General features: G+C 49.3%; 108 protein-coding genes and 15 tRNA genes (2 of these 123 running past the window's edge). 81 read left to right on the forward strand and 42 right to left on the reverse strand.

Features of this window, described 5'->3' with window-relative positions; all coding sequences use genetic code 11:
• Together trmL and BTJ40_RS07755 are read right to left on the reverse strand one after the other, a co-directional pair.
• A protein-coding gene (gene trmL / locus BTJ40_RS07750; RefSeq protein ID WP_108732553.1) for a tRNA (uridine(34)/cytosine(34)/5-carboxymethylaminomethyluridine(34)-2'-O)-methyltransferase TrmL crosses the window boundary here: on the reverse strand, positions 1-81 show its start. 393 nt of this gene lie to the left of the window's left edge; 81 of the gene's 474 nt are visible here — the first part of the coding sequence; it begins with the start codon at positions 79-81; its stop codon lies beyond the left edge, outside the window.
• A gap of 82 nt (positions 82-163) precedes the next feature.
• Positions 164-694 (reverse strand): glycine cleavage system protein R, encoded by a 531-nt coding sequence (locus BTJ40_RS07755; protein ID WP_108732554.1) that lies wholly within the window; start codon positions 692-694, stop codon positions 164-166.
• Between the two features lie 131 nt (positions 695-825).
• Here BTJ40_RS07755 and BTJ40_RS07760 point away from each other — a divergent pair, with 131 nt between their 5' ends.
• From BTJ40_RS07760 to BTJ40_RS07775, 4 genes are all read left to right on the forward strand, one after another.
• Positions 826-1131, forward strand: coding sequence for an MTH1187 family thiamine-binding protein (locus BTJ40_RS07760; RefSeq protein WP_108732555.1), 306 nt, complete (start codon positions 826-828; stop codon positions 1129-1131).
• Positions 1132-1147: 16 nt separating this feature from the next.
• On the forward strand, positions 1148-1960 hold the full coding sequence (locus BTJ40_RS07765) for a class I SAM-dependent methyltransferase (RefSeq protein ID WP_108732556.1): 813 nt from the start codon (positions 1148-1150) through the stop codon (positions 1958-1960).
• A 62-nt stretch (positions 1961-2022) separates the two neighbouring features.
• On the forward strand, positions 2023-2247 hold the full coding sequence (locus tag BTJ40_RS07770; RefSeq protein WP_108732557.1) for a YheU family protein: 225 nt from the start codon (positions 2023-2025) through the stop codon (positions 2245-2247).
• Positions 2240-2878: an alpha/beta fold hydrolase gene (locus BTJ40_RS07775; RefSeq protein WP_108732558.1), complete on the forward strand. Its 639-nt coding sequence runs from the start codon at positions 2240-2242 to the stop codon at positions 2876-2878. Before BTJ40_RS07770 ends, BTJ40_RS07775 begins: the two co-directional genes overlap by 8 nt.
• Here the strand turns inward: BTJ40_RS07775 and BTJ40_RS07780 are convergent.
• The gene (locus BTJ40_RS07780; protein ID WP_108732559.1) at positions 2853-3140 is read right to left on the reverse strand and encodes an antibiotic biosynthesis monooxygenase; all 288 of its coding nucleotides are present in this window, start codon (positions 3138-3140) and stop codon (positions 2853-2855) included. The two genes, BTJ40_RS07775 and BTJ40_RS07780, sit on opposite strands and share 26 nt — an antisense overlap.
• A 70-nt stretch (positions 3141-3210) precedes the next feature.
• On the opposite strand from BTJ40_RS07780, the gene tusA reads away from it, so the two are divergent.
• Positions 3211-3489: a sulfurtransferase TusA gene (tusA, locus tag BTJ40_RS07785; RefSeq protein ID WP_369974273.1), complete on the forward strand. Its 279-nt coding sequence runs from the start codon at positions 3211-3213 to the stop codon at positions 3487-3489.
• A gap of 82 nt (positions 3490-3571) precedes the next feature.
• On the opposite strand, the gene BTJ40_RS07790 is transcribed toward tusA, so the two are convergent.
• Positions 3572-4258: a hypothetical protein gene (locus tag BTJ40_RS07790; protein ID WP_108732560.1), complete on the reverse strand. Its 687-nt coding sequence runs from the start codon at positions 4256-4258 to the stop codon at positions 3572-3574.
• A gap of 103 nt (positions 4259-4361) precedes the next feature.
• Between BTJ40_RS07790 and BTJ40_RS22255 the strand changes: the two genes are divergently transcribed.
• Genes BTJ40_RS22255 through BTJ40_RS07820 form a run of 6 tightly spaced genes read left to right on the forward strand, consistent with a single transcriptional unit; the run spans position 4362 to position 9231 of the window.
• Positions 4362-4520, forward strand: a complete 159-nt coding sequence (locus BTJ40_RS22255) for a hypothetical protein (RefSeq protein ID WP_157953965.1) — start codon at positions 4362-4364, stop codon at positions 4518-4520.
• A gap of 31 nt (positions 4521-4551) precedes the next feature.
• Positions 4552-5136, forward strand: coding sequence for an elongation factor P hydroxylase (locus BTJ40_RS07800; RefSeq protein WP_304598654.1), 585 nt, complete (start codon positions 4552-4554; stop codon positions 5134-5136).
• Entirely contained in the window at positions 5133-6026 is an 894-nt protein-coding gene (locus tag BTJ40_RS07805; RefSeq protein WP_108732562.1) for a 5'-3' exonuclease H3TH domain-containing protein, read from the forward strand. The genes BTJ40_RS07800 and BTJ40_RS07805 overlap by 4 nt, the downstream gene beginning before the upstream one ends.
• Complete coding sequence (locus BTJ40_RS07810) at positions 6023-7144, forward strand: 4-phosphoerythronate dehydrogenase (RefSeq protein WP_108732563.1); 1122 nt, start codon at positions 6023-6025, stop codon at positions 7142-7144. Before BTJ40_RS07805 ends, BTJ40_RS07810 begins: the two co-directional genes overlap by 4 nt.
• A complete protein-coding gene (locus BTJ40_RS07815; protein WP_108732564.1) occupies positions 7135-8286 on the forward strand; it encodes an ATP-NAD kinase family protein in 1152 nt (383 codons plus the stop codon). Before BTJ40_RS07810 ends, BTJ40_RS07815 begins: the two co-directional genes overlap by 10 nt.
• 3 nt (positions 8287-8289) lie before the next feature.
• A complete protein-coding gene (locus tag BTJ40_RS07820) occupies positions 8290-9231 on the forward strand; it encodes a class I SAM-dependent methyltransferase (protein WP_108732565.1) in 942 nt (313 codons plus the stop codon).
• Positions 9232-9265: 34 nt separating this feature from the next.
• On the opposite strand, the gene BTJ40_RS07825 is transcribed toward BTJ40_RS07820, so the two are convergent.
• Together BTJ40_RS07825 and BTJ40_RS07830 are read right to left on the reverse strand one after the other, a co-directional pair.
• Positions 9266-9667 (reverse strand): hypothetical protein, encoded by a 402-nt coding sequence (locus BTJ40_RS07825; protein WP_108732566.1) that lies wholly within the window; start codon positions 9665-9667, stop codon positions 9266-9268.
• On the reverse strand, positions 9667-10881 hold the full coding sequence (locus BTJ40_RS07830) for a pyridoxal phosphate-dependent aminotransferase (protein ID WP_108732567.1): 1215 nt from the start codon (positions 10879-10881) through the stop codon (positions 9667-9669). The genes BTJ40_RS07825 and BTJ40_RS07830 overlap by 1 nt, the downstream gene beginning before the upstream one ends.
• 186 nt (positions 10882-11067) lie before the next feature.
• Between BTJ40_RS07830 and msrB the strand changes: the two genes are divergently transcribed.
• From msrB to cyoD, 17 genes are all read left to right on the forward strand, one after another.
• A complete protein-coding gene (msrB, locus tag BTJ40_RS07835) occupies positions 11068-11484 on the forward strand; it encodes a peptide-methionine (R)-S-oxide reductase MsrB (protein WP_108732568.1) in 417 nt (138 codons plus the stop codon).
• The gene (locus BTJ40_RS07840; protein ID WP_108732569.1) at positions 11481-12257 is read left to right on the forward strand and encodes a DUF1499 domain-containing protein; all 777 of its coding nucleotides are present in this window, start codon (positions 11481-11483) and stop codon (positions 12255-12257) included. Before msrB ends, BTJ40_RS07840 begins: the two co-directional genes overlap by 4 nt.
• 160 nt (positions 12258-12417) lie before the next feature.
• Positions 12418-12493, forward strand: a tRNA-Glu gene (locus BTJ40_RS07845).
• 1 nt (position 12494) lies between these two features.
• Positions 12495-12570, forward strand: a tRNA-Gly gene (locus BTJ40_RS07850).
• A gap of 121 nt (positions 12571-12691) precedes the next feature.
• A tRNA-Glu gene (locus BTJ40_RS07855) sits at positions 12692-12767 on the forward strand.
• 34 nt (positions 12768-12801) lie between these two features.
• A tRNA-Gly gene (locus tag BTJ40_RS07860) sits at positions 12802-12877 on the forward strand.
• Between the two features lie 114 nt (positions 12878-12991).
• Positions 12992-13067, forward strand: a tRNA-Glu gene (locus BTJ40_RS07865).
• A gap of 39 nt (positions 13068-13106) precedes the next feature.
• Positions 13107-13182, forward strand: a tRNA-Gly gene (locus BTJ40_RS07870).
• Between the two features lie 202 nt (positions 13183-13384).
• A complete protein-coding gene (locus BTJ40_RS07875) occupies positions 13385-14320 on the forward strand; it encodes an ABC transporter ATP-binding protein (RefSeq protein WP_108732570.1) in 936 nt (311 codons plus the stop codon).
• Entirely contained in the window at positions 14317-15090 is a 774-nt protein-coding gene (locus tag BTJ40_RS07880; RefSeq protein WP_108732571.1) for an ABC transporter permease, read from the forward strand. Before BTJ40_RS07875 ends, BTJ40_RS07880 begins: the two co-directional genes overlap by 4 nt.
• Before the next feature lie 7 nt (positions 15091-15097).
• Complete coding sequence (gene queF / locus BTJ40_RS07885) at positions 15098-15928, forward strand: NADPH-dependent 7-cyano-7-deazaguanine reductase QueF (protein ID WP_108732572.1); 831 nt, start codon at positions 15098-15100, stop codon at positions 15926-15928.
• A 180-nt stretch (positions 15929-16108) separates the two neighbouring features.
• Complete coding sequence (locus tag BTJ40_RS07890; protein WP_108732573.1) at positions 16109-17641, forward strand: DcaP family trimeric outer membrane transporter; 1533 nt, start codon at positions 16109-16111, stop codon at positions 17639-17641.
• 44 nt (positions 17642-17685) lie between these two features.
• A complete protein-coding gene (locus tag BTJ40_RS07895; protein WP_108732574.1) occupies positions 17686-18267 on the forward strand; it encodes a hypothetical protein in 582 nt (193 codons plus the stop codon).
• A gap of 186 nt (positions 18268-18453) precedes the next feature.
• Positions 18454-19488, forward strand: coding sequence for a cytochrome c oxidase subunit II (locus tag BTJ40_RS07900; protein WP_202862870.1), 1035 nt, complete (start codon positions 18454-18456; stop codon positions 19486-19488).
• A complete protein-coding gene (locus tag BTJ40_RS07905) occupies positions 19485-21560 on the forward strand; it encodes a cbb3-type cytochrome c oxidase subunit I (RefSeq protein ID WP_108732575.1) in 2076 nt (691 codons plus the stop codon). The genes BTJ40_RS07900 and BTJ40_RS07905 overlap by 4 nt, the downstream gene beginning before the upstream one ends.
• Entirely contained in the window at positions 21561-22190 is a 630-nt protein-coding gene (locus BTJ40_RS07910; RefSeq protein WP_108732576.1) for a cytochrome c oxidase subunit 3, read from the forward strand.
• Positions 22183-22503 (forward strand): cytochrome o ubiquinol oxidase subunit IV, encoded by a 321-nt coding sequence (gene cyoD, locus BTJ40_RS07915; protein ID WP_108732577.1) that lies wholly within the window; start codon positions 22183-22185, stop codon positions 22501-22503. Before BTJ40_RS07910 ends, cyoD begins: the two co-directional genes overlap by 8 nt.
• A gap of 30 nt (positions 22504-22533) precedes the next feature.
• Here cyoD and BTJ40_RS07920 read toward each other — a convergent pair whose 3' ends face one another.
• A complete protein-coding gene (locus BTJ40_RS07920; protein ID WP_108732578.1) occupies positions 22534-23931 on the reverse strand; it encodes an adenylate/guanylate cyclase domain-containing protein in 1398 nt (465 codons plus the stop codon).
• Positions 23932-24692: 761 nt separating this feature from the next.
• Between BTJ40_RS07920 and BTJ40_RS07925 the strand changes: the two genes are divergently transcribed.
• The 3 genes from BTJ40_RS07925 to BTJ40_RS07935 all read left to right on the forward strand — a co-directional run bounded on the left by BTJ40_RS07925 (position 24693) and on the right by BTJ40_RS07935 (position 27620).
• Positions 24693-24780: transfer RNA gene (locus BTJ40_RS07925), tRNA-Ser, on the forward strand.
• Between the two features lie 1119 nt (positions 24781-25899).
• Positions 25900-26775 (forward strand): hypothetical protein, encoded by an 876-nt coding sequence (locus BTJ40_RS07930; protein WP_238152162.1) that lies wholly within the window; start codon positions 25900-25902, stop codon positions 26773-26775.
• A 757-nt stretch (positions 26776-27532) separates the two neighbouring features.
• Positions 27533-27620, forward strand: a tRNA-Ser gene (locus BTJ40_RS07935).
• Positions 27621-28205: 585 nt separating this feature from the next.
• On the opposite strand, the gene BTJ40_RS07945 is transcribed toward BTJ40_RS07935, so the two are convergent.
• The 5 genes from BTJ40_RS07945 to BTJ40_RS22260 all read right to left on the reverse strand — a co-directional run bounded on the left by BTJ40_RS07945 (position 28206) and on the right by BTJ40_RS22260 (position 30922).
• The gene (locus BTJ40_RS07945; protein WP_108732580.1) at positions 28206-28808 is read right to left on the reverse strand and encodes a hypothetical protein; all 603 of its coding nucleotides are present in this window, start codon (positions 28806-28808) and stop codon (positions 28206-28208) included.
• A gap of 278 nt (positions 28809-29086) precedes the next feature.
• Entirely contained in the window at positions 29087-29716 is a 630-nt protein-coding gene (locus BTJ40_RS07950; protein WP_108732581.1) for an HAD-IA family hydrolase, read from the reverse strand.
• A gap of 34 nt (positions 29717-29750) precedes the next feature.
• Positions 29751-30050 carry a hypothetical protein gene (locus BTJ40_RS07955; protein ID WP_108732582.1) on the reverse strand — a complete coding sequence of 100 codons (300 nt, stop codon included), beginning with the start codon at positions 30048-30050 and terminating at the stop codon, positions 29751-29753.
• A gap of 77 nt (positions 30051-30127) precedes the next feature.
• Positions 30128-30451 carry a hypothetical protein gene (locus BTJ40_RS07960; protein WP_108732583.1) on the reverse strand — a complete coding sequence of 108 codons (324 nt, stop codon included), beginning with the start codon at positions 30449-30451 and terminating at the stop codon, positions 30128-30130.
• Positions 30452-30475: 24 nt separating this feature from the next.
• Positions 30476-30922: a S41 family peptidase gene (locus tag BTJ40_RS22260; protein ID WP_157953966.1), complete on the reverse strand. Its 447-nt coding sequence runs from the start codon at positions 30920-30922 to the stop codon at positions 30476-30478.
• Between the two features lie 527 nt (positions 30923-31449).
• Here BTJ40_RS22260 and BTJ40_RS07970 point away from each other — a divergent pair.
• The 3 genes from BTJ40_RS07970 (at position 31450) to hdeA (ending at position 33738) form a co-directional block, all read left to right on the forward strand.
• Entirely contained in the window at positions 31450-31920 is a 471-nt protein-coding gene (locus BTJ40_RS07970) for an HNH endonuclease family protein (protein ID WP_238152163.1), read from the forward strand.
• A 374-nt stretch (positions 31921-32294) separates the two neighbouring features.
• Positions 32295-32975, forward strand: a complete 681-nt coding sequence (locus BTJ40_RS07975) for a hypothetical protein (protein WP_108732586.1) — start codon at positions 32295-32297, stop codon at positions 32973-32975.
• A 334-nt stretch (positions 32976-33309) separates the two neighbouring features.
• Positions 33310-33738 carry an acid-activated periplasmic chaperone HdeA gene (hdeA, locus tag BTJ40_RS07980; RefSeq protein WP_202862871.1) on the forward strand — a complete coding sequence of 143 codons (429 nt, stop codon included), beginning with the start codon at positions 33310-33312 and terminating at the stop codon, positions 33736-33738.
• A gap of 299 nt (positions 33739-34037) precedes the next feature.
• Here the strand turns inward: hdeA and BTJ40_RS07985 are convergent.
• Positions 34038-34113: transfer RNA gene (locus BTJ40_RS07985), tRNA-Arg, on the reverse strand.
• Positions 34114-34534: 421 nt separating this feature from the next.
• Between BTJ40_RS07985 and BTJ40_RS07990 the strand changes: the two genes are divergently transcribed.
• Entirely contained in the window at positions 34535-34714 is a 180-nt protein-coding gene (locus BTJ40_RS07990; RefSeq protein ID WP_108735213.1) for a PA3496 family putative envelope integrity protein, read from the forward strand.
• A 359-nt stretch (positions 34715-35073) separates the two neighbouring features.
• On the opposite strand, the gene BTJ40_RS07995 is transcribed toward BTJ40_RS07990, so the two are convergent.
• Positions 35074-35766 carry a 2OG-Fe(II) oxygenase gene (locus BTJ40_RS07995; protein WP_108732587.1) on the reverse strand — a complete coding sequence of 231 codons (693 nt, stop codon included), beginning with the start codon at positions 35764-35766 and terminating at the stop codon, positions 35074-35076.
• A gap of 300 nt (positions 35767-36066) precedes the next feature.
• Here BTJ40_RS07995 and ccmA point away from each other — a divergent pair, with 300 nt between their 5' ends.
• The 9 genes from ccmA to BTJ40_RS08045 all read left to right on the forward strand — a co-directional run bounded on the left by ccmA (position 36067) and on the right by BTJ40_RS08045 (position 43368).
• On the forward strand, positions 36067-36741 hold the full coding sequence (gene ccmA / locus BTJ40_RS08000) for a cytochrome c biogenesis heme-transporting ATPase CcmA (RefSeq protein ID WP_192879391.1): 675 nt from the start codon (positions 36067-36069) through the stop codon (positions 36739-36741).
• The gene (ccmB, locus tag BTJ40_RS08005) at positions 36728-37441 is read left to right on the forward strand and encodes a heme exporter protein CcmB (protein WP_108732589.1); all 714 of its coding nucleotides are present in this window, start codon (positions 36728-36730) and stop codon (positions 37439-37441) included. Before ccmA ends, ccmB begins: the two co-directional genes overlap by 14 nt.
• A 14-nt stretch (positions 37442-37455) precedes the next feature.
• Complete coding sequence (locus BTJ40_RS08010) at positions 37456-38199, forward strand: heme ABC transporter permease (protein ID WP_108732590.1); 744 nt, start codon at positions 37456-37458, stop codon at positions 38197-38199.
• 2 nt (positions 38200-38201) lie between these two features.
• Positions 38202-38444, forward strand: coding sequence for a heme exporter protein CcmD (ccmD, locus tag BTJ40_RS08015; RefSeq protein ID WP_108732591.1), 243 nt, complete (start codon positions 38202-38204; stop codon positions 38442-38444).
• Positions 38445-38531: 87 nt separating this feature from the next.
• Positions 38532-38981, forward strand: a complete 450-nt coding sequence (locus BTJ40_RS08020) for a cytochrome c maturation protein CcmE (protein WP_108732592.1) — start codon at positions 38532-38534, stop codon at positions 38979-38981.
• The gene (locus tag BTJ40_RS08025; protein WP_108732593.1) at positions 38978-40963 is read left to right on the forward strand and encodes a heme lyase CcmF/NrfE family subunit; all 1986 of its coding nucleotides are present in this window, start codon (positions 38978-38980) and stop codon (positions 40961-40963) included. The genes BTJ40_RS08020 and BTJ40_RS08025 overlap by 4 nt, the downstream gene beginning before the upstream one ends.
• A gap of 15 nt (positions 40964-40978) precedes the next feature.
• Positions 40979-41563, forward strand: coding sequence for a DsbE family thiol:disulfide interchange protein (locus tag BTJ40_RS08030; protein WP_108732594.1), 585 nt, complete (start codon positions 40979-40981; stop codon positions 41561-41563).
• Positions 41526-42125, forward strand: coding sequence for a YigZ family protein (locus BTJ40_RS08035; RefSeq protein WP_108732595.1), 600 nt, complete (start codon positions 41526-41528; stop codon positions 42123-42125). The genes BTJ40_RS08030 and BTJ40_RS08035 overlap by 38 nt, the downstream gene beginning before the upstream one ends.
• A 751-nt stretch (positions 42126-42876) precedes the next feature.
• Positions 42877-43368, forward strand: a complete 492-nt coding sequence (locus BTJ40_RS08045) for a GNAT family N-acetyltransferase (protein WP_108732597.1) — start codon at positions 42877-42879, stop codon at positions 43366-43368.
• A gap of 270 nt (positions 43369-43638) precedes the next feature.
• Here the strand turns inward: BTJ40_RS08045 and BTJ40_RS08050 are convergent, their stop codons facing one another.
• Genes BTJ40_RS08050 through BTJ40_RS08060 form a run of 3 tightly spaced genes read right to left on the reverse strand, consistent with a single transcriptional unit; the run spans position 43639 to position 46081 of the window.
• Positions 43639-44742, reverse strand: coding sequence for a 3-deoxy-7-phosphoheptulonate synthase (locus tag BTJ40_RS08050; RefSeq protein ID WP_108732598.1), 1104 nt, complete (start codon positions 44740-44742; stop codon positions 43639-43641).
• A 52-nt stretch (positions 44743-44794) separates the two neighbouring features.
• Positions 44795-45517, reverse strand: coding sequence for a 4'-phosphopantetheinyl transferase (locus BTJ40_RS08055; protein ID WP_108732599.1), 723 nt, complete (start codon positions 45515-45517; stop codon positions 44795-44797).
• 12 nt (positions 45518-45529) lie between these two features.
• Positions 45530-46081, reverse strand: a complete 552-nt coding sequence (locus BTJ40_RS08060) for an enterochelin esterase domain-containing protein (RefSeq protein WP_157953967.1) — start codon at positions 46079-46081, stop codon at positions 45530-45532.
• Positions 46082-47490: 1409 nt separating this feature from the next.
• Here BTJ40_RS08060 and BTJ40_RS08075 point away from each other — a divergent pair.
• From BTJ40_RS08075 to BTJ40_RS08090, 4 genes are all read left to right on the forward strand, one after another.
• Positions 47491-49344 (forward strand): RHS repeat domain-containing protein, encoded by a 1854-nt coding sequence (locus BTJ40_RS08075; protein WP_157953968.1) that lies wholly within the window; start codon positions 47491-47493, stop codon positions 49342-49344.
• 61 nt (positions 49345-49405) lie between these two features.
• On the forward strand, positions 49406-51232 hold the full coding sequence (locus tag BTJ40_RS08080) for an RHS repeat protein (RefSeq protein WP_108732604.1): 1827 nt from the start codon (positions 49406-49408) through the stop codon (positions 51230-51232).
• An 18-nt stretch (positions 51233-51250) separates the two neighbouring features.
• Positions 51251-54535: an RHS repeat-associated core domain-containing protein gene (locus tag BTJ40_RS22990; protein WP_108732605.1), complete on the forward strand. Its 3285-nt coding sequence runs from the start codon at positions 51251-51253 to the stop codon at positions 54533-54535.
• On the forward strand, positions 54519-54896 hold the full coding sequence (locus BTJ40_RS08090; protein WP_108732606.1) for a hypothetical protein: 378 nt from the start codon (positions 54519-54521) through the stop codon (positions 54894-54896). The genes BTJ40_RS22990 and BTJ40_RS08090 overlap by 17 nt, the downstream gene beginning before the upstream one ends.
• 708 nt (positions 54897-55604) lie before the next feature.
• Here BTJ40_RS08090 and BTJ40_RS08095 read toward each other — a convergent pair.
• Positions 55605-55904 carry a hypothetical protein gene (locus tag BTJ40_RS08095; RefSeq protein WP_108732607.1) on the reverse strand — a complete coding sequence of 100 codons (300 nt, stop codon included), beginning with the start codon at positions 55902-55904 and terminating at the stop codon, positions 55605-55607.
• Between the two features lie 709 nt (positions 55905-56613).
• On the reverse strand, positions 56614-57912 hold the full coding sequence (gene ltrA / locus BTJ40_RS08100; protein ID WP_108732608.1) for a group II intron reverse transcriptase/maturase: 1299 nt from the start codon (positions 57910-57912) through the stop codon (positions 56614-56616).
• Positions 57913-58629: 717 nt separating this feature from the next.
• Between ltrA and csrA the strand changes: the two genes are divergently transcribed.
• The gene (csrA, locus tag BTJ40_RS08110; protein ID WP_108732610.1) at positions 58630-58809 is read left to right on the forward strand and encodes a carbon storage regulator CsrA; all 180 of its coding nucleotides are present in this window, start codon (positions 58630-58632) and stop codon (positions 58807-58809) included.
• Positions 58810-59065: 256 nt separating this feature from the next.
• Here csrA and BTJ40_RS08115 read toward each other — a convergent pair whose 3' ends face one another.
• Both BTJ40_RS08115 and BTJ40_RS08120 read right to left on the reverse strand, forming a co-directional pair.
• Positions 59066-59500: a GNAT family N-acetyltransferase gene (locus BTJ40_RS08115; RefSeq protein WP_108732611.1), complete on the reverse strand. Its 435-nt coding sequence runs from the start codon at positions 59498-59500 to the stop codon at positions 59066-59068.
• A 45-nt stretch (positions 59501-59545) separates the two neighbouring features.
• Complete coding sequence (locus BTJ40_RS08120; protein ID WP_108732612.1) at positions 59546-59956, reverse strand: rhodanese-like domain-containing protein; 411 nt, start codon at positions 59954-59956, stop codon at positions 59546-59548.
• 306 nt (positions 59957-60262) lie between these two features.
• On the opposite strand from BTJ40_RS08120, the gene BTJ40_RS08125 reads away from it, so the two are divergent.
• From BTJ40_RS08125 to BTJ40_RS08150, 6 genes are all read left to right on the forward strand, one after another.
• Positions 60263-61261: a helix-turn-helix domain-containing protein gene (locus tag BTJ40_RS08125; protein ID WP_202862872.1), complete on the forward strand. Its 999-nt coding sequence runs from the start codon at positions 60263-60265 to the stop codon at positions 61259-61261.
• Between the two features lie 121 nt (positions 61262-61382).
• A complete protein-coding gene (locus BTJ40_RS08130; RefSeq protein ID WP_108735214.1) occupies positions 61383-62390 on the forward strand; it encodes a tryptophan--tRNA ligase in 1008 nt (335 codons plus the stop codon).
• 80 nt (positions 62391-62470) lie between these two features.
• A complete protein-coding gene (locus tag BTJ40_RS08135; protein WP_108732614.1) occupies positions 62471-64039 on the forward strand; it encodes an AbgT family transporter in 1569 nt (522 codons plus the stop codon).
• A 335-nt stretch (positions 64040-64374) separates the two neighbouring features.
• Positions 64375-66510, forward strand: a complete 2136-nt coding sequence (locus BTJ40_RS08140) for a TonB-dependent siderophore receptor (RefSeq protein WP_108732615.1) — start codon at positions 64375-64377, stop codon at positions 66508-66510.
• A 110-nt stretch (positions 66511-66620) separates the two neighbouring features.
• Positions 66621-67199: a hypothetical protein gene (locus tag BTJ40_RS08145; RefSeq protein WP_157953969.1), complete on the forward strand. Its 579-nt coding sequence runs from the start codon at positions 66621-66623 to the stop codon at positions 67197-67199.
• Positions 67200-67226: 27 nt separating this feature from the next.
• A complete protein-coding gene (locus BTJ40_RS08150; RefSeq protein ID WP_108732617.1) occupies positions 67227-68735 on the forward strand; it encodes a PepSY domain-containing protein in 1509 nt (502 codons plus the stop codon).
• Between the two features lie 72 nt (positions 68736-68807).
• Here the strand turns inward: BTJ40_RS08150 and BTJ40_RS08155 are convergent, their stop codons facing one another.
• The 3 genes from BTJ40_RS08155 to BTJ40_RS08165 form a co-directional block, all read right to left on the reverse strand.
• The gene (locus tag BTJ40_RS08155) at positions 68808-69266 is read right to left on the reverse strand and encodes a GNAT family N-acetyltransferase (protein WP_108732618.1); all 459 of its coding nucleotides are present in this window, start codon (positions 69264-69266) and stop codon (positions 68808-68810) included.
• Positions 69267-69351: 85 nt separating this feature from the next.
• Complete coding sequence (locus BTJ40_RS08160; RefSeq protein WP_108732619.1) at positions 69352-70068, reverse strand: triacylglycerol lipase; 717 nt, start codon at positions 70066-70068, stop codon at positions 69352-69354.
• A 60-nt stretch (positions 70069-70128) separates the two neighbouring features.
• Entirely contained in the window at positions 70129-70644 is a 516-nt protein-coding gene (locus tag BTJ40_RS08165) for a PH domain-containing protein (RefSeq protein ID WP_108732620.1), read from the reverse strand.
• A gap of 101 nt (positions 70645-70745) precedes the next feature.
• On the opposite strand from BTJ40_RS08165, the gene BTJ40_RS08170 reads away from it, so the two are divergent.
• The 3 genes from BTJ40_RS08170 to BTJ40_RS08180 all read left to right on the forward strand — a co-directional run bounded on the left by BTJ40_RS08170 (position 70746) and on the right by BTJ40_RS08180 (position 72845).
• The gene (locus tag BTJ40_RS08170; protein ID WP_192879392.1) at positions 70746-71618 is read left to right on the forward strand and encodes a patatin family protein; all 873 of its coding nucleotides are present in this window, start codon (positions 70746-70748) and stop codon (positions 71616-71618) included.
• A 41-nt stretch (positions 71619-71659) separates the two neighbouring features.
• Entirely contained in the window at positions 71660-72223 is a 564-nt protein-coding gene (locus BTJ40_RS08175; RefSeq protein WP_238152164.1) for a GNAT family N-acetyltransferase, read from the forward strand.
• Between the two features lie 142 nt (positions 72224-72365).
• Entirely contained in the window at positions 72366-72845 is a 480-nt protein-coding gene (locus BTJ40_RS08180) for a GFA family protein (RefSeq protein WP_108732621.1), read from the forward strand.
• Positions 72846-72916: 71 nt separating this feature from the next.
• Here BTJ40_RS08180 and BTJ40_RS08185 read toward each other — a convergent pair.
• The 6 genes from BTJ40_RS08185 to BTJ40_RS08210 all read right to left on the reverse strand — a co-directional run bounded on the left by BTJ40_RS08185 (position 72917) and on the right by BTJ40_RS08210 (position 74226).
• Positions 72917-72993, reverse strand: a tRNA-Asp gene (locus BTJ40_RS08185).
• A gap of 48 nt (positions 72994-73041) precedes the next feature.
• Positions 73042-73117, reverse strand: a tRNA-Val gene (locus BTJ40_RS08190).
• A 305-nt stretch (positions 73118-73422) separates the two neighbouring features.
• A tRNA-Asp gene (locus BTJ40_RS08195) sits at positions 73423-73499 on the reverse strand.
• Positions 73500-73547: 48 nt separating this feature from the next.
• Positions 73548-73623 (reverse strand) — tRNA-Val (locus BTJ40_RS08200).
• Between the two features lie 402 nt (positions 73624-74025).
• Positions 74026-74102: transfer RNA gene (locus BTJ40_RS08205), tRNA-Asp, on the reverse strand.
• 48 nt (positions 74103-74150) lie between these two features.
• Positions 74151-74226: transfer RNA gene (locus BTJ40_RS08210), tRNA-Val, on the reverse strand.
• 176 nt (positions 74227-74402) lie between these two features.
• Here BTJ40_RS08210 and BTJ40_RS08215 point away from each other — a divergent pair.
• The 13 genes from BTJ40_RS08215 (at position 74403) to BTJ40_RS08280 (ending at position 91707) form a co-directional block, all read left to right on the forward strand.
• Entirely contained in the window at positions 74403-74930 is a 528-nt protein-coding gene (locus tag BTJ40_RS08215; RefSeq protein WP_238152165.1) for a cytochrome c-type biogenesis protein, read from the forward strand.
• Positions 74927-76156: a c-type cytochrome biogenesis protein CcmI gene (gene ccmI, locus BTJ40_RS08220; RefSeq protein WP_108732622.1), complete on the forward strand. Its 1230-nt coding sequence runs from the start codon at positions 74927-74929 to the stop codon at positions 76154-76156. The genes BTJ40_RS08215 and ccmI overlap by 4 nt, the downstream gene beginning before the upstream one ends.
• Before the next feature lie 304 nt (positions 76157-76460).
• Positions 76461-79964 carry a chromosome segregation protein SMC gene (gene smc / locus BTJ40_RS08225; protein WP_108732623.1) on the forward strand — a complete coding sequence of 1168 codons (3504 nt, stop codon included), beginning with the start codon at positions 76461-76463 and terminating at the stop codon, positions 79962-79964.
• A gap of 26 nt (positions 79965-79990) precedes the next feature.
• Positions 79991-81007, forward strand: coding sequence for a cell division protein ZipA (gene zipA, locus BTJ40_RS08230; RefSeq protein WP_108732624.1), 1017 nt, complete (start codon positions 79991-79993; stop codon positions 81005-81007).
• A gap of 151 nt (positions 81008-81158) precedes the next feature.
• Positions 81159-83210: an NAD-dependent DNA ligase LigA gene (gene ligA, locus BTJ40_RS08235; protein ID WP_108732625.1), complete on the forward strand. Its 2052-nt coding sequence runs from the start codon at positions 81159-81161 to the stop codon at positions 83208-83210.
• Between the two features lie 177 nt (positions 83211-83387).
• The gene (locus tag BTJ40_RS08240; RefSeq protein WP_108732626.1) at positions 83388-83822 is read left to right on the forward strand and encodes a hypothetical protein; all 435 of its coding nucleotides are present in this window, start codon (positions 83388-83390) and stop codon (positions 83820-83822) included.
• A 249-nt stretch (positions 83823-84071) separates the two neighbouring features.
• Positions 84072-84518: a DUF4399 domain-containing protein gene (locus BTJ40_RS08245; RefSeq protein ID WP_108732627.1), complete on the forward strand. Its 447-nt coding sequence runs from the start codon at positions 84072-84074 to the stop codon at positions 84516-84518.
• A gap of 58 nt (positions 84519-84576) precedes the next feature.
• The gene (locus BTJ40_RS08250; protein WP_108732628.1) at positions 84577-85962 is read left to right on the forward strand and encodes an aspartate ammonia-lyase; all 1386 of its coding nucleotides are present in this window, start codon (positions 84577-84579) and stop codon (positions 85960-85962) included.
• Positions 85963-86257: 295 nt separating this feature from the next.
• Positions 86258-86458: a hypothetical protein gene (locus BTJ40_RS08260; RefSeq protein ID WP_108732630.1), complete on the forward strand. Its 201-nt coding sequence runs from the start codon at positions 86258-86260 to the stop codon at positions 86456-86458.
• A gap of 3 nt (positions 86459-86461) precedes the next feature.
• Entirely contained in the window at positions 86462-87532 is a 1071-nt protein-coding gene (locus BTJ40_RS08265; protein ID WP_108732631.1) for an AraC family transcriptional regulator, read from the forward strand.
• 178 nt (positions 87533-87710) lie between these two features.
• A complete protein-coding gene (locus BTJ40_RS08270; protein WP_108732632.1) occupies positions 87711-89504 on the forward strand; it encodes an acyl-CoA dehydrogenase C-terminal domain-containing protein in 1794 nt (597 codons plus the stop codon).
• Positions 89505-89586: 82 nt separating this feature from the next.
• The gene (locus BTJ40_RS08275; RefSeq protein ID WP_108732633.1) at positions 89587-89922 is read left to right on the forward strand and encodes an SCP2 sterol-binding domain-containing protein; all 336 of its coding nucleotides are present in this window, start codon (positions 89587-89589) and stop codon (positions 89920-89922) included.
• Positions 89923-90072: 150 nt separating this feature from the next.
• Positions 90073-91707, forward strand: a complete 1635-nt coding sequence (locus BTJ40_RS08280; RefSeq protein WP_108732634.1) for an AMP-binding protein — start codon at positions 90073-90075, stop codon at positions 91705-91707.
• A gap of 164 nt (positions 91708-91871) precedes the next feature.
• Here the strand turns inward: BTJ40_RS08280 and BTJ40_RS08285 are convergent, their stop codons facing one another.
• The 3 genes from BTJ40_RS08285 to BTJ40_RS08295 all read right to left on the reverse strand — a co-directional run bounded on the left by BTJ40_RS08285 (position 91872) and on the right by BTJ40_RS08295 (position 97074).
• A complete protein-coding gene (locus BTJ40_RS08285; RefSeq protein WP_108732635.1) occupies positions 91872-93623 on the reverse strand; it encodes a M28 family metallopeptidase in 1752 nt (583 codons plus the stop codon).
• 249 nt (positions 93624-93872) lie between these two features.
• Complete coding sequence (locus tag BTJ40_RS08290; protein ID WP_108732636.1) at positions 93873-95072, reverse strand: phosphatidylinositol-specific phospholipase C domain-containing protein; 1200 nt, start codon at positions 95070-95072, stop codon at positions 93873-93875.
• Positions 95073-95949: 877 nt separating this feature from the next.
• Complete coding sequence (locus tag BTJ40_RS08295; RefSeq protein WP_108732637.1) at positions 95950-97074, reverse strand: M14-type cytosolic carboxypeptidase; 1125 nt, start codon at positions 97072-97074, stop codon at positions 95950-95952.
• Positions 97075-97590: 516 nt separating this feature from the next.
• Between BTJ40_RS08295 and BTJ40_RS08300 the strand changes: the two genes are divergently transcribed.
• Positions 97591-98070 carry a hypothetical protein gene (locus tag BTJ40_RS08300; protein ID WP_108732638.1) on the forward strand — a complete coding sequence of 160 codons (480 nt, stop codon included), beginning with the start codon at positions 97591-97593 and terminating at the stop codon, positions 98068-98070.
• Positions 98071-98170: 100 nt separating this feature from the next.
• On the opposite strand, the gene BTJ40_RS08305 is transcribed toward BTJ40_RS08300, so the two are convergent.
• Positions 98171-98821 carry a LysE family translocator gene (locus BTJ40_RS08305; RefSeq protein ID WP_238152166.1) on the reverse strand — a complete coding sequence of 217 codons (651 nt, stop codon included), beginning with the start codon at positions 98819-98821 and terminating at the stop codon, positions 98171-98173.
• 32 nt (positions 98822-98853) lie between these two features.
• On the opposite strand from BTJ40_RS08305, the gene BTJ40_RS08310 reads away from it, so the two are divergent.
• Both BTJ40_RS08310 and BTJ40_RS08315 read left to right on the forward strand, forming a co-directional pair.
• Positions 98854-99642, forward strand: coding sequence for a TatD family hydrolase (locus BTJ40_RS08310; RefSeq protein WP_108732639.1), 789 nt, complete (start codon positions 98854-98856; stop codon positions 99640-99642).
• Positions 99639-101297: an aminotransferase class V-fold PLP-dependent enzyme gene (locus BTJ40_RS08315; RefSeq protein ID WP_108732640.1), complete on the forward strand. Its 1659-nt coding sequence runs from the start codon at positions 99639-99641 to the stop codon at positions 101295-101297. Before BTJ40_RS08310 ends, BTJ40_RS08315 begins: the two co-directional genes overlap by 4 nt.
• Before the next feature lies 1 nt (position 101298).
• Here BTJ40_RS08315 and BTJ40_RS08320 read toward each other — a convergent pair whose 3' ends face one another.
• On the reverse strand, positions 101299-102495 hold the full coding sequence (locus BTJ40_RS08320) for an acyltransferase family protein (RefSeq protein ID WP_108732641.1): 1197 nt from the start codon (positions 102493-102495) through the stop codon (positions 101299-101301).
• Between the two features lie 138 nt (positions 102496-102633).
• On the opposite strand from BTJ40_RS08320, the gene BTJ40_RS08325 reads away from it, so the two are divergent.
• Positions 102634-103518 (forward strand): LytTR family DNA-binding domain-containing protein, encoded by an 885-nt coding sequence (locus BTJ40_RS08325; protein WP_108732642.1) that lies wholly within the window; start codon positions 102634-102636, stop codon positions 103516-103518.
• Here BTJ40_RS08325 and tcdA read toward each other — a convergent pair.
• From tcdA to BTJ40_RS08345, 4 genes are all read right to left on the reverse strand, one after another.
• Positions 103515-104315: a tRNA cyclic N6-threonylcarbamoyladenosine(37) synthase TcdA gene (gene tcdA / locus BTJ40_RS08330; RefSeq protein WP_108732643.1), complete on the reverse strand. Its 801-nt coding sequence runs from the start codon at positions 104313-104315 to the stop codon at positions 103515-103517. The genes BTJ40_RS08325 and tcdA overlap by 4 nt on opposite strands.
• Positions 104302-104751 (reverse strand): thiol-disulfide oxidoreductase DCC family protein, encoded by a 450-nt coding sequence (locus BTJ40_RS08335; protein ID WP_108732644.1) that lies wholly within the window; start codon positions 104749-104751, stop codon positions 104302-104304. The genes tcdA and BTJ40_RS08335 overlap by 14 nt, the downstream gene beginning before the upstream one ends.
• Before the next feature lie 54 nt (positions 104752-104805).
• Positions 104806-105270: a peptidylprolyl isomerase gene (locus BTJ40_RS08340; protein WP_108732645.1), complete on the reverse strand. Its 465-nt coding sequence runs from the start codon at positions 105268-105270 to the stop codon at positions 104806-104808.
• A gap of 138 nt (positions 105271-105408) precedes the next feature.
• Positions 105409-105768 (reverse strand): hypothetical protein, encoded by a 360-nt coding sequence (locus tag BTJ40_RS08345; protein ID WP_108732646.1) that lies wholly within the window; start codon positions 105766-105768, stop codon positions 105409-105411.
• 84 nt (positions 105769-105852) lie between these two features.
• Between BTJ40_RS08345 and BTJ40_RS22760 the strand changes: the two genes are divergently transcribed.
• The 4 genes from BTJ40_RS22760 to BTJ40_RS08365 all read left to right on the forward strand — a co-directional run bounded on the left by BTJ40_RS22760 (position 105853) and on the right by BTJ40_RS08365 (position 110187).
• On the forward strand, positions 105853-106527 hold the full coding sequence (locus BTJ40_RS22760; protein WP_238152167.1) for an HIT family protein: 675 nt from the start codon (positions 105853-105855) through the stop codon (positions 106525-106527).
• Between the two features lie 132 nt (positions 106528-106659).
• Positions 106660-107469: a GIN domain-containing protein gene (locus BTJ40_RS08355; RefSeq protein ID WP_108732647.1), complete on the forward strand. Its 810-nt coding sequence runs from the start codon at positions 106660-106662 to the stop codon at positions 107467-107469.
• A gap of 127 nt (positions 107470-107596) precedes the next feature.
• Positions 107597-109066, forward strand: a complete 1470-nt coding sequence (locus tag BTJ40_RS08360; protein WP_108732648.1) for a YcjX family protein — start codon at positions 107597-107599, stop codon at positions 109064-109066.
• On the forward strand, positions 109063-110187 hold the full coding sequence (locus BTJ40_RS08365; RefSeq protein ID WP_238152168.1) for a YcjF family protein: 1125 nt from the start codon (positions 109063-109065) through the stop codon (positions 110185-110187). The genes BTJ40_RS08360 and BTJ40_RS08365 overlap by 4 nt, the downstream gene beginning before the upstream one ends.
• Positions 110188-110260: 73 nt before the next feature.
• On the opposite strand, the gene BTJ40_RS08370 is transcribed toward BTJ40_RS08365, so the two are convergent.
• Positions 110261-110761, reverse strand: a complete 501-nt coding sequence (locus tag BTJ40_RS08370; protein ID WP_238152169.1) for a hypothetical protein — start codon at positions 110759-110761, stop codon at positions 110261-110263.
• Positions 110762-111003: 242 nt separating this feature from the next.
• Between BTJ40_RS08370 and gorA the strand changes: the two genes are divergently transcribed.
• Complete coding sequence (gene gorA, locus BTJ40_RS08375) at positions 111004-112362, forward strand: glutathione-disulfide reductase (protein WP_108732650.1); 1359 nt, start codon at positions 111004-111006, stop codon at positions 112360-112362.
• A 90-nt stretch (positions 112363-112452) separates the two neighbouring features.
• Here gorA and BTJ40_RS08380 read toward each other — a convergent pair whose 3' ends face one another.
• Positions 112453-112809, reverse strand: coding sequence for an HPF/RaiA family ribosome-associated protein (locus tag BTJ40_RS08380; protein ID WP_108732651.1), 357 nt, complete (start codon positions 112807-112809; stop codon positions 112453-112455).
• A gap of 540 nt (positions 112810-113349) precedes the next feature.
• Between BTJ40_RS08380 and BTJ40_RS08385 the strand changes: the two genes are divergently transcribed.
• Positions 113350-114279: a hypothetical protein gene (locus tag BTJ40_RS08385; protein WP_157953970.1), complete on the forward strand. Its 930-nt coding sequence runs from the start codon at positions 113350-113352 to the stop codon at positions 114277-114279.
• Between the two features lie 115 nt (positions 114280-114394).
• Here the strand turns inward: BTJ40_RS08385 and thpR are convergent, their stop codons facing one another.
• Positions 114395-114518, reverse strand: partial view of an RNA 2',3'-cyclic phosphodiesterase gene (thpR, locus tag BTJ40_RS08390; protein ID WP_108732653.1) — the final stretch only. It continues 461 nt past the right edge of the window; only the last 124 of its 585 coding nucleotides appear in the window; its start codon lies beyond the right edge, outside the window — the gene reads right to left on this strand; it ends in the stop codon at positions 114395-114397.

Below are 114518 nucleotides of genomic sequence, written 5' to 3' on the forward strand. Positions count from 1 at the left end.
TGCCCCGGTATTGGCACAAAGTCGAATAATATTGCCGGTATTTGGCGCTATTTCAGGTTGGTATAGAACAATCTTGAACATGAGGTGGCGTTTGCGCTGGAGAGACTTCTAGCTAGACCGGACAGCAGTGCCCGGCCCTGTACGGCTGCGGATTATTCCACAATTAGATGGGGGTGGCGATCTCCTCGCAATCTATCTCGACCCCGAGTTCATTGGCAATCTGGTCCAGATCGTCACGCAGGCCGTCGAGATCTATGTCTTCGGCCACACTGATGGTGCACTCGGCATTAAACAGGGGCTCACCGCTCCAGGGGGTGCTGCCGTAAGTGGTTTCCAGATGCTCCATATTGATATGGTGGGCGGTAAGGGCGCGCGAGATCTCGCGGACTATGCCGGGACGGTCGTTGCCAACCAGTTTCAGCGTCAGCGTCTGCTGGGGTTTGGCGGATACTGCAATGGCATCTTCAATGACCAGGTTGTAGCCTGCGTTTGTCAGGGCTGACAACGCCTCTTTAAGTGTCTCGCTTTTATCTGCGGGCACCGCCACCCGCAGGATTCCGGCAAACTTCCCAGCGAAGTGGGCCATATGGCTGTCTTCCCAGTTGCCGCCGTTATCTGCGATAACTGCTGAAAGCTTTTCCACGACGCCGGGCTTGTCATCAGAGATCATGGAGATAACGAGATGCTGTTGCATATAGGGTTCCTTTGCTTCACGAGAGACGTTGAGCTGACATTGTAATAGGATCTCGTCGAATAACTCTATCGGCCAATCTCAAAAGCGTTATTTTGAAACCAATATCCAAGTACTTTAACGAGGGACTGTTGATGAACGTGATTGCGGACTTATGTGTGATCCCTATCGGCGTTGGTGTTTCCGTCAGTAAATACGTTGCTGAATGTGAGCGGGTGCTGGAAGAGGCGGGGCTTTCCTATCGCCTGCACGCTTACGGTACCAATATCGAGGGGGACTGGGATAAGGTGATGGCGGCAGTTAAAGAGTGCCACGAGCGAGTGCATCAAATGGGCGCCGACCGAATCAGTTCCAGTCTGAAATTGGGAACTCGTATTGACCGCGAGCAATCCATGCAGGATAAGATCGACAGTGTGCAAACCAAGTTGGACCAACGATAACAAAATAGGAAAAACTATGACGAGCAATTTTAAGAAATCCCTGGTGACCCTGGCCGGCGCCCTGGTTTTGGCGGGTACAGCCCAGGCTGCAGATTTCTCCGCCGCCATTAAAGGGGATCACCGCAACAAGGATTATGTCGCCCGCGACCAGTATCGCAACCCAGCGGAAACCCTGAAGTTTATGGGTATCGAGCCGGATATGACGGTAGTGGAAATTACCCCGGGTGGCGGTTGGTATACCGAAATTCTGGGACCCTACCTGAGCAAGGAAGGGACCTTATATGCGGCGCACTTCCCCGAGAATAGTGAGTCCGACTACTACAAGCGCTCCCTGAAAAACTTCAAAGCGAAGCTGGCTGCTAACGATAAGGCTTACAAGAAAGTGATTGTGACTGAGTTTGCCCCGCAAACCGGTCGCGAGATTGCTCCGGCAGGCAGTGCCGATGCCGTAGTAACTTTCCGCAACGTGCACAACTGGATGTATCGCGATTATGCCGATGAAGCTTTTGCCAGCTTTTTTGCCGCGCTGAAGCCCGGTGGTGTTCTGGGGATCGTTGAGCACCGTGCCAAGCCAGGTACCAGCCTGGAAGATATGGTGAAAAGTGGTTATGTCACCCAGGAGTATGTTATCGACCTGGCTAAAAAAGCGGGCTTTGAGTTCGAAGAGGCCAGTGAGGTAAATGCGAACCCCAAAGACACTGCTGACCACCCCAAAGGCGTATGGACCTTACCGCCGGTACTGCGCCTGGGTGAAGAGGACCGTGAAAAATATCTCGCTATCGGCGAGAGCGATCGTATGACCCTGCGCTTCCGCAAACCCAAGTCCTGATCGTTTTACAATATTCTGGGGGTGGCTATTGCCACTCCCAGCCTACCTGAATTAGTCGCTGTATGATTATTCCCTTTGAACAACTAGATGCCGATACCCTGCAAAGTCTGCTGGAAGAATACGCCACTCGCGAGGGCACCGAATACGGTGAGCGTGAGGTGGAACTGGTGGACAAAGTTGCCAGTCTGCGTCGCCAGCTGCAATCCGGCCAAGTGGTGATCTGGTTTGAGCCCGGTGAAGAAACCGTAAACCTGGTCCTGGCCGAGGACCTGCCCCCCGATGTCTGAATGGTTAATCGATAGCTCGGGTGAGCCCCGTGCACGCTTTCTGTTTGCCCATGGCGCCGGGGCACCGATGGACAGTGAGTTTATGCAATTCCTGGCGCAGGGGTTGTGTGAGCAGGGTGTGGAAGTTGTCCGTTTTGAGTTTCCCTATATGGCGCAGCGGCGCACCGGGGGAAGTAAGAGGCCACCCAATACCATGCCCCAGCTGCAAGAGTCTTTCCGCGAGCAAATTGACCAGTTCGGCCCAGAGCTGCCTCTGTTTATCGGCGGTAAGTCTATGGGCGGGCGAGTGGCAAGTCTATTGGCGGATGAATACTGGGAGCAGAAGGCGATTGCCGGTGCCGTGTGCCTGGGGTATCCATTTCATCCCCAAGGCAAGCCGGAAAAGCTGCGAACTGAGCACTTATTGGATATTCGCTGCCAGACCTTGGTGATACAGGGAGATCGGGACCCATTAGGCAACCGGTTTGAGGTGGAAGGCTACGGCTTGGCAAGCACAATTGAGGTCGAGTGGCTGGAAGATGGCGATCACGACTTTAAACCCCGTCGCGCCAGCGGTTTTAATCAGCTTCAGCATTGGCAAACGGCAGTAGAGCTGGCCGCTCGGTTTATGCTGCGATCTCCAGGACAGTAATGCGTTCTTCCCTCATCATCAGAGGGTTGAGCAGGCTCATCTGTGCGCGGCGCTCCTCGCTGGTATACCAGTGTTGCCAATGGAGTTCAGATTGCCATTTGGAGAGGGTAAAACGCCGCAAGGGGTTGCCCTTTTCGATATAGGTCTGGCCCTCAATAAAGCCTACGGTACGGTAGGCGCAAGTGAGGATTTTGCGGGCGGCCTCTTCATAACTGCCCTGCATCTCCGCCGCAATTTCCCGCTCTATCAGCACATAGATCATCTTTAGCCCGAATTGCCATAGCCTTAAGAGGATTTTAGTGCGAGCGAGGGGGAATTCCCGGGCGGCCCTGATGGGACCAGTGATGACGACAGCGGCAAAATTGCGCACAATGATACTTATGAAGTCAGATCACAACTTAGATGCCCGAGGCCTTCTGTGCCCGGAACCCGTCATGATGCTGCATTCAGCGGTGCGTAATGTCGCCGATGGTGAAGTGTTGAAAATGGTTGCTACCGATCCCTCTACCCAGCGGGATGTACCCAAGTTCTGCCAGTTTCTGGGATATGACCTGGTACAGCATGCAGAGGAAGACGACCAGTTTGTCTATTGGATTAAAAAAGCGGAATAGCGGGTCGCCATTGCTCCAGCCCCCTGGCCATTGCCGGGGGCTGGCACACTCCTGATAAATAAGACCCGTCAGTCCCTGTGGATCAGGGGGCTGTTACCAGGGCTGCGATAGCGGCCAGGGCTTCGGGGTCCTCGGATTTAATTTTGTTAGCGATATGGTGTTGGAAAAAGTACCGGAATCCCTCGCTCTCCTGTGCGGGGTACAGGCAGTGATCCCCCGGTAAAACCGGAGTGGTTTCAACGATATCGTGGTCTATTAGCATGCCGTGAATCTCCCCGTCGGCGTGCAACCTCCAGCTGACGACCTCAATCAGTGTCAGGTTCTCGCGCTGCTCATCCATAAACACAGCGTGGGTGCCGATAGTGTCGGGGATCTCCTGGAGCACTTCCTCAGCTTTATTGCTCTCGTATTCAAAGTATTCCGCCGCAGTCTCCAGCTCGACGATCTTGTGAATGGGGGGCTGATGGAAGATTTCCTCAATGCCGGGGTCATAGTAGCCCTCAAAGCGTCCGTCGAGAGGGTCCTTGATGTCGGGACAGGCCACTATAGTGTTTAACCAGGGAACGAGGCCTACGACCTCGCCATTTGCTTTGAGACCCCAGCATAAAACCTTCAGGCTATATAGATCTGTGCCGCTGGAGTTGTTGGAGTAGAGCATTTCCAAGCCGTCTAGCTCCGGCGAAAGGCGAATAAAGCGCCTGTCCGCAGAAGTTTCGATGGGCTCGCCGGTGAAGAGGTCAACCACATTGTTGATACTGTGGTCTGTCATGGAACACCTCCTTGCAGGGCCGGTTGTATACCGTCTCCACGTCAGATGAAGGTGCGACAGCGAAATGCCCTACCTCTGAAGGAAGACTGGGGCAGGAGGGTGATTGATTGCTTTAATTCCCTCCTCGGGGAGACGCTTAAAGGACACGCCCTCAGCGGCATCCCTGTTCCTAAAGGTATATGTTGATTTGCCGAAATACAACCAGCGCCTTATGCGCCTCGCAGACACCTTCGCTTTGATCGGGGCCCAGGCGTTGATATAGTCCCCGCCTTTGAGGTATCCCGGAGAACGCCTTGCCTGTTGCAACCGCAGAAATGGCTTCTGTTCCTACGAAACTGCCAATGGCTGATCGTATCGTCAGAGTCTTCGATCACTGTTTTTCAGACCCAAATGGGCTCAATACCCGACTTCGCGGGGGCTTTTGCGAGCCCTATTACCGACCTTGCGCGGAAGGCCAGCCCTACTATCAGGTAGAGTTCACCCTGGACTACGCTGCCAGTGCCTTGCATGAAGTGGCGCACTGGTGTGTTGCCGGAGAGGCGCGGAGACAGTTGCCAGATTACGGTTACTGGTATGCACCGGATGGTCGCAGTGCCGACCAGCAGGCTGAGTTTGAGCGGGTAGAGGTCAAGCCTCAGGCCCTCGAGTGGGTCTTTGCACGGGCTTGCGGACTGAAGTTCCGGGTGAGTGCCGACAATCTGGAGAATGGATTGGGCGCCAGCGACTCGTTTAAAAAGGCCATCTGGCAGCAAGTTCTGGACTATTGTGATACCCGGCCCAACCCTCGGGCCTGTGCATTCGCTGAAGCCCTGGTTCAAGAGTTCAGTTGTCCCAACCCTTTTGATCGGGACAGTTACCAATTGGCGGATCTCTCGTGAAAAGCTACCTCATAGACGCATCTGTATACATCTTTCGCTACTACTTTGCGCTGCCGCCCAACTGGGAGAGCCGCAGTGGCTACTCCACTGAAGCCGTTTACGGCTTCACTAATTTCCTGCTGGATATGTTGGCGCGGCAACCCAGCTATATTGCTTGCGCCTTCGACGAGTCACTGGGCAGCTGTTTTCGTAACGAGATTTACCCGAGCTACAAATGCAGCCGTGCACTGCCCGATGAGGCCCTGGCCTTCCAGCTTGCGGCATGCCGGGAGATGGCCGAGGTGCTGGGTATTGCCAGTTTCTCCAGTGAGCGCTATGAGGCCGATGACATACTGGCTACTTTGACTCGAATGCTGCACCGGCAGGCTCCCGTGGTAGTAAGTAGGGACAAGGACCTGGGGCAGCTATTGTCTCGGGGCGCTGTATCCCTGTGGGACTTTGCCAACGACCATCATCTGGACAGTGGAGGCTTGAGGGAGAAGTTTGGTGTGCGTCCAGAGCAGATTCCCGACTACTTGGCCCTGGTGGGGGATACCAGTGATGATATTCCCGGTATTCCCGGCGTTGGCCCAAAGACGGCCGGGCGCCTGCTAGAAGCATTCGATTCTATAGAAACGCTAATGGAGCAACTGGAGACCCTGGTTACACTGCCTATCCGCGGTGCCAAAGGGCTGGCAGCACGGATCGAAGAATATGAAGAACAGCTACGTCTCGCCAAGCGTCTAACGAGCCTTGAGGATCAGGTGCCTCTTGATGTGGGCCTGGCAGATCTGCGCCCGCAACCGGTAGATGTCTGCCTGGCCCGTGCCATGGCGGAGGAATTTGGTATCGGTGGCCTGAGCAAGAAGATTGAACGCACTCTAGCGGGTGCTGATGGAGAACTTACATGACGGATAGCGCTGCACAGAGTGCGGGATTAAAAATTGTTGCCGATGAGAATATTCCTGCGTTGGAAGAGTATTTCGGTGATCTGGGAACGCTGGAGCGCTATCACGGCCGCACTCTGAGCCGAGAACAATTGATTGATGCGGATATTTTGCTGGTGCGCTCGGTCACCCAGGTTGATCAAAGCCTGCTAGAGGGGACCCGGGTGCGCTTTGTTGGCAGCTGCACCATAGGCACTGATCACCTGGATACCCAGTGGTTGGAACGCAATGAGATCTTCTGGAGCGCCGCGCCTGGTTGTAATGCCAACTCCGTGGTGGAGTATGTTTTCTGCAACCTGGCCGCACTGGAAATTGACTGGCATGGGCGCAGCTTCGGCATAGTGGGCTGCGGCAATGTGGGCGGATTATTGCAACAGCGCTTGCATGCCCTCGGGGTTTCCTGCGCAGTTTACGATCCCTGGCTGCCGGAAAACCCGGATGCGAGTGAGCTGGAAAAGGTATTGAGCCAGGATATTGTTTGCCTTCACGCCCCGCTGGTTAAGGGCGGCACCTACCCCAGTTTCCATATGATTGGAGCAGAGCAGTTGCAGCAACTCCGCGATGGCAGCGTACTGATTAGCGCCGGCCGGGGTGGGGTGGTCGACAACCGGGCACTGCTGGCGGAAATCCAGCGGGGCAAGCGTTTTACTTCCGTACTGGACGTATGGGAGAACGAACCGGATATCGATATTGAATTATTGCAGCATGTTGACCTGGGGACACCGCATATTGCCGGTTACAGCCTGGATGGGAAGCTGGCTGGCACCCGTATGATTCGCGAGGCCTTGTGCCGGGAATTGGGTATTGCACCTATGTCTGCGGAATGTCAGCCAGCTGTCACATCTAAAGAGATTACGGGAGACTCAGCAGAAGAATTACTGTTGCAGATGTACAACCCCCGCGCGGACGATCGCCGCCTGCGCGCGGCAGCAGCAGGTGATGTGCCGATGGAGAAGGCTTTTGATTTGCTGCGTAAAGAGTACCCCGAGCGCCTGGAGTTTAGTCACTACAAAACTTCAGGCCCGGCTTTGGGTGACGAAGAGAAGCGGCAACTGGAAGTATTGGGGTTGGCGTGCAGTTAAGTAAACAAGTAAAAAAGCTCGGTTTAATTATTAACCCCTGGGCTGGCATTGGCGGCCCGGCAGGGCTCAAGGGGAGCGATGGTGTCGAAACTGTGCAACGAGCGCTGGACGCAGGTATCGAACCCCAGGCAAATCAGCGTGCGGCGCTGGCCCTTGAGGAGTTAAAACCCTATAAGGATGAGCTGGAAATCCTGTGCTTTGCCGGCGATATGGGGGCCAGTACTGCGCGTAAACTCGGTTTTTCTGTCTGTGAAGTGGGCGTGGCTGAGTGCTCCCCATCCTCCCCGGAAGATACAGAGCGTGCAGCAGTCACTATCCGCAACAATGGTGCAGACCTCATTGTTTTTATTGGCGGTGACGGCACTGCGAGAAATATCGTCAATGCCCTGGGAGATAATTTCCCGGTACTGGGTATTCCCGCCGGAGTGAAAATGCACTCCGCCTGTTTTGCGATTTCCCCTAAAGCGGGTGGCGAGGTTTTGCGCCGCCTGATGGCGGGGCAGCTGGTGGACCTCGCTGAACGTGAGGTGCGGGATATTGATGAGCAGTCATTCCGCAGCGGGCGGGTAACCACGCGTTACTACGGCGAGTTGCTGGTGCCCCAGGAAGGTCAGTTTTTACAGGCGGTAAAAAATGCGGGCCGCGAAGTGGAAGAGCTGGCAGTTGCGGATATCGCCGCAGAGATTACCGAAGACCTGGACCCGCAAACCCTGTATGTCGTTGGCCCAGGCTCTACTACGCTGGCAATTCTCAGCGAGTTGGGCTGTGAGGGAACACTGTTGGGGGTGGATTTATTACTGGGTGGCCAGTTGTTGCAGCTGGATGTCAGTGCGCCGCAAATTGAACAGGCCATTGCGGATCACAGCGGGCCGGTAAAAATCATTCTCACGGCCATTGGTGGCCAGGGTCATTTAATTGGCCGGGGTAACCAACAATTGTCGGCCAATGTACTGCGGCGCGTTGGGCGCGATAATTTAATCGTGGTTGCGACTAAAACAAAAATTACGGAACTGCATGGGCGCCCGCTATTGATAGATAGCGGTAACCCCAAGCTTGATAAACGGTGGAGTGGTTTTATTCGAGTGGTTACCGGCTACCGGGATGCCATTCTTTATCCACTGAGTAACGGGGATATTCAATAAGCGATGAGTGCAGATTGGCAGTTACTGCTGGAGCAGGTAGAAAATAAATTAGGGCAGAATGTTGGCGACAGCCGCCGTTTTTTTCACGGCCGGGGTCGCAGCTATGAAGGCTTGGAGCAGGTCTGTGTCGACAGCTTTTTCCCCGCTTTGTTAGTGACTTTTTTTGAAGAATATGAAGGTGAAGTAGAGCTGTGTGAAAAGCTCTGGCAAATGGCCGAGGTGCGAGGTTATCAGGGAGTCGCTGCGCAGCGACGCTATCTCCCCGGGGCACCATTGCAGTGGCACTTTGGCGAGCCGGTAACAGATCCGGTCGCGCAGCGTGGAGACCTTAAATTCCCCCTCACGTTTGATCGACAAAATGTGGGTTTCTTCCTGGATATTGAGCCGGGCAGGGCCTGGCTTGAAGAGCAGGTGCGTGCAAGAGCTGGGCAGACGTCGGCAAAAATGCTCAACCTTTTCGCTTTCACCTGTGCCTTTTCTGCGGTCGCGCGAGCGGCAGGTGATATCGATATTGTAAATGTGGATGTCAATCGCGGTGTTTTAAATCGCGGACGGGAAAATCACGAGGTTAATGGGCTGTCGCTCAAAGGGGTTCAGTTCCTGCAGTTCGATGCACTGCGTCAATTCAAGCGCTTCGACCGTCGCGGCCCCTTTGACCTGGGCATTGTCGATCCGCCGACACGACAAAAAGGTCGCTTCGATGTCAGCCAGAATTATGAAAAGTTGCTGAGGCAGCTGCCCGCTTGTCTCGCCGCTGAGGCGGATCTGCTGATGGTGATCAACTCGCCCCGGCACAGCGAAGCCCAGTTTAGGGAGTTAATCCTCGGATCTGACAGAGGTTATGAAGTTGTGGCACGGTTGGAGCAGAATCCGGATTTCCCTGATCGGGACCCGGATGCTGCCTTAAAAATGCTGCATGTTAAATATCGTCGCCAATCCCAGTAATGGCGATTGTCAATGCCGCGCATTAAGGGGCTCCTTACAGCGCGGCAAACTCTCGCATCAAGCGCTCCATCAGCGCCTGCAACTGGCCTGATGATCCCTCGCGCACAGCACTGTTGAGCAACTGGGCGTTGCTCTGTCCAGACTCAGCTCCGGCATTAATCATTAGCAGGAAACCCTTGTGGCTCAATACCGCATCCTCCATCGCTTCCTGGCGCACCAGCTGGGAAAAGTTGATATAGCCGCTCTGCTTTAGCCAGGTCATGGACCCCAGGCAGGCTAAATGGCGGGGGGAGTGAAGCCCGTACTCATCCGGTGAGTCGGGGCCGGAAATATCTTCCACGTAAACGGTTGCCGGTACCGGGAATTGATTAAACATCGCCAGCAGTACCCTGCCGGCATCCCGGTAAAAATCGTGAATATGTAAATCGTCCAGCATCAGCAGGAATATCGCTCCAAAAAGTCGCCCAGGCGTTCCATCGCATGCGATAAGTCGTCGGCACGGGGCAGGAAGACAATGCGCAGGTGGTCCGGTGCATCCCAATGGAAGGCACTGCCTTGAGCCAGTAGTATTTTTTCCTGGCGCAGGAAATCCAGCACCAGCTGCTCGTCATTTTCGATCTTATGATGATCCAGATGCAGCTTGGGAAACAAGTAGATAGCACCGCTGGGTTTGACACAGCTCACACCAGGAATGTCATTGAGCATGCGGTGGGCCATATCTCGCTGTTGGCGCAGGCGCCCGCCGGGCAGGACCAGATCGTTAATACTCTGGTAGCCACCGAGAGCGGTTTGTACTGCGAACATGGCGGGTACATTGCCGCACAGGCGCATGGAGGCCAGTATTTCCATCCCCTGGATAAAACCTTTGGCGCGGTGTTTGGTGCCGCTGATAACCATCCAGCCAGAGCGGAAGCCGGCCAGGCGATAGGACTTGGAGAGGCCATTAAAGCTCAGGCAGAGCACGTCCGGGGCCAGCTTGGCCATCGGGGTAAATTCCGCATCGTCGTAGAGAATCTTGCTATAAATCTCATCGGCGAAGATCACCAGGTTGTGGCTGCGGGCTACCTCGACAATATCTTCAAGTAATTCCCGGGGATAAACGGCGCCAGTGGGGTTATTGGGGTTGATAACCACTATGCCGCGGGTTTTTGAGGTGATTTTGGCTTTGATATCCTCAATATCCGGCAGCCATCCGGACTCCTCGTCGCAGCGATAGAGAACCGGCTTGGCGCCGGTGAGGTTGGTGGCGGCCATCCACAATGGGTAGTTGGGCATTGGCAACAACATTTCGTCGCCATTGTTGAGAAGGGCCTGGGTACTCATGGAAATCAGTTCGGAGACGCCGTTGCCCAGGTAAATATCGTTAATCTCGACACCCGGGATACCCAGGGTCTGGCACTCTTGCATAATGGCCTTACGCGCAGCGAAGAGCCCTTTGGACTCGACGTAGCCCTGTGCCTCAGAGAGATTGTGAATGACGTCTTGGATAATCTCGTCGGGGGCGTTAAAACCGAAGGGGGCAGGGTTGCCAATATTCAGTTTGAGGATGCGGTGGCCTTCCTCTTCCATGCGCTGGGCCTGCTCCATCACGGGGCCGCGAATTTCGTAGCAGACGCCGTGCAGTTTTTCTGATTTATTGATGTCCTTCATGGTGACCTGGAAGCTCTATTGCAGAGCAGGAGCGGCCCAGGGCCGCGAGTTCAGTGCGCGAAAACCGGGTAATGTCCACCAGCGGTAGGTACCACTCCTGCGGGAAACCGGGAACCGATATACATAGGCATTGCCACAAGGCGGCGCCTGACCGGAAACCCCAATTGATTACGGAAACACTAGAGTATGTCAAAACAGATGGATGAGAACTACTGGCGGGATAAGCTTACAGATGAGGAGTTTGAGGTCTGCCGGGAAGGTGGGACAGAGGCGCCGTTTAGCGGCGAATATTGGGATGTTTTTGACGATGGCGTCTATCGTTGTCGTTGCTGTGGCGAGGTTTTATTCGGCTCGCAGTCAAAATTTGAGAGCGGTTGTGGTTGGCCCAGTTTCGATGCCGAGCATAGCGAAGGTGTTGTGAAGGAGTTGCCTGACGATAGCTATGGTATGCAGCGTGTAGAGATTCGCTGCACAAAATGCGACGCTCATCTCGGTCATGTTTTTGATGACGGTCCCACCGATACGGGACTTCGCTACTGTGTGAACTCTCTATCTGTAAAGCTGGATCAGGGGGGGAGTGAAATGGAGGATGATACCGAGTGACAGAATCACACTGGAGTAATTGGCTACTGCGCGTGCAGTGGATATTGCTGTTGCTGATTGTCCTCGCAGCGGCTGCCCTGCGTTTCGGGGTGCTGCACTTTTCTGTGGTTTTCAAAATCTTTGTGTTTTCCGGCGGTGCGGCACTGGTGGTTGCATTGCTGAGTCTGTTTGTCTTTGTCTGGGGGGTGAGTAAAAGCAAGCCGTTAGTACGAAGCAATGCCCTGTGGGCGGCACTACTGGGATTATTGCCGGTTGCGATACCCCTGGTGACAGTGGGGCAGGGTAACTTCGATGTGCCGAGGATTCACGATATCACCACCGATACCCGCAATCCCCCCCAGTACCAAGAGGTATTGAAGTTGCGCCAGAAAGGCGACAACAGTGCCGAATACGGTGGAGAGAAGGTGGCCGAATTGCAGCGAGAAGCGGATATATATGCCGATATAATGCCATTGCACGTGGACTTCCCGATAGCTCGTACCACTGAGATCGCTGCTGAAGTGGCTGAAGATCTGGGTTGGAAAGTGGTTTCCTATGAGCCCCAGCGGGGCCATCTGGAGGCTGTGGCGAAAACACCGATTCTCGGTTTTACGGACGATATCGTTGTGCGGGTCAGCGCTGACGAGGGCGGTGGTTCCAAAGTTGACGTGCGTTCCAGTTCCCGTGTTGGGGTGAGTGACCTGGGTACCAATGCTAAACGCATTCGCCAGTTTCTGGAAGAATTACACTTGCACGCACTGGTGCTTGAGGGAACCGGTACAGGGCGGTACTAGAATGCCCTCCTGAAACGGCTGGGTTTTGTAAGTGCCTGACAATAAAAGAAAAAAAATTCAAAAAGAGTGTTGACAGGTTCGGCAACGGTCCATAGAATGCGCCCCACTTCTGACGCAGAGCTACACTTTAAGGCGGAGCGAAACGACAGAAGGTTTCTGGGTCCCCATCGTCTAGAGGCCTAGGACACCGCCCTTTCACGGCGGTAACAGGGGTTCGACTCCCCTTGGGGATGCCACGCGGGAATAGCTCAGTTGGTAGAGCGCAACCTTGCCAAGGTTGAGGTCGCCGGTTCGAACCCGGTTTCCCGCTCCAAGTTTTCCGCTTTGCAAGATGATCTCTAGTCAGCTTGCAGAGCACGCCACCGAGAAATCAGTGGTATTGCCATGGACAGCATGGCAGCACCGGGCCGAGAAAGGTCGAAGTGCAAGTTTCTGTCCCCATCGTCTAGAGGCCTAGGACACCGCCCTTTCACGGCGGTAACAGGGGTTCGACTCCCCTTGGGGATGCCAATACGACCCGGTAGCAATGCTACCGGGTCAAATTGCGGGAATAGCTCAGTTGGTAGAGCGCAACCTTGCCAAGGTTGAGGTCGCCGGTTCGAACCCGGTTTCCCGCTCCAGTTTTACTTTTGAATGGATCTTTGGCCCCGTTCAAAAGTGAAGTCACCGAGAGGTGGCACAGCCATGGACAGCGTGGCAGCACGGGACCGAAGAGGTTGTAGTGCAAAGTTTCTGTCCCCATCGTCTAGAGGCCTAGGACACCGCCCTTTCACGGCGGTAACAGGGGTTCGACTCCCCTTGGGGATGCCAATACGGCCCGGCAGCACTGCTGCCGGGCCAACCAAAAAAGCGGGAATAGCTCAGTTGGTAGAGCGCAACCTTGCCAAGGTTGAGGTCGCCGGTTCGAACCCGGTTTCCCGCTCCAAAATAAAAAGCCGCTCAATCGAGCGGCTTTTTGTTTTTCCGATATATTACTTCTTAGTTTATCGCCTTCACTGCTGTATTTAATCAGTACCCGTTTGTTCGGCTGGACAGAGTGAACGCTGTCGATAAGACCCTAGCTCCCCTCAGGTTGAAATTATTTGGGTTAGCGCGTTGAATGACGCTCCCCACAACAGGAGTGAGAGATGAGCGCTGCGCTTTCGATTCACAATTTACAAAAGACCTACGAAAATGGCTTCCAGGCCCTGAAAGGCATCAGTTTTGATGTGCAACCTGGGGATTTCTTCGCGTTGTTGGGCCCCAATGGGGCGGGGAAATCTACCACCATCGGCATCATTTGTTCCCTGGTGCGCAAGAGTGGTGGCGCGATATCTATCTTTGGGCAGGATATCGATATTGATTTTGCCGCCGCTAAACGCCTGCTTGGAGTCGTACCGCAAGAATTTAATTTCAGCCAGTTTGAAAAGGTGTTCGATATTGTTGTTACCCAGGGCGGTTTTTATGGCATGCCGCGCAAACTGGCTGAAGAGCGCACCGAGAAATACCTGAAGCAATTGGGGCTGTGGGATAAGCGCGCTACGCAGGCGCGGATGCTTTCCGGCGGTATGAAGCGCAGGCTGATGATTGCACGGGCTCTGATTCACGAGCCAAAGTTGTTAATACTGGATGAGCCCACGGCGGGAGTGGACATTGAGCTGCGCCGGTCAATGTGGAGTTTCCTGGAGAAAATTAACCAGCAGGGCACCACGATTATTCTCACCACTCACTATCTGGAGGAGGCGGAGAGCCTCTGCCGTAATATTGCGATTATCGACAAAGGCACTATCGTCGAGAACACTTCAATCAAGTCGCTATTAAAAACTCTCAACCGGGAAACCTTTATCCTGGATTGCGCAGAATATCTCGCCGAGTGCCCGGACCTGTCTGGTTATGAGGGGCGCTTGCGGGACAATCACTCCCTGGAGGTCACCATAGAAAAGGGGCAGTCCCTGACCGAGCTGTTTGCTTCACTACAGCGGCAAGGTGTAACAGTTACCAGTATGAGAAACCGTGCTAACCGCTTGGAAGAGCTGTTCCTGTCCATGTTGTCGGAAGAAAAAATGGCGGGGCTTGAAGAGTGAAGGGCAGATTAATCTGGATATCTTTCAGTACTATTTACCGTCGGGAAATCCGGCGCTTTATGCGTATATGGCCCCAGACCCTGGTACCGCCGGTAATCACTATGTCACTGTACTTTGTGATTTTTGGCTCTCTGATTGGGCGGCGAATAGGGGATATGGGTGGTTATCCCTATATCGAGTTTGTTGTGCCGGGTCTGATTATGATGTCGGTGATTACTAATTCCTATGCCAACGTAGTTTCGTCTTTTTACAGCGCTAAATTCCAGCGCAGTGTGGAGGAGCTCTTGGTTTCGCCAACACCGAACTGGGTGATCATGGCTGGCTATGTCCTCGGAGGAGTATCTCGGGGGTTGATAGTGGGGTTAATAGTAACCCTGGTGGCGATGTTTTTTACTTCGCTTACCGTCGAGCATATCTTTGTCACCATAGCGATTGTGTTCCTGACGGCAGTACTGTTTTCCCTGGCCGGGTTTATCAATGCTATTTTTGCCAATAGTTTTGATGCTATCTCCATTATTCCGACATTTGTATTGACCCCTCTCACATACTTGGGGGGAGTTTTTTACTCTATCGACCTGCTGTCGCCATTTTGGCAGGGTTTGTCCAAACTCAATCCAATACTTTATATGGTGAACTCCTTTCGCTACGGCATTTTGGGTGTTTCCGATATTAATGTTGCCGGGGCATTTTTGGGTGTCCTGGTATTTATTGCGCTTCTGGCATCCTGGGGGCTTTACCTGATGAGTCACGGCAAGCGACTGAGACATTGAGAAATTTATGACTAGAGAAGATTGGCAGAACCTCCCTCTTGGGCAGGAGACCACTTACGAATCCACTTATAACCCCGAGTTGCTCCATCCAATCCAGCGCTCGGTATCTCGCGCCCAGCTGGGTCTCTCTGCCGGTGCACTGCCTTTCTTTGGAGAGGATGAGTGGTGGGGGTTCGAACTCTCCTGGCTCAATCCCAGAGGCAAGCCACAGGTCGCAGTGGCTCGCTTTAGTTTTCCTGCGGAAAGCCCCTGCATGGTGGAGTCCAAGTCCTTTAAGTTGTATTTGAACTCCTTCAATCAGAGCAGGTTTGAATCCTGGAGGTTGGTGCAGGACGCCCTGGTACGTGACCTGAGCGCGGCGGCGGGAATGAATGTTGGTGTCGTGTTGATGGATGTGGAAGATGCAGCATTGGCGGTGGAGAAGCCAGAAGGTTACTGCCTCGATCATCTCGATATAGAAGTGAATCAATATGAACCGGCCCCGGCACTCCTGGCCCTCGGCGATGGTGAGGAGGATGTCAGTGAGATTCTCTACAGCCACTTGCTGCGCAGTAACTGCCCGGTAACGGGTCAGCCGGATTGGGCTACAGTGGTTGTGGAGTACAAGGGGCCGGCGCTGAAAAGAGAAGCGCTACTGGCTTACATTATCTCTTTTCGTGAGCACCAGGATTTTCACGAACACTGTGTTGAACGTATTTTTTGTGATTTGCAAAAACTAGCGGAGTTTACCGAGTTAACGGTGTGTGCCCGCTATACGAGGCGGGGTGGCCTGGATATTAATCCACTGAGATCAACTCGCATCGAGAAGCGTCTCCCTCCGCGCTTCGCCCGTCAGTAATTTCCTTTCTGAAGCGCTACCGGGCTTTTTCGGTGGCGCTGTTCCTGATTTCCATTTACTCATCGGTACCCACTTGGGTTGGCGTTGTTGTCCCTTAAGCTAAGCTTTCCAGATAGGCCGGGGGAACCGACAGTGAAGTTGTGTTGGCCGCCCTACAGGAGGTGGAGTTGAGGCTGACCGATGGAGATCAATACGCAGTCCCCAGTAATCCCTGCCGTAGTGATCGGTTTAACCCCTCTTTTTTTCTCCCAGTATTCCTTCGCAGACGTATATGTAAAAGCTGATGAACTGGTACGGGTGATTGAGGCCCAACAGCGTCAACTGGAAGAGCAGCAGGCCCAGATTCAGCGACAACAGGCAGACCTTGAAGCCCTGCGCCGACAGATTGAACAGATGCGCCAAGCACCACAGCCCCGCCCCACTCTTGAAGTTATTCCCGTGCAGCCTGTCGAAGCACCGGTGAGCAAGGAAGAGCTGGATGATTTACAGCAGCAGATTGAAGAGATTCGCCAGGAAATTCCACCGGGCTCACTGCCTCCTCCACGGGCCCACTCTGATCAAGCGGTAAATGATCCCAGTGATATCGAGGATGTGATTGCGAATGCGTCAACGGAGTGGTCGGGCTCAATCCCCCTGCTGGGAACCACCATGAAGGCGAAGCTTAGCGGTTTTGCAGAACTGGACGCTAATTACGATACCGATGCAATTATCAGTCCCGCTCAATTCGTTCCCGCCGATATTGTAACTTTCGATAAAACGGCCGCAGAGGGTGCAGATGGGCAAACGGAGTTTACTGTACAGACTTCCCGGTTGATTTTTGAGACGAGACAACACTGGCAGGGGCGTGAATTCAAAACTTTGATTTCTATGGACTTCCTTCAGGATTCTAGTGTGACTACTCCCAACCCTCGTATGCGCAAAGCTTATGGGGAAGTCAGTAATGCTCTGTGGGGGGGGAGTATTCTGGTTGGGCAGGACTGGTCAACATTTGCCGATCTAGAGGCAGTTCCCAATACCTTGGATTTCCAGGGGCCGAACTCTGCGTTTGGTCTTCGCCATTCAATGGTACGCTGGCACAGAAAATACGGTTCGCAATATCACTTTAAGGTAGCTATTGAGGCGCCGGATTCACAAATCTTTGAGGATGCAGATGAAGTTGCCCGCTGGCCCGATGCGGTTTTTGTGCTGGAGTCGGAATTGCCCAAGTCTCAGGTGCAGGCAGGATTAGTATTAAGGGATTTGCGCGCGAGTGGTGACCCGGACTCGGCGGTGTCAACTACCGGATGGGGATTAAACCTCAGTGGCACTTTTAATATGCCCGGCGTTCTTTCCAAGGATGTCCTTTACTACTCCCTTTCGCTCGGTGCGGGATATAGCGGTCTACTCAATGATGCGCCGCCAGATGCAGCCTATGATTTTTTGGACAACTCAGTAGAGGCACTAAATACTACGGGCTGGTACCTGGGTTACCAGCATTGGTGGACGCCGTGCCTTTATACAGTCGCGACCTATGGCAGGGTACGACAGGACAACCTGGATTTTCAGCCGGGCGATGCCTACAAAGCTACCCAATATCGAAGTATTAATATTGTCTGGCTACCTTTTCCCCGCTGGCTAACAGGCATTGAAGTTCTCTATGGTGCTCGCAAAGATAAAGATGGAGATAGGGGGTCTCTGGTACGTACACAATTTACAACGCGAATGACTTTTTAATGAAGGAAGCGAAGAGGCGTACTTAAAGAGAGGTGTGTTGTTCCATGGAAAGCGGGCGAGTGAAGAAATTCGGATTGCGGCTGATCTGGCTTATATGTCGACTTTCATTAATTTCTCTTTTATTGGGTTGGACTTCGGACAGTACAGTGGTGACACGGGTTTGGCAGTCACCATATATTGGTGCTCAGAACTTGGGAAAAACCCTGGTTCTCGCATACACCCTTGTACCCAGGCCGATAGTGGGAGGCAGGGTAGAGCAGGAATGGGTTATGCAGCTTCAGGATACAGGCATTGATGCCCATGCCTGGACTGCGCTAGGAGGAATGATGGGTGTCCCTTCAATGGGGGAAATCAGGCCGCTACTCAGGGAAAGAGGGTTTGATACTTTGCTGGTAACCCAGTTATTGGCGCTAAAGCGGATCAACCCTAATATTCGCAACGCCCAGGTTGCGGTTGTGGAGACGCGCTTATATTCGGCACCCAGTGACGAGGTGTATTGGTCAGTTCAGTCGGATACTTTTTTATACAAGTATTCCGGAGATGAATTACGGCACCCCAATGAGAGGGATTTGCGCGATTTTGTAGAGGTGATGATTCGAACTATGTCTGGTAACGGCGTTTTATAGTCTTCTTTCGACTGTTAATTTTATCTAAGTCCTCTCCAGGCCAATTGAAGTTTTGTATTCAGCTATTCTGGTGAGACAAACCGTTGATGGGCTCACCGAAATGTACGCGTGTAACGGTTCGAAATGGAATTCTAAGTGTTAGCTGGAATAGGTGACGGCTAATTACTTTTGTCGGTAGGCTTTACCATGGATTGGAATGTAAAAGCCCTTGTGGTTTTTTTGCGAACACATGTGACTTGGCGGAGACGTGTTGATGTACACGCTCTGCGAAGGCTATATATCCTGCCAGTTCTCCTCTCCATTTTATTAATCCCCCATTTAGCCCTGGCTTCTGAAACCTTTCTGATGCCACTGGGCCCGGTGGCGGAAGAGCAGAAAGTACACTTCTTCTGGGCTATGGCACTTACCATGGTCGCTGTTCTTCCCGTTTTTATCCTGGTTCCGGTGATTCTGATTAAGTACCGGAGAAAGAAAGGCCATGGATTTTACGCACCTAAGTGGGAGACCTATGGCCCACTGGAAGTGATTATGTGGGGCGTTCCTTTTCTAGTCATTATTGTACTGTCAGTGATGCTCTGGCGGGCAACCGCTCGGTTAGATCCTTACAAAGAAATACAGGGGGTGGTTCCTTCGGTCAAAGTGCAAGTGGTCGGATTGGATTGGAAATGGTTATTTATTTATCCGGAACTGGATATTGCGACTGTAGGTGAACTGGTTGTACCAGTACACACCCCAGTCTCAATGATATTGACCAGTGACACGGTAATGCAGTCGTTCTTTATTTCTGCACTGGCTGGGCAGATTTATGTGATGCCGGGGATGACTACAAAACTCAACTTTATAGGCACGCAAACCGGCGATACAAGAGGGGAGAATACCCAATATACCGGCGATGGTTTTGTAGACCAGAATTTTGCAGTCAAAGTTGTGACTGATGAAGATTTTGAAGCCTGGGTACAAAAAGTGCGAACGGGAGGGATTCTCCTTAATACTGAAAACTACAATCGCCTGGCACAGAGAAATACTAAAAAGCAAGCTTACAAGGCCTTGGGAAACAGTCAGATGCCGGAGAATACACTGTATTTTAATTTGCCGGATACAGAGCTTTTCCACGAAATAGTGATGCGCTATCACTCCGGTAAACCGCTGAGTATCGAGGAGCAGCCCGGAACCAGGAAGTTTGGACAAGGTGAAGATGATGTCGAGGGAGCACAGCCATGAATAATTTGGATTACGGTTGGCTGGGCAAGCTCAATTGGGACTCCCTGGTATTCAGTGGATTTCTCGAGAGTCCCTCGGTGAGTGAGGCGGTTGCCAGTGTAGCTGGATCGATTGTGATCCTGGCGGCTGTGGCAATCCTGGCTCTACTGACCTGGTTTAAGGTTTGGGGGACCCTCTGGCGGGATTGGTTGACCAGTACCGACCATAAGAGAATCGGCATTATGTACATCGCCTTTGCGATTGTGATGTTGGTTCGGGGGTTGCTGGAAGGCATGGTAATGCGAGCCCAGCAGGCAGCTGCGCCGGACGGCTTTCTCTATGCGGATCACTTTGCCCAGCTGTTCAGTACACACGGCACTATTATGGTGTTTTTTGTGGCGGTTCCTTTTCTGGTAGGGCTTATTAACTTTGCCATGCCGCTTCAAATTGGCGCCCGCGATGTGGCCTTTCCTGTGCTCAACCAGATCAGCCTGGCGGTGACTGTTTCCTCGGGGGTTTTACTGATGGTCTCACTGGTAGTGGGGCAATTTTCCACCGGTGGATGGTCGGCGTACCCACCTTATACAGGCGCGGATTTTAGTCCTGGGGTCGGGCCGGATTACTGGATATGGGCCATTGTATTTTCTGGAGCAGGGACAACATTAACGGGGATTAATTTTACCGTCACAGTGTATAAATGCCGTGGCCCGGGTATGCACCTGTTTCGTATGCCGCTGTTTTGCTGGACCGTACTTTGTGCCTCCATCCTAATGATTTTTGCGATGCCGCCCCTCAGTGTCGCCGCTATAATGTTGGGATTAGATCGCTACCTGGATTTCCACTTCTTCACCAATGATCTCGGCGGGAATATGATGAACTATGCCAATTTATTTTGGCTTTTTGGTCATCCTGAGGTCTATCTGTTGGTACTGCCTGCCTATGGTATTTTTTCAGAGGTTTTTTCCACCTATTCTGCAAAAACCCTGTACGGCTATAAGTCCCTGGTAATTGCCACCATGTGTATAGCGATCCTGTCCTTTACTGTATGGTTGCATCACTTTTTTACCATGGGGCAGAGTCCGACGATCAATATTGCCTTTGGTATTGCGACTATGCTGATTGCGGTGCCGACCGGGGTGAAAGTTTACGATTGGATGGCGACGATGTATCGCGGTCGAATACGCTTCACCACTCCAATGGTTTACGCCATCGGCTTTTTAATTCTGTTTGTGATAGGCGGTCTTTCCGGTGTAATACTGGCTAACCCCACTGTTGATTTTCAGGTACATAATACCTTGTTCCTGGTGGCTCATTTCCACAATGTATTGATCCCCGGCGTACTGTTTGGGATTTTGGCCGGATACAACTACTGGTTCCCCAAAGCATTTGGCTTCCGGCTTAATGATAAATGGGGTAAACGATCAGCTTATCTCTGGTTTGCAGGGTTTATGGTGACATTTTTCCCGCTCTATGGTGCTGGTTTACTGGGGATGCCAAGGCGATCATTTAGCTATGGCGACCTCACTTTCAAGCCGTTTATGGTTGTCGCCTTTATCGGTGCGATGATTGTTCTGGCTGCTTTGATTACATTGATTATTCAATTTTTAGTGAGCATAAGAGACAGGAATAAAACCCGGGTTCCCGTTGGCGATCCCTGGGATGGCCGCTCCCTGGAGTGGAACTCTCCTGCTCCTGTACCGGCTTATAACTTTGTTGAAATACCGAAAGTTACCGATCGGGATGCATTCACTGAGGCCAAGGAACACGGTGAAGCCTACAAGAGACCTAAAGTCTATCGAGATATTGAGCTCCCTAAAAATAATCCCCTCGGATTTATTTTGTGCGTCGTCAGTGGAATTTTAATGTTTGCCCTGGTCTGGTATATCTGGTGGCTCGCACTGATTTCTGCGTTAACCATGCTGGTTGCAGTAATTGTGTCTACTTTCCGCAAGGAAACAGAATATATTATTCCTGCCAGTCAATTGGAAAAGGATACGGAAGCCTGGTTGGCTCTGGTTGAGAAGAGTGAGCCCGTTGGTCGGGACCTGGAAGACTCCCCGCGAAATGTCGGCCTTGCGAAGCTGGAGCTTTAAATGAACCCCATCTCATCACCGAAAAATCCGCTCAGCGCAAGTAATCCCCATGAAGCCATCCATAGAGATCCCGATATGGTGATCTTTGGTTTCTGGGTGTTTATGATGAGTGACCTGATTTTCTTTGGGGTGGTATTTGCGATTTATATCACCATGGTGGGTGCCACTGCTGGGGGACCGGGCCCGAAGGAGCTTTTTGATTTCGGCAGCCTGTTCGCCCAGACCATGTTTCTTCTCACCAGTAGCCTGACGGTTGGCATTGCCACGGTAATGGTTAAACATGAGCGCAGTCGCGCCAGCTTTCTCTTTTGGGTAGTGATTACCCTGCTGTTGGGAATGGGCTTCCTGGGGCTGGAACTCTATGATTTTTCAGTTATGGCAGAAAAAGGTGGAGTACCGCAGCGCAGTGGCTACCTGTCAGCCTTTTTTGGTCTAGTACCCTTACACGGTCTTCATGTGACTTTTGGCTGCTTGTGGATGATCGTCTTGATCGTTCAAGTCTTCACTATGGGATTGTGCGACGTCGTTAAACTGCGATTCCTGCGGCTGGCATTGTTTTGGCATTTTCTTGACTTGATCTGGATCGGAATTTTTTCCGTAGTTTATTTCGGTGGGTGGGTTTATGGCTAAGGAACCAACTTTTGCTCAACACCTGCGGTTATATATCACAGGCTATATTCTGTCAGTTGTTCTCACCCTGGCTGCTTTTGCCGCAGTGCTCACGATCGGACGTGAGCATAAAAGTGTCTTACTTCTGGTTGCGTTACTAGGGGTTGCGCAGCTGGCAGTGCAATTGAAATATTTCTTGAACGTAACAACCCAGCGGGACCGCAGGGATAACCTGGCGTTAATTCTTTTTTCTAGCTTAATTCTTTTGATTATTGTACTGGGTACAGTCTGGATTATGGGGAACCTGGCGGTGCGTATGCATACTACTATGTAGAGTGTTGCGCCTACGCACTTTTTTATATGGTTAAATAATGACTTTACTTTTCAGGTTGGATGCTGCTTTTTGCAGGGACTGTAAGACCTTTTCCTTATCGTAATTTCGGATCTTATCCAGGTCTAAATGCATTGAGAATCCGGGGGCATGTTCCTCCAGGTAGCTCTGCTGGCCACCCAGGTTCTTACGCAGGTCGGTAACCTGGTAAACCTTAACCGGAGTACTGATACCTTTTACGGTAATGTGCCCTTTGTCTCTACACATTACCGTATGTTTGATCATGGCCCAGGTCTCGTGGCTGATCAGGATTTCTCCCGGTTGGGCAGCGCCCTCCAAGCGCGAGGCAAGATTAACGTGGGTACCCATCACCGTGTAGGACTGGTAGTTGGCGGTGCCAAAAATACCAACTGTGCAATAGCCAGTATTAATGCCCATACGGACCTGGAGCGGGCGCGAAATGCCCTTGTTGTACCATTCCTGCTTCATTTCACGCACACGTTTGCGCATGGCAAGGGCCATAGCGACGCAGCGCAACGCGTCTGATTTCGGTCCCTTACTCTCGTCATCTCCGAAAACAACCATCACTGCATCGCCGATAAACTTATCGATAGTGCCGCCATATTGCCCGGCTATACGCGCCATCTCCGATAGGTAGTTGTTGAGAAGTTGAGTAAAGGTTTCCGCCTCCAGCTCTTCGGTGAGCTGGCTGAAATCCTTAATATCTGAGAAGAAAACGGTTAGGAGTTTACGTTGGGCCACCAGGGCTTCTTCATCCCCGGTAGTGACAGAGCGCCACAGCTTCTGTGGCAGGTATTTGGAAAGCTTGTAGGAGCGAACCTTGCTAACTCGCTGTTCAACCATCAGGGAGTGATTCGCTTCTTTCAACTGGCTAATCTGGCGATGGGTAAAAAAGGCGTAAGCGCAGAGGTAGGCCAGGATACAGATGAGGCTCACGGTGCTGATGGTGAGGTCAGCACTGACCAGCAGGGATGGCTCGTGCATCAGGTAACCAATGGCCACACCAACCAGCAAACCCGTATTATGCTCAAACCAGGTGCGACCACCACCGCCACCAGTAAGTGCGTTCAGCTGAACCATGGTGACCAAAAGCAGCGAGGGCAGCATGGTGAAGTCTGCCAGGGAGATGGTGATGCCTATCAGTACTGTATCCAGAAAGGAAAGGCAGCGTCGGGTTTTTAGCGCTATCTTGTCGCCGGCTTTGTAGAGAATAAATTGGGCTAGGGCGGTATAAGCAAGGATAAAAGCCGCAGATCCTAGTATAACCAGCTTGTCTAATTGCCAAGGCGCCGCCCAATTCACCGCATACGCCAGGGTGCCGGCTGCGGCAAATAAAATCAGGGTGCGGAAATAGGTGGAGTAGCGAGGGTTGATGTTCCGCCCCGTGCTCTCCTCAAGCTGGTCCTGCATTTGTGTTGTTCTTTGTCCGTTTGAGCAGAAAGTGAACGCCTTGCGCGTTGGCGACAGGTTGGCTCCGATTTCCCCATTCGCCGTATAGCCACGCTGTGACCCCAGCAGCGCAGTTTACTCCTCCGAGGAACAGAATGCGAAAAAACTGTGTATGCAAGTGATACTTTTCTCGTTGTTGTTTCAAGTGATATTACCGTACCTTGAATCCCACGGCCTCCCGGTTTCCGCGGAGTTAGGTCGAACAGGCTACTAAGCGGCATACACAATAGGGTTTATAGAGATAGCGATTACTGACTACCCAGCAAGCTAGTCTCGAGACAGGAGTTGTTTCGATAGCAACCTGTCCAATATTGGTTGAAGGTAAGGGAGGTATTGTCATCATAAGATAAGCCCTTCCTCTATGGCTGCTTAGAGGGATGAGCTGCGGCCGGGAAAGTGATGCTAGTCGGTGTTCTTCTAGAGGCTGGAGAAGAAGGTTGTTGCCTTATGCCCCCCCAACCAGTGACAGTCGAAGGGGGGATGTTTGAAGGAGCGTATGACTGTCGTTACTTGTGGCGGCTTGCCTAAATAACACCCGTGTGAAGCTCCGTTTTTAAAGTCAGGGAGACTTTTTTCACTTTAGTGCTTGCACAACTGGGAACATTTGGGTAAAGTGCGCGCTCTCTCGACGACACAGCAGCTATCTTCCTGATTTCCTTGAAGATTTCACTGAAGAGAGAGATCGCCAGAAGGCGGATTACCCTCACAGAGGGTGACAATTTGGTGAGGTGTCCGAGTGGTCGAAGGAGCACGCCTGGAAAGTGTGTATGTCGAAAGGCATCGAGGGTTCGAATCCCTCCCTCACCGCCATCTACTAAAAGCCCGGCTTATGCCGGGCTTTTTTGTTTCTGCCCCCACTTGATTCCTCTCTATCTTTGTGGCAATTCCAGTCGTCAACCCTGAGACTTTTTTGGGTTTTGCCAAGGGTGAATATCTCACTCTAAGGATCGGCGCAATTACTACTGCACTTATAGTCGATGAATTATTCGATAAAAGGGTGGTATAAAAATGCCTTTTTTATTCGCGAGAGTTTTTACTGCAAATTTAATTCGCTGTCATTACTTTTAGATTACATCTGCATTTTTGATATTTTCTAAGTTTAAAACCATTCATAATTACGCAGTATGTTTTTCTGGGCCGAATTACCCTAGAAAGTTGACTCCTGTTTAGCAATTAATTTTTAGTTATTCTTTTCTACTTTTGATGTTTACAATCTCTTGATTCTTGGTAGTTTGTCTATGCTATCGATGGCGACCACAACATCGACATTATTTAGCGAGAAACCATTAATCAAAAAAACAGGGTTTGCTAGTTCTGAAGATCAGTCGGCTGTGCGTTTTTATTTTGATAGAGATCCAAAACAGTGTGTGGAATGATACGACCAGAAATTATATGGCACGGTTTCTGTGATAATTAAGATATTAACTACTAATGCAAGTCTGACCAAGAATGTTATTGATGGGACTGCTGTATGTATATTGGGATGTATTGTAGAGGTCGGGAAGGTCTTGTGGTGTATAGCTCGGTGTCGGCAATGGTTATTACTGATGCTTGATTATTAGAATTACGTATCAGGATGGTATCTTGCCAAGTGAGCGATTACTTTAATGAATTTTATTGAGAGGTCGATCAACGATTTGGCAGGAGTGTTTGAATAAGTGTTATCTTTGACAATTTTTACTTGGGACGCATGTAAAGCAAAAATTTTTGTGGAGGTAGGGAGAGTTGAAATACAATAAATTGGGCAGTTTTAGTTCAGTTAACCTGATGGTCTATAACTCAAAAATAGTATTTATCTTATTTTTGATCTAAAGAAGATCAATGATAAATATGGATTATTATAATGTGAGCCTTGTCTTCTCAGGAAGTGGTTCTAAAAGCTGTTCGAAGTATTGTTGTAACTCATAAAGTATTAAATGGATTGTGATTTTGAAAAAGTTGAATGCAAACTATTCTTTGCACAGGAATGTGTTGAAAAATTCTATAGCTGGTATTACTTTAATCTGCGCAACGACATTGGTTTGTGCAGATACAATCAGTACAAAAATAGACCTAGGTGAGCCATTTCCCTTCAGGATGGAAGATGGAATTGAATACGAGGTGGATTTAGATATTGGTTATAAATTCGATACCATTGAGAAAGTTTGTATCAATACAAAAGTTAAGAATGGCGAAGCTGGCGCGGCATTTTATAAGGCGGAAAGTGAACCTGCAGGACCTTTTAATTTCCCTAGATTTGAGTCTGTTGCGCAGCAGCTTGCTGTGGGCATAGATGCCCCAACACCAGAAAACCCCAATCCCGTACCACAGCTGCAAAAAACCATTAATTTCTGCGGGAATGAAACTAGTGTCCTGGCAGAAAATTATCTCGATGGGGAGGGCAAATTTAAGTTTAGTGTGTCTGGTGGTTATGTAGATTTCTGGGATTTTGAACTGGTTGTAGAAGGTGATGTCTCTGACACTCAGTTGGCGATTGTGCTTGACGAACCTACCGATTTTTCAGTTCCTTCCTACGGGGGAAGAGTTAATTATGATGCGGGTATTCGTAATTTAGACTCTACGCAATCGTTGGTTACACTTGAACAATGGAGTGTGCTCAAGTTTCCTAATGGGGATAGTTATCCCATTCATAAATCACGGGATGTCGTGTTGAATTATTCTGAGGTAAAGGACTACCCTCGAAATTATCTAACTATACCAGAGTGGTTTGAGGCTGGAGATTACGAGTTAACTTGGTATGTAACTAACCCAGGTACTGGAGCTCGGGTAAAAGACAGTCTGTATTTCACAAAAAGTGCTGACTAAGCTTTTGATTATCAGCAGGCTGGGGCGCCCCTTTGCCTCAGTCTTCCTTTGAGCTTGGGAGGCTCGATCCAGGATAGGGCGCTATGATGATTTACTTGGCGAACCTCTGGGCGTTTCGAGAGAAAATTGCCTAGGTGGCCCCACTCCACCGAGCCGGGCTATCTCTCTCAGGTAATCCTCTTATCTTGGCAGCATGCAGAGCAAGCTATGAATCCTATATGTGGCTTTTCAAGCAGATAGATTTTAAGGTCCTAATTGGGTTATCTATGTTCATTCTACGTAGTGCTTTTTGACCTGCAATCGGGTAGGAGTATTGTTTTAGAGCACTTTCCTGATGTAAATTTTAGACACACATAGACTATGAAAAGGCACTAGCAGTCATTTGTAGGAGATATCGAGCTGGATATAGGTTTGTTCTGCCGCCTCTGCTGATTGCACCAGGCCTCTTTCACCTTTCTTGCCTTTATTTGCCGCCTAGCACCATCATTCCTTGACTTGTTTGCAGTGTTCAAATTTTGGACTGTCGTCATTGTACGAGTGTGTACAACTCGCATGAAATCTATCCTGGAGCTTTGGATCTGTACCCAAGAGAAGATGCGAAGCTCATTCTCCTCAGATTTCACTGGAACTTTCTCAAACATTTGGGTAAAGTGCGCATTCTCTCAAAGCTACAGTAGCTATCTTACTGATTTCCTTGCAGATTTTTTGAAGAGAGACTCGTCGAGAGGCGGACTGTCCTTGCAGAGGGTGACAATTTGGTGAGGTGTCCGAGTGGTCGAAGGAGCACGCCTGGAAAGTGTGTATGTCGAAAGGCATCGAGGGTTCGAATCCCTCCCTCACCGCCATTTTCTAAAAGCCCGGCTAGTGCCGGGCTTTTTTATTTTTGAAGCTTTCGTTCTTCAGCCTTGCGCATCTATGGTCTTACCTATCGCTAGCTTGCTCCCATAGTTGGAGGAGGCCACTAGGAGAGACCCTATTTATTATCGCAATACTCATCAAAATTGTCGGGAGTGTTCGTAAAGCCAGCCTTCTCTGCAAGCTCCCATGGCCGCTCACATTCTTTAGTTTTACTACACCAAAGGTAGCCCGCTGAGTTGATACACCCGTGGGCATCCTTGTCTGAACCGACCGGTGTGGTGGGTTTGGGATCCTTTGGACTATCCGCGGAGCACCCTATCAGGAAGGTAACTAGAATAACAGTGGTGGCTTCTTTGATTTTGAACATATTAGAATTACCAGAAAGTTAAGGATATCGTCAGGTATAAATTTAGTACAGCACGGATGACAACTCGTACCTAATTATTACTCCATGTTGCAAGCGGGTTTTTTTAGCTTTGTTGGCAAATTGTAGTAAGAGGGTATGGATTTGATAAGCCCCTCCAGTCTAGTAGCTTATCTGCTTATACTTAAAAATCACTCTCTCGATAACCCTAAAAAGTCCTGGCTGCTTCGATATCTCTATCGCAGGAAAAAATTAAGGCTATAAGTGGAATCGGATTGCCTAAATTTATAGCATTTGATACTGATTTTACCATACTGGTAAGCAGCTTTTCACATGCTCTATAGAGAATAGGCTCTAGCTCTTTTGCTCCAAAAACAGGCCTATACCTGAGCATTCCTCTTAGGCTGAATACCTTTGAGAAATATTCTCTCCATGGCATTTTTTCCCGAGCCTTATAAGAGGAGTGTGTTTTATTGGAATCGGTGTAATAGAGTCGAGCTGCAACTTCAATCTTTGGTCGCCAGAATACAGGTATAGCACCAATTTCGCCAAAGTACGCAGTGTCAAACTCACCGGCTCTTACTTTTAAGACTACAACCTCTAGTGCTAAATCATTGGATTTAGGTTCTATTCGACTAGATATATGTGGTAAGGAGAAAACTTCTAGCAGTCTATGACGAATGCCCTCCTCTAAATCTTCGCCCTTAAAAGCCCCCCAAGCACCAATCTTGCTAAATTCATCCTGTGAGACGACAATCATTTTATCCAGATAGACTCGTGGTTTACTCTTTTTAAATAACTTTGAGAACATTCTTACTGTAGCCAGATGTAGATTTTGTGAGGAGAGATGCAGGGGCAAGCGCTAAAGGCATCGTGTGAAACCGAGATCCTATTGGGTATGGGGTGATAGGCTTTCTGCCTATATTATGCACTATTGTTAGCGGCTAAATTGTACCTCCCATGCGCAAAGAACTAAACAGATATTGCTTGTCGGGACTCATCTTTCCTGTAGCGCCCATGATGACTGGTAGAAGTAGTGGAAGTGAATAAATGATGCTAATAGATTAAAGACATAGTGTTCTTGGGGGATTAGTTACCTATTAGTTTTGGTAACTCTTTCATCGCCTGAAAGGGCACTACGCCAACGGTATTAGATTCCTCATTAAAGCGATTAAAAAAGTAAGTTTTCATGCCTGCTTCTACGCCAGCCTTAACTCCCACTAGTCCATCATCTATAACGGAGCAGTTTTCAGGGCGGTAGCCCATACTTTTGGCGGCATGTAGGTATATGCCTGGATCAGGCTTCCATATACCTACTTCATATGAACTGAATAAATTATTTATGAAATACTTAGATAGCCCACATATATTTAATGCATGCTTGATTTTTTGCAGGGGGCCGCTAGATACAACCGCTTTCTCACCATCAAGTGCCTCAAGAGCGTCTACTATACCCTCAACAGGTTTTAACTCCCTGGTAAAGAGTTTTGTGACTATATCGCGATAAGCTGCAACAAAATGGCTTTTCAGTTTGATGTTATTCTCTTCTTCTAATAGAGATAGAATGCTTGTCAGTTTCCAACCCCTAAATCTTATGACCAATTCATCAGCATCTAGTTTTATTCCGTAATTTTCGAACATCATAGCTAAGCCAATACTAGAGAGATGTTCGCTATCGACTAAGGTGCCATCGTTATCAAAAAGTAGGCATTTACTCATGGACGAAGCTCCTAATGATTTCTTTCATGTTGCGCTATTTTCCCCACAGTGAGTTTATATAAATAATATATGAAGCAGCCGCCGCAACAGGCATAAAATGCCACCAATAAGAGGAGGCGCCCCCTCCATGGTTGTATTGGTATATAACAATGCCGGCAGCAAGTATGCTAGTTAAAGGTAATAAATAAAGGGAAGCCGCAAGTATCAATGATGAGATCTTTGATAAATTTCCTCTATTATTTACACCGCCTACAGCGAATGTAGCCATCATAAAAAGAAAGCTGGAAAATGATAGCTGGAGAAATGAACCTATAACAACCCAAGTTAAAGCCATATTGGCTCGTCGCCTTTTATAATTTACCCTAAGATCCTAGATTACAGCTATGCTAGCTGATTCTAATGAGCACTTTGCTACTTTTCCATTTGTGTGTGGCTGATTACTCTAGTTATATGATTTATTGCGGGATCTTCTCCTGCGAAATATTCTTCAGAGGAGAGTGTCATAGGAACATGTGGTGCAATCCATATGCGATGATCTTCGGCCTTTGATGCTTGATGGTATTGAGATGAAATGATCCCCCAGACACCGCTATATGGAAGTTTAAACCATCCCGCTTCACCTAAATGGTTGGGTCTGCTCCCACTTGGTTCACCTACAATGATGATGTCAGTCAAACGATCGAGGTCTGCAGGTAACAAATGTGCAGCGAAGAAGGTATTCCGTCCAACAATCACAAATAGATTATTCTCTTCGCTATTTTATGAAAAATGAATTAACGATCTTGTCAGAGGAGGAATAATAGAACCATTGCCGCCATTGTTGTGACGCAAATCTAGAACAAGATTTTTTATTTTTCTACCCTTAGTGAATGCTGTGATCCCTTTGCTGAATACGTCCAGTGGGTGTGACTTATCTTGTGCGACTCTATTAAATTGTAAATATAGGAAATCACTGTCAGAGTTGTATTCAAGCCAATAGTTTTCTTTCTTGTTCTTTAGGTAAAGTAAGTTGTCGCTATTATTAGGTGCAGGTAAGGTTGGAAACCCTGTAAAGTTGAAAGGTTTTCCTGATAGAACTACTTGCTCTTTGATTCCTGATTTTTCTTCCAGAGTTAGTGGGATCTCTGATGCACGTTCTACTATGTCTAAACCCTCAAGAACCTCCGGTAAGGCCAGATAATAAGGCCCCAGCCAGTATTGTTGCATTTCATTATCGCGGGCATTTGCAGTGGAAATTTTTTCATTACCGCATCTATCGGCTGGTTGGCTACAGAAATGAGTTTTTTCCCTATAAGATGCTTATATTCAGTATCGGCATCTACAATGAATATCCCATCATTAAACCAATAGAGCTGGAATGGTAACTTGTTGAATGAGCCATTCCTAAAGTGGGTTGGGACAATAAAGTTGTGTCCATTCCCTAAGCTGGCAAGTAGCGCCACTCTGCCTCTTATATCCTTGTTGTAATGGCTCTCGACCTTTTATACAGTATAGGGGATAGCTATTGTTACTACATGCCGATTTCTTAACCATCTAAATTTTTTCAGTCGTATGTTAGCTTAATGATATTCATTCCTTGGGATAGGTAGATACAGCACATGCGTACTGATTTGTATTCATGCCAAAATGGATTAGCTTCTTGACGAAGCTCAAGGCTGTAATCAAAATACTCCCCAAGCAGTAATTAGCCGCAGTTTAGCTTTATGCGACTCAAGTCTTTTTTAATAGTGTCCATGTTGACCCTCAGCGGGTGTTATGAAATAACCCCTCAATCTTATGATCGCAGTGAGTGGTTGCCACGGTGGTCTGATGTCGATGGTGATTGCCAGAATACTCGCCAGGAGCTATTGATCCGGCTTTCTTTGGCTCCTGTTGCCTTCAGCAATGAGAAGAGCTGCACAGTGGTTTTAGGTTTGTGGATGGACCCCTATACGGGACAGTTTTTTGAAAAAGCCTCGGACCTGGATGTGGAGCATATAGTACCCCTATCCTGGGCTCACAAGTACGGTGGTGCTGGCTGGAGCCGGGAGCAGCGTAGAGCTTTTGCAGAAGACCCTGCAAATTTGTGGCTGGTTGATGATGGCCACAATCGCAGTAAGGGAGATAAAGGGCCCGATCAGTGGCTGCCGCCCTATAAGCCAGCCCAAGCCATTTATATTCGTCAGTTTGAGGTTGTGGCCCGTAAGTATCGGCTTGGCGACTGAATACGACACTCTACCGTTAGAGCTGACAGTGAGCTGATTTTTAAGTAAATCGGCTCCTGATGGAGATCACTGATCTCTGGGTTCTTTAGATTTTTCCCTCCTTGCTCCCCATCCTATTATTTCCTTCGGGTTAATTGGCAATAGTGATATGTAGCTATTCATCTATAGGTCCTGACATGAACGTTAGTCAGAAATGGCATTAATGCGCACCTTCTTTTAAGCACTGTGATTTTCTTCTCTTGCTGAATATTCATTTATGCGATTACTTGCCGATTAGACAGGGTGGGGTGTTACGAATTTGGCTTCCTTGGGTTACATAATTGAAGCGATATTTATGGGCATTGAATTGAGTTCAAAGATGATGGGGGAGAGCTATGGATAGAGTTGCTGGTATCTCGGCGTTTGGCATGGGATTAATTTATATTAGTGCTTTTGTATTCTTTGGTGCTTTTTGGTCTTTTCCATCAGGTGGAAGCCCCATAGAAAAAATGACGTTCTTGGCGCAAAACCAACTGATTTTTAATATTGCCTATACCCTTATGTACTTGGTCTTTGCGATCTTGCTGGGCTGTGTGGTAGTTAACATATATGAAAAGCTAAAAAGTAAGAGGAGGGAGATAGCTGCATTGGCATCCTTGTTTGGAGCAGTCTGGGTGGGGCTTGTCATAGCGAGCGGTATGATTGCAAATATAGGTCTCGCCTATGCTTTGGGGCTTATGGAAGTCAGTGTTCAGAAGGCTTTCGATACCTGGGGAATAATATACTTGATGGTTGAAAGTCTCGGTGGTGGCAATGAGTTGGTGGGTGGACTTTGGGTTCTGTTAATTAGCATTGCTGCATTGCAAGTTGGGCTTTTTTCTCGACCATTAAACTTTATCGGTGTGCTAGTAGGTGTGGCGGGAATTGCGACTATCTATCCAGATGATATCTTTACAGAAATATTCGGTATTTCCCAAATAGTCTGGTTTATTTGGTTAGGTTTCTCTTTATTAAAGCAGGACGGGCAAAGTCAAAAATGGGAGGCAGCAAACTCTATTACGAGCGCTAACAGCTAAAGGTGTCTATAGGTAAAGTCCGCTTTGTTCGCATGGAAGGTGTTTGAACAATAAAGTTTGTATGCAAGCAAGAAAGTATTTTTGATTTTTCCCAAAAAATGAAAAGTGCGTCTATTCTTTCAATGGGCCAAGTATTTGTCAGTTTAACGGCTTGGCTTGCGTTTCCGCTGTCATAAGGCTGGTGAATCCGGGGCTATTCCTTGCCTCGCTGTTTGTCGCGGTCATTTTTGTGACTTGTCGGCCGCTCTTCCAGGCCTGTGGGTAGCGAGCGGATTGCACATTACCTGCAATTGATTCACAGGGTGTTAGCCCTGAATATTTTGGAGATCTAATTGTGAAAAGTAAGCAGTACATTCTTCCTTTGGTAATTGCCAGTCTTGCTGCTTCTGCTGCCTTCGCGGATAACCATCCCAAGAAGCCGGCGAAAGACTGGACTTGTGCGGACTTCCTGGCTATCGATGATGAGTTTAAGCCTAAGGCTGTCTATTGGGCTGCCGCTTACGCTCAGAAAGGTAAAGAAGAGGGAGATATGCTGGATATCGAGGGCACTGAGAAAGTGACACCAATGGTGATTACTGCTTGCACCAAGGCGCCTAATGAATCCTTTTGGGCCAAGTTCAAAGAAGAGTGGCATAAGATCGGAATGCATCACAGGAAAGACAAAGCAGAAAAGGACATGATGAAGATGCAGAAAAAGATGCAGAATGGCACTCAGATGAACAATGGCAATGGAGGTACGGGCACAAACGGGACCAATCAATAGGGAGCGTTCGCCTGGACTTGTAGTGATGTATCCAGAAGCCCGGCTTGGCCGGGCTTTGTCTATTCTGAGATGGAGTTTCTCCGGCAAAATAGTTTCGGGTAATATTGCGGCGAGCGAGTAAAAAACAGGCAAATGGATTTGAATTATGAGTAAGACAGTCAGAAATGAAGCTAAGCGGGGGAGAGTGATTAGCCGCTCTACCAGGCTCTTCTGGGGTGGGGTTCTGTTGGCAGGGTTATTCTTGGCGCTATTTATGCACTCAGCGAAGGCGTGTGTGTACTGATTCGCCTAATGATGTGTGGCGCCCCCGGGTGGACTCGAACCACCAGTCCGGACTTAGGAGGTCCGTGGTTTATCCTGTTAACCGACGGGGGCGGATGCAAGTAGCTGACGGCCACTGCTGAGGAAGGGCGCTATTCTAGCCCGTGAAAGCAACTCTGTCATGTCATCCTTTTCCCTTTTGCTCCGCCTTCTGTCAAAGTGTACCAACTCAGTATGTCACTCAGGGTAACATTGGCGCCACTCGGTTACTCCTATTCCCGCCATCCCCATTTCTTAAAATTTTCGAAAAAGTTTCATAAATCTGTCTTTTTTCTTCGCTACTTTGACTTTGAAAGGGCGGTTTTTGCGGATGAATTTGCTTTGAGATTAGTCGGAGGGTTTCGTTGTGATAGCCGCATTTCCACTTGATAAATTATTGCTTGACCACGATTGATTGAGCTGGCTAATCTGCAATTGCACCCTCGGTGCGATAAGGAAATTTTTGCTTTCTCTAATCAAGATTATGGAGTTTCGTATGAGCGGCCACGTTAACGAAAGACGCCTAGATTTTGATAATGTGGGTATTCCACAAATTGCAACTGAAGTGCTGAAGGAAGCTACCTCTCAGCCGCCACGCGACGCACGTCGAATGGTAGAGGACAAACTGGAGGAAAAGCGATTAAGACGTGAATTAATGGACTATGACTTCGACTGATAAAATATGCTGAGGTATTAAGCGCGTTGGCGACCTATGCAGGGTACAGACGTTAAATAAAAGTAATTTCGAAAACCGGTTACTTTAACTGTACTCTGCGTAGTTAATAAACTTAATTCAACTCTTGCTTTTCCTGCCTAACCCGACCGGTTTTCTCTGTAAACCTTTCGTTATGATCAGAAATCGCCAAGCTATGGTTTCACATATCGCTTTACTCTTTTGACTGAACTTCTCCAGTAATTATTTTTGCAGAAGAGATGTTCCCGGAATCAGTGGAGTTGTATTTGTGCTGCGGAACTTTCAACGTACTGGAGCCCGCTTGGGAAGTGGGCTCCAGTACTTGGATCGGTGGCTGTAGCCTAAGTGTTTTGCGGGGCTGCTGAGTTACCTCCAAACAAGCCCAGCAGCCGCTTAAGTTTTGAGGCCAGTTTGCCGCGCTTGGCCTTCCTGTTTTTTTCGGCATCACTGACTAACCAAGCTACCTGGATAACCAGTCTTTTGCCCTCGAAAGGCAGGTGCCCGTGAAACGAGTTATCAGCCCTTTTAAATGCGGCCAAAGTACCGTAAGAGGGTTTTACTTCTGGTGCCGCTGTATCTTCAAAGTCGTTTCCGCTGTTTAAGAATCGCAGGCACCCTGTGCCGTCCAGAGTCCACTCGGGATTTAAGTAGAGCAGGGCTGTGGCAATTTTTGACTGGCCATCAGTGTGGATACGACCGTGACGCTTTTTGAGTGTGCGGCTGATCGACACATAGGTCGGGTATTGAGAAAGATTCTCAATACCCAGGTTGTTCCCGATAGCGTCGGCAAATTCCGGAGCCCTAAATTGTTCGATAAGTTCATTAATTGTGGTGCCACAACTGCTTCTATCGTAGGGGAGGTAGCCGGCCCCCTTGAGCTTGGGGAAGTCTTTAATAAACGATGCCATAAGACCCTCGGCCAGCAGGTTCTTGGCGACGAAAAAGGGGAATGGCTGTTGGTAAATCTGGCTCTCCTGGCCAATTAAAGTAGTAGCGTCGAGCCAGGAGTCAATATGGGTGGCGAGGTTGTTCATAGACACGCATCCTTACGAGCAGAAATATTGGCCCTTTTCGGGTCCAGCTTTATGTCGACTTCTGAGAATACCCACTTCCTTGAGGGTACAACGAGAACCAGGTACTAAGTCTCACGACCGTGGAAAAATATCAAAACTGCAATTCGGTGCCAATTTAAATAGCGCTTTTCCATGTGAATTAGTGGGCATTCTTGCGAAAGATCAAGAGTCTTTGAATTGTTGCGCGTTGAGACAATGCAATTAACGCTGGGGCCGGTATAATGCCGTTCAGATTTTTGTCAGAGCGGTTTTATCCTGGAAATGTCTGTGACCCCTAAGTCCCAAGTTGTACTGCAAGTGAGTGATCTCGCCTGCGAAAGGGATGGTCGGCGCTTGTTTGAGGGCCTTCGGTTCTCTTTACAGGCCGGCGCTGCAATCCAGATCAAAGGTAGTAATGGTGCGGGTAAAACGACCCTGTTGCGCACCTTGATTGGCAGTAGCAGCGATTTCAGTGGAGACATCCTCTGGTGTGGCACTCCCTACCCGCAGGCACTGTCCGCAATGCGGGAGTCCCTGCTTTATATTGGTCATCGGGGTGGGGTGCGCAGCGGTCTGACACCGCTGGAAAATCTCACCTGGTATGGCGCCGGTCAAGAAGATGCCCTCAAGGCCCTGGATAAGGTAGACCTGACCGGCTTCGAGGACAGCTTGTGCCATTCGCTTTCCGCCGGTCAAAATCGACGGGTCGCCCTGGCGCGACTATTCCTAAGCAATTCTCCCCGTTTGTGGATACTCGATGAGCCCCTTACTGCCCTCGATGTTGTAGGTGTTGCGGCCTTGGAAGAGCAGATGGCGGTTCATCTTTACAGCGGTGGTTCAATTCTGCTGACCTCCCATCAACCCCTGTCACTTGCAGGCCTCAGTGAGGTTAACTTGTCTGACTATTCAGTCTCTGAGTCTTTTGATGATTTTGGGGGAGAGCATGTCGACAGTTGATGTCCAAATGCCGGTGAGCGAAGTGCGCAGTGGTCCCGGTTTTATGGCGTTGTTCCGAATCGAAATGCTGCTCGCGCTACGAAAGCGAGCAGACATTGCCAACCCTTTATTGTTTTTTGTGACGGTTTTAGCACTTTTGCCCTTGGGGGTAGGACCTGAGCCCGAACTTCTGGCAAAGATGGCTCCGGGCATGATTTGGGTGATGGCCCTGCTGGCGACCATGCTCTCCCAGGAGAGCCTGTTTCGAGGTGACTTTGAAGATGGCACCCTTGAACAGCTCACCCTTTTACCACAACCGCTTTACTTTGCGGTTCTTGCAAAATCCCTGGTGCACTGGATTGCCACAGGCTTGCCGCTGGCACTGCTGTCACCGCTGCTCGCCCTGATGTTGAATCTACCAGTGGATGGTTATGTTTGTTTGCTGGTTTCCCTGCTGTTGGGAACTGCGAGCCTGAGCTTGATCGGGGCCATAGGTGCAGCGTTGACTGTTGCCCTGCGCCGCCCCGGTTTGCTACTGGCACTAATTGTTATGCCGCTGTATGTGCCCGTGCTAATCTTCGGCACCGGCGCGGTACAGGCGGCAATTGATGGCTATGCCTACAGCGCCCAACTTGCAATTCTGGCAGCGCTTTTAGCTGCTGCTGCGGCACTGGCACCACTCGCAGCTGCGGGTGCAATACGTATTAGCCTGGATAATTGATTCGGAGGTCTTTCTTGGCTTGGCAATGGTTTCACCGCTTGGGTTCGCCCCGCTGGTTCTATCAAAAAACTGAAGCCTGGCTGCCCTGGCTGGCGCTGGTTAGTGTTGTATTGCTCGCTGTAGGCAGTGCCTGGGGGCTGGGTTTTGCTCCAGAGGATGCCAAGCAGGGCAATAGTTACCGCATTATATTTATCCATGTACCCGCCGCCTTTCTAGCACTGGCCGGTTACTACATCATGGCGATCAGCGGCGCTATAGGCCTGATCTGGAAGATGAAACTCTCCTTTGCGGTGATGCGCGCTGCGGCACCGATCGGTGCGGTGCTGACTTTCATCTCGTTGTTTACGGGTGCCGTGTGGGGTAAGCCTACCTGGGGAGCTTACTGGGTATGGGATGCCCGCATTACTTCAATGCTGATACTTCTGTTTCTCTATGTCGGTGTAATGGCACTTTCCCACGCAGTGAGCCGGGAGCAGGTTGCTGATAAAGCTTCTGCGCTGTTGGCCCTTGTAGGCACCGTGAATATTCCCATTATTTACAAGTCTGTAGACTGGTGGTTTACCTTGCACCAGCCCGCGACAATTCGCCTGACCGAATCCAGCAGTATTGATCCGAGTATGTTTTATCCGCTATTGACCATGATTATCGGTTTCTACTGTATGTATGCCTGGACCCTGCTGACCCATACCCGCACTCTGCTGCTCAAACGCGAGATGCGCACCAAGTGGGTCCAGGAAGAACTGGCGGGAGGTCGATAAAAGTGGAATTTCAATTTGCCAACCTGGCCGAATTCCTGGTGATGGATGGCCACGGTGTTTATGTGTGGGTGTCCTTTGCAGTGACTTTCCTGTGTCTCGCGGGAATGGCTCTCTATCCTTACATTGCACGCCGGGGCCTGCAGGCAGAGCTGGTGCGCCAGCAAAAAATTGCCCAGCGTCGCCGTCAGGCCGTAAGTGAGCGCACAGTTACTAAAGAGAAAGAAATAGCAGAAGAGCCGGCTTAATCACAATTTGCTGAGCTTTAGCGGATAGGACTATGGAGAGCCTATCGGCTCATTAGAATTAAATAGTTATGGAGTAGGACTTATACAATGCACCCTGTACGCAAGCAGCGCCTGATACTCGTACTTGTCCTGGTGGTTTTGTCCAGTGCAGCCGTTGGCTTTGTCGCCTATGCGATGCGCGGCAATATCGATTATTTCTATGCCCCAAGGGCTTTTGCCGCGGGTGAAGTCCCGATGGAAAAGCGGATTCGTGCGGGCGGATGTGTTGTACCGGGCAGTGTACAGCGGGCTGATAACAGCCTGGAAGTCCAGTTTGTTATTACCGATGGTGAAGCCGAACTCTCTGTTGTCTTCGATAAAATCCTACCGGATCTTTTTGCCGAGGGTGAAGCTGCGGTAATTACCGGACAGTTGATGCCAAGTGGTGTACTGCGCGCAGACCAGGTTCTGGCAAAACACGATGAGAATTACACGCCGCCGGAGGTTGCCGATACCATGGTTTCCCACGAGGGTTGTACCGCTGGAGCGAAGATATGATCCCTGAACTGGGCCATTTTGCGTTAATCATTGGCCTGTTGCTTTCCATTGCACTTGCAACAGTGCCGATGGCCGGCAGCTACTCATCCCGTCCGGTCTGGATGGAGGCTGGACGCCCCCTGGCCCTGGGAATTTTTGCTTTCACCTTGATCGCTTTCGCTTGCCTGACTATTGCTTTTGTGCAGAGTGATTTCACTGTTAATTACGTAGCGCAAAACTCTAATAGCATCTTGCCGGTCTACTACAAAGTCACCGCTGTCTGGGGTGGTCATGAAGGCTCTATCCTGTTGTGGCTTCTGATTCAGGCGGGCTGGGCAGCGGCAGTAGCGCTGTTTGGTAAACAGTTACCTGAGGAGCTTTCGGCTCGGGTATTAGCCGTGCTCGGTTTTGTTCTGATCGGCTTCTTCCTGTTTATCCTCCTTACCTCGAACCCCTTTGATCGCACCCTGCCATTCCCGCCAATGGAAGGTTCTGACTTGAACCCGCTGCTGCAGGACCCAGGTATGATTTTCCACCCGCCCCTGTTGTATATGGGGTATGTGGGCTTTTCTGTGGCCTTTGCCTTTGCTATTGCCGCGTTGCTTGGCGGCCACCTTGATGCGGTGTGGGCCCGTTGGGCCAGGCCCTGGACTGCGGTAGCCTGGGCTTTCCTCACCCTCGGTATTGCCTTGGGGAGCTGGTGGGCCTACTACGAGCTGGGATGGGGCGGTTGGTGGTTCTGGGACCCGGTTGAGAATGCTTCCCTGATGCCCTGGTTGGTGGGCACAGCCTTGATGCATTCCCTGGCGGTGACTGAGAAGCGCGGCCTGTTTAAGAGCTGGACAATCCTGCTGGCGATTTTCGCCTTCAGTCTCAGCCTGCTTGGAACCTTCCTGGTGCGCTCCGGGGTAATTACCTCCGTTCACGCATTTGCCACTGATCCGCTGCGCGGGAGCTTTATCCTGGGTTTCCTGGCCGTGGTTGTCGGTACATCCCTGTTGCTGTTTGCCCTGCGTGCGCCGGCAGTCAGTGCCCGCAGTGTTTTCTCTTTCCGCTCACTGGAAACTTTCCTGCTCGGCAATAACATCCTGTTGATGTTGATTATGGGTATGGTTTTGACCGGCACCCTGTATCCACTTCTGGCAGATGCCATGAACTGGGGCAAGGTGAGTGTGGGTCCACCCTTCTTTAACCTGTTCTTTGTACCCCTGATGATCATTCTCTGCCTGTTGGTGGGTATGGGAGTGCGTGCTAACTGGAAGGACAGCCGCTGGGATAAGTTGCTGAGCGCATGGCGCCTGCCTTTCGTTGCCTCGCTGGTTATTGCGCTGCTTTGGCCCCTGGCCCTGGGTGATTACCATTGGGGGGCGTCGTTGGGCATCTTTATTGGAGTCTGGGTATTTGCTTCCAGCATCGCCGATATCGTGGCCAAGACTCGCAATTCCAGTTCATTTTTTGCCGGTCTGAAGCGTCAAAGAGCCAGTTACTACGGCATGCATATCGCTCATATCGGCCTGGCGGTTTCGGTGTTGGGGGTGGTGCTGACTACCGTTTATACCGTTGAGGAAGATGTGCGGATGGGTGCTGGTGATACTTATCAGGTATCCGGATATGACTTCAAGTTTGATGGCGTTCGCATGGCCCAGGGTCCTAATTACAGAGCCTTTGAAGGTGTGCTGCACGTCAGCAAGGGCGGCAAGCCGATAGCAGAGTTGCATCCGCAAAAGCGCAACTACTTGTCCGGCGGCAATACTATGACTGAGGCGGCGATTGATACGGGTCTCTTCCGCGATATCTATGTGGCGCTCGGCGAGCCGATGGATAGATCCAACCCCAATGGTGATTGGGCTGTGCGACTCCAGTACAAAGCATTTGTGGTTTGGATTTGGTTGGGTTCACTTCTGATGGCGATTGGTGGAGCTATTGCTGTAGCGGATAAGCGCTATCGCAAAGCGAAAGCCGCTAAAGCAGTAGAAGTTACAGGCAATGTTGCTACGGCGTAATAGTTGGAAAGGATAATGTCTAGACTCAAACTCTTTTTGCCCCTGGTAATATTTGCTGTTCTGGCGGTGTTATTTTGGAGAGGCCTCTACCTGAACCCACAGGAAATGCCATCTGCACTGCTGAATAAACCGGTGCCGGAATTTTCTTTGCAAAAAGTGGCTGATAACAGCCAGATTGTAGAGAAGAAAGATCTTCCCGATGGTCCGCATTTGATGAATGTGTGGGCCACATGGTGTGTGGCCTGCCGGGTAGAGCACCCCTATTTGAATGCTCTGGCTGAACAGGGCGTGCCGATCGTTGGTGTTAACCTCAAAGATGAGGATGAGGCGGCAGTTAAGTGGCTGGAAAAATTCCACAACCCCTACCTTTACAGTCTCGCTGATAGAGATGGTCGTTTGGCCCTGGACCTGGGGGTTTTTGGTGCGCCGGAAACCTTCCTGGTGGATTCCGAGGGGACTATTCGCTGCAAGCATGTTGGTGTTGTCGATAATAAAGTCTGGCAGACCAAGCTCCAGCCTCTGTATGAGAAATTGAAAAACCAGCGCTGGGACGATATTGTCGGTGAGCTATCAGATTCCCTCATCTCCCGTTGTCAGTGAAACGGAAGAAAAGAAAAGCCGTTTTATCTGCTGGCTGGGGCCGGTAGAAGATAAAACGGCTTTTCTACACCAGCTGGATACAGTTCGTTCTGAGTACCCCGACGCAAGCCACCACTGTACTGCGCTCGTAATCGGCAATCCGTCCAATCCCGAAGTCATGCAAGCTGATGACGACGGCGAACCAGGCGGTAGTGCCGGCCGGCCAATGCTGGAGTTGCTATTAAAGCAGGGCGTGGGTAACGTGGGGGCTATTGTTACCCGCTACTTTGGCGGTACCAAACTCGGGGTTGGGGGACTGATGCGAGCCTATCGCGGTGCCGTGGGCGCAGCATTACAGGATGTCCCTTTGCAACCTTTTATACCTTTGCATCAGACCTCCGTTTGTTGTGACTTTGCTCAGGAAGCGCGTCTGCGCTTTTTGTTAGGCCGCCACCAGGGAAGTTGTGGACAGGCGGACTATGCCAGCAAGGTCACAATGCCAATTTCTCTTCCCCTAGATCAGTGGTCGCAATTACAGACACAGTTATTGGCAGAGAATTTTCAGGTTCTCGACGATCATTAATTCTTTCAAATGACTCCATATTTGGCGAGCTTGGTTATTTTTGTTCCGGCATAGCCCAGTTCAGCCAATATTTTAATTTGAAAAAAAGTAATGGGTCACGCTAATGGACTTTAGCTCAAATTCAAACAGCATGATTTTGGCTCGCAAAAAATTGCTTATGGAAGCTTAGAGTGTAATATATTGAGCAGTTAACCGGTAATAGAAGATAAGTCAAATAACTGCACGCTTTCGCTGCCAGGCGGCTTACACACCTTTTTTGCTTTTCAGCTGTGTGTTGTAACGAGGTTGCTTTAATTGATGATTTCAAAGACTAAGAAAAATATTATATTTAGTTTGGGTTTAGTAGGATTACTTCTCGGTGGATTATATTTAATCAATATACCTATGGAATTGCCCCCTGAACACCAAGGTATATTTGAGGTGACAGGGAAGGTAGAGTCCTGTAGTTTCAGGAGTTTAACTAAGAATTCATCAAAATTTTTCTTGGGTATAGTGTTGGCGGGTTCTGAAAAGATATATCGCATGAATTTAAAGTATAAAGAACGCTATTTTTATGAGTCGTTATGCAAATCTAAGGCACGTGTAAACATCAGGTACCACGCCGTACAGAGATTAATAGGTCCTATAAGGTTTTGGGTTGATAGTATTGAGGTGAGGTAATATTACAAGTTAAGGAAGGATATTTTTCGGGCTGGGTGTACCAGGATGTACAGTTGATTAATATGCTACGTGAAGGGAGTGTTGATAAAGAATGTCTAAAGTAAATATACGCTCTGCAAATGAGCAGGATCTGGATAGATGTTTTGAGATTGAGTCCATATCCTATGCTGGTAATGAGGCTGCTACAAAAGAGAAAATTTTAAAGCGGATTCAGACTTATCCTGAAGGATTCCTCGTTATCGAAAACAATATAGAAATTATTGGTTTTATTAATTCGGGAGCGGCTCACAAGGTTGAGTTATCCAATGAAGAGTTCAAGGAATTAATAGGACATGATCCCAGCGGCGAAAATATCGTTATCATGTCTCTTGTAGTTCACCCTGAATATCAAGGCAAGGGTATGTCAGGCAAGTTAATGAATAGCTTTATTGCCGCTATGAGGAAGCTTGGGAAAAAGAGAATTTATCTTATCTGTCAGTCTGAGCTTGTTGATATGTACGCTAGATACGGTTTTATTTATCTCGGTGAGTCCGATTCTGATCATGGTGGGCTGAGTTGGCATGAGATGTCTCTTTCACTGTAGAATGCTTAGTCGGAATAGGCCGGGTGCTACTAAAAGGCATCGTATTTTTATTCATCGTATGTCCTAAACGTAGAATTTAACAAAGAAAATTGAGTGGGTTCTGACGTATTTGCCTCAGCGATTTGCTGACCTCTCTGTCAATTTGATCCATGCTTAATGGAGTTATTTTTCTATATTTATAAGTCTATCAAATATATACAAAATGATTCATATTTATAAGAGCTGCCATAACTATGGAGCAATGGCAGCATAAATATTTCCGAAGCATTATTATAAAGCACTTAGGTTCAACTCAATTTCCATATTGTGAGTCGCAGTAAATAAGTTTCGTCGTCTGACAATCGCTTCAGACAGCATTTCTAAAGTCTGGCAAGTATCCTCCCAGCCGATACAGGCATCGGTGATGGATTGTCCGTAGCGCATATTCTCCTTTTTGCAGATCTTTTGATTGCCCTCTATTAGGAAACTTTCAATCATCACTGCTGCAGTATTTTTCTGTCCGGAACTGATCTGTTTGCAGAGTGATTCTGCAACAACTAATTGATTACTGTGTATTTTTTGGCTGTTTCCATGACTACAGTCGACCATAATACCGGTGGGTAGTGATGCTGACCCAAGTTCGAAGATAGCCTGTTCCAGATCTTCAGGGTGGTAGTTGGGAATTTTTCCACCACGAAGGATTAAGTGGCAATACGGGTTGCCTGCAGACTGGATTGCTTCAAACTTCCCATTGCGGATCGTTGTGCAGAATATCTGCTGTGATTGTGCGGCCTGAATCGCGTTCATCGCGACCTTGATATTGCCGTCGGTACTATTTTTAAATCCGATAGGACAGGGGAGTGCTGAGGCTAATTCCCGATGTGTTTGTGATTCGGTAGTACGTGCACCAATGGCCCCCCATGAAATCAGATCTGCAATATAAAGGGCGTTTAGCGGGCACAGGAATTCAGTGGCAGCACCTAGTCCCAGTGCATTGATATTGAGTAATAACTCCCTGGCTTTAGTGAGCCCGGTATGCATATCGGCGCTGCCATCCAAATGAGGATCATAAATAAAACCTTTCCAGCCTACGGTGGTACGCGGTTTCTCAAAATATGTACGCATGACGAGACAAAGACTGCTTTCAAACTGGTTTTGAATTTCGGACAGTTTTTGCGCATAGTCTAGCGCAGCTTCAGGGTCGTGAATTGAGCACGGGCCCACGACTACCAGAAGGCGGTCATCTTCACCGCTTAGTATTCTGGCAACCTGGTGGCGAGTTCGCTCAATAGTTGAAGCGGTATCAGACGGGCATGGCATTGTTCGGATCAGTTCGTCATTGCCCGGAAGTTGCATATGAGTCCGTGCGTTCAAAATAGCTGGAACGTCAGACATAAAATGGTCCTTTTATTCTTAGCTGAGTTATGGCTGGTATTGTCTGAGTCGGCTAATATTCAACGATGCTCAATATGCCTTTATGATGTGGTTGATATCTGCCGATAAAAGTACTTCCACTGGGAACCCTGGAGGAGAGATCCCGCAAAATTCGCAACTCCAGTTTTTGTTGCTGAGGAAATAGCTTAGTAATTTCAGCATCCAGAAAATCGAAGTACTTTCCCACCTTTGGATATAGTGCCTTGAACAGACTCTCTTTGATTGAGAAGGCCACAGTCAACCAGTTTTCCAAGGGTAAGCCAGTTTCTGAGAGCAGTTTCTCCTCTGCATCACTCACTATGTTGCTTTTGATTTCTATAGCGGTTTTCTCTGTGATGATTTTTTCGTAATCAACTCCCAGCCCCAGAGATGTAGTACTGACAGCACAGATTGCCCGGTTGCCTGCATGAGTAATAGAAGCTTGTATTCCTTCTGGCCATATGGGGCAGCGATTTGACCCTACAGGGATTTCTGTCACCGGTGTGCCTAGTTTATTTAGTGCAAAATGAGCACAGCCTCGTCCGGCAAGAAATTCGGCCCGACGGGATGGCACAGCATTGTCTAATGTGTCTGGAAAAGGAATATTAAGTTGGGTGAAAAATGAGTCACAATATTTATCCACGCTAAAAGTGGTTTCTACAAGGCAGCCAGAAAAGTGATCAGACTCGATATTCTGATACTCACTTAGAAATGCGGATATTGGGCTGTAAGTTTTATTAAAGGATTCCTGGTTCATGATGTCGTTGCTTCAGCGGAGGGGTTCCCTTTGTGGGTTATTTTTCACACATGCAGCGCTCTTTAAACTACTGAAATTCAGAGACATAACGACAGTAATACCAGCTTCTGCAGCGAAAAAATAAATAGTATCGGCCATAGGGACAAAAATTTTGCTTAAAATACCAAATTCTACGGCATCAAAGGTATTGCCAATGACATAATGTACAGCCCAAAGGCTGTTTACTCTGACTTGGCGTTGTATTTGGTGCTTGTCATCAGTGGGAAGAAGTTTCTTTTCCCAGTTGGAACTGATCCACGTTTCTGTGGTGGGAATTAAGCGATAGCTGTCTCTACATTGATTCTCTATCTCCACTTGCCAATACCAAACAGCGCTTTCTAGCAGCCTCTTCAGGGAGGAGGGCGAGAGTGTATGGTGATTTTTTACACAATTAATAACGATAAAAACACGTTTGGTGGGGGAGCAAAGTTCACTGCCATTAAGATCTCTCCACAAAAATGTAAGAATTAATTTTTCCCTACCTAGGGAGCTCTCACTAAAAAATGGTAGTCCATGCCTCTTCACTTCCGACCACCACGGCTGGCTGCCAATCTCAAAAAATTGGGAGCGGTGAGAGAAAATAAATTTAAGTTCATGACGGCGGCCATGACAATCCCTGTATTTTGACGCTTGAGTAGTATGTATAGGAGTCTAGTCTTGATATCAACTCTCAAGAAGCCGTAATTATTAGCCGTTAGGCTACCCCATTCAAAATTTAGATGCAAATAAAAATTATTATCATTTGAGTATTGTGAGAATTTTGTCAATAAAATCAGTGAAAGAAACTTTATTTATACTCCTGCCCTGCTTTGTAATGTACTCCTTGAGTGCCTAGAGAGGGCTGTTGATAAGTCGAAAGAGGCAAGAATCCTCACACCTTTGGTAGATGACGCAGTGCCTTTTGGTCTGAGTCAGCGGTATCGGCTGTATATCTTCACAAAGTGAAAGATTTTGAGCGGAGTGAGATGATCTCTATCCTTGATGGGAAGAGTACGACCGCCCTTCGGATTGGCAAAATACAGAGTGTTCCCGCTGAGTGATGATTTAAGTAGTCGGTAGAGCTGGCGATCGCTAATTTCCAATATCGTGGTTTACATAAGGCTGTATTGTTTAGGCTGCTAAACGTTGAATTGGCCGATAAAGTGTATGGTGACGAAGCTCTGTCCAGATTGGTTGTGCAGAACCCGACAGGTTATCACTTCCGCATTCCGATTGAAGGTGATCAGGAGATAATCGTTTAAGTCCAGAGCTGTTAGTGCGTAAAGTGGGTAGCGATTTAATCTCCAATCCCTTAGTCGGGTCTACCAAACGACAAGAGAGCTTGGAAAAGACAAGGCGGTGAGTGATTTATTTCTGAACTTGTCAACGGGCAGCTATGAGCATCGGTTGGTTATTGATGAAATTGGGTGTGTGCTGATTATGGTGGTGCATGCTGTTGAAAAACTGATTTATTAAGGTTTGGACTCGGCTCAGTTAATGGGATTTATTGCTGAATGGCAAAAATTCAGAGTACACATGACCTTAGACGAGCTGGCTGTTTCTTAGTCACTGAATGGAGGCACTGGGGAAAGTATAGCAAATTTGTTCCGTGAGAAGGCTGCTGTTTTAGTTGAATTCAATATTAACTCTCCTGACACTCAATATGATTACCAGACCGTTCATTTGGATGTTACTAACTCCGATCAGGTTGCCCAGTTTATAGGTGTTGGTTGAAGTGATTAAGCTTACGGGGGTGGCCTTGTTAGAGTGGTAGAGTTATAGTGCAAAGGTTTGGGCTGAATAGCTTATCCATTTAAGACTTTGACCTTGTATCGCCCTTTTAGGGTTCCAGGTTTTTTATTTGGTGGCGGCTTAAGTGGGGATTGGATCTTAAGGAATAGTTTCGTAGTTATCGTATTTTTCTATTTTAATTTAATAATTTTAGAGAAACTTTTATGCGCTGCATTGTTGTTTTTTTTATTTTAATGTTTTCGGTAGTTACTTTTGCTGCGAATCCGCCTTTTAGTTCCTGTGAGTCGGTTACTTTTGTTGGAATTTATCCAACACAAGAAGATATGTATGCGGCATGTGATGCTTCTTCTATTGGTGAAGGATGTTATGCGTCATGGTATACCGAAGGTGAGATACGTTATACGGGACATGTCAATTATTCCGAAACTAGCTTTCATGCTGTGTTATGCGGGATACATGGTTATCCGAGTGGACATGCGTATGTGTTTGGTCGTCCGCTTAATTTCGAGGGTTGCCCCGAAGGTACCCAATCTGATCCTGAGCAGAACGGAATGTGTGTGTGTGATGAAGGAGTTATGAATGTTGAAACTGGGGCCTGCGAAGAGCCTCAATGCATGGCTCCAACAACTTATAATTACGATACTGGTCTTTGTGAAAAAGAATGTCCAGCCGATAAACCTTGGTCTGATACAGCTCGAGACTGTGTTGCTCCAGCCGAGCCCCAAAGCTGCTCCAATCAAACTGGGGCCCCGTCAAACTTAGCTGGCAATCCTATCAACTTCTTTAGTGGTCATAAATTACAACGAGAGTCCGTATTCTCTTCAATTGGTGATTTCCCTTTGACTTTCTCCTGGCTTTACAACAGCTTTGGTAATCACGAAAAATCGGGTTCTGGTTTTACAATAAGTGTAACCTATGCAGGGGAGACGGTGACACATAGTGAGGGCACTGTGACCAGTGACTCGGTAGGGATTAGTTTGCCGCTCGATAGAGACTCCACTTCTGAGTATACCGGCAGTGCCACGGATAATTGGCGCCATAACCATAGTTATTTTCTTGCTCATTACACATTGTCTGATGGTGAAACGGAACGAGTTATTGCCTACCGTCCTGATGGTAGCGATCTGCACTTTGAAGATGAAGAGGGTACTTTTATCGGCGAGGCCAATCGGGATTGGCGTGTTACCAAAGAACTTGATGAAAGTGGTGAAATAACAGGCTGGAAGCTGGAAATAGGCGACCGTATAGAAACTTACGATACTGCTGGCCGAGTCTTACGAGTAGAAAATCAGCAAGGACAGGGTATTAGCTATATCTATGATGATAACGGCGTTTACCAGGCAACTATCTCAGATGATAACGGTAATAGTATTGATCTGAGCTGGAACGGTGGGAAATTGATTCAGATTGTCCGCAATGATAACTCTGTCTACCAGTTTGCTTATACTGATGATGGCTTGTTGGAAACCATTACGTTTCCCGGAGATGAAAATCCACAGCGTACTTTTCGCTATGAAGATAGCCGCTTTCCCAATGCCCTGACAGGGGTTACTGATGAAGCGGGTAAGGTTTACAGCACCTTCACTTATGATGACCAGGGCCGAGCAATCCACACTGAGCACAATGAAGGTTCTGAGTCTGTGGATGTGGAGTATGTGGATGATTATACACGCAGGATCACTAATGCTCTGGGCAAGCAAACTACTTATAACTATACCGATGTGGACGGTGTCAAGCGTATCACTTCTGTAGATGGCGAAGTATCAGCAAATTGTGCGGCGGCAAACAAAAGTTACACCTATGATGCCAATGGATTTGTAGCCAGTGAGACGGATTGGGAGGGGAATACCACCACTTACACTCGCAATAACCTAGGACTTGAATTGACCCGTACTGAAGCTGCCGGCACTGCCGCAGCTAAGTTAGTTACAACCGAGTGGCACGACACTCTTAACTTGCCAATAAAAGTTACAACGTCTGTTAGCATCACCGAGTATATCTATGATTCCAAGGGGCGTTTACTTTCCAAAAAAGTGACATCAGTAGAGGGCTCTTAATAACCTCTATTAAATATCAAACAATGTAAATTAATAATTAAGTCATTTCGAAGGAATTGATATGTATTTTAGGAAGTCTATTCTTGCGGGTGCGTTTGGCCTGCTGGTGGCCCATGGCACCCAGGCGGCGATTGATGAGCAGAACTGGTCCTATACCTATACCGAAGCGGGCAAAATGGAAACGGCGGATGGTCCGCGTACGGATGTTTCTGATGTCACTACTTATACTTACGATAGTAATAATCGCCTCACTACTACGATTAATGCACTTGGGCACTTGGAATCCATTCTTGAATACGATGCGGCTGGGCGCCCGCTTAAAGCGCAGGATGCTAATGGGCTGCAAACCCACTTTACTTACACTGCGCGGGGCTGGTTGGAATCAACTACGGTGAAAGCGGCATCCGGTGATCTGGTGACTACCTATACCTATGATCTTGTGGGGCAAGTGACCAATATTACTTACCCGGATAGTTCCAGTGTTACTTTCGAATACGATGCTGCGCGTCGTTTGACGGCCACCCAGAACACCCTGGGGGAGCGAGTTGAATATACCCGTGACGCCGCTGGTAATATTACCGAGGAAAAGGTTTTTGCAGCTGACGGTACAACACTGGTACGTTCTGTTAGCCGTGGTTACGATGAACTGAGTCGTTTGATTGATGTTGATGGTAATAATGGCCAGAACACGTCTATTGCTTACGATAACAATGGCAAGCGGGTTTCTAGCACAGATGGTAACTTAAATAGTACTGGCGAACTGAGGGACGCCTTAGGGCGGGTCGAGACGGTTACCGATGCCGATAGTAATCAGATCCAGTACAGTTACGACAGTGCCGGCCGCGTTACTTCTGTTACCGATCAACGCGGTAATATTACCAGTTATGAATATGATTTTGCAGGTAACCTAGTCAAACTAGTCAGCCCGGACACGGGTGTCACCACTTACGATTATGATGAAGCCGGCAACCTTATTTCTCGTACTGATGCACGTGCGGTAGTTGCCAACTATAGCTATGACGCTCTCAACCGGGTTACCGCAATCACTTATCCCAGCAGTACAGATGAGAATGTCAATTATAGTTATGACGATACTGAAAATGACAATAAGGGCTTAGGGCGTCTCACTGGGTACAGTAATGATGCCGGCAATACTGAACTTACATATGATGACTTAGGGAGGGTAACTACCCAAGCTGATACAGTCGCCGGCGTTAGCTTCAATATCGAATACAAATATGATTCCCTGGGTCGTGTAGCCGAAATAACCTACCCCTCTGGACGTGTTATCAATTATACCCGTGATAATCTAGGGAGAGTCATTGCCGTTACCAGTAAGGATAGTGCCGAAGATAGCACACAGACTATTGTGAACGATGTCCAGTACCAACCCTATGGCGGTATTGCGTCTGTAGGCTATAGCAACGGAGTAACTCAGAGCTACAGCTATGATACAGATGGTCGTTTATCGAGAATATTGGTAGAGGGCAGTGCTAATTCATTAAAGGATTCGAATATTGGTTACGATGTTTCCAATAATATTACATCGATTGGTGAGCAGGTTAGTAATACAGCACAATCCTTTGTTTATGATCCATTATACCGGTTAGAGCAAGCAAACGGAGATTACGGTCAACTGATATATGAGTATGACTCAGTAGGGAATCGTCTTTCACGATCGAATGGATCACTACTAGAAAGTTATTCATATGACTCCTCTTCAAACCAGTTGTTGAGGATTGATGTTGATAATGGTGGTGTTGATGATCAACGATCAATCAGTTATGACGCTTCAGGCAATGCAGTCGAGGATATCACTCAGTCTAAGGATAGAATTCTAGAATATAATGCTGCCAATCGGTTAGTGCGTATTTTGGAAGGAAAGTAGGCAAAATAAGCTGTTGATATGAATTTAGTGAACAAAAAGATTATAACTTTTAATGGTTTGATAATGTATTTTCTTCGTGCCAGTATTTTGTTGCTAGTCAGTTTGCTTTCAGCTAACACACTTGCTGTTACAGAGGACTATTTTGTAGGAGTATCGATTACTTCAGATGATAATGACGCTCTTGGTGTGATGTTTCGCTATCAGGATAGCGAAAATTATTACCGGTTTTATATGGACAGCCAATACAGTCAGCGTCGTTTAGATAAGACAGTAAATGGTGTTACTACAATACTGGATGAGGATTCGGTCTCTTACACAGTAGGAGAAACCTACGAAGTCACAATTACAGTGGTTGATGACCAGATCAGTGTTATTGTGGATCAAGAAGAAATTCTGCAAGCAAGTGACAGTAGCATTGCGGAAGGAGGTGTTGCCTTATACTCCAAAGGCAATAACAAAAGTTACTTTGATAATTTAATTGTTATTGACTTTTATGATGATGACCAGCCTATAGTTGAATACTCATTTGAGTCTGATTCCATTTTGGAAGACCTAACGATAGTAGATGAAGGAACCACCTCTGGCCCATCTGACTGGGATGTGGATGATGGCCGCTTAGGTCAAACCAGTAATATCTACCAGGCAAACGACGATTTAAGAGCTCGGGGCACCTTTGCAATTCTTGATGCGACACTCAATAGTGTGGCAAGAAATAGCGTTGCTGTATCTATAACCAAAGATCTCGGTCTGGGAGGGGCAGCAGAAACTCAGCTTAGTCCTGCTGTTTCTGGTAATGCCAATGGCAACTATATTTTGGCATGGGAGCAGGCTACAGCCGCAGATGAAACCGGCCAATCAAATGTTTACTATAGCGTTTATGATAGTAGTGGTTCTCCACAACTAACAGGAATAAAAATAAATAGTGATAATCAGTTTGAAGATAGTCATCACACAGTACCTCAAGTGATTCTGCATGATAACGATCATGTGACAGCTGTGTGGCAGGACGACCTTGATGGGAACGGATATTACAATATTTATTTGAGGCAATTTGATGCCGAAGGAGCAGAAAAAACACCGGCGTTTATTTTGCATAGTGATGTTAGTGGGCAGCAGTTAAACCCTACTATTGTGTCAAATAGCCAGGGGCAAATAGCTGTAGCATGGGAAGATGATGCTGCAGGTAATGATCAAGTCTATTATCGTGTTTTTGATTCCTCCGGTATTCCATTAACAGATGATATACAGATCAACGATTTATCTGGAACACATTATCATCCTCGGCTGCTACTGGCTGATGACGGTTCAGTGACTGCTGTCTGGCAGGAAGACTCTGACGGTAATAATTATTTCAATATTCGAGTTCGCGGCTTTGATGCCACCGGCCAAGAGGTATTAGCTGGCTTCACTGCTAATACTACCGTTGCAGGTCATCAATATCGTCCAGGCATAGTCACTTTACCTAGTGATGGTTTTGCTATTGCGTATGAGGATGACCTTGACGGAAATGGTATTTTCGATATTCGCGTGCGAGGGTTTAATAGTGATGGTACTGAGCGTTTTGAAGATAGGTCTCTCAATCTGTTTAGCCCCATCAATCAGCAGGATATTCAGTTATTGCCGACAGAAACCGATGGCTTTATTGGGATGTGGGTTCAAGAGAAAGAATCGGTTAATACCATCGTTACCCGTTTCTTTGATGATATGGGTAACCCGTTATCCAATGATACGCCCTGGTCTATAAGTGGAGCCCCGCAGTCTCAACCTTCAATGGGTTTGGCTGGTACCGATACCCTCCTATTGGGTTGGTCTGAGGAAAATACTGATGATTTGAATACGGCTGTTCGTGCCGTTGTATTAAATTATTCGTTGGATGCTGATTTTGATGGAGTCGGTGATTCTGAGGATGCTTTTCCCAATGATCCGAATGAATCTGTCGATACCGATGGCGATGGTATTGGTAACGTAGCAGATACCGATGATGATAATGATGGCTTACCAGATACTTGGGAAATTGAAAATGGCCTGGATTCATTAGTCGATGACGCAGATGCTGATGCTGACAATGATGGTGCCAGCAACGCAGAAGAATATGCAGATGGCACAGACCCTCAAAGTGCTATTGAATGTAATCGTTCTAGCTGTTTACCGGCGATTGTTACTTTCGAATCCGAGAGTACTGAGATTGGTATTGGGGATAGTACAACCTTGCATTGGCAAGTTGTTCGGGCTGATAGTGTATCGATTACGCCAATAGGCTCGGTTAGTATTGAAGGGAATACAGCGATATCCCCACAGAGTACAACGGTTTATACCTTAACCGCTTCTTCTGATCTTGGGGAAATATCCTCGACAGTCACCGTTTCTGCAACCGATGTATTGAGTGAATCTCGCTATAACGCCCTGGGTCAGCGAGTTTGGCATAAAACTGAAAGTGAAACACGTATATTCGTATATGGGCCACAGGGTGAAATACTTGCGGAATTAAATGAAAGTGGCGAGACCATTGCTGAGTACGTGTATCTGGAGGGGCAGCCTATAGCTCACTTTACCCAGCCAAGTACTGAAAATGCGCAGGTCCATTATGTTCATAACGATCATTTAGGAACTCCGCAAATACTTTCAGGTTCATCTGGAGAGGTAGTGTGGCAAGTAGAAAGCCAAAAGCCTTTTGGTGAATCTGAAGTTAATGAAGATGTTGATGGAGATGGTAGCGCAGTAGTTTTTAATCTGAGGTTTCCGGGGCAGTACTATGACCAAGAGAGTGGGCTACATTACAACTACTTTAGGGATTATGATACAGACAGTGGACGTTATTTACAGAGCGATCCGATAGGTTTAGAAGGGGGGATTAATACTTATGGATATACTTTACAAAATCCGATCAAGTATATCGATCCCTTTGGGCTAGATATACATATCTCAATAAATAGTAATGGTGCTCAGGGTTTTGGTCATGTTGGTGGGGCTGCTAACAGTTCACAAACTTCGGGGTTTTATCCTAAGTTTCCTTCAACTATGGCGCCGGGAATGGTTAAACCTGATAGCGATATTGATGGTGAGGTTGTGATTCCATCAACTCCTGAACAGGATGAAAAATTTCAGCAGTGCATGGTAGATCGAAAAAATAATCCAGGTGTATATGCAATAGTTACTAGGAATTGTACGAGACTTGTGCAGTCCTGTCTGTCCGAGGCTGGAATAAAAAATTATAATAATTCTACCCTGCCCAAGCGTTTTTTCTGTTCGATAGCAAAGAAATATGGCTGTGAAGGAGACGCGTGTAATGAGTGTGAGCAATAGTCAACTAAAGCTATTCTTGTTTTTACTTGCTTTAGTCTTGCTGAAAGGGCTGTTCTTTGCGGGGTATACCTCGATGGCGACTGCTTTTGTAAGACTGGTAGTGTTTCCATTTATGGTTGCATATTTTCTCACCGCTTATGCGTTCAAGTATGCTCTGTGGGGCTGGCTTAAAACATATTCCATATTGGTTTTGATTTTTATTTTTTCAGAATCTATTGATCAGATACTTTACTTCTTGAAAACCGGTGTGAGTGTATTTGAGGATTATGAAAGTGGCTCTGTAAGTATATTTGTCTTGTTGTGGAGTATGGCGGTCGGTTTTCTTGTTTTGTTATTTAATAAAAGAAGGTTTCTTGATTGAAGGATAGTTGGGTGTAAATTAATGATTCTATATTCTACAAAATGTAGCACTTAGGTCTAGCTGTAAATTTGTGCGCTGCTATTGGTTGAATGCAGTGCACCTTTTTCAGTTGAGTGAAAATTGAGAAGCCCGTGGAGTAGTGGGTGACATTTCAGAGTATTTGTGTCGATAATCTATTAGTGTTTAATAATTGTATTGGTTATTTGGATGTAGAGTTAAGAAACTTATGGTAAATATATAATGCCTGTATTCGGATATGCTTTGCAATATGTGGAGCGTCTGTGAAACTTGTCATGTATTTCAAGAGACCGTCAAATGACGATTTGGATGGGGTTAATAGTTTGCCTAGATACTTGTTCGTTCGGGGATTGACTGATTATTTTCAATGATTGGGAAATTATGTACACCCAATGATCAAAGGGGAGCAATTCTGAAAGCCCAAAGGTTGGAGAGAGGTTTCAGTTACGCGACAAGCATCAGTTCTGGAGGCTCTTCCTCTCTAATTTAGGAGTGAGGGACGTGAAATGTTCGGAACTTATGCTCAGGCTTTGGAAAGCTTTGTTTCTGTGCAAAGAAATCGGAATTTGTAGCATCAAATGTTTGGAGTAGAGTTAAATTAGCAGGAAGTAGCTGAGAGGAAGCGCCGGCAGTCGCCTATGCTATGTACCCAGCGTTTATTGAGCTTGCTACAAGCTTGTTGTTCTGCCTCTACTGATCCCACCAATCCTTTAAACCGACTTTCAACATTTCGGTTGAGGTATAGCCAGTGCTGGGTGAGATGCCGAGCCGCTCTAGGATAGGGAGCGTGTTTTCGGCAATACAATCTCGTTTTCTCCTGTCTAAGTGTCGACTACTCCAGTCCACTAACTCCAAGTAGTGATCCGGCAGAAGGGGTAGCCCTTTCGGCATATTCAAATTCTCACCGTCGACAAATGGAAGTGGATCTTTCGGCTTCTCACCTGAGAATATCTTACGAGTGTGCTGCTGAATCGAAGAGTAATCACTCATTACAGGTAATGCCGTTGCGATTGGTGTCAACCTAAAAGCAACCAGGCAGGAGTACTAATATGGGATGATAACTTGCTACCTGGTAGCTTCGCACCTCACTTCCTATTCATCATTACAGCAAACTTGCACTCCCCCTGCTTTTAACAAAGGAACCCGGCAACGTACACTAAGCTGGTGAGCTATCTAAATCATTGGTAAACTTTTACTTTCTTCTGCTTTCTTCTTCAGCTAGCTATATGATTTAGAACTTAATTCTTCAACCTTTTCGAAATAGCACAGGGACTATCCAATCTAAACAACAGTTGCTGATTGTTATCTGGGATTTCACAAGCCAGAGATATAAAAAATATAGGCACGAAAATGATCTTATTGGAATTTATTAAGTTTGTTTTAATGTCAAAGCTGCGTAGAATCGATAGATATTTTTAGTATTTTGACCGTAATTGAGTGAGCCGAATAAAAAAGGCTTTACAGGCTTGAATGCCTCGGGAGAACCGAGAGTTTTCCAATAGATCCATTCCCTAAAAGGAGAACGGTAGCGTGACATAAGAGTAAGTAAAAGGCGCTGACCCAAGGTGCTACCAACACCCGGGGTCAGCTAACCAAATTGATAAGTACAGTATCAAGAGTCGAGTAGACCAAAGGAACTTCCCCTTCAGCCTCTCACAGAACCGTACGTGAACCTCTCAATTCATACGGCTCTTCGTATTCAGCACATTTTCAATCTTCCCATTCTCCAGTGTGCAAACAAGCCACGCATTTGTTGACGAACCTTTCCAATAAAGGCCCAACTCTTGAAACAGCTTCGCTTCAGATGCTTAAACTTCTTCCTGGCCCAACGCATCAGCGTTTGATCAAGATACTTCTGAAGTCGATAAACACCATATTTCCGCCCAAAGTGACCGTAGTAGTTCAGCCATCCTTGTATTGCGGGATTAAGTGCTTGTGCCATCTCCGACAGTGATCGGTCCACCCAGTTAATCACACGCCACTGCCTAACCTTATCCTTGATCCTCTTGAAAGCTTTAGGGCTCATTGATGGACCAAAGGCGGTGAAGGTTTGTCCATGGCGATTCTTTGCTTTCCTGGGACCAAATCGATAACCCAGAAAGTCAAAATGGATCACAGGGTGGTTGTCTTTACGGTTGCTGTTCTTGCAATAAACCTTGCGGGTTTTCTCTGGATGAGCTTCAAGCCCGCAGGAAGTCAGGCGTGCCTTCAGCGCTGCCAGTAAGCGATCTGCTTCCCGGGGATTGCGACAATGGTAAACCGCATCATCAGCGTAACGCTCAAAAGGAATTTCTTTGTGCGTTCTTACCATCCAGACGTCCAGCGCGTAGTGCAAAAACAAGTTCGCCAACAGCGGGCTGATTACGCCTCCTTGTGGTGTGCCTTGTGTTCGCTCTTCAAGCTGTCCATCCCGATGTTGTACAGGAGCCGTCAACCAGCGCTGCACATAGAGTCTGACCCACCGATGATTATTATGTTTATCTAATGCCTTCAGTAGGAGTTCGTGATTAATATTGTCAAAGAAACCCTTGATGTCTAAATCAACCACCCAGATTCTATCCCAGCATCGTTGTCGAGCTCGGCGCACTGCGTCTATAGCAGACTTACCTGGTCGATAACCGTAGGAGTCAGGGTGAAAGACCTTCTCCAGTTCTGGCTCCAGCAGCTGCTTGACCACCATTTGTGCAATGCGATCTTCGATTGTGGGAATACCCAGTGGTCGCAGGCTGCCATCGAGCTTCGGAATATCCACTCGTTTGACGGCTGATGGAAAATAGCTGCCAGATGACAGTCTATTCCAAAGCTTGAACAGGTTTCTGGCGAGATTCGATTCGTACTGCTCTATCGTAATCCCGTCAATCCCCGCACCGCCTCCATTGGCCTTGATCTGCTTCCACGCTTCCCAAACCGCCCGTTTGGGAATATTGAATGGCTTTGCGCTAATCGTTAATTCCTCCCCCTCTGGGTTGATTACACGGTTAGTCGCCGAATACGACAACCCCTTCGCTCCACGACCATTACAGTCACTTCACCACTACTACGGGTTGTTCCGCCCCTGTGCCCAGTCTTGGTACTCAACGTCTTGTAGGGCCTCTACTTGACGCTCTTCCTTAACACCTGGACGACAGGTTCTCCTGTTCCACCCAAAAGCCTGTTGTGTGTTCACGCCGCCTTTATGCCGGATGTCACTTAGTCGGTAAACAGGTAACCTCCAAGCTTATCCCCGCACTTAGCCAGTGCACGGGTTTTGACATCATCTTGGTAATCCGCTTTCGACACCTCATCAGCGGTTCATTTGCATTCGTCTCCACACAACGCACCTGACGTATCTCGTACGCCTTTTCCCCAAGCGCTTCTAACCAAAGCTCTTTACTCTGGCCACCTTGAGGTGGTTTGTTACCACTTCCTGCAAAGCGATAACGGAGGGCCAACCTCCATCTCCTGGACAGCATGTATTTTTTTTTATTTATTAAAAAAAAATTACTCAGGACACACTGGCTATATGGATAATACGCTAGAAACCCGCTCGTCTTCAATAAAGTGGAGTACATTCAGCAGTTTGGGACCAATTCCCAAGCTCTGGAAGTCTAGCGCCCGCCTTTTCCTCTTCTGTGCCTACTGTCCTCGCGCACCACCCCATATTTCCTCCAAGCGTTGAATCACAAGTTCCCCCATCCCGGAAGTGCTCAAACTTTGATTATTGAAGGAAATGAGAATGTTGGTTTTAAAGCGACGGACAGGTGAGTATCTAAGAATTGGAGCAAATGTCTCAGTCACAGTGCTGGAGGTAAAAGGTAATCAAGTTAAGATAGGCATAAGCGCACCCAAGTCACTGCCTATCCACCGTGAAGAAGTCTATGTGAGGATCAAAAAGAAACAGAAAGTGGAGGCTTGAATATGTCGTAAGGGGGACAATTCTGGGGGGCAAGTGATTAAGACGCTAGACTCCAAGCATAAAGTTTCAGCCTTTGGCTGGCAGGTGATATATGCACTCGGGTTCGAGTGTCTCTTTGCTGCCAAAAGGCTCTTTTGAATATCAAAGCTAGTTAGGTGGCAGAAGGGCTAATTGTTTTCTGTTAGGTGGGCTTTAGAATTCTCCATCTCTTTTGTATTACAAGTTGAACTAGCAATCCTTGCTAAAAAGCCAGTTTTTATTTATGCCCCTTTGAAGATACCTTCCACCTTATATCCGCACATTGATATTTCCGAGCTTCTTTCGCAATTGCACTCAATAGGGCTTGGGTAATCTCTTCTTTTCGGTTTGTATCGCAATCCCCGATATATAGCTCACTGATAATGGCCCAGGCTGTCTTGTTTTCGGCCTCTGGAATAATATTAAAGCTGATATATCCCTCAAGATTATGGTCTTGTTCTACAACTAGCACTTGATGCTCTTTCCTCTGAAACAACCTATTTTGCAACTCAAGTTGGGTAATATGGAAAGAGTCAGTTGAATTATTATACCTGGCTAAGCAGCTCATCATATTGTAGAGATAGAAACAGTCGGTGGGGTGGGCATGGCGAACAAACATATCAGTACCATTTAATCGTATTTCTTTGAGTCGGCGTTTGATAGCTTGACACATCCTTATGCCAAGCTATGTCATCCTGTAAGGGGCTAACAATAGGAGTTAAATTGATTTGGCTGTTTCTTGGATGAGGGTAAACCCTTCATCTAACCATCCGGTGATGCCGCCAATCATTTTTTTGACTGGCCTGTTAAGCGTGGCCAGTCTGATAGCTGCTTTTTCTGTCGCATTACAGTGTGGGCCTGCACAATAGACGACAAATAATGTATCTGAAGGGTATTCACTCAGCCTGTCTTTATTGATACGGCTGTATGGTAAGGATTCAGCTGTTTGTATATGTCCGTTTTTATAGGCCTCTTCACCTCGCACATCTAAAAGTACGAAATCCTTGCGATTTTGGCTGATTGCGTGGTGTACATCCCAGCAGTCTGTTTCAAAAGATAGGAGGTTTTGGAAGTGGTTTAGCGCATCTTGGCTGTTGGCAGCGGGCACTCTACTTACGGCTGAACTCATAAATTACTCCCGGTGATTTCTCGGTGGTTCGTCAGGTTTCCAAGTGGCGATAGTGTCCCTTTTCGGTTGCTTCCGAGCGATCTCCCTCTGAGCCAGATAGCATTAATTTTGCGCCAATTCTGCGTGCAAACTTGTGGGTCGGTTTTGGCTAGTGGGGTTCGGCTTTACTTATTTGAGGATGATGGTGATTTACCGATTAAATAGTGCTTCATAGGTTGAGGGTTTTATTTTCGGCATTGCTTTCAATAACTGCTCAACTGGGTATGCTGGGTTGGAATTTATTTAATTAACTGGTTAGGGGTACCTATGTCGATGTTGGCACAAAAGCCTAATAAGAGTCAGAAAGTGGCTGTTCTCGCCCACCGGCAGGTCTCACTCTTCGAACTCGGTTGCGCTACCGAACTCTTTTGCCTACCCCGACCTGAACATAGCGAGCTCTACACCGGTGAAATTGTGACTTTCGCTGAGGAAAACCCTCTGGCGACTGGCGGTCTGGCTCTGGCTTGTCGGCGGGTAGATAGTTTGATGGATTATGATCTGCTGGTGATTCCCTGTTGGTCGACTAATGCTCAATCACAAGATGCTTATTTAAAGCGGGTGCATAGGGCGGTGGCTGAGTTTGCCGCTGCCGGCCGCCAGATTCTTACTTTTTGCTCCGGTGCTTTTCTGCCTGCGGAATTGGGACTATTTGATGGTCGGCAAGCGACTACCCACTGGTTGTTTGCGGAGCGTTTTCGTGAGCGCTTTCCTGCGGTGGAGTATGTGGGAGACGTTCTCTACGTGTGGGAGGATGCACTGGCTTGTGCTGCGGGTAGTAGTGCGGCCATCGATCTGGGGATTGAGTTTTTGCGGCGCAACCATGGTTATGAATTGGCCAATTCGGTGGCTCGGCGGCTGGTGATGGCTCCCCATAGGCAGGGTGGCCAGGCCCAATATGTGGAGATGCCGGTTGCCAAACGGCCGGATCACTTCTCCGCCGCGCTGGATTGGGCGATAGGCAACTTAGATGGCGCTATTAAAATTGATGATTTGGCGCAGCGCGCTCATTTATCCCGCCGTAGCTTTGACCGAAAGTTTCGCCAGTCGATGGGAATTGCTCCCAAGGAGTGGCTGATCCAGCAGCGTTTGCGGGCGGCGCAGAAGGCGCTGGAGTCCGGTAAGGAGTCTGTAGATCGGGCAGCCCAAATGGCTGGTTTTGAGAGTAGTGCGACCTTGCGCCACCATTTCCGTCGGGCGTTTGGGATTTCACCCAGTGAATATCAGCGCCAATTCCAGGTTTCCGCCAAAGTGGCGGTTGAGGCTTAACGTTGGCCGCGTGTTGGTACGACTATGGGGAGTCGGTACCTTTGGTTGATACACCCCTGGGCACTAAAGGGGTATGATTCGGTCTCTATTGCCTGATGACAGTACAGACTACGAAGGAATTATGACGAAACAGCGCGTATTAACCGGTATTACAACAACCGGTACTCCACACCTGGGGAACTATGTGGGTGCAATCCGTCCGGCGATCGCCGCGAGTCAGGATGAAAACAACCAATCGTTCTACTTTCTGGCCGATTACCACGCACTGATTAAGTGCCAGGACCCGGCACAGGTCCATCAGTCCACCCTGGAGATCGCTGCAACCTGGCTGGCCTTGGGCCTGAATACCGACAATGTGGTGTTCTACCGTCAGTCCGACGTCCATGAAATTCCTGAATTAACCTGGCTGCTCACCTGTATGACCGGCAAGGGCCTGATGAATCGTGCCCACGCTTATAAAGCTGCGGTAGATGCCAACCGCGCCGATGGCGAAGATTCCGATTTTGGCGTCACCATGGGGCTGTATAGCTACCCGATCCTGATGGCCGCGGACATCCTGATGTTCAACGCCAATAAGGTGCCGGTGGGTAAAGACCAGGTACAGCATATCGAAATGGCTCGGGATATTGCCCAGCGCTTCAATCACCACTACGGCGAGCACTTCGCTTTACCAGAAGCGGTAGTTGACGACCACGTAGCTGTGTTGCAAGGCCTGGATGGTCGCAAAATGAGTAAGAGTTACGGCAACACTATTCCGCTGTTCCTTCCTGAGAAGAAGCTGAAAAAGCACATTAATAAGATCAAAACCAACCTGCTGGAGCCGGGCGAGCCAAAAGATCCGGATACTTCCACTGTATTCCAGGTTTGGCAGGCATTTGCCAGTGAAGAACAGACTGCAGAAATGCGCAAAGCTTTTGAAGAGGGCATTGCCTGGGGTGAGGCCAAGAAGCAGTTGTTTGAGCTGGTGAACGGCCAGATCGGTGAAGCTCGCGAGCGCTACAATGAGCTGCTGGCCAACCCGGACAAGATTGAAGCGGAGCTGGAGAAGGGGGCTGTTAAGGCTCGCGCTTACTCTGCGCCCTTTATCGAGAAGTTGCGTCATGCGGTTGGTATCCGCAAGATAGGCTAAAGCTTTTCCTGGAAAAGCAGGAGGCCATGGAGTATCGGCCTCCTTTTTAATAAAAAATAATAAATGTACAGGGTGCAAACATGGAAAACGTTCAGGCAAATCCTGATGCGAATAATAACGCTGATAATAAAAATGGCTGGATTAATCGAGCGCTCAATTTTATTGAGGTTGTTGGCAATAAATTGCCCGATCCGGCCGTTCTCTTTTTGATCTTAATGGTGGGAATCTGGATACTCTCCTGGCTCCTTTCCGGTGTTAACTTCGAGACCCTACACCCCGCTACAGGTGAGGCGATTCAGGTAACGAACCTGATGTCGAGCAGTGAGATGGCTCGATTCTTATCCAGTATGGTGACTACCTTTACCAGTTTTGCTCCTCTGGGTGTGGTATTGGTGGCTATGTTGGGCGTAGGTGTCGCTGAGCAGAGCGGCTTTATCAATGCGGTATTGAAAAAGCTGCTGGCGGTAACGCCGCAGATGCTGCTGACACCGATGCTGATTTTGGTAGCGATTGTCAGCCACACCGCTGTGGATGCGGGTTATGTGTTAGTAATTCCCCTCGGAGGTGTGATTTTCTACGCGGCAGGTCGCCATCCTCTGGCGGGTATCGCTGCGGCATTTGCCGGAGTTTCAGGCGGCTTCTCTGCCAACTTTGTTCCCTCAGCGATTGATCCCTTACTGCAAGGCTTTACCCAGACAGCCGCACAAATCGCCAACCCGGAAATGCAGGTAAACCCCCTTAATAACTGGTTCTTCACTTCGGCATCTTGCCTACTGGTGACCCTGTTGGGGTGGTGGTTGACGGATAAGGTCATCGAGCCCCGCCTCAAGAATGTAGAGGTAGATGGCGATGAAGCGGATATGCCAGTAATGCAGGAACTGGGCGCCCGAGAGAAAAAAGCCATGTACCTGGCGGTAACTGTGATGGTGGCGGGTATCGTCGGGCTTGTGGCCTGGATGCTGCCAGAGACGTCGGCTTTGCGCGATGCAGAAGGGCAATTAGCCTCCTTCACTGCGCCGATTATGAAGTCGATTGTACCGCTGATCTTCCTGCTGTTTGTCATTCCCGGTGTGGTCTTTGGCTATGCGGCCGGTACTTTCCGCCAGAGTAAGGATGTTATTGATGCGATGTCCAAAACCATGGGCTCCATGGCTTATTACATCGTGATGGCTTTTTTCTGTGCGCTGTTTATCTCTGAATTTGCCCGCTCCGGTTTGGGTACGCTGCTTTCGGTGGAGGGGGGTAGCTTGCTCGCGGCGATGGATCTGCCGGGTCCAATTACCCTGATGGGCATTATTGTACTGGTAGCCTTTATCAACTTGTTTGTGGGGTCTGCCTCAGCCAAGTGGGCGCTGCTGTCCCCCATATTTGTGCCTATGTTGATGCAGATCGGTTTCTCTCCTGATCTCACCCAGGCGGCTTACCGGGTAGGTGATTCCTCGACCAATATTATTACCCCGCTGATGCCTTACTTCCCCTTGGTGGTTGTGTACTGCCAGCGCTATGTGAAGGGCACCGGTATTGGTACGCTTGTTTCTATTATGCTGCCTTACTCGGTTGTGTTCCTGATTTGCTGGTCGCTATTCCTGGTGGCTTACTGGACTTTGGGAATGCCTTTGGGATTGCAGGCCAGTTATACCTACCCCTGAGCGGGAGGGGATCTTTCTAAATTAAATCCCGATATATACACTTCGAATCTGGGTGGCTGCTGTTGAGCAGCCACTTCGTATTTTCCCCGCCTTAAAGTCCGCTTTTGTTTATTTCACTAAATCAACCTAGTGGTACAACGGTGTAGTTTAATGGCTGCAATATTGTCTTTTAATGCTGCATTTCTTGTCCTTAATCATGCTACCGCTCTTTTTAATAAAAAAATGTCCCAATAATGTTGTAGATGATAACGATTCCTATTAGGATTCGCGTCCAGTTACCTGGGTCACAGTTTGACCGTGATCCATCTAAATTCAGTTGGCGTTGAGGGATCTCCATGAGTACCGCTCGAATTAAAAGTATGCAAAAAGCTTCTCCTGTAATTTCTGGAATCAGCCGCTCTTTATTGGCGCTGGCTATTGCTGCGGGCGGTTCTTCTGTGGCGTTCGCTGCGGATGACGCAGATGAGCGTATTGAAGAGGTCAATGTTACAGGGCATCTGAACCTTTCCCGCCAGACTTCTGTGGGCAAACTGGATGTTTCCGTACACGAAACCCCTTTTTCTGTGACCGTACTGGACAATGACTTTTTCAACGATATCGGCTCGAAAACGGTTCAGGATGTTCTGCAATACACCCCAGGGGTGAATGGTGGAACCTACGGCGTTGATGTCCGTGGTGATTGGTCCCTGGTGCGCGGTGTTGATCCTGCGATTTTTATTGATGGCCTTCAGTCTATATTCGGCAGCTACACAAGTGCCCGAGCTAACCTCTATGCCTATGACCGGATAGAAGTTCTCAAAGGTCCTTCCTCTGCGCTTTATGGGCAGGGTTCTACAGGAGGTATCGTAAACTTAGTATCCAAGCGCCCGCAGAGAGAGTTTGGTGGCGAAGTAGTGGTTCAAGCTGGTAGCTATGACCATCAGGTATTTGCCACCGACGTCACTGGTTCCATGGATAGTGATGGTGAGTGGCTTTACCGAGTTGTAGGTTATAAGCGCTCTGCAGATACCCAGGTAGACTATGTCAATAATGACAGCACTTTGCTGATGCCATCTGTCTCATGGCGTCCTAGTGAGAATACTGAGATTACTTTCCAGACTACTTACCAGGATGATGAGAGTGGTACCTCTACAGCATTCCTGCCTTGGGGTGGTACCCGTATTGATAACGCGAACGGTGATATCCCAACTGATACTTTCCTCAGTGAGCCAGGTTGGGATAAATATAATACAGAGCAGACTGCTTACAGCATTTGGGCCGATCACCGCTTTAGTGATAATTGGGGTGTAAATGCCAGCATCCGCTACGCCAAAGGTGAAGTAGACTACAACACCATGTATGGCAGCTTCGACTACTCTCGCCTCGATCCTAATATCACTGAGATGCAACGTGTTGCGTTTTCCAGTGAAGCCAGTACAGACATGCTGATTTTTGATCTGAGAATGTCCGGTGAATTAACTACAGGCATCGTTGGTCACCAAGTTTCATTCGGCCTGGATAGCCAGGATGCTACTACGGACAATGATTACGGTTACGCTTATGGCGGGGTTATTAATATCTTCGAGCCTGAGTATGGTTATATCCCAGAAGATCTTGTGATTGCGAATGGGCCGGAGACAGATACAGAGCAGTTGGGCTTTTACTTCCAAGATCATATGACAGTTGGGAATCTGATCGTGACTACTGGTGTTCGTAGGGACTCCACAGAGTCGCAAACTGAAGGTTCCCCGATTACTGTGGATGATGATGCTACCACCATGCGCTTGGGTGTGATGTATGCATTTGATATGGGTATTTCTCCTTATATCAGTTACTCCGAATCCTTTGAGCCTGTAAGCGGTTCAGATCGCAACGGTGACTCCTTCAAGCCAATTGAGGGCGAGCAGGTAGAGGTTGGTGTGAAGTACCAGCCAGAGGGAACCAACTTGCTGGTTACCGCTGCAGCTTACGATATTGTGCAGAAAAACCGCCTTACTACAGACCCTGTTGATATCACTTTTGACACTCAAACCGGTGAGGTTTCAATTGATGGTGTTGAGCTAGAGGTAACTGGTAAGTTAGGTAACCTTAGTTTGGTGGCTGGCTACAGTACTACCAACACCGAGATCACCGAGAGTAATGTTGCTGGCGAAGTCGGTATTGCGATTGAGGCCGTTCCAGAGGAGCTAGTGACTATTTGGGGCGACTATGATCTGAGTGCATTGCTTCCGGGGCTGAGTATTGGCATGGGCGTTCGTCATGTTGGCGAGAGTTACACCGGTGTTGAAGATCCCACTGGAACCTTCCCATCGTACAACCCGTCTTACACCTTATACGACGCATCGATCGGGTATACCTTGGATAGCTGGCACTTCCAGCTGACAGGAAAAAATTTGTCTGATGAAGTACATACTACAGCTTGCTTAAGTCGTGGTGACTGCTTCTACGGTGAGCGTCGCTATGTAACTGCGGAAGCACGCTACATTTTCTAAGTTAGTGTAGACTGGGAGCCTGTCCGCAGGGGGAGTCTGTGGGCAGGCTCCCTTTTTTACGTTTAAGCAACCAGACGAGAGGCGAGTCTCTCGCTGTTATGGTTATGCCAATGTCTTTTTATATGATTGGAGTAGTCTCCAGTGCCTTTGCTCTGGCCGGGATTCTGCTCCTTTATTCCGCCTGGTCCCGCAGAGGGGCAGAGCCCGTGCGCCGTTGGAGTGGCTGGGGAGCCATGGTGTTGTCGGCTTTTGGGTGGAGCTCAATTGTTGGGGTGGAATATGGAATCAGTATTGCCACTTTAATTGTGATGCTCGGAGTCTTTGCTTTATTGGCCCTTAAGGGTGACTGGCCCAGTGGCCCAAGGCCCGTTGAAAAACAGCGCTCGGGAACACCCGAATCTCAAGCCCTGCTTCCATTGTGGTTGCGGGGCTTCTTGCGTTTTTTGGCTGCCTTTCTTTTGCCCGCGGCCAGTGGTTTGATCGCCGGTTTGCTTTTCTTTGGTTTTACCGGTTTTTCTGAAACTGTCCGCTTGGTCGGTGGAGCTTTCCTGTCGGTGATAATCTGGACCCTGGCGATGGTTTGGTGCTGTGCCGATAAAAAGCTTCTGCGCCCTTCGGCTGCCATGTTGGCTTTCTCGGTGGTCAGCGGCTTGTTACTGACCTTTGCGCTTCCCGCTTCGGCAGCATAGATCAACGGACTTGAGTAGGAATTTAACGTGAAATTTTCCTTTAAACCGACCCCTGGCTTTGTCCGTGATATGACCGATGGACACTCAGTTCTCGGCCTGGCGGTATCCACTCTTTTATATATTGTTTGTGTCAGCGGAACACTGGCGGTTTTTTACAATGAGTTCGAGCGCTGGGAGCAGGCCTCCGAGTTGGAGAATCTCAATGTTGAAGCCTCTGTGTATCGGACTGCTACAGAAAATGCGATTGCGCTAGCTAAGCAAGAAAAAGAGGACCTGAAGTCAATTAGCTTCACCATTCCAAATCGGGACATGCCTAGGTTGGTGGTTGGAGTTGGGGATATGGAGCGATATGTCGCCGAAGATGGTTCCCTGCTGGGCAAAGTCGAGCATGAGTGGACCCACTTCCTAGCCTATCTGCACTTTGCACTCAACTTACCCGTTGGCTATGGGGTTATATTGGTCGGCCTGATTGGTATGGTGATGTCAGCGCTGATTGTCTCAGGTCTGTTAGCTCACCCCAAAATTATTAAAGACGCTTTCTCTTTCCGTCTTTCTGGCTCCAAGCGTCTTCAGCAAGTGGATTTGCACAATCGCCTGGGGGTTTGGGCCTCTCCCTTTCATCTTGCTATTGCCATTACCGGGGCTTTTATCGGGTTGTCCCAGGTAGCCGCTTTTGCAATTGCCGGCGTATTCTTTGAGGGGGATACGGAAAAGGTGGAGCACATGCTCTACGCGGATCATCCGGTGATGGAGGAAAACGCCCCTGAAGTTGATTATCCGGATTATGCTGCAATTCTGGCAACAATGGATCGTATCGCACCGGAAGAAGAGCGCACTCGTTTAGAAGTGGCATTTCCTGGACGTGAAGGCCAGGTTGTTGAGGTGTGGACCCGGGTTCCAGAGCGTTTGGTCTGGGGTGAGCGTTACCACTTTAATCCCGATGGCAGCCTGATTGAAAAAGAGGGTTGGTCTGAGGGAGACGCGGCTAAGCAGGTTTACCTTTCTACGTACCGTTTACACTTTGGCCACTTTTCCGGTTTCCCAGTGAAAGTTGCTTACTTCTTACTGGGGGTGGGGATGTGTTTGCTGGTGGTATCCGGCATCAATATCTGGTTTGTTCGCAAGCGTCAGCGCGGCAATCCCGCCGTACGTTTGGAGCGAGTCTGGATGGCTCAGGTATGGGGTGTACCATTTGCAATTGCTCTGAGTGCGGTGACTTATCTGGCGTTTAAGCTAAATGCTGCGCAGGTGTTCTGGCTGGTAACCTTGGCGTTAAGCGTTGCAGCTGCCTTCATGGGGACAGTGGCCAAGTGGTCTATGTCTCTGCGTATTGCCACAATTATTGCCTGCGTCGGTGCAGTTGTAGTGCACGTTGCTCAGTTTGGTGAGGATTCCTTTGTGCGAGCATCACTGGTCGTTAATGTTGTGTGGTTGCTGATTGCTGCTGGAATCGCGGCCTCTTGCCTTTATAGCAGGGCTCGTCAGTCGAATAGTGAGCCTGTATCCGCTGGTGCCAATCCGCTGGGTAGCAGCTAGATTTTTTTGGGGCCCTGCAGTACCTCTGCAGGGCTCCCAAGATTTTCATTGGACTTATAAGATCCTTTTCAATTACTTGTCAGGGCGCAACATCTCGATATGCGGAATGCCGTCCTCCTGATACGGCTCAGATACCTGCTCAAAGCCAAACTCCCCGTAAAATCTATCCAAATGTTGTTGAGCGGAAATGCGAATGCCGGTGTTGGGGTATTCCTCGCATGTGTGCATTACGGCTCGACGAATCAGCTCCTTGCCCAGGCCAGTTCCGCGACTGGCTTCTGCGGTTAATACTCTTCCTATCGAAGGTTCCCGGTATTTAAGGCCTGGGAAAACAACTCGCAGGTAGGCCATAACCTGCGGGTTGCTTTCGTCTCCCTCCCAGCAGATCAGGTGCCAGGAGTGCTGGTCTTTGCCATCGGCATCCTGGTAGGGGCAGTCCTGCTCAACTATAAAAACTTCCTGCCTTACTCGCAAAACTTCGTAAAGTTGACTGAGCGTAAGCTCATTAAAGCTGCACCATTGCCACTGCATAAAGGTGAATTCCAAATTATTGTCACTAATTTTTGTATTGTGATTGGAGTTAAAAGGTATAGATTATTTATAAGATCGATAAATTTTAATTGGATGCCTGATTGCCGGCTCTATGAAAGAATCCATACTTCAGGTAATGGATAACTTGCGAGATAACTTTTTTATCTTTCATCATAAATACATGGGTCACGGGCATTTGCAGGTGATCATTCATACCGTCCAGTTTTGTGCTGGATACGGAGACTTTACCATCATCGGTTTCTGGAATAAGGCGGGATAGAATCAGATTGATGCTGCGAGTGCCGGCAATAATACCTACATCAAAATTTGCGTTACCAAGCTTATTGGGAACGCTCATTTCGCCGGTACCAAGCTGTAGCCCGGCATTGCCAAACATAAACTTAAAGCCTGGAAATGATCCCAGTTTATCAACCACTTCGCTGCCTTTATTGGGTGGTCCCAGCATAACAACGCGGTTTAGGTTTTCTATTTCTGCTGAGTGTAGATATTGCCGCACAAGAATCCCACCCATGGAGTGGGTGACAAAATTAATTTCCTTGGCGCTGCCGCACTGCTCAACAGCGGGAGCTATGGCCATGCTGGCCAGGGTCTCAATAGAATGCTTGGTGGAGGGGTAATCAACATTAATTGTTTTGAAGCCCTCTGCCTCTATGGCCTTTGATAGCTTTTCCATTGAGCCGTCAGACTTGGCCAGTCCATGCAATAAAATCACACAAGCGGAGTGAGCGCTTGCTGATAGCATTGTTAATAGGGTGGCAATTGTAAGGGCGAAAATTTTCATCGGCTTTAACTTCCTGTCGATTTCTTGAGCCTGTTTGGATGGTGGTATAACCGTAGAGGTTTAACTGGATTTGGATTGTACTTGGCAGTGTTGCCGCAGGATGTCCGCTGCCCGCTCAGGCCTGTCGGGAGTGATTACTATGGTCTGTGCAGGCAAGCGTAAAACAACAGCCTTCTGTTGATCGGTAGCAAATGCACGATAGCGCCCCAGCTTCTGGTTTTGGAACAAGCCTATGTAGCCGAACAGGCCTGAATTGCCAAATATGCGGACTGATCCTTGCATGGCTTCTGGGTCAGGGGATACCTCTGATAGGCCCTCCAGGGGGATAGTTGTTTTCCAGCCAGGACGTAATATCAAGAGGTTGCCATTCTTGATCGCATAACCACGGATGGCAAAAAAGGCGCTGAGGGCCAATATTGCCGGTGGTAGAACTATGGCGATGCTATAGAGGGTAGATGGAGAGGCTGGTGCTCTTGATGCAAGGAATAGCGGCAGCCCCAGAAGAAGTAACGTGCATATGGCACTGATAATTTGGAGTTGGCGGCTCCATGGTGCTTTAAACGCAATTGTCGGCATACTTGGTATAACTCATAGGATTACCTGGATGCCTCAATCATAGTGCTATTGGAATCTGCTTGGCAAAGGTGGATAAGATTTGGTTTTAATGGTTGGTCGCTATGGAAGACTGTATTTTGGTTAATGAGAGTTCCCAGTCCGCGCTTGTTGTAGAGGGCGGTGCTATGCGGGGGATTTTCGCCGCAGGGGTGCTGGATGCTTTTTTGGAGGCAGGTTATCGACCTTTTGACTTCGCAATCGGTGTATCAGCAGGCTCCACAAATTTAATTGGCTATCTGGCAGGGGACCACGGAAGAAGTCGGCAAATATTAATGGACCATGCCCGCCGGGCTGACTTTATAGATTGGCGCCGGTACCTTCGAGGTGGTCATTTTTGTGATGTCAGCTGGCTATGGCATGCGTCGTACCAGGATATACCGTTGAATGTTGATCGCTATGTTGAAAATCGTGTACCGCTCTATGCCGTAACCACCAGTATTAATACTGGGGAGGCGCGGTATCTAAAAGTGACTCCGGAAAATATGCACCAGGTGTTTCCGGCTTCTTGCGCTATTCCTGTTGTTTATCGGGAGTTTCCCGAAGTTGATGGGGAGCCGATGACTGATGGAGGTCTGGCAGATTCGATACCGATAATTCGAGCCTATCAGCAAGGAGCGCGTGACATAACAGTAATTCTTTCGCGCCCTTTAGGTTACCGGAAGTTAAAGGGACCGGCGCCAAAATTTATTAAGCAGTTCTTCCGGGATCACGCCCGTTTATTTGAAGCCGTGCTGGAGAGGGGGGAGAAATATAATCGAGCGCTGGAGTTTATTGAGGTGCCGCCAGAGGGCTGCCGGGTCTCAGTTATCGCACCTCCAGACAACTTCCCAGTTAAGCGCTTTACCCAGGAGGCAGAACTGCTAGAGGAAGGTTATGAATGTGGCCGGGCCCGGGGCCGAAACTTCATACATGAGCTTCCCAGAAGAACTGAATAGCAGCTTCTGCCAGGTATTTCGATTGCAGTGGGCAGTCATCATTGATTGATAAAACTTCTCTTGAGGCTTCAATGATCCATCGAGCAGATTGGCCAATAGAGGTACGTTTGTTAGGTGTTCTGGATGCGGCGGCCTTAGCAAACTTTTACGAGCGAAATACCGAGCATTTGAAATCCTGGGAGCCGTTTCGTGAGCCTGGATATCACAGCGTAGAGTCCTGGCGTCGCCGGATCGGTGTCGGAGATCTTCTTAAGTTTGCGGCCTGGGAGCCAGGAAATAATCAATTGCTCGGGGTTTGCTCCTTGACGAATATCATTCGCGGACCCTTTCAGGCCTGTACCATGGGTTATGCGGTTGATCGAAGTTTTGAAGGGCGGGGAGTGATGGGGCGGCTGTGTCGCAATGTGCTCGATTATGCATTCGACACCTTAAAGCTGAACCGGGTGATGGCTAATTACATGCCCTGTAATAACAGGTCGGCAGCTCTATTGGAATCCCTGGGCTTTGTCATTGAGGGTAGGGCAGTGAAGTACCTGAAAATTAATGGGTGCTGGGAAGATCATATTCTGACGGCCAAGTTAAACCCCAAGCCCATAGATATTTAAGAGGGCTTGTTGAATGTAACGCCAAATGGCATTTACTTCGCTGTCAGTCTATAGGAGTCTAGGGTGAGACTGAGATATTGTTGCTAACCTATTGCGATTTCACGGACGATTTCGAATAACAGTTTTGCGGAAGGAGAAAGGTATGAATGGGAAGTGCCTGTGTGGTGGGGTTGAGTTTCAGTTGGAAGAGCCAATACCAAACCTCTACCAGTGCCATTGTTCACTTTGCCGCAAATTAAGTGGTTCTGCCTCGGATACCGCCATGTTTATTGGCAGAGATCAGTTTCGATGGGTCCGTGGATTGGATCGTATCTCTTCATTTCGAACAGCTACAGGTTATCGTTCTGACTTTTGCAGTGGATGTGGCAGCACAGTTCCCCATCTGATGAGTAATACAACGCACTTTTGGGTGCCGGCAGGATTGCTGGAGGGGGATATAGATGGGAAAGTCGTGGCTCACCTATATACAGAGTCCAAAGCATCCTGGGATGATATTTCTGGTGAGGCGGAATGCTTCAAGGAAATGCCAGAACAGGAAAGCTTGATGAAGTTGCTGCATGGAGGCAAAGAAAAAGTGGAGGGTGAGCTGGAGAAAAGTTCGGCGGCCTCAGCTGAAGTCTAAAAAATCTAAGCTTTTATTTAACTTGCACAAACAAAAAAGCCCCGCTCTTGCGAGCAGGGCTTTTTTGTATATGGCGGACCGGACGGGACTCGAACCCGCGACCTCCGGCGTGACAGGCCGGCATTCTAACCAACTGAACTACCGGTCCGCATTCCTGCTTCTCTTGTTTGCTCTTGCCGGACAAGAGTAAGAGAAGTGGTGGGTGGTACAGGGGTCGAACCTGTGACCTACGGCTTGTAAGGCCGTCGCTCTCCCAACTGAGCTAACCACCCCTCGTCAGGAGCTGCGTATCATAATGATTTTTTCAGCTAGGTCAACAACATAGGGAAATTTTTCTAAGAAAGTTTGCGTTTGACTTTAGGTGCACTAGGTGAAGGTGTGTAGTTGAAGAGGTTGTCACTCGTCTTTTGGCAATATTTGATAATTAACCAGAACACCAGACTGTCCTGGTTCCTATCGATTTTTATTTGCTCGGTCTGCAAAGTTTGGGGTGAGGGGTGGTTGTGTATTGAAAAGTGATTATGAATTTTCCACATACAAAAAAGCCCCGCTCTTGCGAGCAGGGCTTTTTTGTATGTGGCGGACCGGACGGGACTCGAACCCGCGACCTCCGGCGTGACAGGCCGGCATTCTAACCAACTGAACTACCGGTCCGCATTCCTGCTTCTCTTGTTTGCTCTTGCCGGACAAGAGTAAGAGAAGTGGTGGGTGGTACAGGGGTCGAACCTGTGACCTACGGCTTGTAAGGCCGTCGCTCTCCCAACTGAGCTAACCACCCCTCGTCAGGAGCTGCGTATCTTAATGATATTTTTTTTGTGGTCAACAATTTTATTGGGAGATTTTTAAAAAATTTTTAAGAATAAAAAACATCCAAAAATTGTTTAAAAAATAATTAACTGGAGACTTTTTTGAAGGTTTTTTTAAGTTGTTTTTATCGATCAAAATCGGTTGCGTAGAAATTCAGAAAATAAAAATTCAGGTTGGAAAAAATTGTTGCAGAAAAATTTTACCGGCACTGGGCTTGCGCTATTTTTATACGGTGAGGTTTGGTTATTTTTTTGTGGCTCTTTCAAATTCAGATTTCCAGCGTAAGCAACTGAAAATAAAATGTGAGAAAAATGAAAAGATAAGAGGCACAAACAAAAAAGCCCCGCTCTTGCGAGCAGGGCTTTTTTGTATATGGCGGACCGGACGGGACTCGAACCCGCGACCTCCGGCGTGACAGGCCGGCATTCTAACCAACTGAACTACCGGTCCGCATTCCTGCTTCTCTTGTTTGCTCTTGCCGGGCAAGAGTAAGAGAAGTGGTGGGTGGTACAGGGGTCGAACCTGTGACCTACGGCTTGTAAGGCCGTCGCTCTCCCAACTGAGCTAACCACCCCTCGTCAGGAGCTGCGTATCTTAATGATATTCTTGGCGGCGTCAACGCCTTTTTTAAATTTTTTTTTGTCTTTCAATGAGTTAACGCGCTTTTGTGTGAATTCGTGGGCGTGTCCGCTGGGGGGTGACACTGTTATAATCGCCCCAATTCCCGTTAGTTAGAGCGTGAGAAAAGCTGTGATACAGAAGACCTGGCTGGCCCAACTTGCACTGGCATTCGGTATGTTTTGCCTGTCCATTGCTGCACACGCGGTAGTTGAGACACAAAAATTGTCCTCTCCCGAGCTGGATGAAAGGTATCGCGTGCTTATAGAAGAGATGCGCTGCCCCAAATGTCAAAACCAGAATTTAGCAGACTCCGATGCTTCGATTTCCTCGGACTTGCGCCGTGAAATCCGCCGTTTACTGGAAGAGGGGTTCACGGACCAGGAAATCGTGGACTACATGGTGGCCCGCTATGGGGATTTTGTGCTCTACCGCCCACCAGTTCAGAAAAATACCTTGATCCTGTGGTTGGCTCCGGGAGTCTTTGCTGTTTTCGGGCTTCTGGCCTTGATTGTGATCGTGATGCGCTCAAAAAGTGGTACCGGGGCTCGCCAGGATGATGGCAGTGGGGAACTCACTGATGATGAGCGGCGTCGATTAAAGCAGTTGTTGGGAGATGGAGCTGTAGATGAAGGTAATAGCGGGAAGGAAGGTAAATGATTGATATCTGGTTTGGTGTAGCCCTACTGCTACTGTTGGTAGCTTTTGTATTTCTGATCCCAGCTTTGAGAGCTGCAGGCAGGCGTCGCAGCGGTAATAGCAAGCAAGAGGCTATGGCAGCGCTCTACCGTGAGCGGAGAAAAGAACTCCGCGCTGCGGTGCAGAGCGGTGCGATGGATGAAAAGCAGTTTGCCCAGCTGGAGGCAGATCTTGCTCGAGAACTGTTGGCTGCTCAGCAGGAGAGTCAATCTGGTGAAGCCAGACAGGGTGGCGGCCGACTGCTAATCGGGCTGGCGGTTTTGGTGCCGGCAATTGCAGCGGCTGCCTACGGGTTTTCCGACCGACCGTCCGAAGTAGCTTTGTATCGCGATATGGTGGCGAGCCAAGGTGGGCACACCTCTTCGGAAGAAGAGGCAAAAATCACCCGTCAGTTGCAAGAGCGGGCTAAAACTCACCCAGATGATCTCAGCAGTCGCTACATATTGGCGCAGCGGCTCCTGATGAATGGTGATTTGGCTGGAGCGGTAGACTCATACCGCTACGTTGTTGATCGCGAGCCCCAGGCGGCCAATGTAAAAGCTGAGCTGGCGCAAGCGCTGTTTTTTGCAGGTGGTTCCAAGATTACCGATGAAATCCGCTCCTTGATCGAACAAGTATTACAGGTGCAGCCATCCAATGGCACTGTGCTGGGTCTGGCAGGTATTGCCTCTTTTGAAGATGGAAACTATCGCAAGGCTCGCCAGCACTGGCAGTTAGCGCTTAGCCAGCTGCCCCCAGGGTCTGCGGCTGCAGAGGCGCTTCAGGCCGGCGTTGTCCGGGCCGAAAGCGCTTTGGCAGACAGCGGTGAAGTTGTAGCGGTGCAGGCTAAGGCAGAAACCAAAGATAAAGGCCCGCAGATTCGAGTTCAGGTCACTTTGGGGGAGGGGGTCGAAGCTCCAGAATCTACTCCGGTGTTTATCTATGCGCGCAGTGCTGCGAGCCCGATGCCACTGGCTATCGTGCGCCTCACGGCAGGGCAGTTACCGGCAGAGGTTGTGCTGGATGAGTCCCGCGCAATGATGCCTGGAAGCTCTATCGCCACTGTCGACTCGGTGCAATTGGTGGCGCGACTGGCCATTAAGGGAGATGCGCGTCCGGCCCCGGGGGATTGGCAGGGAATGATTAGTGAATTGCCTAAATCCCGCTGGAGTGAGACTCAGTCAATAGCTATCGATAGTCAGCTGTAACTGGCTGTGACTGTCGAAAATGAGGTCACAGTGTAAGCTGTGGCCTCATTTTTATTTGCGGCCGGCTGGCATTCTTGCGTCTAATTGGCCTCAAGCTCACATTGCCCCGATATTGATGAATTCTATTGGGACAAGTTGGCATTTGGTAGCGGTCGTCATGTTTGACTTGACCGCTGCTTAGTCGGATTGATAATCCCGACTGAACATTACTGTGAAGAATAGCGCTGAATGCTCTGGCGACACCAAGTAAAATCGAAGGTTTGGTGTCCCGCCCGGCAGAGAAAAATATCGAGTTTATAAATACATGCGTCTGAAGTGCATCAAGCTAGCGGGCTTCAAGTCTTTTGTTGACCCTACCACCGTCTATTTCCCGACAAACCTCAACTCGGTGGTGGGTCCCAATGGCTGTGGTAAATCCAACACCATCGATGCGGTGCGCTGGGTAATGGGGGAATCTTCCGCAAAGAACCTGCGCGGCGATTCGATGACGGACGTTATCTTTAACGGCTCCAGTGGCCGCAAGCCCGTGGGGCAGGCCTCGATTGAGTTGGTATTTGATAACTCTGAGGGCAAGCTTTCTGGAGCCTATGCCTCTTTCTCGGAGATTTCCGTAAAGCGCAAGGTAACCCGGGAGGCACAGAACACCTATTACCTGAATGGCGAGAAGTGCCGCCGCCGCGATGTAACCGATCTCTTCTTAGGTACCGGTCTGGGCCCGCGCAGCTACGCCATTATTGAGCAGGGCATGATCTCCAAGTTGATCGAAGCCAAGCCCGAAGAGCTGCGCGTCTATATCGAAGAGGCCGCCGGTATCTCCAAATACAAGGAGCGCCGCCGGGACACCGAAAACCGGATGAGACGGACTTCTGAAAACCTTGAGCGCCTCACGGATATCCGCGATGAGCTGGATCGTCAGTTGTCCCGACTGGAGCGACAGTCCGCAGCAGCGGAAAAATACAGCCGATTTAAAGAGGAAGAGCGCAGCCACAAGGCTAACTTACAGGCGCTCAAATACCGCGAACTGGATGACCAGTCCAAGGCCAAGCAGCAGCAAATAGGTGAGCTTGAACTCACCGTTGAAGAGCTGGTTACCCGCCAGGTCACCTGTGACACTGGCATTGAGCAAAAGCGCGTGGGGTACCACGAGCTGTCTGACAGCTTTAACGAAGTCCAAGGGCGCTTCTACGCCGTCGGTGGAGATATCGCCCGCTTGGAGCAGAGCATTGCCCACGCTCGTGAGCGTTCTACTCGCCTGCATTCCGATTTGGCGCAAACCGAACAAGAATATCGCGAGGCAGAGACCAACCTCGAAGTGGATCGCGAAAAAGCGGCCCAGTTTGAGGAGGAGCTTGAGATTATTCTGCCGGACCTGGAGATGGTCTTGGCAGCAGAGGAGGAATCTGCTGCGGCGCTGCTGGAATCTGAAGAGCAGATGCGCAATTGGCAGAACGAGTGGGACCAGTTTAACCAGGGTGCCTCTGGCTCCCGTCAGAAAGCTGAGGTGCAACAATCCCGCATCCAGCACTTGGAAACTTCTGGCCAGCGGCTGCTGGAGCGGGTCAACAAACTATTGGCGGAGCAGTCCGGCCTCCAGGTCTCCGACGACGATGAAGAGACCCTGCAGCTGAACGAGCAGATGGCCGAGTTGGAAATGCAGGCTGAAGAGCGCCGCGAGGAAGCGGCAGAGCGTCGCGAGTCTCTGGATAGTCTCCGTGTGCAGGAACGGGAGCTGGCTACCGAACTCGATCAGTTGCGCTTGCAGTTGCAAACCGGGCGCGGCCGTCAGGCGTCTCTGGAAGCCTTGCAGCAAGCTGCTTTAGGGCAGGGCAAGGCAGTTGAAAATTGGCTGCAGCAGCAAGCCCTGGCTGACAAGCCCCGGCTCGCCGACCAGATTAAAGCCCAGCCCGGCTGGGAAACCGCAGTTGAAACTATCCTCGGTCCCCAGTTGCAGGCGGTATGTGTTGAGCAGCTCGAGTCCGTGGCTGAAGGATTGGCGGCACTGGAAAGCGGTCAAGCGGTTCTGATTGATAACAGTTTTGTAAATAGCGGTGCGAAGGGAGCGCTTCCTTCGCTGCAGGATATGGTTCAGGGGCCGTCCTCTCTCTCTGGCATCTTGGCGGGAATTTATACCGCAGAGGATTTGACTGAGGCGCTGTCCAGGCGCGCGAGTTTGCAAGCTCATGAGTCTATTGTGACTCGCGATGGGCTCTGGCTCGGCCCCAACTGGTTGCGAGTGAATCGCGCCAGTGATGCAGAGGCGGGGGTCCTGGCGCGCAAGCAGGATCTTGAAACCCTGGGGCAGGAGTTGGCCCTGTGTGAGGAGCAGATAGAGAGTATTGCCGAGCGACGTGAGTCCCTGCGCACGCAAACGGTCGATCTCGAGCGCTTCATCGAACAAGCTCGCAATGAGTCCGACCAGCTCGGGCGTCGCGAGGCAGAGCTGCGCAGCCAGTTGTCCGCCCGACGGGCGCGTGCGGAGCAGATGAATGAGCGCCGTATCCGAATTGAGCAGGAAATCGATGAGGTGCGTGAGCAGCAGGAGCTGGAAGGGGAGTCCCTGTCAGAAGCTCGTCTAATGCTGCAGGAAGCTGTTGAAGCGATGAGCGATGATACCGATCGTCGCGAAACGCTAATGGCACGCCGGGAGGAATTGCGCGAAGCTTTGGATGCCGTGCGCCAGCGCGCGCGGGAGGACAAGGATCGCGCCCATGAACTGGCTATGCGCGAGCAGTCAGTGCGCACCCAAATGGTGTCTCTTGAGCGCACTTTGCAGGTGATGAGCGAACAGCTGGAAAGGTTGCGCAGTCGTCGTCAGCAATTGCAGGAGCAAATGGAGGAGACCCAGGACCCCTCCCAGGATTTTCAGGCTGAGTTGGAAGAAAAACTCGGCGAGCGTATTGAGGTGGAAACGGAACTCGCCGATGCGCGCAAAAAGCTGGAAGAAGTGGAGACCGGCCTGCGTGAGCAGGAACAGGAGCGCCATAAAGTGGAGGCGGCTCTTCAGGGGGTGCGCGCCCAGCTTGAGCAGGAGCGTCTCGCTGCGCAGACTCTGGAAGTGCAACGAAACGGATTGGTAGAGCAGCTGCGTGAGAGCGAGCACGACATTGATCAGTTGCTCGAACAGTTACCTGGCGATCTGACGATTAAGCAGGTACAGGAAGGTTTGGAATTGGTAGCTGCGCGTATCTCGCGTCTCGGGCCGATTAACCTCGCCGCTATCGATGAATACAAGCAGGAATCTGAGCGCAAGAACTACCTGGATCGCCAGCATGGGGATCTGATGGAAGCGCTGGAGACCCTGGAAAATGCAATTAAGAAAATCGACAAGGAAACGAGAACCCGCTTCAAGGAAACTTTTGATCAGGTAAATGCGGGCCTGCAGGAACTCTTCCCGAAAGTTTTCGGTGGTGGTAACGCCTATCTGGAACTTACCGGTGAAGATCTGCTCGATACTGGTATTGCGATCATGGCCCGGCCACCGGGCAAGCGCAACAGCACAATCCATCTGCTCTCGGGTGGAGAAAAAGCGCTGACGGCGATCGCTTTGGTATTCTCGATTTTCCGCCTGAATCCAGCACCTTTCTGTATGCTGGATGAGGTGGATGCACCCCTTGACGATGCTAACGTTGGTCGTTACGCACGAATGGTTAAAGAAATGTCAGAACACGTTCAGTTCATCTATATTACCCACAACAAGATCGCAATGGAGATGGCGGATCAGTTGCTGGGGGTTACCATGCACGAGCCGGGTGTATCCCGACTGGTGTCGGTGAATGTGGAAGAAGCAGCCGAGCTGGCTTCTGCATAAGGGCGTAAAGGGAGAGGCGCTAAAAAATGGATAACTGGCTGGTTACAATCCTGGTTGTCGTTCTGCTGGTTGTTGTGGTCGATGGCATACGCCGGGCGATCATGCGGCAGCGCGCGGCAGTTAAGGTCTCCCGCAATCTGTCGCGGGCCATGCAATCTGAAGTAAAAAATGAAGCTGACCCGGTCTCAGAGAAGGCTGAGGAAGAGCCCCTGGTCCGCAAACCCCAAGAGACGCGGGAGCCCAAGCCCGCAAACAGCGAATTGCCCGGGCAGGCTCGCGTTGTTCAGCGCCGTCCGCTAGAGGATGCGCTACATGTGAATCGCCAGGTGCAGGAGAGCTTTATTTCCTCGCGCAAACCGCTCGCCGGCAGCAATCCCCAGAGGAGTCCGGAAGAGCAGGGTATCCTCGATTTGGAAGAGCAAGTCCCCACCCTGATGGAGTCAGTTGGGGAGGAGCAGCGCTATGAGCCCGCGCTGGATGAGGCTGAAAGTCTCAGTGCGATGGATGACGCTCGCAGCTCTGAGCGTGAAGTTGCACGTGAGGACTCTCACACCGATCGAGCTTCCCAGTCTTCAGGTTCTGGTAATGTCGATGAAGCTGCTCCGGCTCGTGAAGTGCTGGTCATTAACGTGATGGCGCCAGAGGGAGATTACTTCGAGGGCAATGATTTACTGCGGGTAATGGTTGCCAGCGGTATGCGCTTTGGCGAAATGAATATTTTCCATTACCACGAACATGGCGGTGCCGATGGGGCGGTTATCTTCAGTCTTGCCAATATTGTCGTACCTGGTGTTTTCGATCTGACACAGATGGAAGAGTTTGCCACCCCGGGCGTTAGCTTGTTCTTGACTCTACCCGTAGAAGGGGAGGCAATTAAGGCCTTTGATCAGCTGCTTTCCACTTCATACAAAATTGCGGAACTGCTGGGCGGTGAGTTGAAGGATGAAAACCGCAGTGTGTTTACAGCACAAACGGCGGAACATTATCGCCAGCGCGTTGTGGAATACCAGCGTCGCCGAGCTTTAGCTATGGCGCAAAGCTGATTAGCAATCTCTAAATAATTGTTGCCTGTTTTTAATGCGGCCCGAGATACCGGTTGATTTTCATTTTGGAAATTAGCCGCAAGCTCGGGCCGCATTTGCATGTAAAATCGAAAAAAATTTTCTAACTACTTTTTATTCACTCGAATTGCCGATGACTCATCAAACTATTTCCCCCCAAGTGCGCGAACGTGTTCAGGAATTACATGAAATCCTCCAGCGTGCGAATCACCAATACTATGTGCTTGATGATCCTGAGTTGCCGGATATTGAGTACGACCGGCGCCTGCGCGAGTTGCAGGATCTCGAAAGTGAATATCCTCAGCTGCTGACACCGGACTCACCCACCCAGAGGGTAGGTGCAGAGCCGCTTTCCTCTTTTCAGGAAGTTCGCCATGAAGTGGCGATGTTGTCATTGGATAACGCCTTTAGCGATGAAGAGTTGTTGGAGTTTGATCGCCGAGTGTGCGAACGACTCAATAGTAAAGGGCCGGTGGAATATGCCTGTGAGCCTAAGTTAGACGGTATCGCTATCAGCCTTTTGTACCGTAATGGGGTCCTTGAGCGAGCTGCAACGCGAGGGGACGGCACGACGGGTGAGGATATTACCCAGAATGTACGTACTGTAGGGTCTGTTCCACTGCGCTTGCGCCAGCCGGACGGTGTTGAAAAGTACCCGAATGTATTGGAGGTGCGCGGTGAGATCTATATGCCCAAGGCGGGTTTTGCCGAATTAAATCGCAAAGCGGCCGAGGCGGGTGAGAAGCTTTTTGTAAATCCTCGCAACGCTGCCGCTGGCAGTTTGCGTCAGTTGGACTCCCGCATAACAGCGCAGAGACCGCTGGAATTGTGTGTGTATGGCACAGGTCTTGTAGAGGGCGGTGAGCTGCCGGAGGAGCACGTTGAGACCTTGCAGCTGCTCGGACACTGGGGCTTCCGTACAAACCGGGAAATGCGCGTTGCTAAAGATATCCAGGGTTGCATCGACTACTACCGTGAAATAGGCGAGAAGCGCGAGGACCTCGCTTACGATATCGACGGTATTGTTTTTAAGGTCAACAGTATTCCCTTGCAGCGCCGTCTCGGTTTTGTCGCCCGCGCGCCGCGCTGGGCTATGGCCTATAAGTTTCCTGCCCAGGAGGAAATGACCGAACTGCTGGATGTTGAATTCCAGGTAGGGCGTACCGGCGCAGTGACGCCAGTTGCTCGCCTGCAGCCGGTGTTTGTCGGTGGTGTCACCGTTTCCAATGCAACTCTACACAATCGCGATGAGATTGAGCGTCTCGGGGTGCAGGTGGGTGATACCGTCATTATTCGCCGCGCCGGGGATGTAATTCCTCAAGTGGTCTCTGTTGTAGAGAGTAAGCGCAAGCCGGGCGGCCACGCTATTGAATTTCCCTCTCTCTGCCCGGTATGCGGCTCGCCGGTGGAATCTACGCCCGGTGAGGCGGTGGTCCGTTGTAGCGGTGGCCTGATTTGCAGTGCCCAGCGCAAACAGGCGATTAAGCACTTTGCCTCGCGCAAGGCGATGGATATCGATGGGTTGGGAGACAAGCTGGTAGAGCAACTGGTAGATGAAGGCCTTTTACACTCCGTGTCCGGGCTCTACCACCTGACGCTGGAGCAGGTGGCGGGGCTTGAGCGAATGGGGCAAAAGTCTGCCCAGAATCTCCTCGATGCATTGGAGCGCAGTAAAGAGACCACGCTGCCAAAATTCCTTTATGCCCTGGGTATCCGAGAAGTGGGTGAGGCTACAGCGCGCAATTTGGCGCGGCACTTTGGCGAATTGAATCCGTTAATGTCGGCAGATGTCGAGGCTTTGCAGGAAGTTGAAGATGTGGGTCCAGTGGTCGCTCATTTTGTTGCTGAGTTTTTTCAGCAACCTCATGCCCAAGAAGAGGTAGAGGCGCTGCAGCAGGCGGGTGTGCATTGGCAGGCGGAAGAGAGTGACGAGCAGGATCAGCCCCTGGCGGGGCAAACCTGGGTGCTAACTGGCAAGTTGGAAACCCTGTCTCGCAGCGAAGCGAAAGACTACTTGCAGCGGCTGGGTGCAAAGGTGGCGGGAAGTGTTTCTGCCAAGACCGGCACCCTGGTTGCCGGACCCGGAGCAGGCTCTAAATTAACCAAAGCGCAGGAGCTGGGTATCACAGTTATGGATGAAGAGGCGCTTCTGGATATGCTGCGCGAAAGGGGCTTTGAAATTTAGTCCTGGTATTTTAGGTGGGGCACCATTAGTAACTAAATAGCCGAACTTTTGAGCACTTTGCGGGTTCGTGTTTTGTTTTGTGGCTTTCTGGTCGCTTCGCCGTTAAAGTTGGTGTCTCAGATCTGTTTTGCCCTGGGTACCTGATGTCCGGTGGCACTGTGGTAAGGAATGGAATTAATGCTTCAGGGCGATCAGGAATCCATCGTTTACGGTTGTATCAAAGACAGCAACAGCCTCTCCGGCGGTAGCGATCGGCGCAGGGTGAACCGCAATGCTGTGCTCGCTCTGCCCAGTGCTGATGAATGGCCATTCCTGTGCCGGGATATGTTTGCTATTCCCACCATTAAGGTGAAGCAATCCCAGTACCAAACCGATGTTATCCACTTTGGCGCTTCCTACCGTGCGGTAGAGTATGAGTGGGATTTGTGGATACAGAAGTTTGAAGAGCTGTTGAAGAGCATGTACTGGGTTTCGGCAACTGTGCATTTGGAAACCGAGCTCTCGGGGGTTCACTCTTTCAGTTGGGAGTCCGCCGGTCTCTACCACGAGCCGGGCAGTGGCGATATGCAGGTTCGCTGCGAGTGGACCCAAGAGGGGCGAGTGAGTATCTGATTTTTAGGGCCCGGTTGTCCCGGGCCTTCTGCCCGATAGCTGGAAGGCAGGTCCAAATAGACAGCCCTGTCACAAATCCCACCTCTCTTTTTTTCTTCGCAACTATATTCCTTGATAGTCTCTGGAACTGAAACTTTGGTCTGTTAAAGTGTCTTGGCCGAACGGTACCAAGGTGCCGTGGCCGATAAGCTGTAAAGCCAGATTATAAGAATTGGCGCAATCTGGGCGCCCTATCAGGAAGGAATACACATGATTAAAACCAGTTCTCTGCTGTTTGCCAGCGCTCTGATGCTTTCGCCATTGCTGCATGCTGATCAACATGAAAGTAAAACGGACATGAGCAGCAAGGCTCCTGAAAATGCCAAGGTCTACATTATTTCGCCAAAGGATGGCGAGAAGGTGCCTCAGACTTTTACTGTGAAGTTTGGATTGTCTGGCATGGGTGTGGCACCAGCGGGTGTTAATCAGGACAACACTGGCCACCACCACCTGTTGATTGATGTGGACGAAATGCCGGATATGAGCAAGCCGTTACCGGCGAGCAAGAACATTATCCATTTTGGCGGCGGCCAGACTGAAACCCAAGTTACCTTGCCACCGGGCAAGCATACGCTACAACTGGTACTAGGAAACTATATGCATGTGCCGCATAAAAATCCTGTGATGTCCAAGAAAATCACTGTTGAAGTTGAGTAAGATCTCAACGGCAAAATAATCTTCTATCGGTGTACCAAATACACCAGGGGAAACTGAGATGGGTGGCAATTTCCGCACAGAAAAGGACAGCCTGGGCGAGGTTCAGGTGCCTTCAGAGGCGATGTATGGGGCTCAAACCCAGCGCGCTGTGGAGAATTTTCCAGTCAGTGGTCACGGCCTGCCGACGGATTTTATCCGCGCAATCGTGTTGATTAAGAAATCTGCCGCAGAGGCCAATCGCGACCTGGGGTTGCTGGACAAGGCGTTGGCAGCAGCAATCATCAATGCCTGCGACAACCTCGGCGATGAGGATTTTGCCACTCATTTCCCCGTCGATATATACCAGACAGGATCTGGAACCAGTTCAAATATGAACGTCAACGAGGTGCTCGCCCACCTCGCTGAAAAGCACAGTGATCAGACCATCAGCCCCAATGATCACGTGAATATGAGTCAGAGCAGTAACGATGTGATTCCTACCGCAATTCATGTCTCAGCACTACTCGCTGTGCGCGATTCTCTGCTGCCAGCATTGCGCCATTTACATACTGGCTTGTGCGATAAGTCCACGGAACTCGAGAGTATAATAAAAACCGGCCGCACGCATTTGATGGATGCTGTGCCGATGACAATGGCACAAGAGCTGGGTGGCTGGGCTGCTCAAATAGAGGCGTGCCGGGAGAGGATTCGCTCGGTAATGTCGCGGCTTGCCCAGCTGGCTCAAGGCGGTACGGCGATTGGCACCGGGCTCAATGCCCCCCCGGATTTTGCCGAACTGTTTGCGCAAAAAATCAGCGCGCATACGTCTCAACAATTTCGCCCGGCAGAGAATTTTTTTACCGCAATATCCAGCCAGGATACCGCAGTAGAATTGTCCGGACAGCTCAAGGTACTGGCAGTTTCCCTGATGAAAATTGCCAATGATTTGCGCTGGATGAACAGTGGGCCCCTTGCTGGTCTCTCCGAAATTGCCCTGGAAGCCTTGCAGCCGGGAAGCAGCATTATGCCGGGCAAGGTGAATCCGGTAATTGCCGAATCGGTTACTATGGTTTGTGCCCGGGTGATGGGTAATGACACCACCATGACCGTAGCGGGCCAGAGCGGCAATTTTCAATTGAACGTGATGTTGCCTTTGGTGGGTAGCACCCTGCTGGAAAGTATTAACCTGCTCGCCAATGCATCGACCCTGCTGGCCGATCGAGCGGTTGCCAGCTTTGCGGTTAATAGGGCACATATTGAAGGGACTTTGGGGCGCAATCCCATTTTAGTGACTTCGCTCAACCCTGTTATTGGCTATTTGAAGGCGGCTGAGATTGCCAAGGCCGCCTATGCCAGTTGCCGGCCGGTGCTGGATGTTGCCGTCGAAATGACGGACCTGGATAGAGAGACCCTTGAGGAGTTGTTGGATCCCGCTCACCTGGCCAAGGGTGGTTTGGTTAGTTAGGGGGAGGGATAACAATTGAATTTGGGTAACTTTAGGCGAAGAAGGCGATACCCAGCATAATTATCGATATAATAGCGGTCAGGCACATCAGCCAGTGCAACAGCCTTAGCAGCGTGGCTCGATCCTCTGGTTCCAGCATTCTTCTGCTCATTGGTGCCTCCAGCGGCGTTGACAGGAACCTGCCAATCCCTCACGATTCGACGCCGCGTCGGTACTGGGTTGCCGACAATACAATGGTAGCGCCACTAAATGTGGCGGTCTCACCTGTTTTGAAAATCAATGTATCCAGGTCGTCATGGCAAAAAGAAGTCGCCGCTCCTTTATTACCAGTGTCCTCGCCTGTGTCGCCTTTGTAGTGGCGGCAGTCTATAGCTGGGACCTGCCTGTTAAGGATGTTGTTACCTATTTCATTCTTCTATTGGTGGTGTTGCTTGTCATCATCGTTTTGGCGTTCGGGTGTGGGGCTTTGTTGAACTGGTTGCGCAGGCGTAAATAGTAGATGGCGTCAACGGAAGAAGACATTCGCATCCCCATTGCCTACCTTGAGCGTTTGCTGGAGGAGGCGACCAAGCACGGATGTGATCGCAAGGAGCTTTTAGCTTCTGTCGATATCGATGAGTCGGAATTGCAGGGCGTGTCAGCATTTTCTGCAGTGAAGTATGGCCGCTTGTATCAGCGCGTGATGTGGCTGGCACAAAATGAATGGTTTGGCATGTTGAGTGGCGGACGGGTTCGATCCGGGTCTTTTCGCCTGCTGTGCCTGGCGGTGGTCAACTGTGCAACTCTCAGGCAAGCGATTACCCTTTGCGCGGAATTTATGGAAATCTGCCGCGGCTTCAAGGTAAAGCCGGTACTTGAAGAGGGCGGCCATGGGCGCGAACGTGTTGAAATTCGTGGTATCAGCTCATTGGACAAAGGCGAGTTTGATCAGTTGCTGAATGCCACAAGCCCCAGTGTGGTGCGCACGACCCTGGCAGTTTGGCACAGGTTCTATTGCTGGTTGGCAGGGCGGGAGATTCCGCTGGCCAGACTGCATTTCTCATTTTCCTGCCCGGAAGAATTTCGAAGTCTCGCGCAGAGTGAGGCTAATGAGCTGTTGTTTGAGCAGCCGGTTAATGCGCTCGAATACGATACCCGCTATCTGGAATATCCTGTGGTGCAAAGCCCGCAGATGGTAGAGGACTTTATTCGCACCGCTCCCTACCACCTGGTAATCAGTGACGGCAGTGCCAATAGCATCAAGACCAAAGTTAAAACCATCCTAAACCGGGATGTGAGTGAGTCCATGCCTGCGGCAGAGGCGGTGGCGGATAGGCTCAATATGTCGGTAACCACTTTGCGCCGCCGCTTGCAGCAGGAAGGTACCTCGTATCAAAAACTGAAAGACGAATGCCGAATGGAAGCCGCCTTCCACTACCTGAGTTGCCCGGACCTCTCCAACGGCCAGATCGCCGAAATGCTCGGGTTTGATGAATCCAGTGCTTTCTTTCGTGCGTTCAAAAAATGGACAGGTATCACGCCAGGCGAATACCGCCGGGGTGGTCGCGCCGCAGCTGGCCTGGACATTTGACCGGCATAGCCACCTTTTCCCACCTATACGCCTCGATTTGTCACCGCTTTGGACGGGTTTGGCCATAGAGGGGGCCGCTCGCTTACTACTATGATGAACCAATCGTAGAAATTAGTCATAAATATGACTGGTTGGTATTGCCACCAGTCCCAAACATAAGCGAATTGAGGTTATCAGGATGACCGATATCAAAATGCCACTGCGTGATTTGCGTTTCGTAATGCGCGAAATGCTGGACTCAGAAAAGCATTATGAGTCACTTGGATATGAGGAGGCTACTCCTGATGTCGTGGATGCCATCCTGGAAGAGGGCGCAAAGTTTTGCGAAAACGTGATTGCACCGCTTAACCAAATCGGCGACCAGCAAGGTTGTACCTGGAAAGACGGTGAAGTCACTACTCCTGAAGGCTTTAAAGAGGCTTACCAGCAGTTTGTAGAAGGCGGCTGGGCAGCGCTGCCTCACGATCCCGAGTACGGTGGCCAGGGCCTGCCGCCCTCACTTGGCACTATCATGAGCGAGATGGTAGGTACCGCCAACTGGTCCTGGGGTATGTATCCCGGTCTGTCCCACGGCGCTATGAACACCCTTGAAGAGCACGGCACCGAAGAGCAGAAACAGGTTTACCTGACCAAGCTGGTTGAAGGTAGCTGGACTGGCACCATGTGTCTGACCGAGCCTCACTGCGGTACCGATCTGGGTATTCTGCGTACTAAGGCCGAGCCAAATGACGATGGCTCCTACGCAATTACCGGCACCAAGATCTTTATCTCCGCTGGTGAGCACGACATGACCGACAACATCGTTCATATCGTTCTTGCCCGCCTGCCGGATGCGCCTGCCGGTACCAAAGGTATCTCCCTGTTTATCGTACCCAAGTTCCTGCCGAATGCTGACGGCTCTGCTGGTGAGCGCAACGGTGTAGTATGTGGCTCCCTGGAGCACAAAATGGGTATCCACGGCAACGCCACTGCGGTGCTGAACTTTGATGGGGCCAAAGGCTTCCTTATCGGCGAGAAGAATAAAGGTCTGAACTACATGTTCACCTTTATGAACACGGCGCGTCTGGGTACTGCTCTGCAAGGTCTGGCTCACTCTGAGATCGGTTTCCAGAAGTCCCTGGCCTACGCAAAAGACCGTCTGCAAATGCGCTCCCTGTCCGGCGTGAAAAACCCGGAAGGCCCCGCTGACCCGATCATTGTTCACCCTGACGTGCGCCGCATGTTGATGACCCAGAAAGCCTTCTCTGAAGGTGGTCGTATGCTGGTGGTTAAGTGTGCGCAGCTGGTTGATATTACCCACAAGGGTGATGCTGAAGCGAAGAAAGCCGCTGACGACATGCTGGCTTTCCTGACACCGATTGCAAAAGCGTTTTTGACTGAAGCTGGTTTCGAATCTGCCAACCTGGGTATGCAGTGTTTTGGTGGCCACGGTTATATTGCCGAGTGGGGCATGGAGCAGAATGTACGTGATGCGCGTATCTCCACTATCTATGAAGGCACCACTGGTATTCAGGCTCTGGACCTGCTGGGTCGTAAGGTTCTGATGACCCAGGGTGAATTGCTGCGCGGTTTCACCAAGCAGGTTCACAAATTCTGCCAGGCGGAAATTGATAACGAAGCACTGGCTCCTTTTGTTGCTAAATTGCAAGAGTTGAACAAGCAATGGGGCGACCTGACCTTGCATGTTGGTGGCAAGGCTATGGAAAACCCTGACGAAGTGGGTGCCGCTTCCGTAGATTACCTGATGTTCTCCGGTTACACCGTGCTGGCTTTCTTGTGGGCACAGGCGGCTAAAGTTGCCAATGAAAAACTGGCAGCGGGCACCGGTGAAGAAGATTTCTACAAGGCAAAAATTATCACCGCGCGCTTCTTCTTTGAGCGTATCCTTCCTCGCACTTCCAGCCACGCAACTTCAATGTTGAGTGGAGCAGGCAACTTGATGGAATTGGATGCCGAGCATTTTGCATTCTAATCCCGCTCTAAAATGAAAACCGCCGGCAAATGCCGGCGGTTTTTTTGTGAGTACTAAAGCGGCTTAAAACGGAGAATTTCCGATGCAATTGCCGGATTCGGTTCAAGAGCGCCTGTATCATCTGGCTTGTTCGTACCCGCTGGCTCGGGTACAGTTCCGGCTGCCAGATGCCTGTGACTTTTATGTTTATGTCACCGACGCGTCTAAAGATTACAAAGTGATTTCCGAATTTGGTCAGACTGATAATCCAGAACTAACATTGGAAATGGAAAATAGCACTCTCAGTGCTATATTAGACGGTCAATTAAGTGGACGTCACGCTTTCCTTTTGGGGGACGTTCAATACTCTGGAAACCGTGAATTGGCCGCAGCATTGGCAGGTTTATTCCCTGCGAATAGCGAAGAGGGAGATCGGTAAGGAAAGGTTTTTAACCCTTCTTTTTCACCGTCTCAAAGATACTACAAACAATAAATAAATTCTCGCTCGCTCAGAGATATGGCAGCTTTCGCCTATGGAGACGGAAGATGTGGGCAAGCGACGACAACAATCAGGAATGGGAGAAGAGAGTTGGACATTGATCGCAGCATACTTGATGTCTTTAAAGGCGCTTGCGCCAAATACGGTGACCGACCGGCTTTCACATGCCTGGGGCGCACACTTTCAATCAATGATATTGATACGTTAAGTGGAAAGTTCGCCTCTTATTTACAAAATCATACCGACCTGAAGCCCGGTGATCGCATTGCTGTCCAGCTGCCGAACGTACTGCAGTACCCAGTGGTTGTTTTTGGTGCTCTGCGCGCAGGTCTGGTTGTAGTAAATACCAATCCGCTGTATACACAACGCGAGCTTAAGCATCAGTTGAATGATTCAGGAGCTAAGGCGTTAGTTGTTCTGGCAAATATTGCCGATACCGCTTCTGCCGTGGTCCCTGAAACTGATGTAAAACAAGTTATTGTTACTGAAATAGCGGATCTGCACAGCCCCCTTAAGCGAACCTTGATCAACAGTGTTGCCAAGTACGTGAAGAAAATGGTGCCTGAATTTTCTTTTGCCAACCAGGTGAGCTTTCGTGATGCTATGGCAAAAGGTGCGGAGCGCCCGCATGAAGATGTTGAGCGTGCCAAAGAAGATATCGCAGTTCTGCAGTATACTGGCGGTACTACGGGTGTTGCCAAAGGAGCAATGCTCACTAATGGCAACCTGGTTGCCAATATGGAGCAGGTTCGCATTGCATTCGCTACCGGTATGAAGGAGGGCGAGGAATTCTATATTGCGCCTTTACCGCTCTACCATATCTATGCATTTACCATCCATTGCATGTGCCTTTTCTCCACCGGCAACCACTCGTTGCTAGTGCCCAACCCGCGGGATATTCCGGGTTTTGTGAAAATGTTGAAAGGCCTGCGCTTTACTGGATTTGTAGGGCTTAACACCCTGTTTAATGGTCTGATGCGCAACAAGGATTTTGCTGAGTTGGACTTTAGCAAATTGCACTCAACAGCTTCTGGTGGCATGGCGTTGACTCGCGATACTGCCAAGCGTTGGGAGGAGATGACAGGTTGTATGATCATGGAGGGTTACGGTATGACTGAAACCTCTCCGGTTGTTTCATTTAACCCTACTGATGGTGTTCAGTTGGGCACTGTGGGCCTTCCTGTTCCGGGTACCGAGGTCAAGGTTGTCGACGAGAATGGCAATGACCTGCCAAACAACTCCCCTGGCGAACTGTGTGTGCGCGGCCCCCAGGTGATGAAAGGTTACTGGCAGCGCCCTGAAGCGACTGCGGATACTATTGATAGTGAAGGTTGGTTGAATACCGGCGATATGGCGGTTATTCAGGATGACGGTTACATCAAAATTGTCGATCGCAAGAAGGACATGATCATTGTATCCGGCTTCAACGTATACCCTAATGAAATTGAAGATGTGATCAGCGCGCATCCGAAGGTTACTGAAGCAGCTGCAATTGGTATCCCGGATGAGAAGAGTGGTGAGCAGGTTAAATTGTTCTTGGTGAAAGCAGACTCATCTTTAACTGAAGATGAGGTCATTGCCTACTGCCGTGAGAATATGACTGCATATAAAGTGCCGAAGCATGTGGAATTCCGTGAGGACCTGCCCAAAACCAATGTCGGCAAAATTCTTCGTCGTGAATTGCGTGATGAGGAGCTGAAGAAGCTCGAGGCGGTTAGCGCCTAACCTGAATGGTTAGATTGTAAAAAAGCCCCACTGGAGACAGTGGGGCTTTTTTTATTCTGGGAATATATGCGGGTTATTCCAGAGTTTTTTTGTGCAGGTTAAATCGGAAAGGCGGTGGCATCGAAATTTTGCCACCGTTTAATTACCAGCTTTTAATGCCTGGTTTATTTTCTGCTCTCAGCACTGGCATCGCGAATAGCGCGGAACTCATTGCCTTCATACCAGTTCGGCCAGTCGCGGCTATTAGCCAACTTCAGTCCCAGTTGCAGGCCCAGCTGCAAATTCATAGCAGCGCCTTTCAGGTTCCAGTTGGGGTCGTATTCATCGCCGGGCTTATGATAGTGCTGGCTGAGATATTCCTTGTCCTTGGTCTGGGCCCACTCGCGACCATGTTCATGATTTTCGCTGCCAGAATCAAAATATAGCATTGGTACGCCTTCTTTTGCCAGGCTGAAATGATCTGAGCGGTAGAAGTATCCACGCTCCGGGTGCTCTTCAGGGGCCAGATAGCGGCCCTGTTCTTTTGCCGCTGCCTCTAATAGTTGTTCCAGTTCGCTGCTGCCGAAGCCTACGACAGTGATATCTTTGGTTGGGCCCAAGACATTCATGGCGTCGAAGTTAAAGCCGGCAACGGTTTTCTCCAGAGGCTCAACGGGGTTGGCTGCATAGTATTTGGAGCCAAGCAGACCGGATTCCTCTGCGGTTACCGCAATAAATACCAGAGAGCGATCAGCTTTTTCTTCTTTTATGGCCTGGGCTGCTAGGGCCAGCAGTCCGGCAGTGCCTGTAGCATTGTCCACCGCGCCGTTAAAGATGTGATCTTCCCCGGCAGAGTTTTTATTTATGCCCAGGTGGTCCCAGTGTGCAGTATAAACAATTGCTTCATCCGCATATTTCTTGCCGGGCAGCTTCGCAATAACATTGCGGGAGCTGGACTTTTCAAGACTGTTAGTGAGTTCAATACTGGCATTCAGCTCCAGGGATTTAGGGGTAAAGCCCTGGGTTTTTGCCACCGCCATCTCTTCGGTCAGGTCGAGACCCGCTGCCTGGAACAGATCTTTGGCTGCCTGGTTGGTGATCCAGGCCTCTATTGCCACACGGTCAATATTCTTGTCTTCAGCTTCAAGGCTTACCTGGGCGCCAGACCAGGAACCACTCACTACTTCCCAGGGATAACCGGCTGCGCCATTTTCATGAATGATAATGGCTCCAGCGGCACCTTGACGGGCGGCTTCTTCAAACTTATAGCTCCAGCGACCGTAATAGGTCATGGCGTTACCGTTAAATAGAGCCTCATCCTGGGTGGCATAGCCGGGGTCATTCACCAGAATGACTGCGGTTTTGCCTTCCATATCCAGGCCTGCGTAGTCGTTCCAGTTGTTTTCCGGGGCTACAATGCCGTAGCCTACAAAAACCAGTTCACTATTTTTAAGGTTGGATGTGCTGGTTTGGCGCTGGGTAAACGCAACCATGTCATCAATGGGCTTCAATACCTGGCCCACACCTTCTCCTTGGATGATCAGGGGAGTGGATTGAATATCCATTTCAACGATGGGAACTTCCTGAAACCAGCTGGGGTTGCCCTCGGAGTCTACCGCACCAGGGTTTAGACCGATTGCTTCAAATTGATCTGCCAAATAGTTGACCGTCAACTCTTCGCCCTTACTGGCAGGGGCACGGCCTTCAAATTCATCGGAGGCCAATACGGCGATATGCTTGTGCAGGTCGGCAGCGACGACGTCGATCTGCGCCTTCTCTGCAGCTCCGAGGTTGAGATTTTCAGTGCCGTGTTCGATATGTTCCTTATGAGAGTGGGCCTGTGAGCTGACTTCTTCGTTGCCCTTGCTACAACCGCTGATAACACTGCCAATAGCTATAGCTAAGCCGAGGCGGCGCCAGGTGGTAGGGATTCGCATAATTTTATCCTGACAGTCTTGTTAGGAGGCAGATTATGCCTGATCTTGCCTTAACTAACGACATATCAGCAATCGATTGAGGAAAGAGTGTGACCAGCTTTTAAACTGTATTCTCACCTTGACATTTAAATTTGCAGGAGATGACAAGGTTCTTTGTTCGATGAGGGTGAGTAATTAGTTAGACGAATAGGGAGGCTGTTTTTCAGCCCCCCTGTCCAATTAACTAAATGCTCATTATGATCCTGCAGCTTAATTGTGTTGCCACTGACCCTCTGTCACCATGTCTTGATAATTAATCCATACCCTGTCATAGCCTGTGGCTTCCTTGGCGGCTTTGAGGGCTTGATTATCCTGGCTATTGGTGGGGGCAGAAAATAAATAGTCTTCGCCAAATGTCTGGCATACCCCAGTGCCATGGGAGAACGGGCCTGTGGAGGCGCTAACCAGCCAGCTGCTATCAGCCGTATTTTTGCAGGCGAAGCTGTATTGGTTGCTGCAATTGGCATCATTCCAACGTCCATTGCTCCACTGCATGGCGCAATCTTCGTTGTTTAGGTTGTTGGGCTCGTTCTGGTCCCAGGACCAAATCGCAGCGGCGATGCGACCATCGGTGGTGTTCATATTGTCGAGGTTAATGATGTTATGCCCTATAGCAAAGCCATTGCGCACATCATCGGCTGTGATTCGCTCAATGCCGCCACTAAAAATTTCGCCGATGGTGCCAATAGTGGTGCTGTCCTCCCAAACGCGACCAATATTCCCAAGCCCGGTGAATGCCATATTTTTCATGTCGCTGTTGCCTGAGCAGCCACTATCTTTCCAAACGATGACTTGCTTGCCGGCAGCAAGAACATCATTTTTGGTAAGGGTATTGGGGATGCTCTGGCAGCCGCCGCTGTAGAAAATCTTGTCGCCAAATCTACCTGTTATTTGATCGTAAAGATCTTGATGGCGCCCATCAGAATGATCCTCGATATATAAAATAATGACTTCGTCCTGGTTGGCAGTATCATTTAGCCAGTCCTTGATTTCGTTAAACCCTTCAGTGGCGTATTTATCATTAATACTGCAGAGGCCATGGCACAGAAGTAGTCTTTTCGGGTAGGAGAAAAGGCTCTCCATTTTTGTTGTCCAATGGACATCCAACTCTATAAACCGAGCTCCCATACGGAGCTGGTCTTTTATGGAGTATTCCTGTTGAGGATCCAGATAGCGGCATCCCACCGAGAAGTTACAGGCGCGGTACACTTCTGAATTGTAAGAGTTGTGTGTTCCTAAAATATTATTTTCACTCATAGGAGTGTGATTATCTATTTGACGCTGTAGATCCAGGGCGGTGCCTGCCCAGCTGTTTTGGAAGTCTGAAACGCTGTCGGCCCAGATAGGAGGGGAGATAAGGAATAATGCGAATGTTAAAAGGAGGGTTATATCTTTGATAGTGTATTTCATTATTTTTCTCCGAGGTGGGTGGGCGCACCTTCCTTGCGATAGGTGCTAGTGAACATATTTTGATTTTTATTTATTTTCGGGTTCGGTAGCGGGTGTATTTTTTATTGTTTTGCGATTTTTACTATGAGTAATGCTTTTTTGTCTATCCCGTCGGCTATCGAATGTTCATTATTTTTTATAAGTGTCATGATTTAATAATTACTGGGTTGACAGTAGTGGTTTTCCATTCTCAAATATCGATAGGTAAATTGAGTTCATTTATTGCATAAGTTTATAAGCTGAAAAAAGAGGATTTATACGGAAATTATATATTTGGTTTTTTTCTTGCTTGTTTTACATGCTTTTTTCCTGATTTGGAGTGCGATGTTGTCAGTATGATGTCGCTTGATATTCAGAGGGGTTGTGTATATATCAATGTTGATGCCAAGCTGCATGATGGCTAATGAGGGGCGGCTGGGAGTTAACGGCTTTGTGAAGATACTCAATGTTACCTAGGTGTATATTGTTGTTATTTTCCCTCAAGGTGGAAGTGGCGAACAGCTATTTTTTGGTTGTCTGGTGAAGGTTTAGATAGTTTCGATTTCAATGATTGAACTGATTGGGTTTGTTTTATAGTTTTTGAGAAAAAAGCCAGTTAAACGATAGATTTCGAAGTGCATAAAGGCGAACTGGGTCTGACGCTGAGATAGTCTTGTGAAGCGCACAAGAAAATCTAGGAAATATTTAGTGAAACTTAGCTTTTGGGGGATTTTATAGCTGGTGTGAAAATGATTCACAACCAGAAGCAGTAGTAGAAAACCGGACTGTCGATTAGGACAGTCCGGCTCCCGCTAATTTTGATCATCTAGGCCGGGTATACTAGCCTTGTTGATAAAACTCACTTTAGTGTTTTTAATACTTCGCGAATTGGGAAAAGAATGTCGCGAGCAAGTTGTTGGCTGCGTGCTGGAGACCAACCTTCTATTAAGTCGGGTAGATTATCATTGTCTTTGAATGGCATTTCCAGGGTTAGGGCCAGGGTTCGGAACTGGTGACCCGCCCAGGCAGTGCCGATAGTTAGGTTTGCTTCACCTGGCTTATCCAATTCATAGCCATGCTCGGTCTGGAAGTCGGGGCTTATGGCTTTATAAGCCTGCTTAAATGTTTCCTCCAGCTTGGCATGACGCTCGTCATAGCCCGGGATACCTTCACAGGCAGCAACGAAATTGTAAGGAAGGGCTTCGTCACCGTGAATATCCAGGAATATATCCCCGCCCAGTTCCAGCATTTTTTCCCTTACCAGAAATACTTCCGGGCTTCGTTCCATGGTGGGGTCGAGCCATTCACGGTTTAGGTTGGCACCCGCTGCATTGGTGCGCAAATGCCCACGAACGCTACCGTCGGGATTCATATTGGGTACGACGTAAAACACGGTATCTGCCAGCAAACTTTGCGCCGCCGGGTTGGCACCGTCGAGCAAGGCTTCGAGGAAACCTTCAACAAACCACTCAGCCATGGTCTCCCCAGGATGCTGGCGGGCAATCATCCATACTCGGTGCTTGGCGGTGTCCGCGTTGCCGACGGTAAGCATGGTCATATCGCGATCATCTAGGGTTTTGCCGAGAGTTTGCATTTTGACCAGATCGTGGCCTTGTGCCCAAGCGAGCAGGTCGAGATGGCGCTCCCAGGAATAGGGGGCGAAATAAGCGAGATAAATACTGGGCTCATCCAGGGTAACTGTGAAGTCCAGGGTGTTGCCATCGTAGTTGGCGCCGATTCTGAACCAGTTCTGGCGATCGTAAGATGCACATATGCGATAGTTTTCCCAGCCTTCGGGGTAGGCGGATTTGCCGGCGTTGACGATGCGCAAAGGGTAGCTGGTGCCAATGTCACCCTCCAGGCGAAAGTGAAACCACTGATAGAAGTCAGAATTGTTGTCCTGACGGATGGCCAGCTCAATGGGGTTGCTGTCCGTATTGATAACTTGGATATTGCCACTGTCAAAGGCGCTGCTGATATACATTTAGAGAGCTCCACTCTTGTTCTTGGGCGCAGGATACAGTGGGAGAGGGAATTTTTCAGGGGGGAAAGCAGGTGATTTCGCCACTTTTGTGTGCGATTGAACTTGGAGTCCCTGGTACGAGGCAAATAGAAAAGCACGGTATCGATGAAGATACCGTGCTTTAGCCAATCCCTGGCGGCACCTGCTACGACTACTGCTCCCTGAAATTTCCGGTGTCAGACCCCAGGCGACTGCTTACTGCCCGGTCAGATCACAAGTGCGTCACTCCACACTGTCAGAAATTAGTAAATCTCCATAACATCCCGTAGCAAGTGCTGGTTAAAGTTTAGGCAATTGAGCTTGATTGATGTTGTACGAATGTTTTGATCGGCGTAAATTTGTTGATCTTTTGGTCTGAAGACTATCTGGCGCGATTTTGTACAGATAACAAGTAGATCGGGTACCCCACTGCCTTTGTGGGTTGAGAGGGAACAGAAAATAGCCCCGCACAGGGGAGCTTTCGTAAGAGGTGACACCATGAATAGAGTGATTAAACGTAGTATTGCGGCATCCGCAATGTTTGTAACGGTGATGAATTTGAGTGCTTGTGGCTACTTCCTGTACCCAGAGCGAAAAGGGCAGGCGGGTGGCCGAGTGGATCCAGCAGTAGTGATCCTGGATGGTGCGGGGCTGCTATTTGGCCTGCTGCCGGGCATAGTGGCTTTCGCTGTTGATATTACCAATGGCACCATTTACCTGCCGCCAGGACACAGCTCCGTGTTTGATCGCCATGTAAGCAGCTCTGACCAAGGTGCGCCAGAGCAGGTTACTGATGAAGAGGGACAGGCCTGGCTCCGAATCCCGATGGAAGGTATCGATGAGAATACTCAACTCGAGGTGCTCAGTGATCAACTATCGGGGATAACTGGGCAGCATGTCGACGCCGAGGATATTGTCTGGCTGCAGGACTCAGCCGAGCTTCGCGCAGTAAGTCGCTTCCAGGCTGCAGCTCGATAGCTTTTTCTTAACTGAACTCAAACCCTGTATATCGCGCCTTAGTCCTGAGTGGCTCGGGGACTTGAGAGTTCCCGAGCCTCTATAGTGTGAAGCTGGCTTATCAGGTAGTTAGCCCAAGCTGGGTGAGGCCCTCCAGTGCCAGGGGGATAATACTTGCCGCAAGTAGCAACCCCATAGCAATATTGAAACCTCGCAGGTAGCGGGGTTCTGCGAGAAACCGTTTTAGCCCAACGCCAAAGAATAGCCAAATGGCAACACAGGGCCCGCCAATAGCGATAAAAGCCAGTGCAACCTTCGCGACACCCAACCATATTTCTTTACCGGGGCTGGTAAAAGCTGCCATTGCTCCGGTGGCCATAATCCAGCCCTTGGGATTGACCCACTGAAAAGCTACAGCTTGGGTAAAGCTCAGGGGCTGGCTTGAACTGCCAGAACCCATTTCCCGTGTCGATCCAATGACCCATGCCAGATACAGCATATAGGCAATGCCTGCCCAGCGGATAATTTCATGCAATAAAGGGAAATGGTTGAAAACGGTCCCCAAACCCAAGCCAATAGCAACCACCATGGCGGGAAACCCCAGCCAGATCCCCAGCAGGTGAGGTGTTGAGCTATTGATGCCATGATTGAGACCTGAAGACATGATCATCAGGTTGTTTGGCCCCGGTGTAATACTGGCTGAAAAAGCGAAGAGGGCGATGGGCACTAGGGTATCAATCACAGCAGTACCAGTTGAAAAAAGCGACTTCATGCTAATATGCGCGCGATTAACGGGTGTAACAAGTGAAATTTATTGACAGCCATTGCCACTTTGATTTTGAGGCTTTTTCGAAGGACCGGGACCAGATCTGGCAAAGGTGTATCAGTGCTGGAATAGATCGGGTCATTATTCCGAGTGTTTGCGAAGCGCAGTGGCAATCGTTGGGCTCTCTGGTATCGGAACAACCCGGCTGGATGATGGCTGCCGGTCTCCATCCCTGGTGGGTGGAGAAAGTCCCACAGGGTGAGTGTCGGCAGGAAAGTTTGACGGAGCTGGGGCAGCGGCTCAGTGACAGCCTTGAGGAATACTCTTGTGTAGCCGTTGGGGAGTGCGGCTTGGACGCCTCTATCAAAACTGCCATGGGCAAGCAGGAAGATATCCTAAAAATTCAGTTGGATATTGCTTGTAGCCAGGACCTCCCAGTAATTCTGCATGTGCATCGGGCCCACAATGAATTACTGAGACTGTTAAAACAGTTCAGGCTGCCCCGTGGAGGCGTTATCCATGCTTTCAGTGGCAGTGAGCAAATGGCACAAGAGTATTGGAAACGCGGCTTTTATCTCGGCATAGGCGGAACAATTACATACCCCCGCGCAGCAAAAACCCGACGGGCTATATCGTGCATGCCGCTGGAGAGTTTACTGCTCGAGTCGGATGCTCCGGATATGCCCCTTTCGGGGCAGCAAGGCATGCGTAACACCCCCGAAAACCTTTCTAAAATTGCACAGGCGTTGGCTGAGTTACGAGGAGTTTCCGTGCAGGAAATCGCTGATGCCACATGTCGAAATACTGAGAAGTTATTTTCCCTATGAGTTTTTCCGCTGAATCTTTCAGAAAGGCTTTCCCCCTCTTTAACCAAGAAGAAAATAAGGGGTTGGTTTACCTGGATAACGCTGCAACGACACAAAAACCAGAGTCTGTGATCAATGCTGTGCGAGACTTTTACTTGCACAGTAATGCCAATACACACCGCTCAAGTCACCGTCTAGCGCGCAAGGCCACAGAAATGGTGGAGCGAGTGCGCCACCAAGCTGCACAGTTTGTTAATGCCGACAATACTCGGGAAATTGTATTTTGTCGTGGCGCTACTGAGGCATTGAATTTATTGGCACACTGCCTGTGCACTAACTTGGAGCCGGGAGATGAAATTGTTATCTCAACGGCAGAACACCATGCAAATATTATCCCTTGGCAGATGGCAGCCAAGCGATTCAATTTGACCTTGCGGTATGTGCCCCATGTTGCGGGAGTTCCCCAGTTTGATCGCCTGGGAGAAGTCCTCAACGAGCGCACAAGAATAGCTTCCTTAACCGGCGGCTCTAATGCGCTTGGATTGCGTCCAGATCTGGCTGCAGTGAGGCAATTGCTACGCAGAAAGCACCTTATGTGGATCGTCGATGGCGCCCAGCTGGCAGCCCATGAAGCCATTGATGTGCAAAAAATTGGCTGTGACTTTTTTGTCTCCTCGGCACACAAATTTTATGGGCCATCGGGGATTGGTTTTTTATACGGGCGGGAAGCCTTATTGGAGTCTATGCCTCCCTGGCTCGGCGGTGGGGAAATGATCTCAAATGTAGAATTTGAAACGAGCCATTATGCCGGATTACCACATAAATTTGAGGCGGGCACTTCTCCCCTGGCGGCAATAGCAGGCCTTGGAGCGGCACTGGAGTTTCTTGGACGGCAGGACAGAGTGGCAATGGCGGCGCATGAGCAAAAGTTAGTGCGTTGGATGCACCGTGAATTGATAGCGTCACCCAATTTTCGGGTTATCAGTCAGGTCCGCCACAATTTGGGCATTGTTGCCTTTGTACCTGTTCATGGCAGTGCAGCTGACTTAATGCATTGGTTGGATGAGCGTGATATTGCAGTACGAGTGGGACATCACTGTGCGCAATTATTAGGTAAAGAAAGTGGTGATTTGGTGACGGTTCGCGCATCAGTCGCAGCCTATAATACCGACAGTGATATCCAGGCCTTTTTACAGGCACTGGAGGAGTATTGTGAGATCCAGAAGTTAATCGAACAGGGCGACCTCACATTGAGCGATGAGTGGGTGAGGGATGACTTTTCACTCTTACTTCTTGAGCGCTTGGTCTCTCAGCGCAACTGGCAAGGGCGCTACAGGGAGCTGCTACTGTGGAGTAAAGCGATTACCCAAAAGCCTGAGATACGTATCGAAGAAAACCTGGTGCGGGGTTGTGAGTCCGCAGCTTGGTTAGCGCACCGGACAGAGGGTGGTAGGCACTATTTTGGATTGGAAAGTGACAGCAGGGTTGTAAAAGGTCTGGGTGCGTTACTACTTTCACAAATCGATGGCCGCACGGCTACTGAGATTCGAGAGAGAGATCTTTCCCTGTTATTTACTGAGCTGGGACTCGGTAAGCACTTAAGTGAATCGCGCAGCAATGGTTTTTACGCACTGCTGCAACGTGCTTTGAATCTGGTGGAGCAGACCTCCCAATAACTTAACTGGAGCGAGGTATGGGGGTCTCCACTGCAATAGGCTCGATATTGGAAATTGGTTTTAAACCAAACAGCGGCCGCAAAACTGGATTTCTGCGGATGATAAATTCATATGAAGCCCAGCAGCTGAAAATAGTGATTAATAATACTAGCAAGGGCTCCAGGATGGGCCCCAGAGCGAGTTGCCCCAATTGATACACAGCGATTACGGTAATGGTTTGATGGAGGATATACCAGGGATAAACCGCTTCAGTGGCATAGGGTAACCAACGGAATTGCTTATTGAGAAATCGATAAGCGCAGGCTAAAACGGCCAGGAGCCATACCCATCGATTTGTATAGATAACAATAAAAAGCATTTTTTCTTGGGCGGGAATACTGCTATCAGGTAGTACTCGATCAAATAATAGATATAGGGCGAAAGTGAGGGGCGCTGCAATAACCAAGCGATTGCGCAGTCTTGCCAGTATTTCCCAGGGAGCGTTACTGCTGACCAGCAAGTAGCCACAGAAGAAATAGGTAAAAAATCTGGCATGGGTGTACCAGTCGTCGACGACGGCATAGTTTATCCCACCAAAGCGCGGAAATAGGACTAGGCCGTACACCATCATGGGTACAAGCGGCAGAATTAGTAGTTGCCAAGATTTAATATTCTCTATGAATCGGCCCAGCCACCGTTGGTGTTTAAACCACAGGGCTAGAGGAATAAGGGCCAGGGCGTAGCATGCCAGATAGGGTAGATACCATAGATGGTTCCATGTCAGGCCAAACTCACTCCCAGCAAAGGCATTCTCTGGCCAGGGGCTGAACGAGAAGTACTTCAGCAGGAATGATAAGTATCCAGGCTCAATAAAGCCGTTGCTTAGCGCTTCATAGTAGGCCTGGGGTGGAACCACCACCAGCATTCCAAATGCCAGGGGAATCAATAGCTGTTTCATTCTTCTCAGTAAGTAATCTCCAGTGCCCAGCTTGTGGAAGAGAAAATAGCTGGCTGCACCTGAAATCAGGAACAACAACGGCATCCGCCACTGGTTAACCGCTAGCATTACCAGTTGTAGTGGCTCGCTTTGGTAGCTGCTTTTTACATGCCACCCCCATTCCGCGACATAGGCCATTCCCAGGTGGTAGAGAATAAGTAGGCCAAAGGCTAGTACACGAAGGGCGTCAATATCGTGGCGTCTCTGCGTAATTGATTGCATAGGTTTCGTCGTTCAAGGCTGTTTTAGTCGCTCGCTATGCTCCCGTTAGTAATTGCCATTAGCTATCGCAAAGTGCCGATTTGTACGGTTTTAGGGGCCAGTGGTGGTTTTGGGGGGTGAATCGGGGGTAGACTGCCGATGAATTTTTATACTGGTTCAGGAGCAATGACGGTTCAGCAGTATTTGGTGCATCGGCGACAATTTGAGGTGGGGTTCTGGGTGCTCTTTTTTTTCGGCCAGTGGCTTGTTCAGTTCGCTTTGGCATACTTTGATCACCGCCGCTGGGGTTCTATTTTTCAGCCATGGGAATTCCTGGTGTGGGAGGGAACCAGTATCCTAATGATTGCAATCTTATTTCCGCTGATATTGCTCCTTGATCACTATTTTTCCCTGCACAAGGGGAAAGCTCGGCAGAACTTGGCCATACATTTGTTTTTCACTTTGCCTTGGTCCTTGATCCACGTTTCCGGCATGGTGTTTATGAGGGCGGTCATTTACCACCTCAATGATGATTCCTATAACTTTGGCAACTGGCTTGTAGAATTTTTCTATGAGTATCTCAAGGATATTCAAACCTATGCCGCTCTTTTAAGTTCTGTTTATTTGTACCGCTTTTTGTTGGTACGTTTACAGGGTGAGGCGCGCTTATTAGAAGAGCCGGATGAGGGGGATGCTGCTGAGCCAGTAGAAAGGCCGGAGCGCCTTCTGGTGAAAAAGCTAGGAAAAGAATTTCTGGTTAATGTGCGGGATATCGAATGGGTGGAAGCTGCTGGTAACTATGTCAATCTGCACCTGGGCGATAGGATTTACCCCCTGCGGGAGACTATGACCAAGTTATTGGAGCGTTTAGACCCAGGATCATTCGCTCGTGTCCACCGCTCCTATATTGTGCGCTTGGACTCTATTGCGGAGATTGAACCCCTGGAGAGTGGCGATGCGCGTATTCACTTGGTTGGCGGCCAGCTGATCCCAGTGAGTAGGCGCTATCGGGATCAGCTGAGGGCTCAATTAACCCCGGCTTAGCTTTTTGCCTGAAGAATGCGCTCGATGGCCCGGTTGGCGGCCAAAAACCCAAAGGTGCCGGTAATCATAGTTGCGGCACCAAAGCCGCCACTGCAGTCCAACTTAACACCGTCCTGCATTGCGCTCTTTTGTTGGCATACTTGCCCATCTGGCTGCGGGTATACCATTGCTTCGGTGGAAAAGATCGCATCAATGCCAAACTGGCGTTTGCGGCTCTTTTGGAAGTTGTGAAAGCGGTATAGATGTTGGCGAACTTTTGCCAGCATCGGATCATTAATTGTACGGCCGAGATCGGCGCACTCAATGCGATCCGGGGAGCGCTTACCTCCTGCGGAGCCAACCGTTATCAAGCGTAGTTTACGGGCTTTACAGTAAGCGATCAGGGCGGCTTTTACCCGGGCGGAATCTATTGCATCAATCACCACATCGATAGGGTGTATATCGGGGTTGATCAGCTCTGAGAAATTGTCATTAGCGATAAAGTCCTCTTTCGTATGAACCGTAATCTCCGGGTTAATCTGCTGGAGGCGCTCAGCCATCACCTCGACCTTGATTTGGCCTACGGTATCGACGAGTGCGTGGCTCTGGCGATTGGTATTGGTGATGCAGACGTCATCCAAGTCGATTAGCGTCAACTGACCAATGCCGCTTCTCGCCAGGGCCTCTGCGGTCCAGCTGCCGACGCCGCCGATACCGATAACCATTACGTGTGCAGAGGATAAAATCTCGAGGGCTTTATCGCCATACAGGCGAGCGATGCCACCAAATCGCTGTAAATATTGGTCAGACAAGCTCATCTGGGGTCTCTTCAGGTACATCTTCCAAAAAGCGCTGTTTGTCAGCTTCACTCGGCAGCAGGCAACTTTCCCGTTGACCAAACCAGCGATAGCGGTTGCGGGCAACCAAGTCGTAGAGCCAATCCCTTGCCGGGCGGGGAATGTAGCGCAAAATGGCCAATAAACGCCAGGGTTGGGGTAGGCGGCTGGCAATTCTCAGTGCCGCTTCACTCTTGTAAAAGGATTGGTAAGTGCCACCATGTCGTTCCAGCAAAATCATGGTCTGGTAAGTGTCCAGCGGCAGGTTCAGCTGTTTAAGGAAGTGCTGGCCTGCATTGGACTGCACTCGGCACAGGGTAAAGCGCTGCTCTCTGTCGCGCTTGAGTATTAGTTGACTCCAGCTATTGCACAGGTTGCAGATACTATCGAAAAGGATAATGTTGTTTGGCAATGACATAGGAGGAGAGGTTAAACGCCGCGCGTTTAGTGGCGGCGCTTCATTTCTTGCAGGTTAGTGCACGTGCCCGTGGTCAACCTCTTCGGAAGTTGCTTCGCGTACAGAAACAACTTCGATTTCGAAGTGCAACTCCACACCGGCTAGGGGATGGTTACCATTGATAGTGACTTCGTCACCGTCGATGTCGATAATTTCCACTTCAATCGGGTGGCCTTCGCTACTTTCGGCACGGAATGCCATGCCTACAGACAGCTCCTCAACGCCACCAAAGGCACTGCGAGGCATGGTCTGGATCAGCTCAGGGTTTTGCTCGCCGTAACCGTCCTCTGGAGCGATCACCGTGGTAAATTTATCTCCAGGTGCCTTTTCTAGCATTTCACGCTCAAGCCCTGGGATGATATTGCCGACCCCCTGCAGATATTTGAGTGGCTCTCCATTAGCTGAGGAATCAATGACTGTTCCGTCAGCATCTTTCAGGGTGTAGTGGATCTCCACAACTGTGTGGTTGGCAATCTTCATGAATAGTCTCTGGTTTAAAAGAGTATGTGAATGAGCGCTTACCGCTGCGCAATAAAACGGGGGGTAAAGGCTGTGAAGCGCAATTGTATTGACAGGGCCGGCGCGCCGCAACTTGTGCGTTCGCGCCGCTGAAGAAGATTAGCAAGCGATTGAGAGGTCCTGTTCACAACCGCCATAAAGATTGGTTACGATCGCAACCAATTTTGTACTGAGGTCTGGGTGAAAGCCTAACTCCAACAGGCGCCCTTCGAAATACTCAAGCATTGAATCGAAGAGCTCCGGGTTTAACCCCCTGGCTAAAAAGCGAGCACGACTACTTCGGTCTGGCTCCGGTATGGATGATAAAGCGTGGCTAAGGAACTGGGCTTGGCGACTTAGCTGTTTGCGGAAATCACAAGTCTCGTAGGCTGAAAGGTGGTGGCTGAGAGCACCGTAAAATTCACTGACTGTACGGTTAACAAATTTAGTACCACCAACCTGATCCAACAGGCTTTCCATATCTCTCCCCCCGGTGAGCAGTTGGCACTGATTTAAAGTTTATCCGCAGAGCCGAAAAAGTATTTTGGTAACGACAAGCACAGTGTGCATTGGCTCAATGGCGGTACTGCATTAATTGGTGTCGAGCCTAAGACATATTCTTTCAGTATGCCAACTTGGTTTAAGAAAATTGTCATTCTGTTCGACAGGTTGTCATATATTCGGGGCTTATTTCGCCAAAGGGGAAAATATACGTTTGCGCAAGTATTTTCTGAAGCTTTACACTTTATTTTTTCTGCTTGGTGTTATGCTGCACGCTTGCACCAAATAAAAAAATTCAACCTTTTGAGAAAATTTATGGCAAGCATTTTTACACAGATTATTAACGGCGATTTACCTGGCAACTTTATTTGGCGGGATGAAAAAGTCGTAGCTATTTTGACCATTTCGCCAATCAAAGCTGGTCATTGTTTAGTCATTCCTGTTGATGAGATCAATCATTGGGATGACGTGCCGGAGGAGCTGGCTGCTCACCTGATGTGGGTTGCACAAAAAGTGGCAAAGGGGCTGAAAGCAACTTACTCCCCAAAGCGCGTGGGGGTGATGATTGCGGGAATTGAAGTACCCCATACCCATATTCACTTGATACCGGTGGATGAGTTGTCGGATTTTGACTTTTCCAAACAGAAGTCCGCTTCCTCTGAACAGCTGGCACAGGAGGCTGAAAAAATTCGTCAGTCCCTGAAGGAGCTGGGTTTTGACGAGGCAAACTGTGCTTAGGTCAGCAAGAATAAATTCTTAGACTGATTGGTCAAATGGTGTCCCAATAGTTTTTTGCGGGACACTGCATCCAAATCCCCTGTTCATAGAGTCATAAGTGTATGAACTGGTAATAACGATGAGATTCCTCTAATGATGAACTTGAAGAAGACGCTTTTTGCCCCGTTGTTGGTAATGCTCGCCACAGTTGCTACGTATTGCGCCAATACCCAGGCTGAAGAAATGGAAACCAAGCGTTTTGATGTGAAAGGATTCAATCAGGTGTCACTTAAAGGAAGTTCTCACCTGAAGTTGATTCAAGGCGACAGTTTTGAAGTGGTAGCTGTTGGGCCAGTCAGCACAATGCCTTACGTCAAAGTTGAGGTAAAAGGGCAAAGGCTGGAGCTATCGGTCGAGGAGAATACACAGAATCTTTTTGGGTTTGTCACCATCTCCCGAGGGCAGGGTGGTGAAGTCAACTTTACAGTGACTATGCCCGAGATTGAGTCACTAAAAGTGACGGGTTCAGGTGAGGCCAGATCCTCCAGTATTGAGAGTGAAGATCTGACTCTGGGGGTGACAGGCTCAGGGGTGATTAATATTGACAAGGCCGCATCAGAAAATTTGAAGGCTTATGTTACTGGCTCTGGCGACCTGTTTCTCAATAAGGCATTGACCGTTAGCGGAGAGGTTGCAGTCACTGGTTCCGGCGACATGAAGATAAGCAGCATAACCGGTGAGAGCTTGAAAGCGGAGATTCAAGGTTCAGGTGATTTGTTGGTTGGCGGGCGAGTTGCCGATGTGAACGTTCGCATTATGGGATCTGGTGATTTTATAGGCCGTAGCCTGCGCTCGGACAATGCCGAGGGTTCAATCATGGGATCTGGCGATATCGTCTTGAAACGGCCGGGAAGTGACTCCTTCTCGATAATGGGATCTGGGGACGTCGCATTAGTCGATTAAGCGGTGGCATCATAGCCCCGGTTCAATTATGGCGCATGGCTTCTAAGGCTGTGCGCCCATTTCGTCTAGGGGAGACTCTGGCATATCTTTCATCCCCACTATTCCCATTTCCGGAAGTTATCTTTATATGGAACCCAAATTGACAGAGTGTGTGTCGATGGAACACGAGGACTCTGTGCATACTGAGAGTCAATCCCGTCCACGTTTAAAAGAAAAGTTGCGCCGTTGGGGCCGAGAGGCCCAGGATAAATCTCATTGGGCAACAGAGCGTCTATTGGACCGACGCATCTGCATCGGTATCACTGGGCTCAGTGGCGCCGGCAAATCCACGTTTCTTACCAGTCTGATTTACCAACTCAGCAACCCAGAAAAATCCCAGTTACCCGGTTTTGCTCCAGCACTCAATGGCGATTTGCTGGGCGCTGAGCTGAAACCGGCACTGGATTCTGGCCTGAACCCGTTTGACTATGAAACCTGCCTGTCGGCGCTTATGGCTGAGCTGCCCAGCTGGCCTCAAAGTACCCGAGAAGCTTCGGCGATGGAGTTGCACATCCATTTGCGCAGTCGGCGTCGCTTCCGAAAGGCCGGAAGAAAGACGTTGGTAGTAGAGTTACGTGACTACCCTGGCGAGTGGTTGATGGACCTGCCACTGCTGCGTATGGACTATGCGGAATGGTGTCGTCATCAAACACATTTACTCTCCACTGATGCGCGCTCAAAGCTTGCTCCTGAGTTGGCAGCTCAGCTGGCGGCATTGTCACCGCAGGCGAGTGCAGATGAAGTTGATCTGGATGAATTATGGGTGGGATACCGTCGATTTCTCCTGAATTGTCGAGCCAGGTTCAACCTCAGTTACTTGCAACCTGGCAGAGCGCTTTTGGATGAAGAGGCATATGGAGTAGTGCCACTTCTCGATTTGCGTGGACTAGATCCTGCACAGTTAGCCGCATTGCCGGAGAGTAGCGTTTTTAAGATCTTGCAGGCGCGGTACGATCGCTACGTAAAAAATCAGGTGAGGCCTTTCGTCGACAGCCATTTTCGGCACCTCGATCGACAGCTGGTACTGGTTGATATGATTGGCGCCCTATTTGCTGGTGAGCAGTCCCTGGAAGATATGCGCCTGGCATTCACTCATCTTGCCGATACTTTTCGCTATGGTGAGTCAGGAGTTATCAGCAAACTTTGGCGCCCCAAAGTTAATCGACTCCTCTTTGCTGCCACAAAAGTGGATCAGGTGCTTGCCGCCGATCACGATGCCCTGAGACAACTTCTTGGACAACAATTGCAACAGGCTTTCTCCGACGCCCGCCACCGAGGTTTACCGGTGTTTAGCGAGGCGATCGCGGCGGTGCGCTGCTCCAGAGAGGGGCAGAGGAATGGAAGGAGGATGCTGATGGGGTACGATTTGCAGGGTCAATATTTAGGCTTTGAAAATGCGGAGATCTTTTCCCAGCTCCCCTATGAGGACCAGGGCTGGAGCCACTATGCCGGTGCCGCACCGCCACAGTTAAGGCCGCCAGTGGGAATGCAGGCAGGACATATTCCGCACATTCGAGTGGATGCCCTTTTGAATCTTCTGCTGGGAGATAAGGTTTGATTAACAGTGAGAAAAGTACCGCACATCGACGTGAGACCCGTATTGAGTCGTTGGATGAGCCGGGACAGGAAGCTCCACACAGAGATACCACCTGGGTGGAATCACTCGCAGATGAGTCGGTAGAGATACCCAGATCAATTACTACGGGAGAGTCACTTCCTGACAGGATCGCTTTCTCAGAGTTGCGCTTACCCTCTTTCCGTTTTAAGTGGTTGAAGCCTGCGCTTCTCTCTGCGCTTGCGGTTGTAGTAGCCGTGATTGCATGGGAGTTTCACGGCTTCTATCAATGGGCGGCCGAAAAACACTGGGGACTGGGCGTTTTAGTCGGCATTTTGATGGCGAGCTTATTCGGGATTATAGCCAGTTCCGTGTGGGAGTTTTTCCGAGCTGGGCGTCCGCTGGGTAAGCTTGAGAAAACTCAGACACTGGCTATAGAAGTTCGGGATTGCCGAGGCCACCAAGAGGCGCAAGTGTTCAGACGCAATTTACAGGAACATTTTGCCGGTAAGCCCCAAGGCGTACTTCTCAATCGGGTTCTGGATGAGGCGGCGGACTACTACGATAGCAGTGAGCTGTTACAGCATTTGGAGGTCACCTTCTTAAATGCCCTTGACCAGGAGGCCCTAAGAAGAGTTGTACGACATTCAACCAGCACCGGCGCTCTGGTGGGGCTGAGCCCCTTTGCCAGCATCGATATTCTGGTTGCGTTGAGACAGTCGTTGCGAATGATTGATGATATTGCACAGATCTATGGTGTGAGACCGTCGGTGGTCGTGAGGTGGCGCCTGTTCAAAAGAGTTTTGTCATTGGTTGCTTACAGCGGTGCCAGCGAATATGCAATCAGTGAAATATGGCCGGAACTGGTTGGTGATAGCATGCTCAGCACAGTTTCTGTGCGCTTGGGGCAGGGGGTAGGTGCGAGCTTATTTGTTGCTCGTATTGGCCTGGCAACCATGCAAACTTGCCGGCCCATTCCTTTTACCGAAAAGCAGCGGCCGCGCTTGCGAACAGTTATGGCTCGGATTGGCGGTGGCCTTAAAGAGAAAATGCCTGAGTTATTTTCTATGGTTGGACTTAGTCAGCGCAAAGAAGGTAAGGTCCGCAGGGCGGATACCGAATAGCCTTTGGGTTGATAGGTGCTTATTTGGCTTTCGAATTGAGAGGGGCAGGAGTCTGCCCTCCCATGCCAGAGGCTTATTGAAACTGTTTTTTCATCAACATGCGTGTGTGATGTCGGTCAACCAGTTGGGCCAGGGTCTCATAGCGGCGCTGTATGAAAGGAGCGGGGTTGTTATTTCCCGATTCATCCCGATATTCAACTCCAGACCGAACGTGTTGGAGTTCCTTGGCCAATTCTTTAATAGCGGTAAAGATTTTCTGTGTATCGTCTTCGCTGTGAAATACCGAGCTTTGTGTGGTGTCCGTCAAGTAGTCATTACACTCACTCAACCAGTCTAATCTCTGCTCCAGAAACTGTATCGTATTGCGAATTCCCCCGGTGTATTCGGGGTTGAAGTTGTGGTTGATATACTTGTCGAGGCTGCGCATGCCTGAGCCGACAAACTGTTCTACCACATCGCCGCAGTATTTTTCTGACAGGTAAGAAGGGTGAGACTTTGCGCTGCTTAAATTGCTGATGAGCAGTAGACAGGTAAGCAATAGGGCGCGCTGCATCACTGCAATTGGGTATTTCATATTATTGCCCATAGGTTTTGCTCTTATTAGTGGCTGTTATTTTATCCGCCTAAGGTTTTTTTGTTGTGCAATTTCCTTGGGCGGGCTGATATCTGTGACAGCGGTCACATGAATATCCAATGCGAAGTCAAGTGTCAATGATTATTAAGTAAGAATTGTCAGCTTGAAATGGTTGTTCACTTTGAACTTGATGTTAGGCTGTTTAAAAGTTATTCGAAAACATAACTGAGTGGGAGTTTATTTTGGCTGAGTATGATTTTGATCTGTTTGTCATCGGGGCGGGTTCTGGCGGCGTACGTGCAGGCAGAATGGCCGCTGCGCAAGGTATGAAGGTTGCGGTTGCTGAAGATCGTTATATGGGTGGAACCTGCGTAAATGTAGGCTGTGTTCCCAAAAAACTCTTTGTGTATGCGAGCGGTTATCCGTCAGATTTTTCAGATGCCCGTGCCTATGGTTGGAATAGCGGGGAAGTCGAGTTTGATTGGCCGACCTTGCGGGACAACAACGCGAAAGAAATCGGTCGGCTCAATGGAATCTATCGCAATCTGCTGGAAACCTCTGGTGTGGAAATTCTGGACGGGAGGGCCAGCATCAAGGGGCCCCATAGTGTTGTTGTTAACGGTAAAGAAATTACCGCAGAGCGCATTTTAGTAGCGACTGGGGGCTGGCCATTTGTCCCAGATATCCCCGGCCGAGAATTTGCGCTGACGTCTAACGAAGTTTTCTCAATGGAAACTTTTCCCCAACGAGTTTTGGTTGTTGGTGGTGGCTATATAGCTGTCGAGTTTGCAGGCATCTTTGCGGGCCTGGGAGCGGATGTGCACCTCTCCTATCGGCGGGATTTATTCTTGCGGGGTTTCGATCGTGACATTCGCACTTTTGTTCGCGACGAAATGCTGAAGAAAAATATCGACCTTAAGTTTAATCACAGCATTGTATCTATTGAGAAGCTCCAGGATGGTAGCTTGCTGGCTCACGCCAGTGATGGTTCCAGTATTAATGTAGATATGGTCCTCTATGCGACTGGGCGAGCCGCCAATACCAAGGGTTTGGGTTTGGAAGAGTTAGGGGTTGTATTGCACAGGGATGGAACAATCTCTGTCGATGACAATTTCAGGACCAGTGTACAGTCAATTTATGCTCTGGGGGATGTAACCGGTGAGCCCCAACTTACTCCTGTCGCGCTGGCAGAGGCTATGGCTTTGGTGAAGCATTGGCGTACAGGAGAAACGGCTGAAATTGACTATAACAATATTCCGACCGCGGTTTTCTGTCAGCCGAATATCGGTACTGTGGGGCTGTCAGAAGAGGAGGCGCGGGACTCGGGCCTTGACGTCAATATTTATAAGTCTGAATTCAGGCCTATGCGTCATACGGTGAGTGGCAATACAGAGCGGACGCTGATGAAGCTGGTTGTAGATGCCTCTAGTGACAAGGTGATTGGGGTGCATATGGTCGGAGATGACGCGGGGGAGATTATTCAGGGTATGGCTGTTGCTCTGAAGGCGGGGGCAACCAAAAGGACCTTTGATTCAACGATCGGTATCCATCCAACCGCCGCTGAGGAGTTTGTAACAATGAGGACCCCGGTTGAGGGTTAGGTGCCTCTACTACCATGGCAAAATGGTCCTGTAGCGGTTAAGAAATAAAAAAGGCGGCAGGAATGCCGCCTTTTTTGTGATTAACAGTCTTTAACTGGGCTCTTCTACGACTTCGTGTAGGGCCTGGTGTCGCCGAGCTTTCTTGCGTTCACTGCGCTCTTTCAGGCAGCGTTCGGCGGAGGCAAATGTGTCGTTTACTGCTCGATGTATTGACTCGTTTTCACTGCTAATAGTCACGGGATTGCCACTAATTGCAAGTTCTAGGGAGGCTTTGAAGTGCCTGCCTTTGGTTTTGTGCTGATGGGGAGCTTCGAGGACTACGCGACTATGTATGATGTCGCCACAATAACGTTCCAGCTTATGTAACTTTTTAGATACGGTAGTCGCCAGAGCGGCTGACTTGTCGATGTCGCGGAACACAATGTTATCGTTAGGCGCTGATTTCATGGGCACATACCTCCGGTTAAAAGAAACCATGCAGGCCGCTTTTGCGGTTTGCTGTAAAGAAGGTAGGGCGCCCTGGTGGGAGGGTTCGAGGCTGCAGTTGAAGCGCCGAGCCGCCGGAATCGCAACGATTGTTTGCTGACTATGCAGCTTAGGGTGTTTTACGTCCGGGTCGGGTTTCCGCTGAGTCCAGCGATCTTCTCCCTGCTATCCATAATGCTTCCGCTAAAAAAAAAATCAAGCGCTATTACAGAAAAAATTCACATAAATTTTGATGCCTGGTCACAGTAGTGACATGAAGTTATGGATTTTGAGGTTTATTGGTCATCTGGTTGGCTCAGGTGGACGCAAGGTCATTGCCGATAGCTTGCTCCCTGCGTAAAATTGACCGCATTGCGCAGAAGCTTCACTCTGACACAGTACCTAGAGCAGCTGCGCTTCCAACATACGAAACACATCAATTCGAGAAATGGGTTCAGGACGATGGCGGTAAAGCGTTGTTGCTCGCTTCTTTTAGCGGGCTTAGTAGTAATGGGTGGGGCAGTGGCACAAGCGCAGACGCCCCTCACGGCGGAGAAAAACCGTCTTGCGCGGCTGGAGCAGTCTCTCGAGAACAGGACCGTTGGTCTTGAGGATGTCGAAAATGAACTGCTGTCCTATGAATATAAGCTCGAGCAGGCTCAAAAATCTCTCGATGACCTGCGCCTGGAATACGAAGCGAGTCGCCAGGAACTCAATCAGGCGACCCGCGCTTACGAGTCAAGCCCCAACTCTGATGCTGAGCGCCGCTTAAAGAAGGCCAAGCATGCATTTGCTATGGCTGAGAGAGGAGTGGATAGCCGTTCTCGCCGCCTTGAATTCATCAAGGAAAATCATCAGCAGTTACAGCAAAAACTGCTCGAAGAAAAGCAGGCAGTTGCCGATGCCAAAGCCAAGATCTCTGCCCAGCAGGATAAGATCAGCAAAATGGTAGACGATATGCTGGCAAAGGCCGAGGCCTCAGAGAGGAGGGCTGCAATGGCGCGGGCCGCAGCTACTTCAGAGAAGCCCAAGCCCCCTAAAATCCGGGCACAGGTTGAGCCGCCGAAACGTGAAGAGCCCGCTAAAGTGGAAGTTGCTGCCAAGCGTGAGATCGACTCGGACTTATTAGATTATGTAAGGCAGGAAACGGCGCGTCTTAACACTCTCTTGGCTGATGAGGAGAGCAATGACAGGCAAACCTTCCACAATCTTGAGTTGCGACCAGTCGGGGGTGAAAGAGTACCCTTTGAGTTCTTAGGGGAAAATCAATATCGTCTGGTGACTACGGTTGAGTCAGGTCGCCAAACTTATAAAATTAATACCTGGAAATTCCGCCGCACGATTCCGGCGGAAGATGATGGGGCTCGCTATGTCTTTATTTTTGATGCCCGGCGCCTCTCTCGACCAAGGCTGGTTATGTATCCTGAATATGTACTGGCAGAGCTGAACTGATTTTTCAGCTTCACAGCAAAGTAAAAGGCGAGCCTCTGGCTCGCTTTTTACTTTTAGGATATTTGACATGAAGTTTTCAGAGTTATCAGTTTGATTTTACTTTTGCGCTGGATGTTTATTGCGGCTGCAGCGGGACTGTTTGCAGTGCTGTGTAAGAACTGCCGATAGGGCTGGGGCGGCTTTGATAAAGTGTAATATTGTTGAGTGTTAGGGGGTGGTCAAGCTCAATAGGAGAAAAA

The organism is Microbulbifer sp. A4B17 (genome assembly GCF_003076275.1).
In the GTDB taxonomy this organism is placed as follows: domain Bacteria; phylum Pseudomonadota; class Gammaproteobacteria; order Pseudomonadales; family Cellvibrionaceae; genus Microbulbifer.

Bases quoted from the DNA above. Each gene is read 5' to 3' on its own strand.
- ccmB (WP_108732589.1), top strand. From the start codon at position 36,728: ATGTCGACAGTTGATGTCCAAATGCCGGTGAGCGAAGTGCGCAGTGGT.
- BTJ40_RS08265 (WP_108732631.1), top strand. From the start codon at position 86,462: ATGGCGTCAACGGAAGAAGACATTCGCATCCCCATTGCCTACCTTGAG.
- BTJ40_RS08315 (WP_108732640.1), top strand. From the start codon at position 99,639: ATGAGTTTTTCCGCTGAATCTTTCAGAAAGGCTTTCCCCCTCTTTAAC.
- BTJ40_RS08370 (WP_238152169.1), bottom strand. From the start codon at position 110,761: ATGAAATACCCAATTGCAGTGATGCAGCGCGCCCTATTGCTTACCTGT.
- BTJ40_RS07770 (WP_108732557.1), top strand. From the start codon at position 2,023: ATGATTATTCCCTTTGAACAACTAGATGCCGATACCCTGCAAAGTCTG.
- BTJ40_RS22990 (WP_108732605.1), top strand. From the start codon at position 51,251: ATGAATTTAGTGAACAAAAAGATTATAACTTTTAATGGTTTGATAATG.
- BTJ40_RS08240 (WP_108732626.1), top strand. From the start codon at position 83,388: ATGCTTCAGGGCGATCAGGAATCCATCGTTTACGGTTGTATCAAAGAC.
- BTJ40_RS07825 (WP_108732566.1), bottom strand. From the start codon at position 9,667: ATGCTGGACGATTTACATATTCACGATTTTTACCGGGATGCCGGCAGG.
- BTJ40_RS07830 (WP_108732567.1), bottom strand. From the start codon at position 10,881: ATGAAGGACATCAATAAATCAGAAAAACTGCACGGCGTCTGCTACGAA.
- BTJ40_RS07755 (WP_108732554.1), bottom strand. From the start codon at position 694: ATGCAACAGCATCTCGTTATCTCCATGATCTCTGATGACAAGCCCGGC.
- BTJ40_RS07975 (WP_108732586.1), top strand. From the start codon at position 32,295: ATGGATAGAGTTGCTGGTATCTCGGCGTTTGGCATGGGATTAATTTAT.
- BTJ40_RS08135 (WP_108732614.1), top strand. From the start codon at position 62,471: ATGGAAAACGTTCAGGCAAATCCTGATGCGAATAATAACGCTGATAAT.
- BTJ40_RS08160 (WP_108732619.1), bottom strand. From the start codon at position 70,068: ATGAAAATTTTCGCCCTTACAATTGCCACCCTATTAACAATGCTATCA.
- BTJ40_RS07775 (WP_108732558.1), top strand. From the start codon at position 2,240: ATGTCTGAATGGTTAATCGATAGCTCGGGTGAGCCCCGTGCACGCTTT.
- BTJ40_RS07790 (WP_108732560.1), bottom strand. From the start codon at position 4,258: ATGACAGACCACAGTATCAACAATGTGGTTGACCTCTTCACCGGCGAG.
- BTJ40_RS07920 (WP_108732578.1), bottom strand. From the start codon at position 23,931: ATGCAGGACCAGCTTGAGGAGAGCACGGGGCGGAACATCAACCCTCGC.
- ccmA (WP_192879391.1), top strand. From the start codon at position 36,067: ATGTCTGTGACCCCTAAGTCCCAAGTTGTACTGCAAGTGAGTGATCTC.
- BTJ40_RS08155 (WP_108732618.1), bottom strand. From the start codon at position 69,266: ATGCAGTGGCAATGGTGCAGCTTTAATGAGCTTACGCTCAGTCAACTT.
- BTJ40_RS08270 (WP_108732632.1), top strand. From the start codon at position 87,711: ATGACCGATATCAAAATGCCACTGCGTGATTTGCGTTTCGTAATGCGC.
- BTJ40_RS08275 (WP_108732633.1), top strand. From the start codon at position 89,587: ATGCAATTGCCGGATTCGGTTCAAGAGCGCCTGTATCATCTGGCTTGT.
- BTJ40_RS07900 (WP_202862870.1), top strand. From the start codon at position 18,454: ATGGATTGGAATGTAAAAGCCCTTGTGGTTTTTTTGCGAACACATGTG.
- csrA (WP_108732610.1), top strand. From the start codon at position 58,630: ATGTTGGTTTTAAAGCGACGGACAGGTGAGTATCTAAGAATTGGAGCA.
- BTJ40_RS08025 (WP_108732593.1), top strand. From the start codon at position 38,978: ATGATCCCTGAACTGGGCCATTTTGCGTTAATCATTGGCCTGTTGCTT.
- BTJ40_RS08075 (WP_157953968.1), top strand. From the start codon at position 47,491: ATGCGCTGCATTGTTGTTTTTTTTATTTTAATGTTTTCGGTAGTTACT.
- BTJ40_RS07820 (WP_108732565.1), top strand. From the start codon at position 8,290: ATGAGTGCAGATTGGCAGTTACTGCTGGAGCAGGTAGAAAATAAATTA.
- BTJ40_RS07760 (WP_108732555.1), top strand. From the start codon at position 826: ATGAACGTGATTGCGGACTTATGTGTGATCCCTATCGGCGTTGGTGTT.
- zipA (WP_108732624.1), top strand. From the start codon at position 79,991: ATGGATAACTGGCTGGTTACAATCCTGGTTGTCGTTCTGCTGGTTGTT.
- BTJ40_RS07765 (WP_108732556.1), top strand. From the start codon at position 1,148: ATGACGAGCAATTTTAAGAAATCCCTGGTGACCCTGGCCGGCGCCCTG.
- BTJ40_RS07905 (WP_108732575.1), top strand. From the start codon at position 19,485: ATGAATAATTTGGATTACGGTTGGCTGGGCAAGCTCAATTGGGACTCC.
- BTJ40_RS07875 (WP_108732570.1), top strand. From the start codon at position 13,385: ATGAGCGCTGCGCTTTCGATTCACAATTTACAAAAGACCTACGAAAAT.
- BTJ40_RS08285 (WP_108732635.1), bottom strand. From the start codon at position 93,623: ATGCGAATCCCTACCACCTGGCGCCGCCTCGGCTTAGCTATAGCTATT.
- BTJ40_RS08020 (WP_108732592.1), top strand. From the start codon at position 38,532: ATGCACCCTGTACGCAAGCAGCGCCTGATACTCGTACTTGTCCTGGTG.
- cyoD (WP_108732577.1), top strand. From the start codon at position 22,183: ATGGCTAAGGAACCAACTTTTGCTCAACACCTGCGGTTATATATCACA.
- BTJ40_RS07970 (WP_238152163.1), top strand. From the start codon at position 31,450: ATGTTGACCCTCAGCGGGTGTTATGAAATAACCCCTCAATCTTATGAT.
- BTJ40_RS07890 (WP_108732573.1), top strand. From the start codon at position 16,109: ATGGAGATCAATACGCAGTCCCCAGTAATCCCTGCCGTAGTGATCGGT.
- smc (WP_108732623.1), top strand. From the start codon at position 76,461: ATGCGTCTGAAGTGCATCAAGCTAGCGGGCTTCAAGTCTTTTGTTGAC.
- BTJ40_RS08305 (WP_238152166.1), bottom strand. From the start codon at position 98,821: ATGAAGTCGCTTTTTTCAACTGGTACTGCTGTGATTGATACCCTAGTG.
- BTJ40_RS07995 (WP_108732587.1), bottom strand. From the start codon at position 35,766: ATGAACAACCTCGCCACCCATATTGACTCCTGGCTCGACGCTACTACT.
- ligA (WP_108732625.1), top strand. From the start codon at position 81,159: ATGACTCATCAAACTATTTCCCCCCAAGTGCGCGAACGTGTTCAGGAA.
- tusA (WP_369974273.1), top strand. From the start codon at position 3,211: ATGGGACCAGTGATGACGACAGCGGCAAAATTGCGCACAATGATACTT.
- ccmI (WP_108732622.1), top strand. From the start codon at position 74,927: ATGATTGATATCTGGTTTGGTGTAGCCCTACTGCTACTGTTGGTAGCT.
- BTJ40_RS08345 (WP_108732646.1), bottom strand. From the start codon at position 105,768: ATGGAAAGCCTGTTGGATCAGGTTGGTGGTACTAAATTTGTTAACCGT.
- BTJ40_RS08290 (WP_108732636.1), bottom strand. From the start codon at position 95,072: ATGAAATACACTATCAAAGATATAACCCTCCTTTTAACATTCGCATTA.
- BTJ40_RS08335 (WP_108732644.1), bottom strand. From the start codon at position 104,751: ATGTCATTGCCAAACAACATTATCCTTTTCGATAGTATCTGCAACCTG.
- BTJ40_RS08380 (WP_108732651.1), bottom strand. From the start codon at position 112,809: ATGAAATCAGCGCCTAACGATAACATTGTGTTCCGCGACATCGACAAG.
- BTJ40_RS08090 (WP_108732606.1), top strand. From the start codon at position 54,519: ATGAGTGTGAGCAATAGTCAACTAAAGCTATTCTTGTTTTTACTTGCT.
- BTJ40_RS08050 (WP_108732598.1), bottom strand. From the start codon at position 44,742: ATGTCTGACGTTCCAGCTATTTTGAACGCACGGACTCATATGCAACTT.
- BTJ40_RS08120 (WP_108732612.1), bottom strand. From the start codon at position 59,956: ATGAGTTCAGCCGTAAGTAGAGTGCCCGCTGCCAACAGCCAAGATGCG.
- BTJ40_RS08180 (WP_108732621.1), top strand. From the start codon at position 72,366: ATGAATGGGAAGTGCCTGTGTGGTGGGGTTGAGTTTCAGTTGGAAGAG.
- BTJ40_RS07945 (WP_108732580.1), bottom strand. From the start codon at position 28,808: ATGTTCTCAAAGTTATTTAAAAAGAGTAAACCACGAGTCTATCTGGAT.
- BTJ40_RS08245 (WP_108732627.1), top strand. From the start codon at position 84,072: ATGATTAAAACCAGTTCTCTGCTGTTTGCCAGCGCTCTGATGCTTTCG.
- BTJ40_RS08360 (WP_108732648.1), top strand. From the start codon at position 107,597: ATGGAACCCAAATTGACAGAGTGTGTGTCGATGGAACACGAGGACTCT.
- BTJ40_RS22260 (WP_157953966.1), bottom strand. From the start codon at position 30,922: ATGCAACAATACTGGCTGGGGCCTTATTATCTGGCCTTACCGGAGGTT.
- BTJ40_RS08030 (WP_108732594.1), top strand. From the start codon at position 40,979: ATGTCTAGACTCAAACTCTTTTTGCCCCTGGTAATATTTGCTGTTCTG.
- BTJ40_RS08250 (WP_108732628.1), top strand. From the start codon at position 84,577: ATGGGTGGCAATTTCCGCACAGAAAAGGACAGCCTGGGCGAGGTTCAG.
- BTJ40_RS08045 (WP_108732597.1), top strand. From the start codon at position 42,877: ATGTCTAAAGTAAATATACGCTCTGCAAATGAGCAGGATCTGGATAGA.
- BTJ40_RS08325 (WP_108732642.1), top strand. From the start codon at position 102,634: ATGAATTTTTATACTGGTTCAGGAGCAATGACGGTTCAGCAGTATTTG.
- msrB (WP_108732568.1), top strand. From the start codon at position 11,068: ATGTCAAAACAGATGGATGAGAACTACTGGCGGGATAAGCTTACAGAT.
- BTJ40_RS08095 (WP_108732607.1), bottom strand. From the start codon at position 55,904: ATGAGTGATTACTCTTCGATTCAGCAGCACACTCGTAAGATATTCTCA.
- BTJ40_RS07810 (WP_108732563.1), top strand. From the start codon at position 6,023: ATGACGGATAGCGCTGCACAGAGTGCGGGATTAAAAATTGTTGCCGAT.
- BTJ40_RS07910 (WP_108732576.1), top strand. From the start codon at position 21,561: ATGAACCCCATCTCATCACCGAAAAATCCGCTCAGCGCAAGTAATCCC.
- BTJ40_RS08055 (WP_108732599.1), bottom strand. From the start codon at position 45,517: ATGAACCAGGAATCCTTTAATAAAACTTACAGCCCAATATCCGCATTT.
- BTJ40_RS07955 (WP_108732582.1), bottom strand. From the start codon at position 30,050: ATGGCTTTAACTTGGGTTGTTATAGGTTCATTTCTCCAGCTATCATTT.
- BTJ40_RS08340 (WP_108732645.1), bottom strand. From the start codon at position 105,270: ATGAAGATTGCCAACCACACAGTTGTGGAGATCCACTACACCCTGAAA.
- BTJ40_RS08320 (WP_108732641.1), bottom strand. From the start codon at position 102,495: ATGCAATCAATTACGCAGAGACGCCACGATATTGACGCCCTTCGTGTA.
- BTJ40_RS08125 (WP_202862872.1), top strand. From the start codon at position 60,263: ATGTCGATGTTGGCACAAAAGCCTAATAAGAGTCAGAAAGTGGCTGTT.
- BTJ40_RS08300 (WP_108732638.1), top strand. From the start codon at position 97,591: ATGAATAGAGTGATTAAACGTAGTATTGCGGCATCCGCAATGTTTGTA.
- BTJ40_RS07780 (WP_108732559.1), bottom strand. From the start codon at position 3,140: ATGATCTATGTGCTGATAGAGCGGGAAATTGCGGCGGAGATGCAGGGC.
- BTJ40_RS08140 (WP_108732615.1), top strand. From the start codon at position 64,375: ATGAGTACCGCTCGAATTAAAAGTATGCAAAAAGCTTCTCCTGTAATT.
- BTJ40_RS07895 (WP_108732574.1), top strand. From the start codon at position 17,686: ATGGAAAGCGGGCGAGTGAAGAAATTCGGATTGCGGCTGATCTGGCTT.
- BTJ40_RS08165 (WP_108732620.1), bottom strand. From the start codon at position 70,644: ATGCCGACAATTGCGTTTAAAGCACCATGGAGCCGCCAACTCCAAATT.
- BTJ40_RS08080 (WP_108732604.1), top strand. From the start codon at position 49,406: ATGTATTTTAGGAAGTCTATTCTTGCGGGTGCGTTTGGCCTGCTGGTG.
- BTJ40_RS08295 (WP_108732637.1), bottom strand. From the start codon at position 97,074: ATGTATATCAGCAGCGCCTTTGACAGTGGCAATATCCAAGTTATCAAT.
- BTJ40_RS07990 (WP_108735213.1), top strand. From the start codon at position 34,535: ATGAGCGGCCACGTTAACGAAAGACGCCTAGATTTTGATAATGTGGGT.
- BTJ40_RS08355 (WP_108732647.1), top strand. From the start codon at position 106,660: ATGATGAACTTGAAGAAGACGCTTTTTGCCCCGTTGTTGGTAATGCTC.
- queF (WP_108732572.1), top strand. From the start codon at position 15,098: ATGACTAGAGAAGATTGGCAGAACCTCCCTCTTGGGCAGGAGACCACT.
- BTJ40_RS08260 (WP_108732630.1), top strand. From the start codon at position 86,258: ATGGCAAAAAGAAGTCGCCGCTCCTTTATTACCAGTGTCCTCGCCTGT.
- BTJ40_RS08145 (WP_157953969.1), top strand. From the start codon at position 66,621: ATGTCTTTTTATATGATTGGAGTAGTCTCCAGTGCCTTTGCTCTGGCC.
- tcdA (WP_108732643.1), bottom strand. From the start codon at position 104,315: ATGAGCTTGTCTGACCAATATTTACAGCGATTTGGTGGCATCGCTCGC.
- BTJ40_RS08115 (WP_108732611.1), bottom strand. From the start codon at position 59,500: ATGTGTCAAGCTATCAAACGCCGACTCAAAGAAATACGATTAAATGGT.
- BTJ40_RS07950 (WP_108732581.1), bottom strand. From the start codon at position 29,716: ATGAGTAAATGCCTACTTTTTGATAACGATGGCACCTTAGTCGATAGC.
- BTJ40_RS08170 (WP_192879392.1), top strand. From the start codon at position 70,746: ATGGAAGACTGTATTTTGGTTAATGAGAGTTCCCAGTCCGCGCTTGTT.
- BTJ40_RS08130 (WP_108735214.1), top strand. From the start codon at position 61,383: ATGACGAAACAGCGCGTATTAACCGGTATTACAACAACCGGTACTCCA.